This is a genomic window from Spirosoma sp. 48-14 (assembly GCF_001898575.1).
In the GTDB taxonomy this organism is placed as follows: domain Bacteria; phylum Bacteroidota; class Bacteroidia; order Cytophagales; family Spirosomataceae; genus Spirosoma.
The window spans coordinates 240,899-356,241 of sequence record NZ_MKUD01000001.1; the positions used below are offsets into that span (position 1 = coordinate 240,899).

Here is a 115,343-nt window from a genome sequence, read left to right on the forward strand (position 1 = left end):
GCCCAAACCAAGGTACTGGCAATCGCCCCCGGATGCGCTCCCAGCCTTGTGAGGTGGGTGATGGCCGATACGCTTCCAGTCGTTTTTTTAGTCGTTTATCAAACTGTTCGTCAGACATAAAGAGGGTTCATTTGATAGCCTGTTACCCATCCACTCCTGAAGTTTCAGGCGGGCTTTTAGCAAGTTAGATCGGGATGTACTTTCCTGAATACCCAGCATCCGGGCAATTTCAGGATGCGTATATCCATCGATTACAGACAGTGAGAAAACCGCCCGGTAGGCAGGTGGTAACCGCTGCACCAATTCCATAATTTCATCGGCACTCATCTTTTCCAGGAGGCCATCTTCGTAGGGTACATCAAATGCAACCTTCAGATCGGTTATAGTCATGCGAGACTGGAAGCGCCGAAAATAATCGATTGCCGTATGCACCATCACCGTCCGAAACCAGGCTTCGAAGGGTTGTTCGGGATCGTAATACGTTATTTTATTAAAAATACGCACGAATCCATCGTCCGTCATCTCTTCGGCTTCTTCCTGGCTGGAGGCATAGCGCATGCAGATATTTTTAGCCAACCCATAATAGGCTTCATACAATTGCCGCTGCGCCGACTGGCGATTATGGCGGCACCCCTGAATGACCGAAGTCAGGTCCAATGATTTCGAACTTCGTTTAAAAAGCACAGTGGGGTGGTTTACGGTTTTCTTCCCCTTACGCTAATAGACTCCCGAATCGTTGCTAAAAAAAGTTTTCTCGTCAGGCAGCGGTTGACAAACGTGATTCCGTATGTGATTATAAGGGGCTATTCCGGTCCATTACGATCGGCTATAGCAGCCCCTAACTCACTCTATGACAACGATTCAGAAAAAAGAAGAAGCCATCGATCGGCTGGCGTTTTTAAAACAACTGGGCCTGAGCGGTGCTGCACTCGTAGCCTTCTGTTGTAGCGGTACGCTGTCGTCCTGTAAATCCAACGACGTAAGCCCGGCAGCACCTGCAAGCCCCACCGATATTACGCTGGACCTTACAACCAGTACTTACTCGGCACTAACAACCGTTGGCAGCTATGCCTATACGGGCAGCATTCTGGTCGCCCACATCAAAAACGGCAGTTACATAGCCCTGTCGAAAGTGTGTACCCACGAGGGGTCTACGGTTCAATACCGCTCCAATTCCGATTCCATCTACTGCCCCAATCACGGCGCTACCTTCGATACTTCGGGCACGGTTACGGGCGGCCCAGCCCGTCAGTCATTAACCCAGTATAAAGCCACCCTCAGCAGCGATGGCAAGAGTCTGCACATTACCAACTAAGCGCCCATGAAAAAATTCCTGTTGCTATTTCTTTTGTTTTGTGGGCTGCGTGCCGTTGCTCAGGATTCCAGCCAGGTATCACGTCCTGCTTCTGTTGTGCCCGATACGGCGTCGGCCGACAAACTACTGGCCGATCTGGTCGATTCGGCCGCGGCTCAGCCGTTGCTGCCGAGTAAGATGCTGTTTACCCAGCGTATTTTCTGGGGTCCTAAGGGGTTACTGCGCTCCATGAATATTGCCCCACTTACGCCCGAAGGCCGCGAGAAAGAGCTAAAAGTCCGGCGGTCCATGCTGGTGGCTCACCAGGTTATGGGATTTGTCACGCTGGCGGGGTTTGTGGTTCAGGGGATATTAGGAGCCAAACTGTATAACGCCCAGGGTGATTCATACCGCCGACTACGGGAGGCTCACGAAACGACCGCTACCCTGATCAATATATCGTATGGGGCTACTGCCCTCCTGTCGCTTACAGCTCCCCCCAAAATGTTGGCGAATCGAAAAGGATTTAGTGGGCTTAAGCTCCACAAATACTTAGCCCTTGTGCATCTAACTGGCATGGTAGCCACCAATGTACTGGCTGGCATGCTCGACCACAATCCGTCTGTGAAACCGTATCACCGGGCAGTAGCCTACACCACGTTTGGCGCGTTTGCGACATCAATCATCGCCATAAAATTCTGAAAAATCTATGAATGAGCACCCAATGCTTGCCTGGCTGGCCGCTTTCATGCTGGTCAACCTACTGGTAGCCGCTACTACCGACACCCGAAAACTGATAACCGACAAAAAAACATCGGTCGTTACCTATACGATGCACCACCCGCTCCATACCTGGGATGGGGTAAGCCACGACATCAACGGGGTAATCCTCTACGATGAAATGAGTAAGCAGATCAGCAGCGTAGCAATTGCCATCAAAGTAGCTTCGTTCGATAGTAAAGACAGTAACCGCGACTCACATGCTATCGAAGTACTCGACGGTATCCGTTACCCTAACGTGACCTTCGTAAGTCAATCGGTTCAGATAAAACCTGATGGAACCCTAATCGCTCCCGGCAAACTGACGTTTCATGGCGTAACCAGGCCAATTACCTTAAATGGCTCCTGGAAAAACGAAAGCGCGGGTCTGACGGTAACGGGCAATTTCGAGATCAATATGACGGATTTCAAGATTGAACAGCCTTCTCTCTTAGGCATGAAAACAGACGATGCTATTAAGATGGCTTTCACGGCTAGTTTTCATTAACCAACGTCAGGCTGTCGTCAGTCGAGTTTTTCTAATCTGGTAATGCCTAATTGTATAGCTAATACCAATTACTACCAGTATGAAGGCAATACAGACGGTGGCCAACAGGCTTTTCATCTCATGAATAGGTAGTGGAATATGCTGCGAGGCAAATACCTGATACTTCAGCAGGTCGACTTGTAAACCATTCAGGTCCGTTATGGCAAACGCGCGCTTGTAGTGAAGTTCCTGGCCATAACGGTGACCATCAATTTGAATCAATAACCGATTTCCATCGTCGACAATTCGGGTTTGCAGACTGGAATAGGACGACTGCGCCCAGGTAATCATATGGATACTTAGCAGGGCAACGACAAGTCTATATTTCATAGTACACTAAGGGTTTGAGCAGGCTAGTCGAAACAGGAAAGCCCCCATGGGCGTGTTCCTGTTTCGACTAGCCTGCTCATTTATTCACTTCGCAAACTCTTCACAGGATTCACCAGGGCGGCTTTAATGCTATGGAAACTAACGGTTGCAATAGCGATCAAAACAGCCGACAAACCAACGACAACAAACACCCAGGGACTTATGTCGATCCGGAAAGCATAGCCCGAAAGCCATTTGTCCATTCCAAACCAGGCTATGGGAATAGCAATGGCTAGTGCAATCAGAACCAGTTTCACAAAATCGCGCGAGAGGACCACGATGATACCGGGAATACTGGCCCCCATTACTTTACGGATACCGATTTCTTTGGTTCGTTGCTCAATAACGATCAATGCTACGGCAAACAGGCCAATACATGATAGCAGTATGGCAATGCTGGACGCCAGGGTAAACACCCGCGACATCATCTCCTCGCTCTGATACCAGGCATCGACGTTTTCATCCAGAAACGAACCCATAAACTCCGACTGGGGCGCTATGTCTTTCCAAATCTGCTTCATCCGATCCATCGAGTTGGCCAGGCTTTGGGGCGACACCCGCACAAAAATGTACCGAATCGGTTCGGCATGCGAGATGTGTATGGTAATCGGTTTGGCCTGATCGGCCAGCGAGTACAGGTGAAAATCGGGCACTACACCAATAATCTGGGTTTGAGCTCCCGACGTATCGGCATCATCCCGATAGAACATCCCAACCGGGTTCTTCTCTCTCAGCAACTTCGCCATACTCGCCGTAACCACAACCCGGTTCACCGAATCGGCAGCATAAGTTGGGTTAAAATCCCGCCCAGCCAGCAGTTTGATATTCAACGTTTTGAAGTAGTCATAATCGACGAGGAGCAGATCGGACGAGATTTCCCGCCCTTTGAACGTAAAGCCTACGCTACTCCGCGAACTTACCCGATCTTTACCCCGCCCCAAATTAATGTCGGTACCCGTTACAGCCACAACGGTCGGGTCGGCTGCCAATATGTTTCGCATCCGTTGGAGTACTTGCCGCCCATTCACCTGGTTCCCAACTGGAATGCTGATGACCTGTTCTTTTTGAAAACCAAGCGGCTGCTCACGCAGAAAATCGACCTGCTGCAAGGCGATAATCGTAGCGCAGGCCAGCAACGTCGACAACGAAAACTGGGTTACAATCAGCGAATTGCGCAGAAAACCCGGTCGCTTGAGCGAGATTTTCCCTTTCAGCACTTCTACAGGTTTGAATGCCGCCATTTGCCAGGCCGGATAACCACCTGCCAGTAAGGTAACCAGGGCAAATACGCCCACAATAAGTCCTATAAAACCGGGCTGGAAAAGATGGTGTAAGTCCAGCCGGGTCTGAAACGAGGCATTGAACGCAGGCAGAAGCCAGTAAGCCAGTAATAAGCCAATGCCAAAGCCAACCAGACAGATCAGCGTCGATTCGCTCCAGATCTGGACAAAAAGCTGCGTTTTCAATGCGCCCAACGATTTTCGCACACCCACCTCCCGCGCACGCATGAACGACCGGGCAATACTCAGATTGATAAAGTTAATACAGGCAATCAGCAGAATAAAAAAGGCGATCCCCAGCAGTACATAGATCATGGCGATAGGCGCCCCTCTCCCATCAATATCCCGATCAAAATGCACATTGGCCAGCTTCTGCAAGCGTATGGCAAACAGATCACCCTGGCTATCGGGCTTAGCGCCCTTCTTTTTCAGATTATCCAGATTTTGGGCCAGATACTTTTGTGTAAAGGCTTTCAATCGGGCCTCAAACGTGGCCTGGCTGATCTGAGCCGGTAGCTTGAGAAAAACCCGATGCGAATTGTCATACCAATTCTGTTTCCTTGCCTGATAATTCGGCACATTTTCGACCCGCACCAGTGCATCGAACTGAATTGACGAGTTGTAAGGGGGCGTTGCCATAACCCCAGTCACGATGTACTGCTTCTGATCGCCATTGCTTCCCACCAGCAAGGTTTTGCCCATCGGATCGTCGGTTCCGAATACCGCCTTCGCCATGTCGTCACTGATCACAATGCTGCTCAGGTCATGCAACGCCCCAGTACGACTTCCTTTAAGCATCGGAAACGAGAACATGGTCAGGAAATCCGGGTCGGTCAGCGTAATCAGCTTATCGAAGTAAACGCCTTTGTATTCCACCAGGCTTTTGCGCCCCTGAACAATCTGTACTCCGGCCTCCAGTTCAGGAAAATCTGCTTTTAAAGCAGGCAATAACGCCAGGGGCATAGTGCCCGATTTGCTGGGTTTTTCGGGATCGTTTGAGAAATAGTACGTCTGGAAAATCCGGTCACCATCGGTATGAAATGAATCGAAGGTGAGTTGCAGATAACTCGTTAGAAATAAAAATGTGCAGATACAGAACGCTACTGCTAACCCGATAACGTTGATGGCCACATGCCCTTTGCTCCGCCAAAGGGTACGCAGGGCAATTTTGAGGTAATTTGATAACATAGACGGATGGAGTGATGAGGGTTGTGGGTATTCACTTGACTGGGAATGCCGACGCCGAACGAAAGGCGGCAGAGCCGAAATAACATTCAGCACATAGCGCAAACTAGCCTGTGGTTCACCCGCCCGCCGATACCAGTACGTATACAGTTCGTCCAGATCGCCCTGTACTTCTTCCAGTGTTTCGGACGGATGTAGCCAGATCAATAACTGCTCAGCCCAGCGCGGTGGTGATCGACGCATCTCCCTAGAACATTAGTCTACATTTTATCGTACAAATCAACGGCCAGAAATAAAAACAGGCCCTCAGGCGCTCAAAATGGCTTTTCTCGATTTATAGTCAGGCCAAAGCTGTCCGTAAGCGGACAGCTTTCGTCCCTAACCGGACGTCACAAAGTAGGCAGCGGCCATATCCCCACCCCCTACTATTAATTAATTTTTATGTAGTCGACTTCCGGTTTGGGGGCTTCGCTGGTCAACGGAGTAACGCCCAGAATCTCATGCATATTCCGGCGGATGGTCTGGGCAATCTGGTTGAGGGGAAGGTCATTGCAGTCCAGTCCGAAGGGTTCTTCGATTTCGTCGCCGATCATTTCAATACCAATCAGCGCATAGGCCGCCAGGGTGGTGGCGGGTATGGCAAAATATCCGTACGATTTCACCAGAACGAACGGGATCAACAGCACATAGACCGTAATGAATAGTTTGATAAAAAAGCTGTACGAGAAGGGAATTGGTGTCTTTTTGATACGTTCGCAGGCACCCGTTATGTCAAGCAGCGCCTGATGATAAAGTCGAATCGTGATCAGATCGGCATCGTTCACGAGGTTATCCTGACGTAATGCCTGGGTTCGGCGCAGAATCAAAGCCGCAATCCGGCTCGGAACATGCGCATAGTGAGCCAGCGATTGGCGCTCATCATCGCCTGTATCGTCCAATTCGGCAAAATCGACACCGGAGCGCAAATGACCTTTCAGTGCCAGCGCAAAATTAGACAGCGAGCGCGCAAAGTATGTGCGGTTGGTAGTGGCATCATCGGGCAGCAGTGAATCGAGCAGAACGGCCAGGTTCCGGCTATAATTGACCAGCGAACCCCATTGCCGACGTCCTTCCCAGAATCGGTCGTACGCGGTGTTGGTGCGGAATACGAGCAACAGGCTAAGGGTGATACCTAACAGGGAAAAAAGCGTTCCATCGAAGGGCAAGTGGACATCCACAACATGCTGATCGACCAGCGTGAGCAAAATACCATAGGCGCTGACAAAGCCTACCCGCCGTAACAACACCTGAATACTATAACTCGTATGAAAATGCCGGAGGGCACCTGCCCAATCTTTAGCCTGATAGATAATCACGGGATATGGAGGAAGACGGTTTACCCCTAATATACTCACACAGCCGAAAAATCAGCTTCAATCCTTCTGAAAAGCGGTTCGAAAGGTTAGCCAATGGCCTGTCAATCCAGCGTGCATCTGGTTGCACCAGCCATTAAATTTGTATTGCTGCTGGCTATCGGGAATCGGCATAGCGAAGCTTCCCAACTACTTTCTTCAAGATAGCTAGGCCTTGCTCCAGTTCGTCTTCTGTGCTCGATGCAAACCCCAGCCGTGTACCGTTGAGCCGTTGACCTGGCGGATTATGAATGGTTCCGCTTGCCAGTGAAAGCCCCTCACGGCTTGCCTGAAGTGCCAGGGCATCCATATCAATGGCCGTGTCGAAGGTTGCCCAGACGGCCATTCCGCCATCGGGTTTGGTAAACTGAACCACATCCTTTAATTCGGTTGACAGCAACGCGCAGAAATGATCCCGTCGGGCATGATAGGCCCGCAGCGATTTCCGGAAATGGCGTTTCAGATCGCCCGTTTTGAATAACTGCCCGATCGCAAATTCGAGCATAGGATCGCCCTGCCGATCAATGATGCGCCGGAGTTGGGCCAATGCATTAATTAAAGCCGTTGGTGCTACCACATAACCGATTCGGAAAGCCGGTGCTACCGATTTGGTCAGCGATCCGACATAAACGACCATCCCCCGTTGGTCGGCACTGGCGAGTGGTAATATAGGGCGACTCAAATAGTGAAAATCATAATCATAATCGTCTTCCAGAATCGCAAAGCCATATTGTTCAGCCAGTTGCAATAGCCGAACGCGTCGATCAGCGCGTAATGTAACGGTTGTTGGGTAATGGTGATGCGGGGTTACAAACACCATCCGAATGGGCCGGGCGACGCTTCGCTGTTTCTGACATAGTTCGGCCAGGGCATCCATATCCATTCCATGCTGATCGACGGGAACTGTCAGAATCGAAGCACCCGTTTTGCGAATGTTCATAGTAGCGCCAAACCAGGTTGTTTCGCCCGTTACGACCGTATCCCCCGCCTGTAGCAGTGTCTGACAGGTCAGGTGCAGGCCCATTATACTCCCCCGCGTAATAAGAATGTTATCCGGTTTCGTGCGCAATCCACGGGTTTCATTCAGATAGACCGACAGTTGTTCGCGCAACAGCGGATGTCCTTTTGTATCGGCATACCCAAAATGTTGCTGCGGATTACCCCACCGAAAATAGGATCGGTAAGCGCGCCCTAACTCCTCCATCGGTGCCAGCCGGATATCCGGGAAACCATCGTCCAGATGAAGCCCTGCCGAATACGTTAACAAGGGTCGTACCAGCAATGGGTTCGTTTCAAATAGATATCCGGGCTTATCCTGTGGCGATTCAGTGACTGTTTCCTCTTGACCGGGAAGTAACGGTTGCGGCTTTACATCGGGAAAGTGAGTGGCTACATAGGTGCCGCTCCCCGACCGACTTTCGAGCCAGCCCTGCGCTAATCCTTCGTCGTAAGCAGCAACAATTGTCTGACGGTTCAACTGAAGTAATTCGGCCAGTTGTCGTGTACCGGGCAATCGCTGCCCCGATGCCAACGTACCCGCCCGGATAAGTTGACCCAGTTGATTGCTCAGTTGCACAAACACGGGCGTCGGCGACGCTTTGTCAAGTTGAATAAGGGATTTAAAAGGCAGCATAACCGGACTAGTACAATTCTAAAAACTGGACGAGATTAATAGTCCGGTAAAGAACGACATTTGTTTTGAAAAACTATGCGGCCAAGATGCTGGAACGCTAGCCTGACCGCTTTACACGTATGCAAACCACCCGCACAACACCCAGTCGCCTGGCTAAGCGTGCTCATTACGACGAAGCCACCATTCATCCTATTCTGGACGAAGCCCTATTCTGCACCGTTAGTTACGCCATTGATGGACAACCCATGGCAATTCCTACCGCTTTCGCTCGGAAAGGCGACAAACTTTACATTCATGGATCGGTAGGCAGTCACTTTATCCGAAGCATTGAGCGGGGCGCACCAGTATGTATCACCGTTATGCTGGCCGATGGATTGGTGCTGGCGAAGTCGGCCTTTCATCACTCTGTCAACTACCGCTCGGTTGTTATTTTCGCCAATGCTGAAAAGGTAACCGACGAGGCCGAACGACTGGAAGCGCTGGCGCTCATTACCGACCATCTGATTCCCGGACGCTGGGCCGATCTCCGACCCACCACCGACAGCGAAATGCGTAAAACAACCGTGCTGTCGTTCGCGCTGAATGAAGCATCGGCCAAACTCCGAACAGGCGGGCCAAACGATGAGCCCGACGATGAACAGTTGCCGACCTGGGCAGGTGTAATACCCCTGCAAACCGTTCGTCAGACCCCCATACCCAAAGAGGGTGATGCGACCATCTCCCTACCCGACTATCTGAGATGAGATTGGCCGAACTAACAGCCGATAACAACTTTGGTTATCAATCCTTTATGCGGAAAGGTTTTACCCGACATCGGGATTGTTTCCGCATTAGTCCTGCTGATCAGGTCCATGAATCGTTTCCGACTGCTGGGTTGCCAGATAGTTTTACGCTTGGCATGCTTACTGACGCTGATGAGCTGGCAGGGTCGGTAAGTTTCCGCCGGGAAGGGCATAATCGTCAGAAGCTCCGGCATAAGGGATTGCTGTTTGCCATGTATGTGGCCCATGAGTATGCCGGTCAGGGTATTGGCCGTCAACTGATTGAGGAAACGATTCGTCGGGCGAAGCAATTACCGAACATGGAACAAATTATCCTAACGGTAATTGCCAGCAATTGGCCCGCCAGGCAGCTGTATAAATCCATAGGCTTTCATTCGTTTGCCCTTGAGCCTAAAGCGGTTAAAGACGGCGATTTGTATTACGATGAAGAGCAAATGATCTTATTTCTGGGATCGTAATCTCGTTACTTTATGCTTCCGATCAACGAATTACTATTATTTAGTTTAGCGGCTCTAGGGCTTGTTGTAACGCCCGGCCCTAACATGATTTACCTGATTTCCCGCTCCATCACTCAGGGTCGACAAGCCGGGTTGCTATCCTTAGCTGGTGTACTGACAGGCTTCTGGGTGCATATTCTGTTTGTTTCAGCGGGCCTGACAGCTATTTTTCTGGCGATACCCATCGTTTACGAACTTCTTCGCTGGCTGGGTGTTGGCTACCTGCTCTATTTGGCCTGGGCAGCTATCAAGCCAGGCAGCGTTTCGCCATTTGAGGTCAAAGAAACTGTTGAAGCCACCTCAACCGATTCGGCAGGGAAACTCTTCAGAATGGGCTTTCTGACCAATGTGCTCAACCCGAAAGTAGCGGTATTTTACGTGTCGTTTTTTCCGCAGTTCACACGCCCCGAATATGGCTCCTTATGGACACAAACTGTTCAGTTAGGCATTACCCAATTGCTCATCAGTGCAACCGTCAATCTATTAATCGTCTTGTCGGCGGCTCGGATGGCACGCTGGTTTCAGGCCCGCCCAGGTTATATTCGGGTTCAGAAATGGGGAGTAGCGAGTATCCTGATGGGTCTGGCCGTGCGGATGGCCGTCGACAAAGGCAAATGAGTTAGTTCGTATAAACCAGCATTATATATGACCGACTTACTACGTAATCTATTTTCGCCCGACGACGGCGTTCGTCAACTTAAGACAGTTTCTACCGAATTTGTCGAACTTTTCCGTCATGGTAGCCTGGTAGTGGAATATTATAAACCGGATCGGATTGACAAACAGCAGCCGCATGAACGCGATGAGGTCTATGTCATTACGACGGGGAGTGGTACGTTTCTCTATGCGGGAACAAGCATGTCGGTCAAGCCGGGCGATCTGCTTTTCGTTCCGGCAGGTGTGGAACATCGATTCGAAAACTTTACCGACGATTTTGCCACCTGGGTTTTATTTTATGGCCCCATTGGAGGAGAAAAATAAGTAAATGAATCATCTTCAATGACTACTGAATGACAACCAAATGAACAAACAACACCACTACGAAATCAAGACAACCTGGACGGGCAATACGGGCACAGGAACCAGCGGCTACCGGACGTACGAACGGGCTCATTTGATCTCAACGACTAACAAACCCGACATTCCGGGCTCATCGGACCCGACCTTTCGGGGCGATAAAACCCGCTATAACCCGGAAGAGCTGCTGGTGGCTTCCTTATCTTCCTGCCATATGCTCTGGTATTTGCATGTTTGTACGGATGCCGGTGTGGTGGTAGTTGACTATACAGATACGGCAACAGGTACGATGGTCGAAACGTCGGATGGTGGTGGACATTTTACGGAGGTTACGCTCTACCCGTCGGTAGTAGTTGCCGATGCGTCGATGATTGAGAAAGCCAACGAGCTTCACCATAAAGCCAACCAGCTTTGCTTTATTGCCAACTCCTGCAATTTTCCGGTTCACCACCAGCCAACTTGCCGAGCCGTAGGCAAATAAAATGACAAACATCCGCCCATTTACCCACGCTGATATTGATCCGCTTCTGACTGTTTTCGCCAGGAATGTACCTACTGCATTCGGAGAAAATGAACAGGACGAATACGCCGATTTTTTACAAACGTATACCGATCCCTATTTCGTGGTTGAGTACAAGGGCACTGTAGTTGGAGCCTGTGGCTATTACCTTACCGACAACCAGACGGTTGCGCACATTTGCTGGATATTGACCGACCCAACGCTGAAGGGATTACGACTTGGCACTGCACTGATACAACACAACCTGCAACAGATTCGGCAGCAACCGGGAATTCAGCAGATTGAATGCCGGACTTCGCAAATAGCCTTTGGATTTTTCGAGAGATTTGGTTTTCAACTCCAATACACCAAAACCGATTTCTGGGCACCTGGCATCGATCTGTATTTTATGGTATTAACTTAACCGTTAGCCTAACAAATACCGATGTACCAATCAGTCAGTTATCGCAGCATCTAGTTTTTCGAGACCATTCGCGCTAAGCACTAGCTGTCTTTTTTTTTCAGTATTGCGTTTAAATGGGTTCAGTTGATTGATCAGATGGTACAATCGTTTGCCCACCTTACGAACTTGCTTGAGCAGCACATGACGCCATCCGCTAACGGGAATGTAGCCTCGCCAGGCAGTCTGATTTAAATATAAAAAAAACTCCTCCTGATAGGCTTTATTAAAATTGTAGGAGCGATAAATAGGTTTTATCCCCGTAAAATGAATTACATACGGGTCAACTTCATCATTCTGTGCATAGGTGTTCCAAGCCCTATCGAGTTCGAGCCACTGATTTGCCAGGACGACATTCAGCCCATACTGATCAGCAAATACCGCATACTTGGCATTCTGCGCAAGGCATGTCAGCACTCGTTCGGTTATGCGTTGCTGGCGCCAGCGAATGGGATCAATCACCAGCAATCCCGAATTGAAAATTGGCGTTTCAGGATGCAAACCCAGTTCGCGATAATTCTGATAACCTCCCCATGAACTACTGATCACTTCGGCCCGATCTCGCACAGCCCCCAGCAGTTTATTACCCAGATCAATTGTCCATAAGGTCGTTATATCCTGATGGGCAATCATATCCACGTCCATATACACCACTCTAGTCAGGTGCTGCGGAATAAAAAACGGTATAAACAGCCGAACGTAAACATTTAGAGGAAACGTAGACTGGTCAATGGGTAAAGCCATACCGGCTGGTATAGCCTCGTCGATTGTTAACCAATGTATGTTAAAAACCTCCGGATTAATAGACTGTAGCAGTTTCTCTCGGGTTGCCGACTCGATGCCATCACTGACCAGATAAAGATCGAACTGAGCGGGTGCTGTCAGGTTGATTTCAATCGATTTAATTAACGCTGCTAACAGAAGAGCAAACCTATTGTCGCATATAGTAACAAGTGGTAAAGGCTGATTCGATGACATGAGTGGATTAGATAGCTATTTAATACAGTCAGCAGCGCATCAACGTTTAGCTATTTGATACTATTCAGAAAGTTAAACGACTAAGGTGAATTATCTTTTGCGCTAGCATTCATCTATTAGACCTCTTATCTAAAAAATAGACACTAAATATTTAGTAAAAGGCATATTTAGAAACAAGCCATGCAGACGGACAACCCTCTATTCGAAGTATCTAGCTTTCACTAACTCCTCTCTAACTTATTCTAGCTGATGATATACCAGGACAGGCACCTCCGACTTTTCGATTAATGACCCTACCGGGTTTGGATGCAAGAGTTTATCCAGGAGTCCTTCCTGTCGATACAACTGCATGACAATCAGGTCGGCCTGGATTGTATCAAGTTTATCTTCTGTAACAATAAGCAGTTGTGCATCAAAGGCTTTCACCAGTGTTTCAGTCTGGTATTCGACTAAAGCCCGCGTCGTTTGCGATTGCATAGCATAGGCAATCGTTCGTACCTGCACGGGATGAATGGCCACTCCATCAGGATCGGTCGGTACAATCAGCACTGGGCAACGCGCTTCATCGGCCACATCCGAAACGGCACTCCCTGCCAGACGGTCGAAGAAGGTACTTAAATCACTACGCCCCATCACGATTAGGTCGGCCGAGTGTTCACGCGCGGCCTCCAGAATACTGTCGTCCACCAACCCAATTCGCCAGTCCAACTTGATCGACAAACCATCAGCCCGCAATTGATCGGCTAGTTCACTTAGCCGTTGGCGACTTAGGTCTTCCAATTCTATGGCGGCTACCGCTCCCAAGCCCGGCTCACTAATACCGCCAACCGTTGGAAACGTCGTATCAGGAATCATGGGTTGATAAACGTGCAACAGCGTAACTGTAGCGCCGGTTTTATGAGCCAATAACTGCACCCAATCCTGAGCGGCTCGCGTATTCGCAGTAAAGTCTGTAGGGAAAAGCAGGTTTGTCATAAGACAGGTTTACGGTTTATGGTATACTATAAACCGTAAACCCTAAAACTATGTTCAACGTTTTCCTGGCTGAACGCCCCCATTAGAATCGTCTCCATTCAGTTTTTGGATAGCCGTGAGTTGCCGCATGGTCTTTTCCATACCCTCAGTCGAACCATCCAGAAAAATAACGTTTCCTTTGCCATTTTCGGCAAAATGCTTGATTGCTTCGGTCCAGATCGAGAATAGGATCAGCGACGCATCCAGCTTGGCCTCGTTCATCACCCGCGCCGATTCGGCCATCCCTTTTGCAACCTCTTCCCGGAACAGAGCTACCCCCTGCCCACGCAGTTGGGAAGCCGTTTTCTCAGCTTCAGCCGAAATCTGAATGGCATTTCCTTCCGCCTGAGCAGCTTTGGTTTTGGTGATCAACAACGCCTGGCCTTCGTTTTCGGCAGCCGCCTTCAGGTTCGACGAAGCTACCACCTGCGCCATCGACCGCATGATGACTTCATCGAAGGCAATGTCGTTCAATTGTAAGTCGATCAGATGATACCCCCAACTTTCGAGCAGGGTATCGAGCTGGGCTTTTACGTGTTCAATGATTTCGGAGCGTAAACCCAGAATTTCCGATTGCCGTTTGGTAGCGACAAAACTGCGGATGGACCCTTCTATGGTACGAATTAACGCCTGCATAAACGAGGCTTCATCAATGAATTTGAAGGCTACATTTTTGATCGTTTCCTCGGCCTGATTCAACACCGAATAAACCAGCATAGCTTTGAAATTGACATTGGCCTGATCGGACGTAATGGCTTGGAACGCTAGCTCGACCGAGCGGTTTTGAATGGAAATACGGCGGTAAATGAACTCGATAAATGGAATTTTAAAATTCAGCCCCGGCGTCATCACACGGGTGTATTTCCCAAAAACCGTAACCACAGCTACTGTGCCCTGCCGGACAATAACCACCGAAAGATAAAGGACGATAATCGCCAGAATAAATAGTACTAACAGAAAGTCCATGCAGTGTTTAGGTTTAGAAAAAAAGAACGGATTCCGTCTCAATGTACGGAATCCGCTGATGTTCTGTGCAAACTATTATTCAAACGGTACAGCCTAATGTCCAGTTGCCAGGGTATATTGGTCGGCATTTTTATGACGGAAATAGACCATCATCGCCATGCCAAAACCTGTCAGCGCGAGCATAGCTCCAACCCACATTGGCGAGGTATAGCCCATACCGGCCGCAATCGGTAACCCACCCAGATACGCTCCCAGCGCATTACCCATGTTGAATCCGGCCTGACTGACCGATGAAGCCAGCATTTCGGAGCCATTGGATGCCCGGATCATTAGAATCTGAATCGGTGCGCCCAACGAAAACGCAATAGCGCCTGTTACAAACGTCATGACCAGCAAAGGCACTTTGAACGGGGCTACGAAATAGACAATCGTTAGTGAAAACACCATCAACAGCAGAAACAGGGCCGTCGCTTTGCTGGGCGAAATCAGGTCGGCGGTACGTCCGGCAATTAGGTTTCCGACAGCCATGCCTAACCCAGCCAGCACCAGAATCCAGGTAATCTGACTGCTTTCAAAACCAGCTACTTCGGTCAGCAACGGAGCGATATAACTAAACCAGGCAAACAGCCCACCCGTACCAATGGCAGTGATGCCCAGAATGAGCCAGGGCTCAACGTACGTAAACAATTTCAAATCTTTCCGCAGGTTCGACTCACCTACGACGGGCAGATTTGGCAGTAGCTTATAAATAGAGGCCATCGTAACCAACCCAACACCAGCAATGATCAGAAACGTTAGTCGCCAGCTCATGGTGTGTCCAATATACGTTCCCAGTGGTACACCAATAATATTGGCCACTGTTAGCCCGGCAAACATCATCGAAATGGCCTGTGCTTCTTTACCACGACCCGCCAGACGACTGGCCACTACAGCCCCAACGCCAAAGAAAGCCCCGTGGGGTAGCCCCGACAACAGGCGGGTAATCATCATGGTTTCGTAGTTCGGCGCAAAAGCAGAGAGCGCATTGCAGAATGTAAACAGCGCCATCAGACCGAGCAGAATCTTTTTCGGCGGGTAGTTTCCGGCAATGCCAACCAGCAAAGGTGCCCCCAACACCACACCTAGCGCATAGGACGAAATCAGGTGCCCAGCCGTCGGTATTGAAATATGTAAAGACGTAGCAATATCAGGCAGAATTCCCATCATAACGAACTCAGTCATACCGATTCCGAAGCCTCCGATGGTAAGAGGCAGTAAGCTTTTTTTCATTTTGCAGCGTTCTATTTTCTAACAGCTCGTGAGTACATCATCTTGAAAAACTCACACAACTACCCGCATTTCGGATAGTATACTATTACGCAAATAGAAAAAATACAAAAATGTTCCTTAGCCTACGAATGTTCAAACTTATTGATCTCCGAATCCAATTATGACGCAGTTGTCGAATAGAACACTGATTTTATGATTGGTATGATCGGTTAAGAGTTAGCTCGAAAAGTCAACATTCCAGAGGTTAACTATGCACCCGTTCACTTTTTAGAAACTCGTTTCCCCGGCATATCACGCCCATTCTGGTGAAGAATCAACTGGTCGATTTCCCCTTTTTCATTTCGAACAAACGACACCTTGGCCTCCACGACTTTCAGATAAAATTTGGTTTTCGATTCGGGAAAAAGCTCGAACCGCTGCTGCCCAGTTGCCTGTCCATATAACTGGCTCCCATCCCGCGTGATGACGATGGCAAAGGTTGGAGCCAGTTCATACGTACCCACATAGGATTCCAACGTAGCTTCATCCACAGTTGCATCATTCGGCGCTTCAACGATTTCGCCTAACTCCTTCAGTTTCTCGATACCGCCTGTATTACGCGGATTCAGTTCCAGTGATTTTTTATAGTCCCGAATAGCAGCTGCTTTATCACCAAGTTTCATATACGCTTCGCCCCGGCTGTCGTACACGTTATATGATTGCGGAAACGACTCTACGTTGAGCGTAAACACATGAATGGCCTGTTGCACTTTTCCTTCACCCAGGAGTTCGTACCCGAGGCTATTTATCTCGTTCTCGTTCAGGCTGTAGGATTTATCGGCCTTCAACGTCGTAAATGTGGTTCGTAATTTATCGAGTGGATCGGTCAGAGCGGGTTGACGCAGGGCATCGGCAATGGACTTTTTAGGGGGTTCGACTGGCTGATTATAGAGGATATTCAGGATATTTTTCCGAATGCTTCCCAGCGGAGCCCCGCCCGTATTATTCAGCAGCACAACCAGTTGTTTATCTTTGGGTATCCGGCTAATGATGGTGTTGAAGCCATTGATTCCCCCAGTGTGTTCAATCAAAAGCAGGCTATCTTTCAACGAGCCAATCTTCGTGTTGCTTACACCCCATCCATAAGCATAATGGCTCAGAAACGGCGTAAACATTGTCTCTTTCGATTTAGCAGACAACAATTTATCGGTGTATAAGGCCTGATCCCAACGGTATAAGTCCTCTACCGTAGAATACATCGACCCGGCCGCATAGGGAATGGTCATGTCCAGATACGGTGCATTCACATAACGACCGCCCCGTTTTTCATAGCCCGACGCCCGTTTTGGAATAATCGGATCGGCCAGATCATAACCCGTATTCAGCATTTGCAGAGGTTTCAGAATAGCCTCCTGAAGCACCTCCGCATAGGATTTGCCGGTTACCTTTTCGATGATAACGCCGAGTAGAAAATAGCCTGAGTTATCATACGAAAACGTCGAGCCGGGTTCAAATTCAAGCGGCATGTCGGAGAATTTCTTCACAAACGCATCGGGCGTGTACGGGTCCCGACTCATCTTCTCAAAGAAATCAGGGAAACCTGTATAGCTTGGAATGCCCGATGTATGCGTCAACAGGTGATGAATCGTTACCTTATCGCCCGTCGCTTTAGGATAATTGGGGATATAATCCGTCACTTTACCATCGAGCTTAATCTTCCCTTTTTCAACCAGTTGCATGATGAGCATCGACGTAAACTGCTTGGTGATGGAACCGAGCCGGAATTTGGTATCGGGCGTGTTGGGAATGTTCCACTCCATATTGGCCATCCCATAGCCCTTTTTAAAGATCACCTTGCCCTGTTCAGCCACCAGCACCGTTCCGTTGAACTGACGATTGGCTACGTATTGCTGAACAAGCGCATCAATTTTATCGGCTTTCTGCTGCGCCAGGGCGGGTGAGCTCACCAGAAAAAACCCTGCGATCAGTATTCGAATGACCATAGACGTAGCTTGCTGTTTCATACAATCAGGATGGTTATGTGAAGGTGTTGGCAAAATAGTCTTTTTATGGTTGCCCATATCCTGTAAGCTTCTTTTCCGGCAATAAAAAACCTGCTCTAACACATGATTAAAGCAGGTCTATTGTATAAATTATCAGTATACTAACAATGTCCGGTCTATTCGAAATAGATTTGTCAGGCTACTGCGAAGCCAGAGTAAGCCCGCATATACTCGGGCAGAAATCCGATTACGATATCGGATGCCGGAATTCCTCGCTCCATTAAATCGTCGGTCACTAAAATATCGGTATTATTCACCAGCAGCCAGACTTTTCATGTCGGTTTAATCTGGAAATGGAAAACAATATTATACTCAAATACATCCTTGCGCCAGCCTGTTCTAATTACTTCATAGTGATGGTGTTTATCATCAGTTATTAATTCATATTCAGAACTACGACCACCATTCATGCGATTTACAAACTCATCAAGCCACTGGGTGAGAATTGTTGAATAAGTTATGATTTTAGTATCCATTCTTCCACCTTTTTAGTCTGTTTATCAAAGATAACCAGATTGAGTTTGAATTTATCAACGATTAACTGAGTCGCTTCATCAAGAAAAAACTTATCATAAATATTCCTCGCGACAGCTAGAAATAGTGTCCTATCTGGCTCTTGTATTTCCATAAACGTTTGATCGTTCAGGTACTGACCAAGTACCGCATGGAATTCATGAGAAAATGATGGCAAAAGGAAGCTTTTTACTTCAACAGCGATTTTTCGGGTGTCCTTTTCAGCAGCCATTAACTGCTCTGCTCCCAAGTCCACTTCATAGTTCCTCCCTTTCACCCGAATCGGATAAGGATCATGAGTAATAACCCAACCATCGTTTAATAAAACCTCCCGAACGATGGGATGGAAAATATCTCTTGCCATAGCTAGTGTGCCAGCAGCCAGTTTTCCCCTACACCGATGCCGGTTTCCATCCGAACGGCCATTGGGATGGCGTTTTTCATGATGTCGTCAACCCGAACGCTGAGGAACTCGATTTCGTCGCGGTGCGCATCGAACACCAATTCATCGTGCACGGTCAGAATCATTTTTGATTTCAAACGCTCCTGGAGCATGAACTCGTGAATCCGAATCATGGCAATCTTGAGCATGTCGGCAGCACTTCCCTGAATGGGCGCATTGACAGCGTTGCGTTCGGCAAACATCCGGTCGGTCTGGTTGCGGGAATTAATGTCGCGCAGGTATCGCCGACGGCCTAGTATCGTTTCGGCATAGCCAAATCCACGCGCTTTTTCAATGCATTGATCGATGTAATCTTTTACGGCCGGGAAACCCGCAAAATACTCCTCAATGATCTGAGCGGCTTCTTTACGGGGAATCTTCAGGCGCTGCGACAAACCGAAGGATGAAATGCCGTAGATAATCCCAAAGTTGATCGTTTTGGCTTTCCGACGCATATCGCTCGTCACCTCATCCAGCCCCACATGGAAGACCTTGCTGGCCGTTTGGGTGTGAATATCAACGCCATTATTGAACGCATCGAGCATGGTTTTATCGCCACTGAAAGCCGCCATGATACGCAATTCGATCTGTGAGTAGTCGGCCGACATAATCAGAAATTCCGGCCCACGCGGTACAAACGCTTTCCGTATTTCCTGACCACGTGGGGTACGGATCGGAATATTTTGCAGGTTCGGATTTACCGATGATAGTCGTCCGGTAGCGGCCACAGCCTGGTTGAAGGACGTATGAATCCGGCCTGTTCGTTTACTGATCAGCGTCGGCAACACATCGACGTAGGTATTTTTAAGTTTGATCAGTTCGCGGTAGTCCAGAATCTTCCGGGCTATTTCATGCTCTACTTCCAGCTTCGACAGGATTTCTTCTCCCGTAGCATACTGGCCTGTTTTGGTTTTTTTGGCGTTTTTATCAAGCTTGAGCTTTTCAAACAGAACCTCACCCAACTGCTTCGGCGACCCGATGTTGAACGGTTCACCGGCAATCGTATAAATTTCCAGTTGCACCTGCCGCATGTCCGTTTCCAAGGTGGCCGATAGTTCGGCTAGGGCGTTGGTGTCGATGGTTACCCCTTCAAGTTCCAGATCGGTCAGGACCCGAACGAGTGGCATCTCTACCTGATCGAACAGTTTGTGTAAATTATCTTTTTCGAGCCGGGGGGCAAACGTTTCTTTCAGTTGGAGGGTAATATCAGCGTCTTCAGCAGCATAGTCCACCACCTTCTGAATGTCGACATCGCGCATCGTCAATTGCCCCTTCCCTTTTTTGCCAATCAATGACTCGATTTCGACCGGGCTATAATTCAGGTAGGTCATGGCCATCATGTCCATATTATGGCGCATTTCAGGCTCAATAAGGTAGTGGGCAATCATCGTATCGAACAGCTTACCCTGTACCTCCACGCCATACTTTTTCAGCATCAGCAGGTCGTACTTTAGGTTTTGCCCGATCTTGCTAATGGCGGGATTTTCCAGCACGGGTTTGAACTGATCAATAACAGCCTGTGCTTCGGCCCGATCATCGGGTACAGGAACATAGAAGGCTTCGCCCGTCCGATAGGCAAATGACAGCCCAACCAGATCCGCTTCAACGGGGTCGATGGCTGTAGTTTCCGAATCGAAACAGATGCTTTCCTGGAGGTTCAGATAATGCACCAGACTCGCCCGCAGTTCAGGTGTATCGACCAGCCGATAATCATGTTTGACCGACAGAATCGTTTTACGGCGCTCAGGTTGGTTTTCGTCCAGTTCGTAGTCGGGATAAACGTCCAGGTACGCTGGCTCTTCGGTCACTTCACCCCCCGGCCTATCGTCCGTCGTGATCGTTTCCGTAACCGCTCCGGGAGAAGCTTCTGAAGCCGACGCAACAGGCACCTTGACTGGCGTTCGTTTACTTTTTTCTCCTCTCTCCTGTTTTGCAGGAGAGGTCGAGGGAGCAGGTTTTCCATCAAAATCAAACGGTAAATCGCCAGACCCCGATGGGTTCACCGCACTCATGTTCGGAAATGGCAGGAACGCCGGAGAGGCATCACCTGGCGAATCGAACAGGTTCATCTGACCAGACTTACTGCTGGCTTTAAAAGCATCAGGCAATGGCTTTTCGTCGTAGTCAGCGCCAAGCAGCCGGGTTTTCATCTGCCGAAACTCCAGCTCATCCAGCAAGGCAGCCAGACGAGGCTTGTCATATTCCGTATGCCGGAGCTTATCTTCATCGAATTCAACCGGAACGTCCAGATGGATGGTTGCCAGTTGTTTCGACAGCAAGCCTTGCTGCGCGAAATTGACGACGTTCTCTTTCTGCTTTCCTTTCAATTGATCGGCATTGGCAATCAGATTTTCAACCGTACCGAAATCGGCAATAAGTTTTTGTGCTGTTTTTTCGCCAATACCCGGAATACCCGGAATGTTATCGACCGAATCGCCCATTAGTCCAAGCATATCCGTCACCTGCTCGATCCGTTCGATTTGCCAGCGCTCCAGTACCTCCTTCACGCCCAGCTTTTCGGCTGGCTTGCCCATGAAAGCCGGTTTGTAGATATGCACATGCTCTTCGACCAACTGACCGTAGTCTTTGTCGGGCGTCATCATATACACCTCAAAATCAGCCAGTGCAGCCTTCTTGGCGATGGTCCCAATGATATCATCAGCTTCGTAACCTTCCAGAATCAGAATGGGGATGTGCATGGCCTCCACAATCCGTTTGATATAGGGCATGGCCACACTAATATCCTCCGGCTGCGACTGACGAGTCGCTTTATACATCGGAAACTGTTCATGCCGAAACGTCTTTTTAGCCGAATCGAAGGCAACGCCGATGTGGGTAGGTTTTTCTTTTGTCAGCACTTCGATCATGGCGTTCATAAATCCGAAAACGGCTGACGTATTGACCCCTCGTGACGAAATCCGTGGAGCTTTATTAAAGGCAAAATGAGCGCGGTAAATCAGGGCCAGCGCATCTAGTAAAAAGAGTTTTTTCTGTGGTTTAGCCATTCGATAGGAGTCACAAATCAATTCGCCAAAGGTCGAAAGACTTACCGACAATCACGCGCTTTCGAGTAAACAAATTGATGAATTCAGGAGCGATAGTACGTATCAATAAAACACCTTCCGACGGGTTTTGATTCCTCCTCAATAGGGTTTGAGCGCAAAGGCGCAGAGGGTTCGTAGAGACCGCAAAGATAGATATTATTCTTCCTTTCAGTCTTTACGAACCCTCTGCGCCTTTGCGCTCAAACCCTCTACTGTGGCAACAACAGGCGATCAATGATATGCACCACACCGTTGGTAGCCGTAATATCGGGGCCGGTAATGTTGGAAGCTGTGCCACCATTGCCTTTACCCGTTACGGTCAGGGCCGTTGTGCTGATTCCTGCCGTGATTGTTCCACCTTGCAGGGTTGTCAGGCTGGAACCGTTGGTAATTAATGGCGTGTACGTACGGCCACCGATCAGGTGATAACTCAGAATATTGGTCAGTGCCGGAACAGTAGCCTTTGCTATAGCAGCTGAATCATAGCCTACAGCTTTAAAAGCCGCATCGGTAGGGGCAAACACCGTAATTGGTCCGGCGGCTGTGAGTGAGCTTACGGCCCCCGTTTTGGCAACGGCCGCCGTAAGCAATTTGAACGATGCTGAAGGTATGAGCAACGGAATGTTTTGAATCGTTGCTACTATATTGCCGAAAGCAGGTGGGATCAGCACCCGATCAATGGCGTACACTACCCCATTGCTAGCCTGGCCGTCGGCCTGTAACACATGCGCTCCATTAATCGAAATTGTACTGGACGAGACAGAGGTAGTAGTCGAAGAAGCAGAGGTTATTCTTGAAATATAAACGGGTGCCCCAGCCAGGGTTTGCTGAGTCGAATTTATACCTACGGGTAAGTCGGAAGCAGCAACCCGGGTGCCTAGCACGTGATATTGCAGGATGGTTTTTAGCAGATCCGCTGGTGCAGCATTGATGGCGTTGACATCGCTATACCCCAGCAACTTAAAGGCTGCATCGGTAGGCGCAAATACCGTGTATGTTCCGGGCTGGCTCAGTGTGGCATCAAAACCAGCTTTGGCTACGGCCGCTTTCAGCAAGGTAAACTGACTGCCCGTGCTTATCAATTCATTGATGGTTGATAACGTTGGCGGATTGCTGTCGTCTTTTTTACAGGATGAAAAGAAAATGGACAGAACAAGGGCAAAGGTGCCTAACAGGCCCCAGCTTCGCCGAATGGGTGCCTGACGATACATGTGCATGATTGATTTGGAATTAGTGAATATGATCAAAACAGGGTACTCGTATTCAAAGAACGACAATAGGTTGGTTTTGTTTGGTAGGCTCCCTTTGATTATAACCCTTTTCTAATTCCTTGGTCGTTTCAATTTTGAGTAGTTAGTTTGATAGACATTCTCGCTCCTAACTCCTCGCACCTAACGTCTATCAAACTAACTGCTTAAAATGCCTCAACCAAAATTTGCCCGCGAATCGATGACGGTTATGACCGAAATGGTTCTGCCCAATGATACCAACACGCTGAACAATCTGATGGGCGGGCGCCTGTTACACTTCATGGACATTGCCGCTGCCATTGCGGCTCAAAAACACTCCAATCGTATTGTGGTGACGGCTTCGGTCGATAACGTCTCATTTTCGGAACCGATCCGATTAGGCAATATCGTTACCATGAAAGCGCAGGTAACCCGTGCATTCAGCTCGTCGATGGAAGTATTTATTGAAGTGTGGGCCGAAGACATTCCGGCGGGTATTCGGGTCAGTACCAACAGTGCGTTTTATACCTTCGTGGCTGTTGACCAGAGCGGCCGACCGATTGAAGTACCTGCTGTGATCCCGGAAAACGACGATGAAAAAGCCCGTTATGAAAGTGCGCTCCGCCGACGACAACTGCGGCTGGTTCTGGCCGGACGCATGAACCCACAAGATGCTACAGAGTTAAGGGAGTTTCTTAGAGTCTGAACCGGGATTAAACAGATTGAGGGATTGAGCAGATAACAAAATCTGCTCAATCCCTCAATCTGTTTAATCCCGGTTTTAATTGGCTAGTTTAAGCGACTGCCAGGCAACCATTTGCCACTGTCCTCCTTTTTTCACATAGACCGATAGGTATCGGAGGTGGTTATTGATTTCGTTGCCATTGCTGGTCGCTTTGAGCAGGCATAGTCCGTTAATAACGGCCGTATTTCCATAAATACGTGCATTTTGATCTTCTATATCAATAGTGCGGTAAACCGTTTTCCCACTCCGAATCGACTCAACAAACGAGGACTTGGTATCCGAAGCGCCACTAGAGTGATTATACACTAAATCATTGGCCAATACCCGATCCAGGACCGTAAAATCCTTATCAATCTGGGCAGTGAATCGTTTTTTCTCGGTGTCGATAACCGCCTTTTCGTCGGCTGATGCGGATTTGGTTGAGGTAGTTGCTACAGCGGATGGAGCAACGGGCGCTTGAGCCCACAGACCCTGACAGCAGATAGCCAGACAAAATGCTAAGATGTATTTCATGTAAAAGACTCGATCTATCGGTTAAAACGGATTGGTTCGTTCTCCATCAAAGAAAAGCCTTCTGGTATTCTACCGTTTTTGCCAGACCTATAAAAAAACCGGCCAATGGCCGGTTCATACTTTAGTATCAGAAGGATCGATTAACTGATCATTTCATCGTACCCGTAATATCTCCTCGTTTGGTGAGTGTCACCCCGAGTTGTACGGTTTCGGCCGTTGTGTTCAACGTAAACGTTTTCTCTTTTACCACAAACTGCCCCTGCGCTACATACTGGGCATCGTACGTTTTACCACCAAAGGCAAGTGGTTCGCTGTTTTTGTTCACAATCGTAAACGTATCGTTGGTCAATTCGGCCGATAAAGTCTGTTTCGTAGCTCCATTGAAAAGCATATCCAGTGTAACCTGATTAGCTTCCTGTGCTTTGGTGACGGTAATCTGTACCGTTCCTACTTCAGGGTCACCAGCAGGCAGCGTATTGTTGATGTACAGCGTTGATCGGTAGTTCCCGGTGTATACACCCAGGTATTGATCGCGAGGATCGACAACATCAGTACCCCCATTTTTTTTACAGGATGTGGCCAGAAAACCAATAGCTAGTAAAGCTATTAACGTAGTGCAAAAGGATCGAACGGCGTAGCGAGTAGCCATGATAATAAAATTATAGTGATGGGTTTGTTCACAGCTTTTCTATCAAACGCTGTGCCATGTTTTTTAGGTATAAACTAGCCTAAAAAGTGTGAATGTACAGACAATTTTAAGATTATCGTATACAAGCTTAACCGATTACCAGAGACAAACTAACTGCTACAGGCAGTTTCAATAGACATTTTTATACGATCCGTGTTATACTACTCAGCACATCTACACAGCCATGAAAACGACTCTGCTCATTACCCTTTTTCTGGTAAGCCTTCTGTTTACAGCTTGCCATACATCAGATAACACGGATCCCCAAACGGCCGTTTGCCAACCGCCAACGACCTTAGTAGCACAGGCTCCCTGCGAGAGCGGCTACCCAGGCGCTCTATTGATCTCTTCTAATTATCAGGGCAATTCGTCAGGACAGCTTATCTACGACATTTACGTCCAGAAAGACACGGTTTCCAATGATCTGACGAAGAGCACGTACAAAAATGCGTCGAACGAGCGAATCATCATTTCCGAAACAATACTCCAGAACGCGCCCAAATTCGTCGTTCAGGTATCTATCAACTGCAATGGGAAAGACCAGCCATCTCAATTTTTTTCGTTTGTCAAACGCCCTACTTCCAGTTCAGGCTGTTACGTCTGGGCCTTACAAAAGCAATAAATTCAACGTATTTATTACTCCAGGAGCTTATCGTTAACTCTCACATTTTTGAGCGTAAGCCCCCAGACAATACGTTTGTCGATAGCGGCATTTTTGCTTTCTACCCTGAAATTCTCAAAGGTGAAGTTGGTCAGTCTGTCGTTTTCTGATACTGCTACATCGAAGAACGTATCACAGGTCAGTTCAATGTTTTTCAATGTGACATGGTCGGAGTAGGAGATAGGAATGTCTTTACGGCCTTGTAAGTCAAAGAACTGTGTCCACGGCTTCGCGTATAAAAGGCTGTGAGCCTGCCCTTTTATGTTCTCTACGGTAATGTATTCATAAAGCTGTGGCGTATCGGGCCGCATCTTTAGCCACAACACCCGGCTAGCTTCGCTGACATGGCAGTTGCGCATGATAATGTTCCGGTTATGAATGGCCTCACTGCCGCAGGTAAGCGCTGAATGGCAAAAGCCAAACTCACAATCTTCTATGATAATGTTGGTATTAGCCCCGTTGTTCGGCACCCGATCGGCCCAGGGACCTTTGCCGCCCTTGAGCGCAATCGCATCATCATTTACCGACATATAGCATCCTTTGATGAGTACATTGCTGCAAACATCAAGATCAATGGCATCAGTACTGGGGGCTTTTACAGGTTTATAGGGCGAAAAAATGTGTACATCCAATATTTTCACGTTCTGACACTGGTAGTAATGACTCGTCCAGAAACCCGAATTATGCAGTTTGACATCCTGTATCTGAACGTTATTGCATTTCCAGATAAATACCAGCCGGGGACGCGACACCTCCAGATTGGTACAATTCGGATTTTCTTTACGCCGGGCCCAGAAAGCCTCCCAGAAGTGTAACCCATTACCATCGATCTTTCCTTTTCCGGCAATGGTAAAGCCATTAACCTGATAGGCATTGACCAGAGCGGCAAAGTAATCCAGGCTCTGTCCTTCCATGCGGGACGGTAGTTTGGGGTAATCGGCAATGTTGTCGGAGCCTTTCAGTACTGCCCCGTCGGATAGATACAAATGAGTTTTGGGTTTGAAGAACAGTGCCCCGCTCATAAATGTCCCTTTCGGTATCACCACGACGCCCCCTCCCCGCTGAGCGGCTGCATCGATAGCCTTCTGAATTGCTACCGTTTGAACCAGTGTACTATCTTGTTTTACCCCATAATCTGTAATAACATACACTTTCCCAAGTTGAGCCAGGGTTACTTTTTTTACCGTTCTGAACCAGTCATTAATGACTGTCCCATCCGGAAAAATCTCTTTTCCTGGCGCCTGGGCGACAGCCTGCCTAACGCCTATAATCGTAAAAGCAAGTCCAATAAGTAATCGTTTCATGGTAAATCCGTTCGGGTCGAAAGTTTTACGGCTAATCAACTGGCAAGTTGCAAAGCTTTACTGACTCATCCATCCTGCTCCTTCGGGTGTCTTATCGTAATGGTCATTGGCAAGAAGTTGTTTCTATTTACCAGCATAAATAAGCCTAAAGACAGTTGAGGATTTCCGACTAGCTCTACCTCTTTCATCCAGAGCCTATTATCAGAACATTTTAAAAAATCCCTAAGCTTATTTACCACTCTCCCCGCCGGATTGCCTATTTTTACCAAAGGAACAAAATCAGGTTCAATCCATAAATCTGATAAATTCTGGTTCAGACCTATGCAATTCTCCCATCTCCACTGCCATACCCAATACTCCCTGCTCGATGGGCAGGCCGACATTAAAAAGCTGATTAAGAAGGCGAAAGGTGATAATATGCCTGCTGTGGCGATTACCGACCACGGCAATATGTTTGGGGTATTCGAATTCGTCGCGGAAGCCAGCAAGCAGGGCATTAAGCCTATTGTTGGGTGCGAATTTTATGTGGTAGACGACCATACGCGGAAACAGTTCACCAAGGAGCAGAAGGACATTCGTTACCACCAACTGCTATTGGCTAAAAACCCGCAGGGCTACAAAAACCTGGCTAAACTTTGCTCGCTGGGTTACATGGAGGGACTCTACGGTAAATATCCGCGCGTAACGAAGGAACTGATCGATAAATACAAGGAAGGGCTCATTGCTACTACGTGTTGCATTGGGGCTATCGTGCCCAAGACCATCCTGAAAAAAGGCGAAGAAGCGGGCGAAGCCGAATTCAAATGGTGGCTCGACCGCTTCGGCGAAGATTACTACGTTGAGCTACAGCGGCACGAGATTCCCGACCAGATTAAGGCCAATGAGGTACTGGTGAAGTTGGCCCGGAAGTACAATGTAAAAATCATTGCGTCGAACGATTCGCACTACGTAGACCGCGACGACTGGGTTGCTCACGATATTTTACTTTGCGTAAACACGGGCGAAAAACAGAGTACGCCGTCGATGAAGGAATTCAACGACGATGAAGCGATGCCCAAAAATACCCGATTTGCGTTCTTCTCCGATCAGTTCTATTTCAAGAACACGCAGGAGATGAGCACGTTGTTTCACGACCTGCCCGAAGCCATCGACAACACCAACGAGATTGTCGATAAGGTGGAGGTGCTGAAGCTCAAACGGGATATTCTGCTGCCCAACTTCCCGATTCCTCAGGAGTTCCAGATCCATACCGACGACGTAGCGAACCAGTGGGAATACCTCAAGCACCTGACCTTTACCGGCGCGAAAGAACGCTGGGGTGAAATTGACCAGAAAGCGCAGGAACGCCTTGACTTCGAATTGTTTACAATCAAGACAATGGGTTTCGCGGGCTACTTCCTCATTGTAGCCGACTTCATCAAAGCCGGGCGTGACTTGGGCGTGATGGTCGGACCAGGACGGGGTAGTGCGGCCGGAAGTGCCGTAGCCTATTGCATCGGCATTACCAATATTGACCCGATTAAATACGACCTGCTGTTCGAGCGATTCCTGAACCCTGACCGGAAATCCATGCCCGATATCGATACCGACTTTGACGATGAGGGTCGTCAACGGGTAATCGACTATGTAGTGGATAAATACGGCAAGCAACAGGTGGCCGCGATCGTTACGTATGGTACCATGGCGGCCAAATCGGCGATCAAAGACGTGAGCCGGGTGATGGACTTGCCTTTATCCGATGCCAACGCGCTGGCAAAACTCGTTCCCGATAAGCCAACGTATAACATGACCCTCCGGCGGATTTTCGAAGATCCGATCGATGGGCCGGGTGGTCTGGCGGGTGTGATTCAGCCCGACGAGGTGGAGAATGTAAAGCGCATGCGGGCGCTCGAAGCGGGCGACCAGTCCGTTGGGCGTACGATGAAACTGATCGACACCGAGAAGGTACAGAACGTACTGCAACAGGCGCGTCGGCTGGAAGGAACAGTTCGGAACACGGGTGTTCACGCGGCCGGTATCATCATCGCGCCTGATGATCTGTCGAACATCGTCCCCGTCTCGACATCGAAAGATACCAACCTGATTATCACCCAATATGAGGGGAAAGTTATTGAGGACGCGGGCGTTATCAAAATGGACTTTCTGGGGCTGCGCAACCTGACGATCATCAAGGAATGCCTGCGACTCATCAAGCAAAATCACGGTGGGCTGTTCGTCAACGGCGTCGAAACCGGCATTGACGATATTCCACTGGATGATCCGAAAGCGTACGAACTGTTCCAGCGGGGCGAAACCAACGCCATTTTCCAGTTCGAATCCGACGGGATGAAGAAGCACATGAAGGACCTGAAGCCCGACCGCTTCGAGGACCTCATTGCCATGAACGCGCTCTATCGGCCTGGTCCTATTCAGTACATTCCGAACTACATCAACCGCAAACATGGCCGGGAGGAAGTCAAATACGACCTCCCCGAAATGGCGGAATATCTGGCGGATACGTATGGCATTACGGTCTATCAGGAGCAGTTAATGCTGCTGTCGCAGAAGCTGGGTAATTTTACCAAGGGCGATGCCGACGTACTGCGGAAAGCGATGGGTAAAAAAGACCGCGCAACGCTCGACAAGATGAAAGGCAAGTTCATGGAGGGCTGCGCGGCCAACAAACTGAACCTGAAGACCTGCGAGAAGGTCTGGACCGACTGGGAAGCGTTTGCGTCGTACGCGTTCAACAAATCGCACTCGACTTGCTACGCGTTCGTTGCCTACCAGACGGCATACCTCAAAACCTACTACAAATCCGAGTACATGGCGGCCGTCCTGACAAGCTGCCTGGGCAACATCGAAAAGATTACGTTCTTCCTCGAAGAGTGTAAAAACATCGGTATTCCCGTACTTGGCCCCGACGTCAACGAATCGGAGCGCGTATTTGGCGTGAACCAGAAAGGTGAAATTCGGTTTGGGCTGGGCGGTATCAAAGGGGCGGGTGATGCCGCCGTTGAGGCCATTATAGAAGAGCGCCAGGCGGGTGGTCCTTTCAAAGATATTTTCGACTTCGCGATCCGGGTCAACCTACGTACCGTCAATAAGAAAACCCTTGAATCGCTGGCCTACGCCGGTGCTTTCGATGCCCTGGACGAATACCACCGGGCGCAATATTTCGAGGTACCCCCTACCGAAACCAGCCCTTTCCTGGAAAAAATCATCCGGTATGCCAACAATTACCACGCCGAGAAAGCGGCTGCCCAGCAATCGCTGTTTGGGGCATTAACGGGTGGAGAACCGATGTTGCCCCGCCCCAAAGCCCCAACAGTGCCTGAATGGAACCAGATTGAAAAGCTGAAATTCGAGAAAGACGTGGTTGGTTTTTATATCACCGGCCACCCGCTCGATGAATTCAAACTCGAACTCGAAGGTTTTTGTAATTGTACGCTGGACAAAATCTACGAGATCAAAAGCCCAGAAATCAAGGTGGCCGGCATTGTATCATCGATGCAGACGAAGATCGCCAAAAACGGCAATCCGTTCTGTATTTTCAAGATCGAAGATTACAGTACCTCCGTCGAACTGGCTCTTTTCGGCGACGATTACGTGCGGATGGGCCAATACATCGACGTGGGCCGTTTTCTGCACATTACCGGCAAAACGCAAAACCGCTGGAACTCCGAAAACCTGGAATTCAAAGCCACCAACATCCGGCTGCTGACTGAGATGCGGGAGAAATTCTGCAAAGAAGTCCGCGTATCGCTAACGCTGGACGCGGTAAACGCCCAGTTGATCAGTCAGATCAATGACCTGGTCAATGCTTACCCAGGCACTTGTTCATTGTCACTGAATGTAGTTGACCCGGTCGAACGGATCGAAGTGAGTCTACAGGCACGGACGCTAAAAGTGTTCCCAGCCAATACATTTATCCGGGCGCTGGAAGCCATGGACGGGGTCACCTGCAAGGTGGCGTAGGATTCGGAACTAATCGGACTGAAAACGGTTTATGTGGGAGAAACAAGTTAAACTAATAAACTATTTTCACTCATGGCAGCAGGATCACTTGCCGTAGAAGCAACCGATGCAAACTTCGACGAACTCATAAATTCTGATAAACCTGTTTTAGTAGACTTCTGGGCTGAATGGTGCGGTCCCTGTCGGATGGTAGGCCCGGTTGTTGAACAACTTGCTGGCGAATACGAAGGGAAAGCCGTTGTCGCCAAAATGGACGTTGACCAACATTCGCAGGTTCCAGCCAAATTTGGTATCCGCAGCATCCCAACCCTGATGATCTTCAAAAACGGTCAGTTAGTTGATAAAGTAATTGGTGCCGTTCCCAAGAACGTACTGGAGCAAAAGCTACAGGGCGCTCTTGAACCCGCAGCGATATAAATTTTTAGAGGAAAAGGAGAAGGGACGAAGGGAGAAAAGGAGTTGCAATTGCATTCCTTTTCTCCCTTCGTCCCTTCTCCTTTTCCTCTTTTATACCAACATCCGCATTGGATCTTCGAGCAGTTGCTTCACCGTTTGCAGGAAAGCAGCCCCCGTAGCACCATCTACCACACGGTGATCGCAGGAGAGCGTCACTTTCATAACATTGGTTGGTTTGGCCACATCTCCCTCGAATTTCACAGTCTGTTTGATCGTACCTATCGCCAGAATGCAGGAATCAGGTGGATTGATGATCGCCGTAAATTCGTCGATGCCAAACATACCCAGGTTCGAGATCGAGAATGTACTACCTTCCCAATCTTTCGGCTGTAGTTTTTTATCCTTCGCTTTACCCGCCAGGTCTTTTACTTCGCCCGAAATGGTCGACAGTGTTTTCTGATCGGCATTGCGAATAACCGGCACCAGCAGCCCTTCATCGACGGCTACCGCTACTCCGATATTGACATATTTGTATTTACGGATTTTATCGCCCAGCCACGACGAGTTTACGTTCGGATGCTGTTTGAGCGCCAGTGCAGCCGCTTTGATCACGAAATCGTTGAACGATACTTTTACTGGGCTCACTGTATTGACGGTACCGCGTAACTCCATCGCCTTGTCCATGTTAATTTCCATGGTCAGGTAGAAGTGCGGAGCCGTGAACAGACTTTCGCTCAGACGGCGGGCAATCGTTTTCCGCATCTGGCTCACCGGAATATCCTCGTATTCACCAACAGGTGTCGGTACCGATGGAGCGGCTGGCGCTGGAGCAGGTGCTGGCTGTGCAGCCGGTTGTGGTGCGGCCGGTTTAGCAGCCGGAGCAGCACCAGGTGTAAAGGACTCTACATCGCTTTTCACAATGCGACCTTCGGGGCCTGTACCATGCACCTGTGCCAGATTGATTCCTTTATCGGCGGCAATCGCTTTTGCCAAAGGCGACGCTTTAATCCGACCGTTCGAATCAGCTACATCTCCGGCAGCCCCGGCATCTGATAAATCTGTATCAGCATTGGCAGGTAGATTAGCCTGTGGGTTCTGCTGGGCCGTAGCACCACCACCTTCGCCCGTTGCAGCGGCTGGTGTTGAACCACCACCGTCGAGCAGTACTTTGAAGTTGGCCCCTTTTTCACCGACAACAGCAATGATATCGTCAACGGCAACCGAAGAACCTTCTTTTACTCCGATGTAAAGCAACGTACCTTCTTCGTAGGCTTCGAGGTCCATGGTGGCTTTATCGGTTTCCACTTCGGCCAGAACATCGCCCGACTTCACCGTGTCACCTTCTTTTTTATGCCAGGCAACAATGGTTCCTTCGGTCATGGTATCGCTCATTTTCGGCATCCGAATAACCGACGCATTCACTTTTTCGGCTGGGGCTGCAGAAACGGCTTTCTGATCAGGCAGATTGGTAGTAGTTTCGGCACTAGCGCTATTGGCCGGAGCAGGCGCTGGAGCCGGGCTAGGTGCAGGAGCCGCCTGCTGGCTGCCACCACTGGAACCGTTGAGTAATGCTTTATAATCTTCGCCTTCTGCACCGATAACGGCCAAAACGCCATCGACGGGCACAGAAGCTCCTTTTTCAACACCGATATAGAGCAAGGTACCTTCCTCATACGATTCGAGGTCCATAGTTGCCTTATCAGTTTCGACTTCGGCCAGTATATCGCCGGACTTTACTTTATCGCCCACTTTTTTGTGCCACTCCGCAATGACGCCTTCGGTCATGGTGTCGCTCATTTTGGGCATTCGAATTAATTCAGCCATAATTTAGCTATGTGTATATCGGGTTATACGAAACGATCGGCCGGGCTGGAGAGTACGTTCTGCGCCCCAGTTAAGGGTCAAAATTAAGAGAAAGGAAATTAATAGTGAAGAATGAAGTGTGTAGAGTAAAGAATAGTTTCCAATCTTTTATTCTATATTCTATACGCTTCATCCTTCTCTTCTATTCTACCCACAATACTAATCCTTTCAAATAGCCCCCTTCTGGATGAAATAAACTAACAGGATGGTCGGCGGGCTGGCTCAGGTGATGTAGTACACGCACCTGCCGCCCCGCTTCGATGGCAGCTGCTACAATAGTATTATAAAATAGTTCGCGGTCAACTACCTGCGAACAGGAGAAGGTAAATAAAATTCCACCAGGGGCCACTCGCCGAAATCCTTCTGCATTCAATCGTTTGTAACCCTGAACGGCGCGGTGGCGGGCCGATAAGCTTTTCGCAAACGCCGGAGGGTCAAGCACCACTACATCGTACTGACGGTCGTGCGTCTTCAGGTAATGCATTACGTCTTCCGCAAAGGCTTCATGATGGCTGTCTTCGCCGAAATTCGCCACTACGTTTCGGTTCGTCAGATCAATCGCTTTCTGCGATACATCAACCGAATGCACCAGGTTTGCCCCTGCTTTGAGGCCATATACCGAAAAGCCGCCCGAATAACAGAATGCATTTAACACGTTTTTACCTTGTGCATACTGCGCCAGCAAGGCCCGATTATCGCGTTGATCCAGAAAAAATCCGGTTTTCTGACCCGTTATCCAATCGACTAGAAACGTGTTGCCATTTTCCTGAACCGGATGCGGCACGGGCGTTCGGCCATACAAATAGCCGTTGGTAACGGTAGCCCCATATTCGTCGGGCAAGGTGTCGGCACTTTTATCATAGACCGCTTTAAGCGCATCGCCAAAAACAGCTTTTAAGGCTTCGGTAATCAACTCGCGTTCGCGGTGCATGCCAATCGAATGTGCCTGCAATACAACCACACCATTATACATATCCAGTATCAGACCTGTACACCCATCCCCTTCGCCATGAACGAGCCGGTAACAGTTTGTTTCTCCTGTCACAATCGTTTGGCGAATACTTCGAATATGGCTTAGTTTTTTTGTCCAATAGGCCACATCGGGTACTACAGGCCCACCTGCCGTGGCCCCAAACGAAAACAAACGCACTGCAATACTGCCGTCATGATAATGCCCCGTGGCCAAATAGCGCTGCTTATTGTCAAATACTTCAACAACATCCCCATCTGCCACATGGCCTTCATACCGGCTAATGGCCCGTGAAAACACCCAGGGGTGAAACCGACGAACCGCTTCATCGCGCCCAGGCTGCAAATAAATTTTGGAAAAATTCATGCACAAAGATAAAGAGTGAAAGAGTGAAAGAGTGAAAGAGTGAAACTGTCAACAATTTTTTCGCTCTTTCGCTCTTTCACTCTTTCACTCTTTACTTTTTCCCCATCTTTACACTTTCGCTTTGTAAACTTTCAACCTATGCAACGACGTAGTTTCCTTAAGCAATCCGGCCTACTCACGGCGGGTGCTTTAACCCTTAGCCAAAGTAATTTATTTGCCAACGCTCCTGCCAAGACCATCAATCCATTTGGAGCCCAACTGTATAGTGTTCGTGATATGATGCCCAAAGACCCGAAAGGTGTTATGACGCAACTGGCACAGATGGGCTATAAACAATTCGAAAGCTACAGTGGTCCACAAGGCTTTTTGTGGGGTATGCAACCGAAAGAAATCAAATTATTCCTCGACGGTCTGGGTGTAAAAATGGTGAGTACTCACTTCAACTACCGGGCAGAAGTGGATAAGCCGGACCAGCTCAAGAAAAGTATTGAAATGGCGCACGATGCCGGATTGACTTACCTGCTTTGCCCATTTTATGGTCCGCAAAAAACCTGGGATGAATGGAAGAAAGTAGCCGATCAGTTCAACACCGTTGGCGAAGAGGTGAAAAAAGCAGGCTTGAAATTCGGTTATCACAACCACGACTATTCGTTCCGCCCACTCGATGGTAAACTTCCACAGGACTTCCTGCTGGACAATACCGATCCTAAATACGTAATGTTCGAACTGGATTTGTGCTGGATTGATGTAGCGGGTGTGAATACAGAAGAACACCTCAAAAAATACGGCAAACGCTACGAACTCTGCCATGTAAAAGACTACAAAGTTCAGGATGGTAAGCCCGTCCAGAATGACCTCGGCAAAGGCAACGTAGACTTCAAAAAGACGCTTCGCATTGCTATGAACAGTGGTATCAAGTATTTCCTGGTCGAACAGGAGCAATACCCTGAGTCGTCTATCATCAGCATGAAAAACGACGCGGAGTATATGAAACAACTCAGTGTCTAAACCAGGATTTAACGGATTGAGGGATTAAGCTGATTTTGCTGTAGTCATTTAACAAAATCAGCTTAATCCCTCAATCCGTTAAATCCTGGTTCAATTTTCCTCCCTCGCTGAAAACAACCGTTTAAGCCATCCCATTTTTTCTTCTGTTTCTTCTTTCTTCTCATCATTGGTAAACTGATAGTTTGCCAGTACCCGTAAATCAGGTTGACCCGCATCGACCCAACAGGTGTACCAGAAATCGCCAACCATCTTTACAGAAGCCCGCATCTGTCGCTCCACCTGTCCCTTTAAGTGTTCATGATACCGTCGGGAGAAATCGGCAGAATACACTTTGGTAGTAACACCATTCCGTTCTTCGAAACCATACTTCTGCGTTTCCCCTACTTCATCGGTTAGCTGCCGTTCAAAACGCAGTACCGAATCCAGCGCTGCGTTCGCTTTAAAAACTGCTCGCCAGGCTGCTTTTTGTGGCGAATAAATGTATTCCGCCTGCCCCGTCAGAAAATCATAATCGACGCTGAATAACTCTGGTAAGCGGGATTCCCAAAAGCCATGAATCCCCTGCTGGTTCGTTAATTGACCATTATAATTACGCGTTGTATGTAATGGAACATTGGCATCGGCAATATAATGGCCTAAATCGGCCGCAACCCGTAAAATCCGACGAACATTCCGCTCTTTGAAAGCTTCCGTCAACTGATATTTCGTGAGCTGAATCTGCCAGGGAACAATACCATGTAAAGCCAGCGTATCGGCTCCATATCGTTCCGTAGCTTCCTTATAATAGCGCGGTAGCGTAGTACTCGTCGTATCTGAATAGGCATCTAGATCAATAAAATGACGGGGGGCTTCGCCAACCACAGCATACCTGCGCTTGTCTGGGTTTACTGCATTGTCGCTCAGATAGGTTATGTACTTTTTAAAGAATGGCACCATTTCCACAGGCAGGGTAAAAACAGCCAGCCGATTGATTTGCTGATGGGCATAAAAGCCCCACGTAGGACGGTTTTGGATAGGTTTTCCCAGTATAATGGGGGTACCACTTACTAAACTCCCGAAAAAAAAGCTGGTTGAAATGAACAACCAAATAAATCTATTGTAGCTTTGATAAAACATGGTACTTTACAGCGAAAAATAGTAACTATTCAATTAAAGCTCCATGTTATTCAGAACAAAATTTCGAAAAACAGAAAAATATCGAATAATCATGAATGCTAAATCAAAAGGGTATGCCCTTGTCGTTGTGTTGATGTGCGCGTTTGCTTTAACAATCTATGGTGCTTACTCACCTGCGCGAAAAGCCCAGAAACAGCAGATTGTGTGCATAAAATTTAAAAAAGGGGTCGAAAGTCAAGCTGTTGAACGGCATATGAACGGTTTTGCGGCTCTAAAGCATGAAATTCCACAGATCGTCAATTACACCTCAGGCAAGACAATTTTGCCAAATCAGGCGGTTTCTGATTATGACGTAGTGCATTATCTTACGTTTCAATCCGAAGGCGATATAAAAAATTTCGAAAAAAGTGAAGCGTACAAACAGTTTGTATCAGAGAACCAAGGAATCTGGGAAAAAACGTTGATAGTCAACGCCGACATTCGCCCATAAAAATTGGATTAAGAAAAGAAATTCGGCTGGAGCCTTTGGTTGTTCCGGCCGAATTTCTTATTTTTGCGCCCTCATATCGCGACAACGATCTCATTTATATACCAATGGCAAACCATAAGTCATCAAAAAAAGCAATCCGGTCGAGTGCCAAGAAGCGGCTCCAGAACCGTTATCAGCATGTAACTACCCGGAACATGGTGAAAAAACTCCGTGCTACTACCGACCACGCAATGGCCGTTGAGCTGTTCAAATCGGTTTCTTCAGCGCTGGACAAACTCGCCAAACGGAACATCATTCATCGGAACAAAGCAGCCAACAACAAGTCGAAACTGGCTCGTTTGGTTAACAGCCTAAAAGCTGCTAACGCTTAGTTCTGTCGGACTTATCCAGATTCTCTGGATTCTATCGATTCATTTATGCCATTGATAGAGTAGAGAATCCAGAAGACCTATACACTTGTCCGTATATCCTATTGAAAACCTTACCTATTTGTGGGTAAGGTTTTTTTGTGCATTTTGTCAACGGAAAATGCTCCGTAACTTACTTGCACCTATGACATACGAAAACTCTGGCACCATTCAAAGTTGGGCCGAAGAGGATAGGCCCCGCGAAAAGCTGATGCTAAAAGGTAAAGCGGCCTTATCAGAAGCTGAACTGGTTGCCATACTGATTAATTCAGGTACAGTTGACCTGACGGCTGTTGATGTGGCCAAAATCATTCTGAAAAGCGTCAATAACAACCTCAATGACTTAGCCAAACTAAGCATAAAAGATCTCTCTAAATTTCGAGGAATCGGAGAAGCGAAAGCCATTAGTATTGTAGCTGCTCTTGAGCTGGGCCGTCGGCGTAAAGAACAGGATCGACCGCAACGGGCCCGCGTAACCTGCTCACGCGATGCGTATAATGAAATGATTCCGCACCTGATCGACAAGCCGCACGAAGAGTTCTGGATATTGCTGATGAATCGCGCCAACGAGATTCTCCGGCCCGTTCAAATCAGCTCGGGTGGCATTTCGGGTACGGTTGCCGATCCAAAAATTATTTTCAAACAGGCGCTTGAACATCTGGCGTCCTCGATCATTCTGTTTCATAATCATCCATCGGGCAATCTCACGCCCTCTCAGGCCGATAAAGACCTGACCCGAAAGCTAAAAGATGCCGGACGAATTCTGGACATTCCGGTGCTGGACCATCTGATATTTACGGATAAAGCCTATTTCAGCTTCGCCGACGAAGGGATATTATAAATTGTCATTTGTTGTCATTGATCGTGAGCAAAAGCGATTAATGACTACAAGTTCAATCCCTGCATCACCTCCACTCGGCTCAACTCACGCACATCACCGGATTTCATACCATCGGCGGTAAGGCTTTCTATAGCCCAGCGTGCCAGTCGAAGCGTTGGAAAGCCTACCGATGCGGTCATTTTTCGAACCTGCCGATTTTTACCTTCATGCAGAGAAATAGATAGCCAGGATGTAGGGATGCTTACCCGATAGCGAATAGGTGGATTTCGTTCGGGCAGCGCCGGTTCAGGAATAATCTGAGCAGTGGCTGGTAAAGTATGATACGGTTTCCCATCGACTGAGATCGTCACACCTTTCGCCAGTTGCGAAGAGGCCTGTTGGGTCAATGCCCCCTCTACCTGCACATAATAGGTGCGATGATGGCGAAACTTGGGATTCAGCAGCCTATGATTCAATTGCTTGTCGCTGGTCAGCAGCAGTAAACCCTCGCTATCCGCATCGAGTCTCCCAACCGGGTACACATCTTTTGGAAAGTCAAAATCCAGATCAGCCAGCGTCGGCTTGTCACCCTCCCGCGAAAACTGCGAGAGCATGAGATAAGGCTTGTAAATGAGGTAATACATGATTGAATGTTGAATGATAGAGTGATTGAATGATTGAATAGAAAGGCTTGCGCCAGCCTATTCAATCATTCAATCACTCTATCATTCAACATTGACAACCATACCGGGCAGTGATCGGCATGGACGGCGTCGGGGAGCATCTGACAATCGAGAATCTGGTCGCGGAGGTTGTCGGTTAACGATGCATAATCGATACGCCAGCCCTTGTTATTACCCCGCGCTCCTGCTCGATAACTCCACCAACTATAGGCAACCTTATCGGGGTTTTTAAAGCGGAACCCGTCGGTCATCCCTGAGCCAAACCAGCTATCCATCCAGGCCCGCTCTTCGGGCAGGAATCCAGTCGTGTATTTATTTCGAACCGGGTCATGAATGTCGATGGCAGTATGCGCAATATTATAATCGCCTACCACAATCAACTTCGAGCGTGTTTTCCGCAGGGTGTCGATATAGGTATAGAAATCGGCCAGAAACTCCATCTTCACACCCTGGCGAACCTCACCCGATGTGCCCGAAGGAAAGTAGCAATTCAACAAGGTCAGATCGCCAAAGTCGGTGCGAAGGATTCGGCCTTCGCAGTCGTACACGGGTAACCCACAACCCAGCACAACGTTAGTAGGCGCAATTTTCGAGAAGGTCGCCACGCCGGAGTAGCCTTTCTTCTCGGCGGCATGCCAGTGGTATTGATAACCCAGTTCTTCAAACGGTTTCAGGTCGACTACATCGGCAGTGGCTTTCACTTCCTGAAAACAAAGAATATCGAATGATTGAGTGGCCAGCCAGTCGATCAGGCCATTGCGCATAGCCGCCCGAATACCATTAAGATTATAGGATATGAGTTGCATTAGGTAGGTTAAATCTATCCTTCACAGACGGTTTGCCAATACGGCTTAACTAACAATAAACGCCGTTTGGAGGCAGCCTGTGAATCAGATTTACATTCTTTCATCCAATTAAAAACACGCCAAAAGCGCTCATCAACCGACATAGCATTCCATTCATCGCAAATAGCCAGTATTCGCTGGGAGAACATTTCATCCCATTCATCAGTCTGGGAAGAGAGTTGATCAGAATTACTCATAAATTCCCAGCAACCAATTCACCTTCCTTGGCCTGTGTTTTCTGTGTATCAGTAAACAGCAGCACAAACAGAATCAGCACGACAGCGGCAATACCGGCCGGAACCAGCCATACGTTTAGCCAGTCTTTGGTGCCATCGGGCCGGGTGTACATGTCCAGCACAATTCCCGAAATCTTGGAACCAATACCCATTCCAATTCCGTAGGTAGCAATGGAAATGAGCCCCTGTGCCGACGACTTGATTTTTTCACCCGCCTTGTTGTCGGTATAAATCTGTCCGGTCACGAAGAAGAAATCGTAACATACGCCGTGTAGCACAATCGCGATGTAAAGCATCCACTCGGAGGAGACATCACCATAGCCGAAGCAGATGAACCGAACTATCCAGGCAACCAACCCAACAATCAACATCTTCTTAACGCCTAGCCGACTAAAAGCCAGTGGAATGAGCAGCATAAAAATCACTTCCGACGCCTGCCCCAGCGACATCTTGTTCTCGACGTTCTGCATACCGCCATCGGTGAGCGAAGGGTTAGCCATGGCGTAATAGAACGAAAGAGGAATACAGATCAACACCGACGATAGGAAGAAAATGGCAAACGAACGATCTTTAAAGAGTTTGAACGCATCCAGCCCCAGTATCTGTGAGAACGAGGTGGATGTGGTTGCTTTGGGGGGTGTATCGGGCAGAAAGAATGCCAACACACCCAGTACAACGGCTGAATACATCGACAGTTGGAAAATCGTCACCTTATCGCCAAATCCCAGAAACCCTACAATGTTTGTAACAACAATCCAAGCAACTGTACCAGACACCCGGATAAATGGAAATGCATCTTTATTATTACTGACTGGGGAAAAGACAATAAATAATCCACCAGCTAAAATGATTCCTAAGGGCAACCATGTAGCAACTGGATTATTGCTAAACTGGTCAGAGATAAATTTAAAATATACAAGGGCTACCCCTCCCACTATAAGCAATAAACTACCAACGATCTTTAACCATTTATAAGAACCGTCATTGTCCAGATGAGTAAATGCAATAGATGAGGTCAGCGCCAGGGTCGGAGCAAACGTAAGGCAGTACGCCAGAATCAGGTAGAAAAACTGACCAGGGTCAGTGTTCTGGGTAATAAAGTATAAAACGACAGCGCCAAGCAGGTTTAGCACACCCAGCACTTTCTGAGCCGCAAAGTACCGGTCGGCAATCATCCCGACGAAGAAAGGCGCAATGATCATGGCCAGCGAAAAGGCGGCATACGCATTACCTACCTGATCGCCAGAGGCATGTAATTCGGTTAAAAGGTATTTACTCATCTGACCGTACCAGGCTCCCCACACAAAAAACTGGAGGAACATCATGACGGAAAGTTTGACGCGGGTCGTAGGCGACATTGTAGGTTTTTAAAATTTAAGGTTTCAACCGATGAAGGTAGCCAACAGCCGTCAGCCCTGCAAGCCGATAGACCGCGAAAGTTGCCGACTATGCAATAATGTATCCGTTTCTCTTTCGTTATAACGAAACTCGTACATACTTTCTGCACCAGAGGTCTATCTTTGGCGTAATTTCTGACTAAACTAGTACATGAAAACACAACTGAAAACCCTTATTGCCCTGGTGGCATTTCCGGCCTTAACTTTCGCCCAGACAGCCGATGAAGTTATCGATAAAAACATCGCGGCTTTAGGTGGAGCCGACAAAGTAGCTGCCGTCAAGACGCTGCAATACGATCAAAGCCTGAGCATCATGGGTATGGATATGACAGGCAAAACCTCCATTGTTGTCGGCAAATCGATGCGTCAGGATATTTCGATAATGGGCCAGCAGGTAACAAACGTAGTTGACGGAGACAAAGGTTGGACGATTAATCCCATGCAGGGGGGCTCAACGCCGACGGCTCTTCCCGACGACCAGGTAAAAATGCAGAAAGGGAATGCCAACGTGATGGGTGCTGACTTATTGACGGCCAAAGCGCAAAAATACCCGGTTGAATTTGTCGGCAAGGAAAAGCAGGGCGATAAAGATGTCTACAATCTAAAAGTAACTCGTCCTGAAGGTGTTGCCAATTACTATGTCGATGCATCGACCTACCAGATTACCGGGATGAAAGCCACCGTCAGTGTGCAAGGCCAGTCGGGTGATATAAAACTAAAATATGGTGGTTACAAAACGATCGATGGTCTTACTATTCCAACCACCATCGATATGGAAACCCCAGGCGCTCCCGGACCGATCACCATAACGGTATCCAATATTGCTTTCAATCCAACCATCGATCCAACGATCTTTGCTATGCCTACTAAGTAAAGCAAGCCAGACTGATAGCCAATAAATCGTATATCAAGTGCAACAAAAAGGAGACGTATGAAATGCGTCTCCTTTTTGTTTAACCAAATATTCATCGGCAATCATTCGCCTTTACCATAGGTAATGTCGATATTTGAGAATCATCAACCTGATTCTCATGAAACCAGCAACATTACTTGCTATTACTGGTCAAGCCTTTGCGTTACTATTCAGCGGTACAATTGTACAGGCCCAGACTCTTTCGGGATTTACCTCTACCCGCCAGGCAACTCAAATCAAGCTTGAATCGGACTTTAAGACCAAACAATCGTCAGCAGCTTTTAAGAACCACCTCGAAAAACTAAGTAGTGTTCCCCACATTACGGGTACGAAGGAGAACGAGCAGGTGCGTGACTACATTGCCGAAACCATGCGTAAAGCAGGCTGGCAGGTTGATATTTACCCCCATGATGTGCTGTTACCCAAAGGTCCGGGTGAGATTGCCGTTGAACTGGTCGAACCGATTCGCCAACCCTTGAACATCCGGGAATACCTGTTCAAAGAAGATAAATACAGTACCGACCCGCGTCTGACACCCGGTTATAATGCCTGGTCGGGTTCGGGCGATGTAACGGCCGAAATCGTATATGCCAACTACGGCCGAAAGGAAGATTTTGAGCAGCTGAAAGCGATGGGCATTTCGGTGGCGGGTAAAATCGTACTGGCTCGTTATGGTGGAAATTTCCGGGGGTATAAGGCCCAATGGGCGCAAGCTGCCGGAGCCATTGGCGTTATCATTTTCACCGACCCTGCCGACTCAGGCTATATGCGTGGCCTAACCTTTCCCGAGGGCCCTTATTATAGCGAAAGCGTGATTCAGCGGGGCTCATTATTGACTACGCCCTACACAGGCGATCCGCTGACACCGGGCGAACCATCCCTGCCGATGGATGATAAAAACACCCCCAAACGGCTCGATCAGAAAGATGTTGCTTTCCACAAAATCCCCGTAACGCCCCTACCCTATGGTTCGGCTACCGAAATCCTGAAACGGATGACAGGAACGCAGCCTGTTCCGGCAGGTTGGCAGGGCGGTTTACCCTATACCTACCGACTCGAAGGAGGTAATAGCCTGAAAGTCCGACTGATGGTTAAGCAGGAAAAAACCATCCAGCGAATTTATCAAGTCGTTGGTACATTGACCGGAGCCGAATTTCCCGACGAATGGATTATTGCCGGTTGCCATTATGACGCCTGGTCGTATGGAGCTACTGACCCCAATTCGGGTACAGCTATGCTGCTCAGTATGACCGAATCACTTGGAAAGTTGGCGAAGGCCGGACAACGACCACGGCGAACAATCAAGGTCTGTCACTGGGATGCAGAAGAACCAGGCGTAATTGGTTCTGCTGAATGGAGCGAGCAGTTTCGGGATGAGCTAACCCAAAAAGCCGTTGCCTACATGAACTACGATGCCGCAGTTTCGGGTCGGCGGTTTGGGGCCAGTGCGTCGCCTTCCATGAAGAAGTTAATTATTGAAGCCACTCAGTCGGTACAATACCCCGATTCGAACAAAACCGTTTATCAGCACTGGCTAAGCCATACAGCGGCTGGTAATCCAACGCGTGTTACGGGCTCTTCGGCACCGGCTATGCTGGCAGGTGAACCAACGATTGGTAATCTGGGTGGGGGCTCCGATCACATTGCTCCCTACATGCATATTGGCATTCCGGCACTCAGCGCCGGTACAGAAGGTCCGACACTGTACCACTCCCAATACGACGATCTATATTTCTACGACAAATTTGCCGATCCGACCTACAAAATGGGGCCAATGATGGAGCAGGTTGTTGGCACCATGACCCTTCGTCTTGCCAATGCCGACCTGGTCCCCTACGATCTGGCCCGGTATCCGGCTGATCTGGAAGTCCATTTAAAAGCGGCTGAAAAAGCCATTCAAGCCTATTCGCCAACGTATTCAATCGCCCCTTTACTGAATGCCGTTGCTGAGCTGAAAAAGAATGCGGACGCTTGCGAAACGGCCCGGCAAACCTACCTGAAATCGGGCCGGACCGATAAGCTAGTGGAGCTAAACAAAGAGTTACGCATGCTGGAGCGGTCGTTTATCGATCCAAAAGGCAACGCCTTTGGCGGCTGGTATCGCTCGTTGTATGCTTCTTCCGATCCGTACAGTGGCTATGCCTCCTGGATGTTGCCAGGGCTGCTATATGAAGCGTCGTTGAAGTCTACGGCCAATTTACCTGATCTGGAAGCGCGCTATAAAAAAGCGATTCAAACGCTAAGTGATAAACTGTTAGTACTCTCCCAGGGCATGGGCGCTCCTGCCAGCGTCGGTAGTGGTAAGGAATGATAATAGAATCAACCAACTTCCCGAAAGGTCAGACTTTTCGGGAAGTTTATTTAACAGGATTGACCGGCACAGAAGGCTCTTTAAACCGATTTAACGGCTGGTTTAGCGTGCTCCGGCTTCAGGACGACTACATCGCGGACCGTACCACCCGAGTTTATCTTATCGACCATCTTATCCAGCAAAGGCCCTGCCCATTCAGGAATATATTTGTCGGTGGTCTGGATGAGCACCTTAGGAAAATCATATAGGGATCGACCCAGTCCAAACTGAACAGCACAGCGTTTCATGGCATCGCTGATACCACCTTTGACAGGTTCAACTACTGTGCGGCTAGCTCCGTCTGTTTTTCGAACGATTTCACCACCGGGCAATACAACCGTGATGGTACACAAAAAGCCCCCGTCAATTTCCTTGATTTCATTCTGCCAGCCCGCCCAGCCAAATTGCTCGTCGAACCGTTGCATGACACAACGGTTAGTAATATACGGCACGACGACTATTTTCTGGCCGTCTTTGGTCTGGCTCTGTACACGCCACTCAATTTCCTGCACCGTCAGTGGGGCATTTAATACGCTTAAATCCATTTGATTGTTGTTTACTTTTCACTTACTCCACCAACTTCAGCAACTCGTTAAGCTTTAATAGAGGCAGAGCAATTTAAGCCGCTAACTGCCAACGGACTTCCGTCACTTGCGATAGTAAATCCTGCAAGTCCGCATGAAGTCGCTGCCTAATCTCCTGAAACTGTTCGATCATAAAGGGATTGCCATCTTCGACTCTCTGATGCCTACGAATAGCCTCATTCATACGCTTTATCTGCTCAAGCGTATGAAACAACTGTATTTCCAATTCATCATTGATCTCCATAGTCAAATTGCAATTCTATAATTCCCTTGGGCCGTTTTTTTCGATCAGTCCTCAGAAAGTGATACCAATCTAACTCATCTGCCCGACTAATTTCATACTTCTTGTGGTCAGCCGGAAATGCTTCTACAAAATAACAATCTATCCTACCTATCCATTCTTCTTTTAGCCGCTTTAGTCGATCTAAGACCCCACCAAACTCAGTATAAGGCACAAAAATAATTACATCGATATCGCCCGGCTGCTCTTGTTCACTAATAAAACTACCATCAACCCATTGTCGATGATTAACTTGTAAAACATTGCGTAACGTACTCAGAAAAAGTTCGTAGTCAGTCAATAATTGACCTCGGTGAACACCTTGCCCAAAAGTTTGTGCAAACATTAGCCAACTCACCGAAACAACATCATAAGGTTGTAGATAGCCATTTCGATCAAATTTCAATAACTCCTCTTCCATCATTCCACCAACTTCAGCAATTCGTTAAGCTTTAATAGCGCTTCGATGGGCGTAAGTCGGTTGACGTCGATCGCCCGAAGCTTTTCCTTGATGGCTTCTGACCTCGGATCGCCCGATTCGATGATCCGCAGGGCCAGTTCGCGTTCCTGGGGTACGGCTTCCCGAATCTTTTCCCGATTCGTTTCGCGCCCATGCGAGGATTCCAGTTGCTTCAAAATCTCGTTGGCCCGACTAACTACTTGTGCAGGCATACCGGCCATCTGCGCTACGTGAATCCCGAAACTGTGCTCCGATCCGCCCTCTTTCAGCTTACGAAGGAAAATAACCTTGTTTCCCATCTCCTTCACCGCCACGTTGTAGTTTTTGATCCGGTGGTTATCCGTAGCCAGATCATTCAGTTCGTGATAGTGTGTGGCAAACAGGGTTTTAGGTCGGCAGTCGGTTTTGTTATGCAGGTATTCGGTGATGGCCCAGGCGATTGATACACCATCGTAGGTACTCGTACCACGCCCGATTTCATCCATTAGCACCAGGCTTCGCTCGCTCAGGTTATTCAGAATACTAGCCGTTTCGGTCATCTCGACCATAAACGTGCTTTCGCCCCTCGACAGGTTATCGCTGGCGCCTACCCGCGTAAAAATCTTATCGATGATCCCGATTTCAGCCATTGATGCTGGCACAAAACTACCCGACTGCGCCATCAGTACAATCAGAGCGGTTTGCCGCAGCAACGCCGATTTACCAGCCATGTTTGGCCCTGTAATGATGATGATTTGCTGGGTTTCATCATCCAGATAAATATCATTCGGAATATACGGTTCGCCGGGCGGTAATTGCTGCTCTACAACTGGATGGCGACCGTCTCTGATGCTCAGCACCTTACTTTCGTTGATCTGCGGACGAACGTATTTATTTTTCACCGCAATCCGGGCAAACGACGACAGTACATCCAGCACCGAGAGTACACGGGCGTTTTGCTGAATGGCCCCCACATACTCGCCAGCCGCCATAATCATTTCGTTGAACATCCGGGCTTCGATCTGAAAAATCTGCTCCTCGGCATTCAGGATTTTATCTTCGTATTCCTTTAATTCAGGGGTAATGTATCGTTCGGCATTTACCAGCGTCTGTTTCCGGATCCAGTCGTCGGGCACCCGGTTCTTGTGGGCGTGCGTCACTTCAAGGTAATAGCCAAACACTTTATTATAGGCCACCTTGAGCGAACTTATGCCTGTTCGTTCTACCTCACGTTCCTGAAGTTTCAGCAGGTAATCCTTGCCCGAATAGGCTATTGCCGTCAGTTCGTCCAGTTCAGGGTTTATACCAGGTTTAATCATGCCTCCCTGGTTCGAAAGCGTTGGCGGATCTTCACGCAGTTCGGCCTCGATCCGGTCAAGCAGAAACGCTACGGGATTGAGCTGATCCGCATACTTTTTCAGCGAAGGTGACTCCGTCTGACTTAATGCGGTAATCAGCAATTCTTTGATCGGCAAAACGTGCTGCAACGACCGTTTCAGTTGCAATAGCTCTCTTGGATTAATCCGTCGAACAGCCACTTTGGAGACCAGCCGCTCCAGATCGCCAATCTGCCGCAAATGATTTACCAGCGTATCGGTCAGATCGAGTTCATTCACAAGCAGTTCAACCATGCTGAGCCGCTCGTCGATCAACGCTTTTTCTTTCAGGGGTAAACTTAGCCACTTACGCAGCAAACGAGCCCCCATTGGCGTAACGGTCTGATCAAGAATCTGGATGAGTGGAACGCCCCCTTCCTGCTGCGCTGCTGTCAGTTCAAGGTTGCGAATAGTGAATCGGTCGAGCCAGACATAGCGATCCTCTTCGAGTCGCGTTACGCGAGTAATATGCTGAAGGTCTTTGTGTTCCGTTTCATTCAGGTAGTGAAGAATCACCCCGGCCGCTACAATCCCGTCGGGCAGCCCTTCAATACCAAAACCCTTCAACGAGGTAGTCTGAAAATGTTGTTTTAGAAAATTGTAACCAAAATCGTAGGTAAAAGCCCAGTCTTCGAGGGTAAAGGTGTGAAACTTATCGCCAAACAAAGCCCCGAACTCCTGTCGATTACGCTTGCAATATAGTACTTCCGACGGATTGAAACTTTGAAGTAATTTATCGACGTAAGCCGCATTACCCTGCGAAGCCAGAAACTCACCCGTCGAAATATCCAGAAATGATACCCCAAACTGATCATCTGGATGACTAGCCCCGCCCTTCCCAAAATGAACAGCAGCGAGGTAGTTGTTGCGCCGGGTATCGAGCACATTATCGTTGAAGGAAACGCCGGGCGTTACCAGTTCTGTAACCCCTCGCCGTACAATCCCTTTAGCGAGCGCAGGGTCTTCCAATTGGTCGCAAATAGCCACACGTTCACCCGCCCGAACCAGCTTAGGCAGGTGGGTATCCAGAGAATGATGAGGAAAGCCCGCCAGTTCTTCGTTGGAGCCACCATTGTTCCGTTTGGTAAGCGTAATACCCAGAATTTTACTGGTTTTTACCGCATCTTCGCCGAAGGTCTCGTAGAAATCACCGACCCGAAAGAGTAATAATGCACCGGGATATTTGGCTTTAATCTGATTGTATTGGCGATTGAGAGGGGTTTCGTTCTTCTTCGTTTGTGGCTTTGCGGCACTAGCGGTTTTCACTGATTTCTATTGGATTGTACTAAACAAATCTACAAAGATCTGGTGACATTTATACTACATAACAGGCAAACAAATGCTTGCTAAGAGCTTAATTTTGCGGTTTACGTTTATTGTAAAGACGCTTTATGCTACCTCGCAAACTCTCGCTCGATGAATTGAACCGCCTGTCGGTCGATGATTTTAAACAAGCCGAAAAATTTCCATATTGCCTGATTCTGGATGATATACGCAGTCTTAACAATGTAGGTTCGGTTTTTAGAACGGCCGACGCGTTTCGGGCTGAAAAACTCTACCTATGTGGCATAACGGGCCAACCTCCCCACCGCGATATAACCAAAACCGCTTTAGGGGCTACGGAATCGGTAGACTGGCATTACACAACCGATATCGTTAGCCTAATCAGGCAATTACGAACAGATGGCTGGCTAATTGTTGCTGTCGAACAAGCCGAAGGGAGTATATTATTGACAGATTTTTCCCCTAATAAAAACAAACCATACGCTTTTGTGTTGGGTAATGAGGTAACGGGCGTCCGGGACGATGTGGTGCAACTAGCCGATATCGTATTGGAGATTCCACAATTTGGCACGAAACACTCGCTCAATATTGCCGTGACCGCAGGCATTATTTGCTGGGATTTCCTGCAAAAAAGCCGATGAAAACTTACTATTGGTTTTTTGACTGTCCCAAGAATTCCGTATTTATTTGTACATTTTTATTCTACCAGATCACATGGCAAACAAAACCCTAAAAACCAAACAGAAGTCACTGGCTTCCGAGATCGTTAGTACGATTGAAACCAAACTGAATGAAGCTGGCGAAGCCACCAAGAAAATGAAAAAGTCCATCGAGAAATCGGCGGACAAACTAGCTAAGAAGCTCGCTAAATTGATGCATAAAGCTGAAAAGAAAGCGGCTAAACCAGCAAAAAAAGCGAAGAAGACAGCAACAAAGGCCAAAAAGAAACTCGTAAAAGCAGAACAGAAGGCTGAGCAAACCGTAGCAAAAGCCGTTGAAACGGTAACTAAAACAGCTACGACCGCAGCAGCAAAAACTACGAAGCCTGCTCCAAAACCAGCTACGGCTAAAAGCACCTCACCTCGAACTCCACGAAATACGCCAGCTAAGACGGCCACTACCAGCACACCAGCACCTGCTGAACCAGTCGCTGACAACGCCTGATTAGTTTCGCTATTTTATACTGTTTCTTAAAAGCCCATCTATTGTGGGCTTTTTATGTTAAAAACTATTGCTTTTTAGGGTATTTTATTGTGACATTTACATTACTGCGTCGTCCATGTATCACTACCGGGCTTCACCTTTTACTAAACCATAAAAGGAATTCAGCAGTATGCCACCACGTTCAACCTCTTATCTACTGCTCGCGCTTGCTGTCTTGCTGTTACTTATAGTAGTTAGCCTGATGTATAGTAGTTGGTCAGTAGCCCATGAAAACCCGCAAACTATGAACTCAGTTTTGGAGGGAGTGACTCTTGTTACGCTGTTTCTGGTACTGCAGGGACTCATTGGCTTTACAATCTGGTGGTTTTTACAACAGCGACAACGCCCACCAGCCCAGACTGAGGTTTTACATTCTATTGTCCATGAATTTCAAACGCCTATTTCGGCAATTCGCATGGCGGTCGATATTCTGGAGTCACCCATTGCCCGAAATCATCCTGAGCGGACGGAGAAATACGTTCGAATAATCCGGGAAGAAACCGAGCGACTTCAACATCAGGTCGAAACCATGCTGACGCTGGCACGGGCGGACCGAAATACATTGGTACTAAACCCCGAACCCGTTCATATACAGCACCTTCTCCAGTCAGTGGCCGAGCGGCATGGCGACTATTTAACTTTGCAATTAGTGGCTAAAGACACATATATTCTAGCAGATCGGCTTCACTTGACCAATGTGCTTTACAATCTGTTGGATAACGCGATCAAGTACAGCGCTGACGACCCGGCTATTACCTTGCTGACTAAAGCCGATACGGATGGCCTGACGATTACAGTTAGGGATAAGGGAGTAGGGATTCCACCCAAGTTAGTGGCGCAAATCTTCCAGCCTTTTTTTCGGGTACATGACCGTAATCAGCCCAGTGTAAAAGGATTTGGCTTGGGCTTAAGTTACGTACAGCGAATTATACAGGCACATAACTGGAGCATTTGGGTAAAAAGCGCCGTGGGCCAGGGGAGCGAATTTATGATTCAGATACCCCCAAAATCAATTCTGCCCTCAACAGAGCAAGGGCAGATAACAGATTCTAAAAAGGCAGACTAATAGTATCAGGTGGGCTCATGCAAAAGCAATAGGCATCAGCCCACCTGACATCTAAAAAGTTATTTGGCGTTTACAGCCTGAGCGGCCTTCGTTACTTTCATTACACCGTTCATAATGCGCCAGTGTCCGGGAAATGTACACACAAACGGATAGTCGCCTGGAGTAGCCGGAGCGGTGAATTTCAGCCGATAGGTCTGGTCGGGATTCACTAAGGGAGTAGCCACAATCACCTGCGGAACCGAAGGGACGTAGTTCTTTTCAGCCCCATCTTTTGCCGTAATGAGCTTGTCGGCAGCGGCCCCAATAATCTCCATACTTTTAGGCTTACCAATCACCAGGTTATGCTGCATGGCGTCGGGATTTTCCAGAACGATTTCGACCTGTTTACCCGCCGTAACTGTAAATTCCTTCTTATCATACCGCATCTCTTCGCGAACCGTTTTGATTCGTACGACCTCTACATTCGGGTCAACAGGCTCAGCTTTGGTGATTCCCCACAATTCGTACAGGCGATTCAGGCGGCTGCTATTATCAGCAGATACCGAATTGTTCAGACTCGCCAGAAATGACTTATCGGCTTCCTGAACTGAGGCTTTCTGGCGAGGATTCCAGCCTTCGGCTACGCCTTTCACAATAGCCTCTTTTTGGGTAGCATCCAGCTTTTGTGTCTGTTTCAGCAAAGCAACTACGTCGTCGATAGGCGCAACGGATGCATAGCTACGGATGGCCCGTTCAAGCGCATAGGCACTCAGACTCTGGGGAGCGCGATAGGTAAGCGCAACCGTAGCGTTATTGTTCTGTTCATTGCTTTCGGCAATAACATTCTCCCGGTCAAGCATTGCAGTGATCGCATACTGGCCCGCCCGCTCGAATTGAACGGACATATCGCCCACCCAGGGACCATTGTTCGATTTGCTGATGGTGACAGTTTCGCCAGGCTTAATACCCGTGTTATGTGTTACGCTGACAAAATCGATTTTCGGTCCATCCAACGCCCCCTTAGGCCCTTCGATCCGAACCGACAAAGGAATAGGTGTTCCCTCTGGAACGGCTACTCCTCCCGCATTCATCACATCGACAAACACTAAGGCCCGTTCGCGAACTAAAGGCGATTCGGGCGTGGTACGAATGGCCTTAATCACCAGATCAGGTTTATCACTGGCCGAGGCAGTAATCGGAGCAGACTGCTTTGGAGCGGTTGCCGCTGTATGATCATGCTGGCTCATATCATGTGCCTGCTGGCCATGTCCGGCCTCGGAAGTGGCTAGTTGAGACAGGTATGTTTTCAGCAATCGGCCATCATTCGCTGTCAGCGCACAGGCAAACGCATCGGGTAACCAGCGATCGTTTGTTTCGGTAGCTTTCGCCAGACGGGTCAGAATCGCATTATCTACTTCGGAGGACGACGGAGCCTGCGACAACGCTAACAACGAATTTAGCACTACCAGTGGCTCTTTATCCTGCAGAAGGTTATTTTGTAAAATGGCCTGAGCAGCCACAGAAGCCGGCATCACCTGAATGGCGGCTTTACGCACAGCCGAAGCAGGATGCTTAAGAGCACCAGTTATGGCCTGCATCACATCGGGCTGATTGGTTGCACCCAGCCCCTGCAATGTCCATAAAGCGTGAATCGCTGCGGGGTTATTACCAATTTCATCCAGCGACTGATCGTTTACCAACGCAATAAGCTTCGGCACAACATCTTTGTTTGTCCGCTCAATCAGCAACCGCTGAGCCGTCATCCGCCAGAACATGTTTGTGTTTTTCAGCGCAGCCATCAGCTCGTCGGGGCGATCTTTGCTCAAAGCCATTGGGGTATAGGCAGGGGCGTTTTTGTAGGCAACCCGGTAAATCCGACCATGGGTAAAATCTCGTAATGGCGTCTCGTAGGCATTTCCGGAACCGTTACTAGCGCCTTTAGGCGTCGGGTTGTGCTGAATAATGAAGCTGTACCAGTCAACTACCCAAACAGCTCCATCGGGACCTACTTCGGCAAAAACCGGTGCAAACCACTCATCGGCACCTGCCATCAGGTTAAATCCGTCAACATCTTCGTAGTCGGTACCCGACTTTTTCATCACATTCTGGTGCAGAATATGCCCCGTTGGCTCCGATACAAACGCAACCTTATTCCAATACTGCTGCGGGAAAGCACGGGCCGTATAGAAATTGTGCCCAGCAGCAGCCGTAAACCCACCGAATACATCCACCTGCCTTACTTTGGGCGTAATGGGTTTCATGTCTTTATGGGTGTCGGTACTGCGGCTGCCATTTTCGCGCAGATGCGGTGCTCCATGAAAATACTGGTTCGGAATAGCCATATACCAACCGTGCGAATTATTGGCTGTCGAGCCGAAAATATCGCCGGTTTCGGTAAAACCTAGCCCCCAGGTATTGTTGGATGTAGCCGTTACATATTCGAGTTTCGACCCATCGGGTTTAAACCGGAAGAAACCCTGGCTAAACTTGACACTGTCGGCACCGAACTTACCTTTAAAGCCCGAATACCCAACACTGCCCCAAATCCAGTTATCAAACCCATAATGCAGGTTGCTGGGTCCGGCATGCGTATCGAACGTACCAAAGCCTGTAAAAAGAATTTTCTTCACATCGGCTTTATCATCGCCGTTGGTATCCTGCAAAAACAGCATATGTGGTGCCTGCGAGACGTACAGACCACCGTTGGCAAACACCATTCCAGTTGGGATACTGAGGCCCTCAGCAAAATTGGTGAACTTATCGGCCTTGCCATCTTTATCGGTATCCTCGCAGATAACGATGTAATCCGAACCACCTTCAGGCTTGCGCTCGTTCGGGTAATCTTTGGTAATCAGTACGAACAATCGACCGCGTTCGTCCCAGCTCATGGCAATCGGGTGCATCACGTTAGGCTCATGGGCAAACAGTTCGAGCGTAAAGTCGACGGGCACCTGAATATGCTTCATTGACTCTTCGGGCGAAAGAGGCTCCTGTTCCAACTGAGCACCGGGCCGTTTTTCGTAGTTCGGCAGGTTCGCTTCATGATAGGCAAACGGCTGAGGTTTCAGGTCGTCGTGGAGTTTCTTTACCTTGTCGCCCACTGCCCAGAGAATCCCCCGCTCCAACAATTGCTGAAAACCAGGTTGGCTCCAGGTACGCTCGTCATGTCCGTAGGCGGTGTAAAATACCCGGCCCTTGCCGTACTGACGCGTCCAGGTGTAGGGCTCTTCGGTTTGCCCCGGCTTATCTTTGGCCTGATCGGCTTTAATATCCCGTACAGCCAGCACATTATTGTCGGGCTGTAAATGACTGTGCAGATAGGTTTCGTCATAGGCTTTGAACGACGATAGACCCGCTACGATCGGATTGTTTGGCTGCGTAAAACGCGTCTGGATGGTATCCATCCGATGCCGCCAGAACTGACCACCCACTACCTTATCGACATACTCTGGCGAATTCCGGAAGCAGTAGGATGCACAGTGTACCGGGATCAGTCCGTGTCCCGACGATACATACGACAATAATGCCTGTTCCTGCGGCTTGGGAATACTATCCCAGTTGGCAAAAATCAATAGACCGTCGTACTTGTTCAGATTCTCGGTATTGAGGTCTTCAAGCTTATCGGTATAGGTAATGTTGATACCCTTGTCGCCGAGAGCCGCCATCAGTTGAGGCACGCGCTCGCTCGGTCGGTGGTGACCATTATCACCCAGAAATAGAATTTCGGTCCGACGCGGACGGTCGTTACCCGATGCTCCGCCGGTCTGTCGAACAGAGGTTTGTGAGGACGATTGGCGAGCACACTGGGCAAGTGCGACTACGACCCCAACAGCGATAAGTAGTTTTTTCATGATTACCAAAGGAAAAGGTAATGAGCAATGGATAATGAATAATGTAGAATGAATAATGTAGAATGAATAATAGAAGGATTTCCCCTATATTTTCCATTCTACATTATTCATTCTACATTATTCATTTAGTTGAAATCAGGCAGTTGAATGAGCTTGCCACCCTGTAGCGCCGACTCATGCGCCAAAATTCCCACGCTGGTCCAGTTAGCCGACTGAGCCGCGTTGGGGAATGGATCGCGGTCTTCAATAATGGCCGATACAAACTCATGCACCATATGCGGGTGCGATCCGCCATGACCACCTCCCTGCGTAAACGACAGGTGTTGCTGCTCATCGGCATCGTAAACGCCTTTGGTCGTAAATCGCTGGATAGGTTCGGGCAAGTAATGTGCATAATCGGGCACCGTTACTTTCTCGGGAATCTCCGGTTCCGGTTTTTTGGCGGTATGAATCACAGGAAGTTCGTCCTCGATTAACTGCCATTCAAACGACTTCTTATCGCCATATACTTCAAAACTTTCCCGGTACTGCCGCGCTACATCAAATAACGACCGATAGACGTAAGCTGATAAGTCGCTGTCTTTAAATTTAATATGCGCCGATTCGACCGCAAAGGGCGAGTTATGAATTTTGGCCAGCTCTTCCCGAATCGTGCCCGATCCAAAACAGGATACATATTCAGCCTCCAGCTTAAGCAAACCAGCTACAGGCCCTACACAGTGCGTAGCATAGTGCATCGGTGGCAAACCAGGCCAGTAATCCGGCCAACCGTCCATGTCCTGTTGGTGGCTGGCTTTCAGAAACTGAACTTTCCCCAGCTCGCCTTTTTCATACAGCTCCTTGACAAACAGGAACTCGCGGCTATACACCACCGTTTCCATCATCATGTATTTCTTACCCGACTCTTTGGTAGCCTTCACGATCTCCATACAGTCCTCAACGCTTGTCGCCATTGGCACTGTACAGGCAACGTGCTTACCGGCTCGTAAGGCTTTCAGGCTTTGTTCGGCATGATTCGGAATAGGTGAGTTGATGTGTACAGCATCGACAGCCGGATCGGCCAGCAATTCATCAAAACTACTATAGCGTTTCTCAATGCCATACGCGTCGCCAATCTTGTTCAGACTTTCGACGTTACGCTGACAAATAGCGTACATATTGGCGTTCGGATGCCGCTGATAAATTGGAATAAATTCGGCCCCAAATCCCAGGCCCACAATGGCGATGTTAATCATTTTAAAGAGCGAAAGAATGAAAGAGTGAAAGAGCGAAGTAAAGAATTCGGAGTAAAAGGCCGTTCAGACAGGAAGGCTCTTTCGTTCTTTCATTCTTTCGCTCTTTAAAAATTTTAGTCCATCAACGGCCAATTGCTCAGGTGAGTCGAACATGGGCCGGAAAATATGCGTGGCGGCTGCGAGTTCAGGTGGATTCGGCCCAAACGCTTCGATGGCAATTGGCCCTTCGTACCCCACTTCGTCAAGCACGTTAAATACGTCAGTGAAATTAATATGTCCCCGGCCCGGTGTGGAGCGATCGTTTTCCGAAATCTGAATATGCACCAGATAAGGAGCGCATTTACGTAAGGCATCACCAATGTTTTTCTCCTCCATATTGGCATGGAATGTATCGAAAGCCGCCTTGCAATTGGGATGATTGACGTCTTCAACGTAACGAACAAGCTCGTCGGCACAGGTCAGCAGATACGTCTCAAAGCGATTCAGGTATTCCATAGCCAGCATTACCCCTTTGGTTTGAGCATACTTGGCCACCTCACGCATACCTTCTACCGACCAGTTCCATTCTTGCTGGGTCGCGGGCTTACCCGTAAAGGTTTTAAAGCCAGCATAAAATGGTCCCATCAAAATAGTGGCCCCTACAGCGGCTGTACAATCGACAATTTGCTTCAGGTATGCAACACCGGCCTGACGAACAGCATCATTAGGACTGATGAGACTGAATTCTGAACTACAAAGTGTACACGCCTGAACACCTAAACCCAACTCGGCTAGTTGCTCCCCTAATCGCTGCCACTTTTCCAGGTTGACATCATTGATCGGAATCTCGACAAAATCAAACCCACTCGTTTTCAGGAATGACAGCGTATCGGACAAATCTTCGTCCATGGTCATTGTCCAGACAAACAAGTTCATTCCTAGCTTATTCATATTTGGTCTGTAAAAATTTACACAAATCTATTCAGTACTGAACCGTTTATCTCCGCTTTTATTAGCCAATTATGACTTTATTTTTACATAAATCAGAAAAAATGGGCAACATTTGTGTTAAAAAAGGAACAATGCCATGAAACAGCCCCTACGCAAAGACCTGGAACCCGTTGCGGCTTCATTCATCGTTAAAGAACTGGTAGAATCTCATTTCGACCCGAACTGGCATTTTCATCCACATTATCAGTTATTTCTGGTCGAGGAGGGTACTGGCACCCGATTTATAGGCGATTCAATTAAACCATTTGGCCCTGGCGATCTGGTTTTTCTGGGGCCCAACTTACCACACCTCTGGCGTAGCGATCAGGTTTATTTCAGCAAGCAATCCGACCTCATCACAAAAGGAATTGTCGTCTATTTTGCCGATGATTTTCTGGGAAGTGATTTTTTAAAAAAGCAGGAGATGAATCTGCTGCGTCAGTTACTCAACAATGCCCGGCAGGGTCTTGAGTGGACGGGTCCAACCCGCTCTTACGCTGAGATGGCTCTTCGTAATCTGGCGGCACAGGGTGTAGGCTTTGAGCGTATATTAAGTCTGTTGACGTTGCTCAATCGATTGTCGCAGGCGACCGACCACCGATTTCTGACAAGCTCAGGCTACACGAATACCGTAAAACCATCCGAAACAGACCGAATGCAACTAGTCCACGATTATGTTCTGGATCATTTCCCGGACGAAATCAGTCTGGATACAGTATCCGATCTGGCTGGTATGACACCTCCAGCGTTCTGTCGCTATTTTAAAGCCCGTGCCAACAAAACCTTTTCTGAATTTGTCTCCGAGGTTCGGATCGGCCATGCCTGTAAATTGCTTATGGCCGGGAAGCTGAACATTACACAAATCAGCTTCGAGAGTGGATTTAGAACCCTCTCTAATTTCAACCGACAATTCAAGTTTATTACAGGCCAAACCCCTTCGTCGTATGTGAGAACCTACCGAGACCTCTAATTAGTAGTCATTATAGCTTTTTTTGCTACTTTGCGAGCCTATGAAGTCTCGCTACAAATCGCCTTCCATCAGTCAATACGACAAAATTGTGAAGGAAAATTTAGAAGCAGCGATCCCAGCGCTGATTGAACGGCTATTAGATATTCACCCCATTGAATCCGTCGAATTACCTGACGATCTACAACATACAAAAGAACGTAAGCCTGATGCGCTCAAGCGCATTCGCGACCGTAATGGAAACATATTCGTGCTTCACCTGGAGTTTCAGGTAGCAGATGACCCGGATATGATCTACCGCATGGGCGACTATTGTGTCATGTTGGCGCGTGCTTATCGGCTTCCCATTCGACAATATGTACTATATATGGGCAGTAAACTACCTAAAATGGCCTCAGAACTAAACACCGGAGACTCCGTTTTTCGGTATCATTTACTGTCATTCCAGCAGTATTCGTATAAACTGTTTTTGAATTCTGATAAACCAGAAGAGATTCTATTTGCATTATTAGCCGATTTCGATGCGCAATCACCCCAGGTTATTCTGGAACAGATGGTCAATCGAATTTACGAAACGACAACTGGCTCGCTTGCATTTGAGCGATACATAAGCCAATTGCGGGTTTTAGTGCAACTTCGTAAATTACAACCCAATTTAGAGCTAGTTATGGAAAAGTTAACACAGTATTTTAAAGAACAAGAGGATCCATTTTTCCAGAAAGGCCAGCGCCTTGGCTTTACGCTCGGTCTTGAAAGTGGCAAAAAAGCAGGGTTGGAGCAAGGGAAAAAGGAAGGGTTGGAGCAAGGGAAAAAGGCGGGACTGGAGCAGGGGTTAGAAGAAGGTAAAAAGCAGGGGAAGCGGCTAATTATTTTAAATCTGCTCACTCAAACCCAATTCTCGGTAGCCGAAATCGCCCAGTTGACCGATACTTCCAATTCCTTCGTACAAAAGATCAAAAAAGAAATGGGTGCATAACCCGTAGGATGCACCCATTTGAGAAATCTATACAATGTATAAAGCTTAATAGGCAGCCGAAGCGTCAGCTGATTGCCGTACGTTGACGCCTTCCAGAATAAAGGAGATTAAATCTTCATTCAACCGATCTTTTTCGGTCATAAATATGCCGTGTGGGGCACCATCATAGACAATATACTGAGCCGTAGGCAGTGCATTCGCTGTTCGCTCGCCCGAAGCTTCAATGGGTACCGTCTTATCCGAGTCGCCATGAATAACCAGAGCCGGTACTTGAATCTGAGCCAGATCGTCCCGGAAATCAGTCATGGCAAACGCCTTTGCACATTCGACCGTAGCCCGCTGCGAGGCTACATAAGCCCTGGCAAAATCACCATCCAGATGAGCCTGACTAACGGGCTTGCTAATCAGATTGACCCCATAAAACTGTTTACCGAAGGTTTGCAGGAAATCGGCCCGATCTTTTTGTAGACCATCCAGAATTTCGTCAAATACACTCTGATCTACCCCATCCGGATTGTCATCTGTTTTCAGCAAATAAGGTGTTACGGCACTTACAAATGCGACTTTTGCCACGCGTGCTCCACCATGCCGACTCATATAACGAGCTACTTCGCCCCCACCCATCGAAAAGCCAACGAGGGTCACATTTTTCAGATCTAATTCATCGAGAACCGCCTTCAGATCGTCGGCCATTGTATCGTAATCATACCCATCCCAGGGTTGCGACGATTTACCAAAGCCGCGACGGTCGTAAGCGACCACCCTTATGCCATGAGCAGGTAGTTCGGCCAACTGATAGTCCCACATTTCGTGGCCTAATGGCCAGCCGTGGATTAACACCACTGGAGTTCCAGACCCTAAATCCTGATAGAAAAGTTTAACGTCATTGCCGGACGAATCCGTACCTGCTTTGATGTAGCTCATAACGTAATCAAATTTGTTGAGTTTATCGATTAATTAACTAGAGAACTAACTACAGCTACGAAGAATAGTTTGTCTCGGATTTTTGTTCAATCGATTTTCAGCAACACCTTATCCAGTGGCCATGAACCTATCCATACCAACAGGTACACTAACAGATCTACAACAGTACGCCCTGAAAAACCTCATCAAGCCGAGATACAGGCTTAACATTGATTTTATAGTCTTTTGTATCGAGCCCTTTCATGTTGTATTTGGAAATAAATATTTTCTTGAAGCCCAACTTCTCGGCTTCGGCAATGCGCGATTCAATCCGGCTGACAGCACGTACTTCTCCACCCAGGCCGACTTCGGCCGCAAACGCAACCGAGGGTGAAATGGCAATATCTTCGTAGCTTGATACAACTGCTGCACAAACGGCTAAATCGATGGCTGGATCTTCGACGCGCAACCCACCCGCAATATTCAAAAACACATCCTGCTGACCCAGCCGGAAACCTCCGCGCTTTTCCAGAACAGCCAGGAGCATGTTGAGTCGTTTGGCATCGAACCCTGTACTACTCCGTTGCGGAGTGCCATAGGTTGCTACACTCACCAGAGCCTGGGTTTCGATCATTAATGGCCGATTTCCCTCCAGCATGGAGCCGATGGTCACGCCACTCAAGGCTTCATCACGCTGTGAAATCAGAATTTCAGACGGGTTGGTTACCTGACGAAGTCCCGTACCGAGCATTTCGTAAATACCCAGTTCATCGGTGCTGCCAAAGCGGTTTTTAGTAGTTCGCAAAATTCGGTACGTTGTATGGCGGTCTCCTTCGAACGTCAGTACCGTATCGACCATGTGTTCCAGTACTTTAGGCCCAGCCAGCGAACCTTCTTTGGTAATGTGGCCAATCATAAACACCGGCACAGCACTTTCTTTGGCATACTTCATCAGTTCAGCCGTGCATTCGCGCACCTGCGAAACACTCCCCGCCCCCGACTCAACCAACGACGACTGCATCGTCTGAATGGAATCGATAATCAGCACATCCGGCTCAAAGTGCTCTACCACCCGAAAGATATTCTGTGTGGATGTTTCCGACATGACATGGCAGTCGCTGGTGGGGGCATCCAAGCGCTCTGCCCGCATTTTTATCTGTTGCTCGCTTTCTTCACCCGATACATACAGCACGCGCATACCCGTCAGGCTCAGGGCAATTTGTAATAGGAGTGTCGATTTACCAATACCGGGTTCACCGCCAATCAGCACCAGCGAACCCGGTACGATGCCACCGCCTAATACCCGATTCAGCTCAGCATCGGTCGTACGAACACGCGGTTGCTCTTCGTAGTTGATGGCATGAATTGCTTTGGGCTTAGCAGCCACTTTTATATTACCCGGCCCCGACGATGGGCTTCGCCAATTGCCTTTCTCGGGTTCGTCTTTCTGGACGAGTTCTTCAACAAAGGTATTCCATTCGCCACAGGAGGGGCAGCGTCCGAGCCATTTGGCTGACTGAAGACCACAACTCTGACAGAAATAGGTAGTTTTTAACTTAGCCATCTTTTGGAGAAACGGTAAACAATATGGCCTAATCAGCGGTTGGATATCGGAACTGATTAAACCTTTTCGGCAACAAGTTATCCAACCCGCAACGGGAATTTTAGGGATAACTGCTTACTAATATCAACGCCATTCACTCAAAATTAGTTGGCTTTTTGTACCGCAATAAACCGATTTCCGTTAATCAGACAGTACAATCATTTTACAACCAGCTATGAACAAAATCCTGCTTTTCGTTTCACTGACTCTACTGCCCGCCTGTGTATTTGCTCAGGGCTTTCAATTTGGTATCAAGGGGGGCGTAAACCTCTCTAAACTTAGCTTTGGCAACTTTGTGTCGACCGGAAGTAATTCGAATGGATCGCCTAGTGTGAGTGTGGATGGCCAAACCTTCCGCAACAATTTAAATGCGAGTCTGGATAGCCGCACTGGCACCTCCTTCGGTGTTTATGCCCGTATTGGTAGCAATCTATTTATCCAGCCCGAGCTTTTGTATTCAACCCGTGCTGGTTCGTTCGACGTCATTCGGAATGGGCAAACGGAAACCGTTACCGTGAAAACAACCACGTTCGATGTACCTGTTCTACTAGGTATTAAAGGAGGCCCTATTCGGGTGGTAGCTGGCCCCGTGGCTTCGTTCCGCATAAATGACAACCAGTCATTAGGCCAGGCAGTAAAGCAATATACCAACGGAACCCTGAACGATGCCTGGTCGCAGGCATACTATGGCTATCAGGTAGGCGGTGGCCTCGATATTGGTTCTTTCGGACTTGATGTTCGTTACCAGGGGAATATAACCGAAATTGCCCAGATTAAAGACAACTCGTCCCAGTTTAGTCAGGGGATGAAAACCTGGCAAATCACGCTCGCATTCAAAATAATATAACAGAAGCTAGTAGATTATAGAAAAACAAACCGTTGCTGTCCGCCCGATCGGGTTTGCAGCAACGGTTGTTTTTTTCAATTAACCCACTAAATACGTACAGTCTTTAGTCGAACACCATCCATTTAAACCATTCGTGATATGTTCTGTAAAACGGGCGACAAGGGATGGTTTCGACTTTTTAATTATATAGCCGGTGCCAGTACTGGGCAAGCTGCTGCGAAATATCTTTCATACGCCGACGTGAAATGGCAACTTCGCGTCCATCAGCCAAACGAACCTGACGATCCCGATTGAAGATGTTCCGTTGCACATAGGCGAGGTTAACGATGTATGACTTGTGAATACGAAGAAACATGGAAGCGTCCAAAGTCTTCTCAAATTCTTTGAGTGTTTTCGACACTAAAAACCGCTTCCGATCGCGCGTGTAGAGAAACGTATAATTACCTTCTCCCTGGAGACACAGAATATCATCGACCGAAATAAAGATGGTACGGTTTAGATATGGCAACGCAATACGTTGCGCGCTACGCTGATATGAAGCGGGAAAATGGGGAACAACAGGAATTGGTTGAACGGACGAGAATACGTTAGCTTCCATGATAGAGAGTGTTTTGGTTCGTGTTCTAAGTGATTACTGACGAAGCAAAACTACCTGATGGCTACTATCTGGGAAAGAAATAGCCTGATCTACAAGGGGCGTCCAAAGGATTAACCATTTGCAAATCAGACTATTACGAGCCGATCTCGTATTTTATTCAAGTGAATGTACTCAGAGCATTGCGTAAAACTACGTAGTTGGAACCTATGTGAATTGCCCTATAATTGATCGGGAAATCCCATGCTTACCTGCTTAAACTAAGGCAACGGGCTGAAAATCCCGAATTCGATCGATAAACATTTGCGCCCGCCGACGAGAGATTTTCACCTGCTGTCCATCTGTAAGTTCAAGCTCCCCTTCTTTCTTAACGAAGAACTTACGAACAAACCCAAGGTTAACAATGCAAGATTTGTGTACCCGAACAAATGCCTGCCCTTCGAGCATAATTTCATATTCTTTTAACGTGCGCGATACCAGCATTTTGGTGCCATCTTTTAGAAAAAACTTGGTATAGTTACCACACCCCTCGAGCCTAACTATTTCGTCAGTGGACACCGTACGTTTCCGATCATAAAATGGAATGAGTAATTTCTGTAGACAATTTGAATCGGCAATTTTTTCCACACTATTGTGGAAACCTCTGGACACTGTGTCAAAAAGAGAGTCATTCGCGAATGCATTCATAGCTGTTTGATCGGGTGTTTAATAATGGTTATATAGAGGCTGACATTCAGAAACTTACCAATTTTATATCTGTATCGGCGCCACTGGTTAACCTGCCTTCTCTGTCGAATCAATCTACAAGAATCAGTCCTACTTACTAAAATCAACGTATATTCATAAAATAATTCTATAACTCGTTATAAATCAGCAAATACAGCCATTTACTCAACAATACATCTATAATCTACTCCAAATCCGCTTCTTGGTAACGCCCAAATTTGGCCAACGTTAACCAATTCAATAATGACCTTATTTCACAGATTGGGCTGCTCTTCTTAGTTTTCCCTACCTTTGCACTAGCGAATGGCTAAATGAGTAACCTATGCTGGATAAAGTAAAAGACCTCTACCAGGAGATTGACCACTATACGATTAGCTCACCAGAGCAATTAGAGCAGTTTCGGATGCGGTTCATCAGCCGCAAAGGCGTGATAACGGAACTGTTTGAACACTTGAAAACCGTTCCCCAAGCCGATCGCCGGGCTGTTGGGCAGGAATTGAATGGGTTAAAAAATCTGGCACAGGAGCGTTTTGATTCATTCAGCCAGCTTATAGAAGAGCAACGTACTGCTGCCAATAGTGCTCCACCAGTCGATCTGACGCTGCCAACCATCCCGAATCTGACCGGCACGCAACACCCGCTCACATTGGTTCGGCAGCGTATCATTCAGATTTTTGAGCGAATTGGCTTTAATGTGGCTGACGGACCTGAAATTGAAACTGACTGGTACAACTTTGGGGCGTTGAATTTCCCCGATAACCACCCTGCCCGCGATATGCAGGATACGTTCTTCATCGAGAAATCGGAGAGCGGTTCCCCTTCGTCCGACGTTTTATTACGGACGCATACCTCCAATGTTCAGATTCGTCTGATGGAACGGCAAAAATCCGGTACCGAATTTCGGCCCATTCGGTCTATTATGCCTGGCCGCGTTTATCGGAACGAAACCATTTCGGCCCGGGCGCACTGTATGTTCCACCAGGTGGAAGGGATTTACATTGACCGTAATGTTGGTTTCAAAGACCTGAAAGATACACTCTACCACTTCGTAAAAGAGATGTTCGAGCCGGGTACGCAGATTCGGTTCCGGCCATCCTACTTCCCCTTTACGGAACCGAGTGCCGAAATCGACATTTCATGCCAGATCTGCGGAGGTAAAGGCTGTAACATCTGTAAACATTCGGGATGGGTAGAAATTGCCGGTTCGGGGATGGTTGACCCGCAGGTGATTGCCAACTGTGGGATCGACCCCGAAGAATATACAGGCTTCGCTTTCGGTATGGGTATCGAACGGATCACTCAGTTAAAATACGTCGTGAATGACTTACGACTCTATACCGAAAACGACGTCCGTTTCCTCCGTCAATTTGAAGGACTCTAACTACAATGATTGAATGACAGAATGATTGAATGATTGAATCGACGGGCGCAGGTCTTTTATTCATTCAATCATTCTGTCATTCAACAATTCAATCATTATTTTATGTCTCCCATCCGTCTTTCTGATCTGGCGTTTACCCTTGAAGCTGTTCTGGATGAAGCTTTTGGGCAGAAAGCGATGTGGGTAGTCGCTGAAACGAGCGATATCAAGAATTATCCAGATCGGGGCTATTGTTTTCTGACGCTGGTAGAGCGGGACTCCGCCAGCCGCGAAACGGTGGCCAAACTGGAAGCCTGCATCTGGCGACGAAATTACCATACCATCGGTGATTTTGAACGGGAAACGGGAGTAGCCTTCGCACGCAATATTCAGTTGCTGCTGCTTGTATCCGTTGCTTTTAATCCGGTGTACGGCTTACGCCTGGAAATTCTGAAAATAGACCCGTCGTATACGCTTGGAAACCTCGAACGGGAGCGACAGGCCGTACTAGACTCACTCGTCAAAAATCACCCGGATTTGGTCTGGCTCGAAGCGGGGCATTACATCACCGCCAATCAGCTTTTACCACGCCCTGCCGTTATCCAGCGAATAGCCCTGATTACGGCTCCCAATTCGGATGGATGGCGGGACTTCCGGCACGAACTGGCCCAGAATCCGTTTGGATACGACTTTGTGGTCGATGAATACCTGACACAGGTGCAGGGCCAGGGTGCCGAGCGAGCCATATGTGGACAACTGGAACGCATCCGGCTCAGTGGTATTTCGTACGATGCCGTTGCGATGGTACGCGGAGGAGGTTCGCAGCTTGATTTTGGTTCGTTCGATACCTATCTGATGGGCCATACGGTAGCGGGTTTCGGTATTCCCATTCTGGCAGGCATCGGGCATGAGCGCAATGTGAGTATCACCGATCTACTCTGTCATCAGAGTGTGAAAACGCCAACTAAAGCAGCTGCGTTCCTGATTGAACACAATCGACAATTTGAAGAAAGCTGCCTGCAACTTCGCGAACGACTCCGGCTTGCGGCTCGGGAGGCTATGTTGACAGCTCGGGAAAATCTGGATCGGGAAACCGAACGACTACGATTTGTAAGCCAGGCCTACTTCCGCGAACGCCATACCGATCTTACCGAAAAAGCCGTTACCCTACGCCACCTCGATCCATCGAATGTGTTACGCCGTGGCTATGCACTGCTGCTGCGCAATGGGCGAATCATTACCCAGGCTGCTAGCGTACAACCAGATGAAACACTTCAGGTACAGATGCGTGATGGAATAGTAACTGTTACTGTTCTGGAACCGTAGCAGTCTGAAACTAGCCAGTGCCGAGACCTATCTACTCGCACACTACCAATTTTCGAGTCGATAACTTTCAACTCTATGACAATGACGTATCAGGACGCTTACGACCAACTGACAACCTTGGTCGACGAAATTGAAAACGAGCAAGTCCCTCTGGATGAACTACCTGGCAAAATCCGACTAGCTACCGAGCTCATTACCTTCTGCCAGGAACGACTTCGGGCCGTAGAAACGGAGTACCAGGAAGTTATCGAAAAACTGCCAAAGCGATAAATTAGGATTTTTATTATAAGGTCGTATCTAACCTTTGCTAAACCTTGCCTAATTTTATCCCCTGTGAAAATAAAGGGGTACATTGTGCCAGAGATCGGTTGTGATGAATGAAGAAGTGCCCACTTACCGCCTGATTGAGTCTGTTGAAAATATGAATTTATTCGCCAATATAACGAATGTATTAAGTTCAGATGTTCTGTCGCGCATAGCAACGTACATCGACGAACCACCTGCTAAAACTACCAAAGCTGTCAACGGTCTTGTTTATACGATTGTTGGGGGATTAATGAAACGGACCACCAGCGAAATAGGTGTTAATCAGCTTTATAATCATATTCAAAAAGGTCGGTTTGATGGGTCGCTAACTGAAAATATGGCTACCGTTCTTCGCGACCCAACTTTAACGAATACGCTTATCATGCAGGGTAACGACGTGATCAGTCACTTACTGCCTGCTATGAAAAGTTCGATTGGCAATATGATTTCGGGTTATGCCGGTATCCGTAATTCGTCGGCTATTGCGCTGTTAGGTTTAATTACATCACTCGTTCTTCATGTACTGGGCAAGCAGGTTAAAGATCAGAAGCTGGATGCCGATGGGCTGGCGGCTTCCCTGTTTACCGAACGCGAAACACTAGTCAATGCGGTGCCGGAGGATTTTATGCCGCAATTAGTGGAGAAAGTAGGCTTACATCAGGTCGTAGCGGGTCTGGCCATGCCCGCCCGACGGGCAGCCGAGTCGTCGGGACGATCAACCGCAACAGCTACCCGACCAGCCGTCAGCTATGAGCCTGTCGATGAATCAGATGGAGACAATGAAACCTTGACAAAATGGGGTGTCGGAGCGCTCATCGCCTTGGCTCTCGGTATTGGCGGTTACTATCTCTATCAAAATACGCAGCGCTACTCGGATGGTCAGGAAGAGGTAAAAGACGTGACAACTATCACCAGCGACACCGTTCAGACGGATACTGTAGCCCGATCGCTGGCCGTTCCGATTGACTCATCTGCCAAAACGCCACCTAAATCAACCTCGGTAGCCGCCATCACCACAGCAGCTCCTTCCACAACGGTAGCGACTGCTGGCGATCTGACCAGCAAAATAGCGCCTTACCTGGGCAATGCCGCGTTACCCAAAGGGCGTGTTTTCCCACTTACCTCAATCACATTCCCACCGGGTTCATTTTCAATGACTCCTGGCTCAGAGGCTGGTATTGCTGAGTTGACGACGCTTCTGAAAACCTATCCTAGTCTCCAGGTTCAACTGGTAGGCTATGCCAACGATGCCAAAGGCAATATGACGAACAAAAGTCTGTCGTTCAAACGAGTAGTTGAAATCAAGCATCGATTGATGGCGGCTGGTATCGACTATATGCGACTCGACGCCATCGGGCGTGGCACTGGTGTTTCCAAGGCCGATACTTCGGGTATACCCAAGCCCACCCTACGCAAAATTGACTTAAAAGTGGTAGTCAAATAAAGGCTCTACTCAGCCAGATCACTATTAGCAAAACGCCCTCATGCACACGCGTGAGGGCGTTTTTATTTATCTACGATACCTACACCTATAATGAATTTCTCTCTGTTTTCTCTAAACAACTTCACTCAGCTACAGTTCATAACCCATAGTGACTAACTAATAAACTGGTATGAACACACAAACAGGAAAAACCGCCCTGATTACAGGTGCCTCTAGCGGTATCGGTCAGGAAATTGCCAAACTGTTTGCTCAGGATGGCTATAATTTAGTGTTGGTAGGCCGTAGCGATGAAAAACTGGAGCGGCTGGCGGAGGTTTTCAAGAATAACTATGGCACCCAGCACATAACCGTAATTGGCAAAGACCTAGCGACAGAAGATGCCGCTCAGGATGTATATGATCAGGTGAAGGCAAAAGGTATTACCGTTGATGCACTGGTCAACGACGCCGGTGTTGGCCTCTACGGCCTGTTTGCGACCGATACCGACTGGGAACGGGAGAAAGCCATGATTCACCTTAATGTGCTTACCCTCACGCAGATGACAAAGTTGTTTTTGTACGATATGCTGGCCCGGAACGACGGCAAAATTCTGAATCTGGCCTCGATCGTTTCCATTACACCCAACCCCATGATGGCCGTATATGCCGGAACGAAAGCGTACGTATACAACTTCACCCAATCGCTCATCAATGAGCTAAAGGATACGAACGTAACGGTTACAGCGCTCCTGCCCAATGCAACAGACACGGATTTCTTCCATAAAGCGGGGGCCGATAACACCAAAGTTACTGACGAAGTACAGGACCCACTCATGGTGGCTAAGGCTGGTTATGATGCTTTGATGGCTGGCAAACACAAAGTGATTCCGGGTGGTTTGAAAAATAAATCGTACGAAATTCTTGCTTATGTAGCCCCTCAGGAAACCCTGGCGGCCGTCATGCGAAACAAAATGGCGCAAAAACCTGAGCCAGAAGAGGCCGAAAAATCATCGTCAGCAGCAACTTGGGGTATTGGCTTCGGCATTGCCGTTCTGGCGGGCATCGCCCTGGGCGTAGCTTATGCTAACTCGAATGCTATTGACCGGGCTAAGTATCGGTATAAAGCAAAATCCTGGGGCGACACGATTTCGGACGCACTCTCGTCCGTGACCGACAATGTAGTCGACTCGTTGGTAGACGCCTATAAATCCACGAAGAACAAGGCCGAAAAGGTCGTTGCTCGGGAAACCGAACTGGTTGAAGACGAAGTGGACGCATAATCACTCAGAAGGCCCTGTCAAACCTATCTAAGTCATGAAAAACTCATCATTCTGGCGCATTGCCACAGCCGTAATCGCGGTAGGCAGTATTCTCTACACAACCGTCCTAAGCAATAGTTCAGGATCGCAGGCTAATGCTAACGACGAAGATGACGACGAACCCAGTGGCTCCGAATACGAATATGATGTACCACCTGAATACCAGCATGTTTTTGAGAAAAACAGCCTGGTTCCTGCCGGTTGGGCATTCGGTGTGGTCTGGTCAACGATCTATACGGGCTTAACTGCTCTCTCCGTACATCAGGCCCTGCCGAGTCAGGAACGCAACCCGCGTTACATACAGGCATTACCCTGGTGGTGGGCCAGTTGGGCACTCAATGCGCTATTTGGGCGGTTCTTCTCTCAGAACGATCCGCAGAGCATTGTCATCTCCGACCTAACGACCAAATTCAATCTACCTGCCGCTTTGGCTTTGCATCAGAGTCTGGAAATAGGGAAAACCGATGTTCCGTCGCCCGAAAAATACCTGCGAATTCCTGTCAGTTTGTATGCGGGCTGGCTTACGGCTGCTACGGTTGTCGGCACACCCAATACCCTACTGACACTGGGCCTTTGGCATTCCGACAAAAAACGCGATGAGGCCATCGCATCGGGTATTCTAAGTGCTACAGCCGGGGCTGGGTATCTGATTGGTCACCGACTAAACGATCCGTGGTATATGCTGCCCTTCGTAGCTGGTTTTTCGGGTATTGCCAATCGCCAGTGGAATAAACATCCGCTGGTTGGATGGACAGCAGCTACATTGGCGGCTGCTTATGTGGGTTTCCTGGCCTACTGGCTTCCTAAAGGTAAATTTCATGACTACGACCGAATCGTAGTCCATGATACCGAAGCTGAGGTACTGGCAGGCCCCGTCGAAACTGCGGAACCTGTGCAGGCAGCAATCGCCCGTGAGCGTACCAAACCAATTGAAATAGAGAATCTTGATTGATAGTAACGCTTATCCAGCGGAAGCCGCTCCTAGAAATAAGGGCGGCTTTTTTAGTTGTTTAACCTGTAGAACCATTGCCATTTTGGCCGAATTTCGTCAAAAAGCGAGTAAATCAAGCCAAAATGTCCGAAAAACCAGCGCGGCCCGTGATTTGTTACTAAACAATAGAGAATGAGTAATGCTGGACGGTTCTCAAATCCCATTATCCATTTTTGATTATCCATTATTCATTCCTAAGACTCATGGACTTTAAGAATTACACCATCAAAGCACAGGAGGTCGTGCAGAAGGCATCGGAAATTGCCCTCGGCAACGGCCAGCAAGCCATTGAAACAGGTCACCTGCTCCAGGCGATCCTGTCGGAAGATGAAAACGTGATTGGGTTTATCACCAAGAAATTGGGAATCAATCTACAGAATACGACCAGCGCTTTACAGGCCATCCTGACTACGTATCCGAAAGTGTCGGGCGGGAATGGAAGCGTATACCTAAGCAACGATACAGCCGCAGCTTTAGCCAAAGCAAGTACGATCACCAAAGAATTTGGCGACGAATTTGTCAGTGTCGAACTGATGTTGCTGGGACTTATGGCGGGTAAAGACCAAATTGCAACGTTATTGAAAGATGCCGGTTTCAACGAAAAGCAAGTGAAAGCGGCCATCAACGAACTTAGAAAAGGAAACTCAGTGAAAGACCAGAACGCTGAAGCAAAATATCAATCATTAGAACGGTACAGCGTTAATCTTAACGAACGGGCGCGTACGGGTAAAATCGACCCTGTGATCGGTCGTGACGAAGAAATACGTCGGGTGCTGCAAATTCTGAGCCGCCGTACCAAAAACAATCCGATTCTGCTCGGTGAGCCAGGCGTTGGTAAAACGGCCATTGTTGAAGGGCTTGCCCAACGCATCGTATCGGGCGACGTACCGGAAAACCTGAAAACCAAAACCATCGTTTCGCTCGATATGGGCCTGCTCATTGCGGGTGCCAAGTACAAAGGTGAGTTTGAAGAGCGCCTTAAAGCCGTTATCAAAGAAGTGACGGACTCCGACGGGCAGATTATCCTGTTTATCGACGAAATCCACACGTTGATTGGCGCAGGAGCGGGTGGTGAAGGTGCTATGGATGCAGCCAATCTGCTTAAACCAGCGCTGTCGCGGGGCGAACTGCATACCATTGGTGCCACAACGCTGAAAGAGTATCAGAAATACATCGAGAAAGATAAAGCGCTCGAACGTCGATTCCAGGCCGTTATGGTCGATGAGCCGGACATGGCTGATGCCATTTCGATCCTGCGCGGTATCAAGGAAAAATACGAATTACACCACGGGGTTCGGATCAAAGACGACGCTGTTATTGCCGCCGTTGAACTCTCGACCCGCTACATCACCGACCGTTTCCTGCCCGATAAAGCCATTGATCTGATGGACGAAGCAGCAGCCAAACTTCGACTGGAGATGGACTCGGTACCCGAAGAGTTGGACGAGTTGAATCGCCGGATCATGCAGCTTGAAATTGAGCGTGAGGCCATCCGACGTGAGCACGATAAGGAAAAAGAAACCCTGCTCAATAAGCAGATCGAAGATCTGAGCGAACAACGGAATGACCTGAAAGCCAGATGGGAAACCGAAAAAGCATCCGTCAATGAAGGCCGAACCCTGAAAGAGGAACTCGACAAATTACGACTGGAAGCCGAACAGGCCGAACGCTCGGGTGATTATGGCAAAGTGGCCGAGATTCGATACGGCCGAATTCCTGAGATCGAAAACAAACTGAACGCGTTGACCAAAGAAGGCGGAGATAATGGTTCGTCGGACCGGATGATGCAGGAGGAAGTTACGGCTGAAGACATTGCCGAAGTGGTGGCCAAATGGACGGGAATTCCAGTGTCGAAGATGCTGCAAAGTGATCGCGAAAAACTGCTGAATCTGGAAAAAGAACTCGGCAAGCGAGTCGCTGGTCAGCAGGAAGCGATTGAAGTGGTTTCGGATGCCGTGCGTCGGAGCCGGGCCGGTATGCAGGACCCCAAACGGCCCATTGGTTCGTTCATCTTCCTGGGTACCACGGGTGTTGGTAAAACTGAAGTAGCCCGGACACTGGCCGAATACCTGTTCAACGATGAAAACGCGATGGTGCGGATCGATATGTCGGAGTATCAGGAGCGTCATGCTGTTAGCCGATTGATTGGAGCCCCTCCGGGATACGTTGGTTACGACGAAGGCGGTCAATTGACCGAAGCCGTCCGTCGGAAGCCCTACTCGGTTGTGCTGCTCGATGAGATCGAAAAAGCGCACCCCGACGTATGGAACATTCTGCTTCAGGTGCTCGACGAAGGCCGTCTGACCGACAACAAAGGGCGTACGGCAAACTTTAAGAACACGATCATCATCATGACATCGAACATCGGTAGCCACCTGATTCAGGAGAAATTTGCCGAAGATGAAGGCTGGAACCACTCGTTGGTGCTGGACGAAGCCAAACGGGCGGTGCTGGAGTTACTGAAACAGACTATCCGGCCTGAGTTCCTGAACCGGATCGACGAAATTGTGATGTTCGAACCGCTCACGAAGGCTAACATTCGCAAGATTGTGGACATTCAGTTCGGCGAAATCAAAAAACGACTGGCCGAAAACGGTATCCAGCTCGACGCGACCGACGAAGCCCTGACCAAATTAGGCGAAGAAGGTTTCGATCCGATCTTTGGTGCTCGCCCGCTGAAACGTGTATTGCAACGCCGGGTGCTGAACGAACTCTCAAAAAGCATCCTGTCGGGTGACGTGAAGAAAGATTCCGTCGTGCTGATGGAGTTGAACTCCGACGGTGAGATTGCGTTCACCAACCTGGATGCGGAGATTGAGTTATAATTCATACCGGGCTAAAGCCCGTAGATACACGCCCGGCCGCTGAAAAGTAGCCGGGCTTTTTTGTATATAGCCGACTAATCGACAACTTAGCTACTATCTGGAGGTTATTAATGGCTCCCGAGTTCGGCCTTTCTTAATGAAACAGCTTCCGTTTTATCTTCTGCCAGCGCGAAGCAGATCTGATTAACTGCATACCACCAGCCGTAATAGATATACAAGTTAATCGATCATTCGTCACAATAATATCATCTACCACCACCGACAATATAGAAGGAGTTATCTCCAGAGTAGTCATTGCCCGGTTTCGATTCGGCGTATTCACCGATATTGTCAGTTTCGAATTTTCCGTCAAACCAGAAACGATTACTGAATACCTCCCAGAACTATCTGTTTGCGTACTAGCCCCTTTAGTTAATCCAGAAACCCATACATAGGCCCCAACGGCTGGCGATGCCTGCCCGGTCGAATCTAGTTGCAAAACACGCCCCGAAACGGTCCACTCCGTCTTGGCCCCAATAGCTCGTATCGGAATCGGCGCCACAGCAATCTCAGGCCGGGAAGAGACTGGCCTACCCAATGAGTTGAATTGAGCAAGGCTCGTTTTCCAACTCAGTAAAGCCGTTGCCAGTACACCTACCCACCGACGCCAGCTAAACGGCTGGCTCGAACTCGTTAAGGATAGAGCCCGGTTCAATTGATCATCACGCAAACGGCCGCAAATCTGTCCCGAAGCATTCCTCAACAACTTGACCAGTTCCTGGTCTGACAAGGCCGAATAATCAATAACCGTTTTCTGGCAACTGGCGCAAAAACGGCCCTGTTCGGTTGGCTGCATCTCCTCCCAGCGCTCGTGGCAGGGGTTTGGAATATGAATGGTCAGACTACGCATGGCATCTATTTTTCCTTAACACGAACAGCACGACTTTTTATTACCTAACTACTTTATAGCCACGGGTTTTGTTGGGTCGATACGCAGCCAGAGCAGGGCACTGACCAATAAACAGCCCGCAATCATAAATAATGGATAGTTGAAATTGTGCGTCTGCTTCACGATGATCCCGAACAGAATGGTAATGAAAAATCCACCTAATTGCCCGGCAAAATTCATTGCCCCCGTTACTGTCCCCGAATTACGCTGACCAATATCGACACAGACGGCAAAAGCCACGGGTAAGGCAAGGTCCTTCATCAATACGCAGGTAGCCAGTAAATACCCAGCCAGCTCGTTATCGGTGGTTAGTCCGGCCAGCAGAAAGAAAAGACTTGATAGACCTAACCCACCCAGTCCAACAGCCCGACGCCCGATTTTAAGCCCATAGCGTTTGGTCAATACATCGCTTAAGCTACCACCCACCAGACACCCAACAGCGCCCAGAAAATAGGAAAGCGAAATAAAATTCTTGGTCTGGTCTTCCGTAAGGCCCCGCCCTTCCTGAAAATACACCGACGACCAGTTAGTGAAGAAATACGAGCCGTAGAAGAACAAATGACACATGAGCATGAGCGCCCACAAGTCGGGGTTTCGGATAATAGTTGTCCAGGGAATGCGGTGATCGGTATGCTTGATCCGACGACCCGATTCAATTTCTGCAACTTCGGCTTCGCTGATACCTTTCTGTTCAGCCGGGTCATCCCGAAACAGAGTATACCAGCCAATGGCCCAAAGTACCCCCACAATACCCAGCACCGCAAACGCCCAGCGCCAGCCTGCAATATGCACCAAGGGAATGACCAGCAGTGGCGTCAGCGCTCCCCCCAGGCGACCAGCCGCCCAGATCACCGACTGCGCCCGGCCTACTTCGACCGCCGGAAACCAGCGGGCAATCACAATAGAAGCATTCGGATAAGCCCCTGCTTCGCCAGCTCCAAACAGAAATCGAACAATCAGCAGATACAGAAAATTAAACGCCGTTCCCGTAAGGGCTGTGAACCCAGACCACCACAACACTACACGCGTCAGTACCCGCCGAGGGCCGGTTTTATCACCAAGCGTACCCGTCGGAATTTCAAACAGCGCGTACGATAGCGAGAAAGCGCCCAGAATCCAGCCAAACTGTTCATTGTCGAGCTCCAGATCATCTTTAACATATTTGCTGACCACGTTCATGCAAACGCGGTCGAGATAGGTGATGGTGGAGAGCAGAAATAAACCAGCCAGCACACGGTAACGAACCTTCATAGGGCTTAGAGGAAAGAAGTAGGGAGAGAAAGCCAAAAATACTTATAGACTTGACTTTATCCCAATCAAAGACTGCCGTACTTTTACAGCATGTCAACCGTAGCCATTGCCCCAATCACCGAAAGCCTGCCTGCTTTCCTCGACGCACACAATTTTTCGGCCATTGCCGTCATTGTCGATAACCATACGTTTCGTTTCTGCTACCCCGAACTGAAAGCGCTACTGCCTAAACATACGCTGGTTCGCATCAAAGCTGGAGAGGAACAAAAACACATTGCCACCTGCGAACTGATCTGGGATGCGCTTACACGCGCCAATTTCGACCGTCATGCGCTGGTGCTAAATCTTGGTGGGGGCGTTATTGGCGATATGGGTGGGTTTTGCGCGGCTACCTACAAGCGGGGCATTGCCTTTGCCCAAATACCCACTACTCTACTGGCACAGGTCGACGCCAGCGTAGGCGGCAAACTCGGTATTGATTTCAACGGCTATAAAAATCACATTGGCGTTTTTAAACTACCCGATGCCGTCCTGATTGAGCCCCATTTCCTAACAACGCTGCCCGAACGTGAGCTTCGTTCGGGCTTTGCTGAAATTATCAAACACTGCCTGATTGCCGATGCCTCGATGTGGGAGGATATCCGCCGACGGGATCTGGACGAGCAGGACTGGCCCCGATTGGTTGCTCATTCAGTCGCCGTAAAACAACGCGTCGTTGAACAGGACCCGACTGAAAAAGGCCTGCGTAAGATTCTGAACTTTGGGCATACCATCGGCCACGCTGTCGAAACCTACTTTCTGACGCAGCCCCGCAAGCGATTATTACACGGCGAAGCCATTGCTGTAGGCATGATTACAGAGGCTTTTATCGCTTTTCAGAAAAAAATGATCGATCAATCGCTATTGACCGCAACCGAAGAGTATATTTTTTCCGTATATGGGAATGTTAAGCTGAACGACGAAGATATTGATCCGATTTTGGCACTGACGTTACAGGACAAGAAAAACCGGGGGCGCGATGTTCGCATGGCCTTACTCGATGGACCCGGCAGTTGCGCCTTTGATGTGTCGGTTACGAGTGCCGAAATGCGCCGTGGACTGGATTTTTACCGGGGAATAAACAAGAATTAAAATTTGGCTCTATACTATTGTTTGCCAAACATTTACGATTATATTTGAGTTCGGTCAGAATAACGTCATTGAGTTAATCTAGTTTATAAAGCTTATTGATTGAAACTTTTACAAATGCCCGTATGAAAACGTACATCGGAATTCTGTTTGCAGTGGCCGCAATAGCTATGGCGGGGTGCTCATCGAGTAGACTGTTTGTGGAGCATGATTATAGCTACGAAGGTCATTTTAAAAATTACGAATCATTTAATTTCCTGGAGTGCGAATTTGTTGATTCGACCCTACTCTGTTCCGATATTCAGGACGCTATCCGGCACCAAATGGAAGCCCGCGGTTACCGGGTCAGTAACCGTAGCCCAAACCTCTTGATCTCGTACAATATCTTCCGTTCCGATCTGCGTTTCCGGGGCTACCAGCAGCCAGTTATTAAAGACTGGGTGGTTCGGGAAGATGACGACGCTACCTACAAGCGCATCGACTACAACCTGGACGAAGGCACGCTAATGATTTCATTGATCGACGCCGAATCGTATCAGGTTATCTGGAAGGGCTATGCCTCCAAGATGATGCGCAACCAGAACTTTAAGAACAACTACTTCAAAGGCATTGTCCGGTCTATTTTTGACCAATACCCTCTCATGGCAGCCGCAAAGTAACGCAACTAAAAAGTAACGCGGGTGGAAACCCGCGCTCTATACAGATTCAAACTTGTCTATAACAGAGCGCGGGTTTCCACCCGCGTTACTTTTTAACAGCATCTACGTATAGTGTTCATGCACGAACCCTATCGCCGACGTTTACCTCATATTATGCCTCCGGGCGAAACATTGTTTATTACCTATCGCCTTCATGGCACTCTGCCTCATCACATTTTAACCGAGCTTCTGGCCGCTCACGAACATTTTTTAGCCCGACAGATTGAGCAATCGCCTGATGTTGCTGTCGATTCCATCAGAAAACGATGGGATGGCAAGTATTTTTTATCGATAGACTCGTATCTGGATAAAGCTGAGCAAGAAACCTATTCCCTTATTAATGAGCCGACCGCTGATATTATTAAAGAATCTATCCATTTCAGAGATGGGGAACAGTTTGACCTTCATGCTTATTGCCTGATGCCTAATCATGTCCATTTACTGGTCACGCACACACGACAGGATGTACCATTCTATAGGGTTATAGGTAGTATGAAGGCGAATTCTGCGAAAAAAATTAACGCCCATCTTAACCGTAAAAATCGCCCATTCTGGCATTCGGAAAGCTACGATCATGTCGTAAGAAACAGTAAATCGTTCGACCGAATCGTTGCCTATATTATGACAAATCCAGTCAAAGCAGGGTTCGTTTCTCGTTGGCAGGACTGGAGTCACAGCTACTGCAAATACGACTTTGAGTAATGCGTAACGCGGGTGGAAACCCGCGCTCTGTTATAGACAAGTTTGAATCTGTATAGAGCGCGGGTTTCCACCCGCGTTACTTCGTCAATTCCTTAAAAATTCCTTCCAGCGAATTTTCCTGCTGACGGAGTCCAACGAGGGTCAGGTTTTGGTCGGCAGCGAGTCGGAATATAGAAGCTCGCAAATCGGTAGTAGGCCGGGCCGAGATTCGGTATTGGCCCGCGCCTAAAGGCTCTACCTGCTCCACACCAATGAGGGTGCTTAGTAACGCTGGATCTTGCAGCTCCCCTTCAAACTCTGCCACAACCACTACATTGCCTCCACCAGAGGCACTTCTGAGCTGGCTCAGTGGCCCATCAACCACCAGTTTTCCGCGATTAATGATAATAACCCGATCGCAAATGGCTTCAACCTCCTGCATGATGTGGGTCGAGAACAAGACCGTTTTGTCACGTCCGGCGTCGCGAATTACCTGTCGAATTTCGGCTAACTGGTTCGGGTCAAGGCCTGTTGTCGGCTCATCCAGAATCAAAACGGGTGGATTATGCAATAACGCCTGGGCCAATCCGATCCGTTGGCGATACCCTTTCGATAATTGCCCAATGCGTTTGTGTTGCTCCCGACCGAGACCAACCAACTCGATCATCTCAGAAATCCGACGGCCTAACGCTGTACCTCGTAAACCGTGTAATGATCCAGCAAACCGCAGGTATTCTTTTACATACAGATCCAGGTAGAGCGGGTTATGTTCGGGCAAATACCCTACGCTTCGGCGAACATCCATCGGCTGTGTACGAACGTCGAACCCATTGACTTCAACCGTTCCTTCCGTTGGTTGAATATAGCCCGTAGCGATTTTCATGGTAGTGGATTTCCCAGCCCCATTTGGCCCCAGAAACCCGACGATTTCGCCCGGTTCTACGGAAAAGGAAATCTGATTGACAGCCCGTTGCTGATTGTATTGTTTTGTAAGATTCTGAACCCGAATAGACATAGTTAACTGCGCGACTATCTCATCAACGAAAGCCGATAGCGAATTGGCATAGGACGAATGTACAGGGAACCGATTAAAAACCAGAAAGAATTTCTATTTTTAGCGGTTTAACGTCTATAGAACGCCTTTTCTCCCTGTCTATACATGTCGATTTTTCGAAAAAAAACCGTCACACAAGCCATCGGCGATGCCGGTTCAGGTGACTCCTCGCACCTGATGAAAGTACTCGGTGTCCGTGATTTGACGTCGCTGGGTATTGCAGCCATTATTGGTGCGGGTATTTTCAGTACCATTGGGCGAGCTAGTTTCAACGGAGGGCCAGCCGTATCGATGCTGTTCGTTTTTACCGCTATTGCCTGCGTATTTACGGCGCTGAGTTACGCTCAGTTTGCCAGCACAGTGCCAGTCAGTGGTAGCGCGTACACCTATGCGTATGTATCGTTCGGAGAAATTTTTGCCTGGATCATCGGCTGGGCGCTCATCCTCGAATATGCTGTATCGAACATGGTGGTGGCGATTTCCTGGTCGGAGTACTTTACATCCATGCTGTCGGGCTTTGGCATCAATTTCCCTGGATGGCTCGCGACCGATTATGGATCAGCTCACCGGGCTTTCGAAGAAATGCAGGCAGCCCGGCCAGCGGCTACGGCCCTTCCAGCCAATGTATTGGCTCTGGCAACTGCCTACGATCAGGCTCCATCGCTGGGTGGGTTAAAAATCATCATGGATTTACCGGCCGGACTCATCACGGTATTAATTACGTCCTTAGTATACATTGGTATCAAAGAATCACGAAATGCCAGTAACCTGCTGGTGCTACTGAAACTCTGTGTGATTGGGTTAGTCATTGGCGTTGGCGTATTTTATGTAAAGCCAGCCAACTGGTCGCCCTTTGCACCGAATGGGGTGAAAGGTGTGTTGAGTGGTGTGGCTTCGGTATTCTTTGCATTTATCGGGTTCGACTCCATCTCGACTACGGCCGAAGAATGCCGCAATCCGCAACGCGACCTACCCCGCGCCATGATCTACTGCCTGGTTATCTGTACCGTTCTGTATGTTCTGATCACGCTGGTCTTGACGGGCATGGTCAATTTCAAAGAACTGGGTGTCGATGATCCGCTGGCCTATGTTTTCCAGAAATTGAATCTCAACTTCATGGCGGGGATTATTTCGGTCAGTGCTGTCGTAGCGATTACGAGCGCCCTGCTGGCATATCAGCTAGGGCAACCACGCATCTGGATGACCATGAGCCGCGATGGGCTTCTATGGCCGAAATTCTCTGAAATTCATCCAAAATTCCGTACCCCTTCATTTGCGACTATTATCACTGGCGTTCTGGTAGCCGTTCCGTCGCTGTTTCTGGACATGCAGTTTTTCATCGACCTAACCAGCGTGGGCACCTTCTTTGCCTTCATTCTGGTATGTGGCGGTATTTTATTTCTGGATGCTAAAGGGATATCCGCCCAATCGAAATTCCGGGTTCCTTATGTAAACGGTAAATACATTATCGGACTTGGTTTTCTGTTGCTGTTCGGATACGTAGTCTACTCCGGAGGCTTGATGCCAAGCATTACCGAAAAACCACTAATCGCTGTTTTCTGGCTTACCTGGGCCGTGCTGTCGGTACTTGCTTTCCAGAAAAACTTCTCTTTATTGCCTGTACTGGGTATTCTGACGAACCTCTACCTGATGACCGAACTAGGTGTTACAAACTGGGCCATTTTCGTAGTCTGGCTAGTTATTGGGCTCGTGATTTATTTTTCTTACGGATTCCGAAAAAGCAAGCTGGCTCAGAAGGCATTGGTGGCGTAATCGGCCTTACCGGCCAAAGAACATGATATGCTGCTGCGGAAGTCGATCATCGTTTTTTAGCAATCGTAGTCCAGCGGCTTTCATTTCCTTTGTAGCCTGAGCAATGCTTAGTTTATGCAGTTCTTTGATGGGCACAGCAGGGTCTTCGGCCCGGTACTCAACCAGTACCAGACGGCCACTAGGCTTAAGGGCCGTTGCGACATGAGAAATCATTTCCCGTGGGTACGAAAACTCGTGGTAGGCATCAATCAGGATAGCCAGATCAATGCTGCTGGGCTTCAATTTCGGATCTGATTCGGTACCCAGCACAGGCTCCACGTTAGTGGCTTTACTTTTGGCTTTGCCCTGATTTAGGTAGGCAATCATTTCAGGCTGAATATCAACGGCGATCACCTTCCCCTTAGGTATCTCAGATGCCATACGGAAGGTGAAGAATCCCGTTCCAGCGCCAATATCGGCTACTACATCAGTCGGTTTTAAATCAAGCGCGTTCAGCAGCAGGTCGGTTCGTTCTTCCTGCTCACGCTCGGGGCGTTCGAGCCAGGCGGCACCCAGATGCCCCATCACCTGCGCAATTTCGCGGCCCTGATACACCTTCCCAATTCCATCACGGCTGGGCGTGCGAAACCGATAAACCGAGGTAGTATCAGTTTGTCTGGTCGTAATGGTTTGCTGCTGGGCCGATTGCTGGCCACACGCAGCTAATGAAATAACAAGTAAAAGGCCTATATGCTGCATACGGGTCGGATTTGTTGGGGTTAAACTATCTGTACGTCGAAACGGTTGTTCCTCTGAATCAAATACACCTATTTATGAATCTCATTCTTCACTTACTACTCGATGCGGCTGTTATTTTCGGCTTAGCTTATTTAATGCCCCAGGTCGATGTTAAGAACTTCGGCACAGCCGTATTAATCGCGCTGATCCTGGGTCTGCTGAATTTCTTTATCGGATGGATTATCCGGTTTCCGCTCAATCTGGTTACGTTTTTTCTGCTTACGGGTATCGTTCGGATTGTTGTGACAGCCTTACTTCTGAAACTGATCGATAATTTTATGGATAGTTTTACCATTGTCGGATTCTGGCCTGCATTAGTTATTGCCCTCGCCGTGGCCGTGGCCGGTACGCTTATCGACCGGTCGGCTCCAACGCCCGAAATGGTTAATTCAGGTTATGTGGTTTCGGTATTATCAAGTCTTCGATTGACATAAGGAACAGTTACCAAAATTAGTGCGACCCCGATGGGGTCGAATGTTTATAGATCATGTACGTTTTCTATAGCCATTCGACCCCATCGGGGTCGCACTTTCTCGAGTTATTATTAGGTAACCAATCGTTCACGATAATGGCAAAACAAAAGCCACGCCGTTGCTGACATGGCTTTTTGATTAAGAGCCTATAAAATTAGTCGCTACGACGACCGCCCAGCAATAGACTTGCATAATAGAGCAACGTAGCCAGTGAACCCAACGCAGCTACCACGTAGGTCATAGCGGCCCACCAGAGCGCATCTTTGGCGAATCCGTATTCACGCTGATTAACAACTCCCCGATTCTGAATCCAGGCCAAAGCCCGACGGCTGGCATCGAACTCTACGGGCAACGTGATAAAGCTGAACAGCGTGGTCAGGGCAAACATCGCCACCCCAATCGCCAGCGGAATAGGTGTAGTACGTAATAGTAAAACACCTGCCAGAAGCACCCACTGCATATACTGAGAGGATACAGTTAGTACTGGCACCATAGCCGAACGGAATTGTAGCGGTCCATACGCCAGTTTATGCTGAACAGCATGACCACATTCGTGGGCCGCAACAGCGGCAGCCGCTACGCTTCGTCCGTAATACACATCGGCGCTGAGGTTGACCGTTTTATCCTGTGGGTTATAGTGGTCAGTCAGCATACCTTCGACCGAAACGACCCGGACATCATAGATACCGTTCTCGTTGAGCATTTTTTGAGCCACTTCAGCTCCGCTCAGGCCATTGCTCAGACCGATTTGTGAATATTCATTGAATTTGCTTCGTAAACGCCAGCCTACAAAGGCACTGGCTCCGAAGATGAGAATCATTATTAACCAGATCATCGATAATTAGTCAGGTTTATGGTTTATTCTGGCAGCCAACTTACTTGCCCGTCAATAGTAAAACAACAGTTTTACCGAAAAAGTATCCCGTTCCTTTACCATTTATCAGAGTATAGGGCCATTTATGGGAATGAACAATGTAAAATGAATAATGGATAATGACCGTTTCCAGCGATTGTTCATTATTCATTTTACATTGTTCATTATGCTAATAGCTCTGTTTAATCCGCTCGATGAGCTTGGTCGTAGAATAGCCGGGAACCAGCTCTATAGTTTCTACGCGGCCACCACGCCCCAATACAAAATCAGCCCCTACGATAGTCGCTACAGAGTAGTCGTTACCCTTGACAAGAACATCAGGCTTCACAGCTTCGATTAGCTGGAGAGGTGTATCTTCACCAAACAATGTCACGGCATCGACAAATGCGAGCGCAGCCATCAGCCGGGCACGGGCGTACTCATTTACAACTGGGCGGAGTGGCCCTTTAATACAACTTACCGACGCATCGGTATTCAGCCCTAAAATCAGCTTATCGCCCAGACTCCGGGCTTTTTCCAGATAGTCGATATGCCCTAAATGAACAATGTCGAAGCAGCCGTTGGTAAACACAATCTGCTGGCCTTCGGCTCGCCACTGGTCGGCCTGCCGAACGGCCTCTTCACGCGTAAGAATTTTAGATTCAGTCATATTTCGCAGTCAAAACTCAATATTGAGTCGCTCCTGAATAATAGCGGGGTCCTGTTTTTGATGAAGAACAGCTATTATTAAAATGATCGAGTTAATTTCATCGACCACATAATAAATAGTATAGGAAAACTTGCGTAGATGTGCCCGCCGAACAAAGAGCAAGTGCTCCTGATAAAGATAAGGATTGCCCAAAATTAGTGCTTCAGTGTATTCATAGGCATCGAGCCATTGTCGGCCTAATTCGGGTTTATAAGCTATTAATTCGTCAATGATTCGATCACGGTCCAGATCAGCCTACTCCGTAAACACAATCGAAAATTTACCTGGCCCATCCATACTTTAATCGAATACGACGCGATGCATCCTCGCCAGAAATACCGGTTTCTGGATGCGCTTTATACTGCTCGAATCGCTTCACAAGTAATTCATTTAGTAAAGCCTGATAATCAGAGCTATCTGTTTCAGGTGAGTCCTGTTGTCTCAATAACTGGTTGGCAACCTCCAACAGTTCTCGCTGCTGTTCTTCTGATAACCCGTCTATCGCTTTGTGCAATTCCTCTGCAATACTCATAGCGCTTCTATTTTTTGTAAAGATAGCCAATTATCGCTCCAGCTTGATGGCTTTGGGATCGTCGAGTACGTCGGGCAAATTGGTTGTTTTATTCCGGCGAAGCAATACAACCAGCAAGGCCAGAATACCCAGAATGATGATCATCACAGCCGACACGCCGTGAATAAACGTAGCCAGTATCTGTCCATCCTGACTCGTTAATCCATATAACAACGCTACCTGCCCAACCAGCAAATGGAAGGACCCAATACCACCCGGTGTAGGAGCCGCCATACCCAGCGAACCAACCACCAGAATTGTTAGCCCGGCCAGCATACCTAACCCAGCCGTAGCGGGCATGGCAAAGAACAAGGTGTATGACATCAGATAATACATTGTCCAGATAAGCAGGGTGTGGACCACAAACAAGCCAGGCCGACGTAACTTGCGAACACTCAATAAGCCATCCAGCAGCCCTTTCAAAAATCCGCTGACTTTCTGATACAAGGGATGTTTACCTAACGCTTCGCGGTAGCGGTTGAATAAGAACCAAGCCAACAAAGCCCCACCCAGAACTACCGCTCCTGCCAGCAGCAACAGACTCGACCCACTTGATCCTTTGGGAAGCTTTCCTCCCAGGAATTCCATAAAAAACTGGCTCAGCCGGTCGAACTCCAATACAAATGTAGCTCCCAGCAACAGGATCAGCATAAGCAGATCGAATAATCGCTCCGCTACTACGGTTCCAAAGCTGACGTTGACAGGCACTGCCGATAAGCGATACAAGGTTCCACACCGGGCTACTTCGCCAGCCCGTGGCAACGCCATATTGGCTAGATATCCCGTTAAAACGCTTACCGTAGTCTCCAGCGATGTAGGACGCTGCGGTACAACGGGTTCCAGTAGCAAACGCCAGCGTTCGGCCCGGCTCCAGTGGGCAATAATGGTAAACAATCCTGACAGCAGTACCCACCGATAATCGGCAGCACTGATTTTTTGCATCAGGTCTCCTACGTCCAGATGGCTTTGCTTAAACGTAAACCAGAGCAGTCCCCCGGCAATGGCCAGCGAGATGAGGTATTTGAGTATATTTTTGAGATTCATGCGAACGTAACGCAGCTCGAAGCCGCATTGAAAGAAGACCCAGGCAGCTTTGCAGCTGCATTACATAAAAAACTCCGCTACAAAGTAACGGAGTTTACTTGTAAAAGAGCGAAAGAGTGAGCGAATGAACAGGCAAAGCCCCGAAAGGCCGTCAGTTCAGCCTCATTCACGCGTTAATACACGGCCATTTCGGGTTCTATCTCCCGTGCCCAGGCGTTGATACCACCATCAAGATTATAGAGGTTAGTCATCCCATCCTGTGCGTACAGGTACTGCGCCACATTGGCCGAACGAATACCATGATGGCAATAAATAACTACAGGCCGATCGGTTGGAATTCGTTTTCGATTATTTGGAATCATGCCTACTGGAATCAACACCGCTCCGTCCAGATGACAAAGGTCATATTCGGGCCGTTCACGAACATCCAGGAGAAACATGGCTTCACCCAGCGCTAAGCGATTCGATAACTCCTGAACGGTCATTTTTTGTGGTCCTAACTCGCCAGGATTCGAGCGCGTACTGGCAGAGGTCAATCCTTGTCGGGCCAGTTCGTCGGCCTCGGCCCGCCGTTTGGTTTTTATCTTCTGCTGATTCATCGACAGCAGATCAATCATCAGCAACTGTTCGGTAAGTCCATTACCGATGCCTGTGATCAGTTTGATTACCTCATTGGCCTGGTAGGTTCCAATTACCCCCGGCAGTACGCCCAATACGCCCGTTACATTACAATTCGGAATTTCAATTTCGTTGGGGTAATCGGGGAACAGACACCGATAGGTCGGTCCACGCTTTCCATCACCGAGATCGGCGTTTAAGACTGCTACCTGACCCTCGAACCGGTGAATTGCTCCGTAGACAAATGGTTTACCTAACGTCACGCAGATGTCATTGACCAGATAGCGAACTTTAAAATTATCCGTACAATCAACCACGATGTCATAGGCTTCGATAATCGACCGGGCGTTACTAATATCCAGGGCCATCGTATACGTATCGAACCGAAGCTCAGGATTGAGTCGTTTTAAATGGCTCACGGCTACTTTGGCTTTCGGTTTACCGATTTCGTCAGTTGTATAAAGCACCTGCCGTTGCAGATTGGTCAAATCCACGGCATCTGGGTCAATCACCCCAATTCTTCCTACGCCAGCCGCCGTCAGATACAGCAATACCGGACAGCCAAGGCCCCCAGCCCCAACCACAAGTACACAAGCATTCTTAAGCTTTAACTGGCCCGCAGATCCAAGTTCGGGTAAATTTAAGTGTTTCTGATAACGTTGTTGTTCGGAAGGCACTAGCGTTGTTGTTGTTTCCATAGTCGTACAATATACAACTTAAATCATATAGGGCGTTGCTTTAAACCAACAGATTTCGTCTAGTGAAAATTGCGTTGTAAAAGCCCTCGAACAAAATATTTTTATGCATCGGTCCTTGAATTTTCGTTTGTCAAACATAGCCTCTAAAACATCAGTGCCGTTGTTTGAAACGTTACCATTATAACCCGTTTTTTAGTACTATTGCCTCGTAAAATCCAAATGTTTCTCAACTATGTATACGTATGTATCGATAGCAGGTGGTATTTCGGCCAGCCTGTTAGCCCTTACCCTGACTTTCAACGCCAATCCAGTTACCACACCAACGATAAACGCAGCGGGTGCCTATGAAGCGCCTGCCAAAAAAGGTCCCTGGGAAACCCTGTTTGATGGAAAAACCTTGAAAGGCTGGCATATTTATTTAAAATCAGGGCAACCCATATCCGACAAATGGACGGTTGATAATGGAGCCATTCACCTCACAGCTGGTGGCGCTGGCGATCTGGTCACCGATAAAGAATACGGTAACTTTGAGCTGGAAATTGAATGGAAAATTGCGGAAGGCGGCAACAGTGGCATTATCTACCACGTGCACGAAGATCCTAAATTCAAAGCGACCTACCAGACGGGCCCCGAAATGCAGGTACTTGACAACGAGCGTCACCCCGATGCCAAACAAGGCCGTGATGGCAACCGCACAGCAGGTGCTCTTTATGATCTGCAAAAACCCATTACCCCAAATGCAGCCAAACCCGCTGGCGAATGGAACAACGCCAAGTTAATTATCAAAAATGGCCGGGCTGAGCAGTTTCTGAATGGCAAAAAGATAGCCGATTACCCAACCAGCGGCCCCGAGTGGGACAAAATGGTGTCGGAGAGTAAATTTAAGGGATGGGAAGGCTTTGGCAAGTATTCGACCGGCCATATTGCCCTGCAAGACCATGGGAATAAGGTTTGGTATCGCAACATCCGAATTCGCGAATTGTAATTTTTAATGATTGAGTGACCGAATGGCTTGGCCAGTTCCTATTCAATCATTCGATCACTCAATCATTCTATCGTTCAACCACTATGCAACGCCGAACGGCCCTCAAAACCCTTACGGGCACAGCTCTGACGCTTCCTGCCCTGACCCATTCGTTAGCCCAGCCGATGATACCATCTGAACAAGCTCCTGCCGTGTTGAAAGGAAATATTAATCATGCCGTTTGCAAATGGTGTTACGGCAAAATTCCACTGGAAGATTTTTGCAAAGCCGCCAAGGAAATGGGTATCAAAGGCATCGACCTGCTCGATCCCGATCAGTGGGCTGTCGCCAAAAAATACGGTCTGACCTGCTCTATGCCGCAGGGAGCAGGCAAAGGCATCACCCAGGGCTTTAACGACCCCAAACTCCACGACGAACTGGTAGCCAGCTACGAAGCTATTTTTCCAAAGCTGAAAGAAGCCGGACTCGATAAGGTCATTTGTTTCTCAGGCAACCGACGGGGTATGAGCGATGCCGAAGGGATGGAAAACTGTGCAGTAGGCCTGAAACGTCTGATGCCCAGTGCCCAGAAGTATGGCGTGACCATGATTATGGAGCTACTCAACAGCAAAGTGGACCACAAGGATTACATGTGCGACCACAGTGCCTGGGGGGTAGAACTTTGCAAAAAAGTAGGGTCGGAAAACTTTAAACTGCTGTACGACATCTACCACATGCAGATTATGGAGGGAGATATTATCCGTACAATTCGCAACAATCACCAATACTTCGGTCATTATCACACCGGCGGTAACCCCGGCCGGAACGAAATCGACCAAACGCAGGAACTCTACTACCCGGCCATCATGAAAGCCATCGTCGATACGGGCTATAAGGGCTTTGTCGCTCAGGAGTTCATCCCCAAACGCGACCCACTCACTAGCCTCAAAGAAGCGGTCATTCTGTGTGATGTGTAGTTTTTAAAGTAGTTAGGGGCGAGGAGTGAGTATTAGGAGAAATCACGCGTATGCAACTCCTAATACTCACTCCTCGCTCCTATTACTTTAGAAGAACATAATTCTTATACTCCCCTATCCGCCAACCTGTTAGCTTTTCGACAAAGGTCAGAAAACGCACCCGAAACGTGTAATGCTTTCGGCTGGTATCGAATGTAAAGTTCCAGTTTAATCGGTCGACGCGAGGCTGCATCACAGTAGGGTGCTGACCTTTGAACAGTGCCAGCGAGTCGATTTCGCTATAGTCAAAATTCGCCTGAGCGGCTTCTACCTCAGCAATTTTCTGGGGGTCTGTGTGCCAGAAATGATTGGCGTATCGAAGGCGGTTTTTCTGCAAATCGGGTGGTTTTACCCAGCCGTAGTGATAAATATAGGCATCGATCAGCTTTACCTTCAACTTTCGATTATCGCGCGTTCGGAATCCCTGGGCATCCTTATATGATAGCACATTCCCCTTATTCCGAACAACCCGTATCTCACGCCGATACCACCGCCGGGAGTCGCCCACATAGCTGTACGACCCAAAAAAATGGACGTATTTGAACAGCAGCCCGTCTACGTTTTTGTCGTTCAGGTAACGTTGCATAGCCTCCCGAACAGCCGGAATCGAATCTTCATGCAGCACTTCGTCGCCCTGAATATAAAATGCCCAGTCGACATCGGGCGAGACTGCCGCCAGTGCTTTATCGGTTTCCTGCGCCAGTACCCGCCCTCCAGCTCGCGCATCTGCGTCCCAGACCGTATGAATAATTCGAATTTTATCGGAAGGAATCGACTGAATCAGCCCCAACGTATCATCGTCCGATTCGCCAACGGCAATGACAAATTCATCGCAGAGTGGCAAAACCGATGTGATGGCTTCGACAATCGGATAATCAAACAAAATGGCGTTACGGATAAAGCTAAATCCGGCTACTTTCATAAAAACGACTCGAATTGGCTACGAGCCGTAAAGATAGGCTGTTTTTGATTCGTCGTCTAATCACTGTCTTTACCTTTCATTGGGGAACCAATGTATATGTATTGATCGTATTGCCTGTTTTTCGATTGGTTTTCGTAGCTACCAGTGTCATCTGAGAGTCATCAAACTGATAAACCTCATATTCCAGTTCACCTTGTGTTTCGGTAGGGATTGGTGTAAGATTTTGCAGTACCAAATAGACACGTGACCCTTGTTGGGAAATTGACCAGTCACCCTCGAACGTCTCCTTCGTGAATTCGGTCAGTTTAATACGGGAGCCTGTGAATTGTAACTCGTAATTACGGTAACCAGGAAAAAGATTATCGGTCTTTCCTTCCTGATAAACCAGGACTCCAGCCTCTTCCACACGAAGGGCTTTCCAGCGTTTATTGGCGATACCGTCCGTTATTTGACGTTTTTTGCTGACTGCTACAGGGTCATTGATAGCACATCCTGCTAGCCAAACAACTAGTATTAGTCCAATTCCATAATCAATTATATTCTGTCGCATGATCTTACTGCTTTACAAATCGGGTTGAATACTGATGACTCCTGGTTTCTAGCTGAATGAAGTACATGCCTGCTGGTAATGACCGTACATCCACCGATTGCGAACTGGCGTCTGACATCGTTTTTTCTATTACGATAGAACCAGCTTGATTGCGTATTTGCATCGTAATGGGTTCGAGGGGTAAACGACTAAACCAAAGGGCTTCCGTTACTGGATTTGGATATATAATCCATTCGACAGGAAGAGAAGAAGAAGCATTTACCAATGGGGCAGGCGATGCAATCGTATTTGACCACGGAGATGTCAGGTTCAATTGAACGGCCCTTACTCGATAGTGATACAGCAAACCAGATCGTAAGCCTCGATCGCTATACGTTGTTGTGTTTGCAGCCAGTTCGGCCACTCGTCTCCAGATTACCTGCCCATCTATCGACTGCCAAACTTCAAAGCCAGTTTCAGTTGATGAGGCATCGTTCCATTTTAAGTTTAATTGATTATAGACAGGTGACCCAGTTTCAAATTGCAGATTAGTGGGTGCAGGCAAGCCCGTTTGCGATACTGGCAAACTTACACAGACTTCATTGGTCCAATTGGAATAACCGACTGCATTTTTGGCTCGAATCAAATAACAACATCGATTCGTAGTTGGCGTTATAGCCAGATCGAGGTAACGTTTTAGATCGGTTCCGGTAATAGTTTCTATACTCTCTGTACGTTCTATTTCAACTCCGGCGTCATTCTGCCGGATTCGTATTAACGTAAGCTGAATTTCACTGTATCCTTTGGCATCCCAGGTCAATTCAACCTGATTTCCCGCAATTAATCGGGCAGTCAGATTGGTTGGGGTTAGCGGTACAGCCAGCGTTGTAGTCGAACCCGTTAGCCAACTTGATTTAGCGTCTCCGTTTACAGCTCGTACCCGAATATAATACGTTATACCTGGCTGCAACCCTATCATTGAGTACCTAACCACCCCGGCTGCCAATGTATATGATTGTGTGATTGTAGTAAATAGTGCTTCTGTACTATACTGTAATTCATAACCTGTTTCGTTCGTCGCATTATCCTGCCAGTCTACATTAATCTGTGTACCGCTGACAGCCATAGCGGTAAGAGCAGTAGGGGCAGCCAACGTTATTACCGAAGGCTCCGTTGTTTTGGCACTGTCACTTACCCACCCCTGATCACCAGCGCAGTTTTTGGCCTTCAGGCGAAACCAGTAGGTTGTGGCGGAATTTAGACCAACCAGTATTTCGCTTCGGCTAGTTTTAAGAAGTTCGCGTTTGGTGCTATTGAGATAGCTGCTGTTACTGGCAAATTCCAACTCAAAACTATCTTCGGTATTGGTAGTATATTTCCAGCTAAGGTTAATCTGCGAGGAACTGACAACCGTACTGGTCAACGATATTGGTTTGGTTGGTAAAGCAGGCTTCAATTCGATTTGGCCGGTGTTCCATGGGGAGTAATCAGCCCCTTTAACGGCTGCTATTCGTACGTAATAGGTCTGGCAGGATTGCAGATCCGTAATCGTATAATTCGTTGTATTTGTGCTTACTGAAATGGAAGTAGGATTGGAGAATCCAGCATTGCCCGCATACTCAATCATAAACCCAGTTTCGTTTTCCGACATATCCGTCCAACTGACGGCTATCTGCCTACCATCTGGCGTTCCAGTTAGTTTCAGGTTGGTTGGAGCTATCGGTAATGACGGCTTTACAGGCAGTGTAGTAGCCTCTAGATAGACCCAGTCAGAAGCCAGCGGTGTCGAGGGTATGCCATTATTCGATGCCCGAAGGCGAAAGTAATAACGAGTATTTGCCTGTAGACCACTGATGGTGATGGTTGTTCCGGTCACTTGCAGTGTTTGCCCACTCAATCCATTGGTAAAATTCGGATCAAGCGCATATTGCAACTCAAGAAACGTTGCGTTACTACCCGCATTATTCAGATAATCGACCCGAATTTGCGCACTCGATAGTACTGTCAGCGTGTAAGTTGGCGCGGCTGGTATAGCAGGTATGGCAATCGATTTACTTTCCGATAATGTACTTCCCCCATTGTTGCTTGCATTGATCCGATACGCGTATGTTTTACCGGTCTTTACAGTACGGTCCTGATAGCTAGTCAGGGGAGCGTTTACTTTAGCCAGTTCAACAAATCCACCCGTTCCCTCAGCCCGTTGCACTTCGTAAGCCGTAGCCCCCCCCCCATCTGTCCAACTGACATCTACCTGATTAATCGAAATCAACGCTAACTGCACATTAGTAGGTGCATTCGGGGCTTTGGGTAGTACTGTGATGCAGGCTTCGTTTGAATAGCCGGAGTTGCCTGCTGAATTAACAGCCCGTACCCGATAACAGTACATACTGCCATTAATTAGCTTACTATCTAAAAAAGTACCCGTTCCACTAAATGGCCCTGATGTATAGATTCGGGAAAATGCCCCATTGTTGTCCTTACGCTCAATCTCATACCCTGTTTCATAGGCTGTTTTGTCCTCCCACGAAAGCAACGCGTTAGTACCATCAAGTGTAACCAGCAGTTTTCCTGGATTTTCTGGAACCGGAAGTGGTGTTGCCACCTTGCCAAATCGTGCACAGGCCGAACCTGCACTATTGACGGCACAAACCTGGTAGTAATAGGTTTTCCCCGCCAGTACCCCATTATCGATAAACGTTTTACTGTTGGCTGCAACCTCGCCTACTCCCACCCATGGACCATCTGATGATTGATCACTACGGCTGATGGTAAACTTGGTTTCATTAGTTGATTGGTCGTCCCAGGTTACTTCAACTTGGGTAGGTGCTTTTGCCACAGCTTTCAGATTCGCTGGTGCTTCGGGCAGCGTGTTATCCGTTGTAGCCGATACAGTTCCCGACCAATCGGACCAGTAATCGGTTTTATTGATCGTATTTTTGGCTCGTATCTGTATATAATAGGTATGACCCGATAGCAGTTTATCGAAGGTATACGTGATTTTATCGGCTCCCAAATCGGCAGATACGACTCCCTTTGCGAAATCCTGTACATCCGATTGACGAATCTGATACCCTTCCACGCCACTAACACTATTCCACCGAACGCCTATGGTACTGGTCGTTTTGCCTGATACGCTCAAACCACCTGGCACATCAGGGGAAGCATCCTGTGTTTTAGCCTGTGCGGTCACCCAATCCGATTCAAGCAAGATTTCACTCTCCAGATACGACTTCTTCAATCGGAAATAATATAGGGTAGCGGGGTCCAGAGCATCAATCGTGTTAGTGTTACTGGAAGCCTCAAAGGATTTCCGGGTTACATTGCTGAAGTTCGCCGTTTTGCTGTATTCAAGTACTGTAGGCTTATCGCTTTTCCAGCTCAACTTGATCTGAATAGGCGAGGTAGTCGTCGCTTCAAAACCTGTTGGCGTTTCTGGTTTCGGCAATGAGTTGGTCGTCGCTTCGGCACTGGCATAGGTAGGTGACAGTTTCGATTTGTATTCGGCCTGAATTCGATAGTAATACTTCGTGCCGGGCTGTAGCTTTGTATCACTATGCGACCGAGCTGTAGCCTCTTTTTCAGCAAGATTACTAAACGACCTGTTGTCAGTAGATCGCAAAATCACAAATTTCTCAACCGTAACTCCATTATGGGTCCAGACTAGGTCAATCTGGCTAGTCGAAATTGCTTTGGCTGAAAAAGCGGTTGGTGCTACCTGGGCAGAGACAGATAGACTCAGTACACCAATCAGCATCAGCGTTAGATACAGGCGTTTCATGATGGATCGTATTTATTTTGACAGTAAGCTCAACCCGCTCGTCTGCTGACTTTGAACAGTAACAGCTACACGAAACTGATTCGAAAAATAGGCAGGCCCATCAGATCGAAATACGCGTATCGACCGACCGTTAAGCAAATACGTATTCGTGGATTCCCCCTCAACCAGCATTATATAGTGCACATCCTTGATGGTTCTTTTATCGGAAGAAAGCCGTCCGATTATAACCACCCGATTGGTGTAAGATAAATTGTTGGTAGTACCGGTTAAGGCCATGCAGATTCTGAACACATCATCGTGGCCACTTACCTCAGTCCAGAGCGAGTTGCCGCTCAAAATCAAATTCGGGTTGCTCGCATCATCATACTGCTTGATATCCACTTTTAGCTTCCCGTCTGGGTAGGTGAACCGAAGCCGTAGTTTGCCAAAATGCTCATCAAGGTAGATTTTATCCTGGCTGCGATTGGATGAATGCAGAACTGGGGTAAACTCAAAAACGCTACCATTGATAAACCCTGGCGGGTTGGTTCCGTCGCCATCAGCCAGTGCAGTAAATCCACTTAATTGTTTTTTGGCAACCTGATCTATAATTACCTGCGGAATGCAGGTTCCGGGAGTTGGTGGAGCGTTTGACGCAGTGGTTGAATCCGGAATTTGTCCACCATTACAAAGTACGCCCTGGAATACCGTACTCGTTCCTTGCGGTATCACAATTTTTCCGTCTGTAAATAGCGAATTGTTAAAGCTATCATCAGGAAGCGACCACTTACTAGGAATTTTGTCAACTCGTTTCAGCAACAGTATGGTTGCCAGCGAAAGATTCTGCTTATTTTCTTTTACATACTGCTCGACTTCCTCTTTTAGCGAGGAGAGAAGAGTAATTTCAAACGTGGCTTTCGGTTCGATCTCGATGTAGTTGGACATAGATACCCCATTACCACTTGTTGAGCAGGTATATTTAGCCCCATAGCACATACCCAGAATCATTACAATATTTGTAGGCGCTGAAAATAATTTGATGGCAAAAAAATTAAGCTGCCCAATATTGATTTTGATCGTTGGCGTTAGGCAGATTTTGAAATCGAGCTCAATGGTTCCTTGATTGAGGACGATCCACTCACCATCCTGCGAAGTCAGCGGCTCAATATCTCTGGGGGCAGCATCGCCATCCCTGTATTCTTTTCCCCATCGAAATCGAATAGTTTTTTCGACAATTTTACCGTCAGCTTTTATAGTGCCTTTGGCAGACAAGTTGAGAGGGAGCTCAAACTGACCGGCAATATTGATAAACAGGCCACTTTCACCTACTGGTATATTTATTTCACCTAAGTCGAAAGGCGGTATGAGGGGAACTGGAACATCAACATTGACCTCACCTTCTAACTTTGTCGTCGCCTTAAAACTATCTTCAAGAGCAAAACTGAAACCCAGATAATTAATTCGCTGCAATTCAGGATTGTCCGGATTTTGCGCATTGCCATAATCAATATCAAATGTAAACTCTGCTTTTAATTGGTTTTCGAGCGATAGTTTACCATTCTGGGAGGCATTAACTTTAATGCCTTTATCATCAACTACTTTGATTGCCGATTTATTAATCTCAATGTCCTGCTTTTGATTAGTGGTGATGTAATTTCTTTTGACAAATAATTTTAAGTATTTGAAAAGCCCAGTCGGCCCTGTCAGCGGAGGGAATTTAGAACTGTAATAGAGCGTAGTAATAACCCCGTTGTTTGCGTCGCGAATACAGTTTGCATCCTGCGAAAGGGCTACGGCTGGCAACCCTGTCAACCCCGAAAAACCAACTATCTTATTAGCAGTCAGAATATTACCAGGACAGTCGTTGGCAGCCACCCGCCCACCTCGTAAATCCACCCGATTTTTAAATCGTATATCTCCCTTCAATACAATTTGATTTTGTGTAACAGAAAGAATCTCTACACTCGAACTATCGATAACAAAAACATTATCATTCAGTACCGGATTACCGACTATTGTTACGGTAGCATCTTGGCTACGATAGGTCACTGGCTCTGGATCCAGATTCGCAACCCGACATTCCTGATGGAGGCACATCAAGCTAAGAGCCAGAGTAATGGCAAGTAGTTTTCGCATGGCTGTGGATGGTTAAGGGATACGAACAATTATTTCTTCACTCAGTCGGCTTTGCCTTCCGGAAGCCAGTACCGTTTTGGCTACATAGGCATAACGGCCTTGGGGCAAAGACGTATCATAGATACCCGACCGGCTCGATTCGGCGGCCCCCACCTGTAGGAGTGGACCATTGTTCTGACTACGGTAAATGACGATGCGATAGGGTGCTGGGCTCTTCGTCCAGGTCAGGTAGGTAGCTTTTCGAGCTTCGTCGTAACGAGCCTGTATAACAGGCATATCGACAAGATAAACCGACCCAATGGGCCGCCCCGTTCGGCTCGGCGAACGCTCTGATTCAAGACCACTGTTGTCCACGACCTGTACAGAATACGCGTACGAATGGCCTTCCTGCACATTTTTGTCGAGGTATTCACGGGTCGATAACTCACTCCGATTAAACGTTTGTACCAAAACCCAGTTACTATTGATTTCGCGTCGGTAGAGCCGATAAGCTGCTACATCCTCACTTGGGCTGGTTTGCCAGCGTACCAGCACGTCGGTTTCGCGATTGACGATCTCGGTCACCAAAGGAGCCACTGGCCGTACTACATCTGGCCGATTTACCGTTAACGGCTTTGAGAAAGCAGAATGGTTATAATGCTGATCGACAGCCACAACACGGTAAAAGATTTGCCTGGTTAGTGTTCGCAGCGTAATGGTATCCCGAAATACACTGTCTGTCAGGGTATAGTTTGTACGCTGCGAAAAGGCTTGATCGGGATTGTGGGCATAAAATACTTTGTAGCCCTGTATATCCCGCTCTGCGTTCCGGCGCCAGCGTAATGTCACATAGCCGACTCCTCTGGCCGTATCGACCCTGGCAATAAGGCCCGTTGGCGGATCAGGCGGGATACTGTCGCTCATGGTTACATAAGCGGGTATCGATGGGCGTTCATTTCCTGCTGTATCTACTGCCACAACGATATAGTGGTTTGTTCCGTTGAGGTCAGCGTCGAAGTCAGTGAATGTACGCTCTGTTTTAGGAAGCAAGGTTAGACCATTCCGTATCAACAAGCGTTTGTAGCTCCCGCGTAATGCATTAGCCCGGCTTACATAAAAGCCCCGCAGATCGCCTTCGGCAGGTTCCTGTTTCCAACGTAGCAATACACGTTTTCCGCCAATATGACGTGCTGTTTCGACAAAAGGAGCAGCAGGCGGAGTCAGATCACGACCCATTCCTAAAATCACATAAGGACTGGTGATCCATTCACCAAAAGGGTTCATACCAACCAGCCGATACGAATAGGGCCGGTAATTGGTCGATACTGAATCCTGAAAATTCATGACGGGTACCGACGCATCAGTATAGAGCAAAGGTGCTTTCGTTAGCCGATGAAACGTTTTACCATCGTCCGAACGCTCAATATGATACAGCACAAACTGCCGACTAATAAGTCGGGCTGGCCAGGATAACAGAACAGTCCGCTCCTGCCCTTCGGCTGTAAGCTGTGGAGGCACAGGTTGTTCAGATGGCCGATAGGTAGAAATCGTTACTATGGCTGTATCAGCATAACGTTTCTGAGCCACAGGGAGGAGCGGATATATGCGATAAACATACTGTTTGTTTCGTCGGGCCGATGGATCAATTAAACCAAGCCCAAGGCTTCGGGCAGTCTGATGCGACCGAAAAGCAGCTAATGAAACCATCAGATGCTGAAATGACTGCTGATTGGCATCCTGGCTACCCGTCCTGTCCGTTCCAATGGGCTTGGTATTGGTAAGAGCCTGTTGAGCGGCCAGGGCACCTACGTCGGTGCTCGGGTTGATCGACGATGGCAACAGCGGGCTGGCCGTTACGGGTGTAAACGGCGTTAATTGATTGTTGATCCGTTCTGCCCGTTCGATACGATACCCATACTGGCTATAAAGCTGCCAACGGGCCGGGCGAACAGGCATCCACAAAAGCCGAAGCGTATCGGAGCGATACTGATGCCAGGTTGCTAGTTGAACTACCGGCAGTTTCAGTTGTGATGGTCTTGCCTGCGCCAGTTTGTGCTGAGCAAGAACACCCTTCGATAAAAGGCATGCAAAGAGCAATAGACGATAGGTATATTGAGCGTACATCATAAATGCTGATGATTTTTATCTGATTGTATTTACGGTAGTAGCCGCCCGATTTATAGTAGTAGCTGCCCGACTAACCGTTTGCTGAGTAGTAACTATAGCCTGATTAAGGCGCTGTTGAGCATTCTCGTAACCTTCGTAATTGATGGTCAATGGCGTTGCGGTAAGGCCATCACGTTTATTGTAGACATTGATTCCGTCGGTAACCTTAACCCAATATTCCAGGCTAGGATAGCTATAGGTTAGTCGAACCGTGTAGTTTTCGGCAGGAGGGTCCACCAACTCAATACCAACCTCCTGAGCAACTTCTCGTAGATACTGATTAAACTCGAAGCCTACTATCAAGCGATTGCTACTTGTTCTGAAGCTAGCCCGGGGGGGCAAGGCGGGATCATTGCCCAGTATTCGCAAACTATTTTCGATAATGACTCTACGAGACAGATTTTCGGAAGTGCTACCACTCTGATTTACAAGCTGAGCCTTTTTCTGTTCAAACAGCGTACGAACTTGCTGATACCAGGGGGTATTGGCTAGGACTCTGGCTTCAATAGCCGGTTGAAGCCAATCTCGACCATCGCTTATGAGTGGGTTACCAGGCCCGATATCGATGGAATCCCAGCCCTCGTCCGATGAAAAAATCGATGTCATACTCCAGTTACCGTTTGATCGAAAAGGGCTTACACGAGTGGCTGCTATTTTCTCGGCAAACGTGCTGTATTTACTGGTACTGAAGCTGTATTCGTAAATTCGTATAGCCTTTTCCTGTAAGGTTGGAGACGAGTTTCCGGCAGCAATCTGTCCATTTACCCCGAGCCCTTGCCCTGTATTGGCTAACCCCGCCTGCTGAACGATCAATCGAGGAGTCGCTATTTTCCAGAACTCCAATCGTAAGGCCCGGCTTGTGGGTAATTGGGGTAGTTTAAACACCAGCGCCCCCCGGTTATTGGGCATAGATCGTACTTCGAAAGAGACTTCACCTAGCAGCGTTTCGCCATCCTTAATTCGTACCACATTTTTTCGTGTGTACTGACTGCTATGCAGATCGGCAAATAGCTGATTTATCTCAAAATGGCTATGATTCAGCAGCACAAACCGTTCATCATTACTACCCTCGTTGGGCAGATAGAACCGTTGTCCGGCAGCCGGATAACTAAAAAGTACATCCGCAGCCGATACATGGTAATCCGTTTCTCGTATTGTGAGCGATACGATCTGTTCATTATAAAATTCGGTGTCACGCCAGTCGTTACGACCGGGGCCTGTTTTATCCTGTACGACAAACCGAACTTTAAACCTGACGAGTCCACCCGCAATCAGACGTTGATTGGCGTCGGGCGTAAATACATATTCATTTTCGCTAAGACGCTCCGTAACGGTAAGTGGAATTGCGGAACCATTAGCACGAGAAAGTGTATAGGATTTTAGCGACCACCGCCGTCTGGCAACCTGTTGAGTTCGGGGGTTGTACCACTCAAAGTATTGGTAAATAGGCTTATTGAGCCGAACAATGATAGGCTGACCACTCTCGATAGAATCACCAGGCATAACCTGCGAAATGATCGGATCAGTACCAGCGCTACGATTTTCGTCGATTGCTCCCGGACTGCACGGAGTTCCTGCCTTAAAAGGGAATTGCGTTACGGCAGGAGTTCCATCACTGTTTTCATCATCTAAAACGGCATCAACGGCTAAGCCCAATCCCCAAAAAATACCATAAGCTGCGTTTTGGATAGTGCTATTGGTAAGCTCTATTTTACCATCGATCCAGCTTGGATTAGGCCCACCAAAGTCAGCTATAAACTTCGCATTGACTTTAACAATGTCATACAGTTTATCATTAAAATTAAACTGAAGCGAGCCATCAGCATAGGCAAATGCCTGCCCACGCCCATAGAAGTTGTTGATTCCAAAAGTGCCTCCCGATCCAACGCACGAAGCGGCACCAGTATAGCGTAACAAAGCCGCATCAAAGCCTGCACTTACGTTCACTCCGGCACGGAATCCCAAAAACCAGTCGGTCTGGAAACCCCCGCCAATCCAGCCACCAAACGCAATGCCTCCGTGTGTCAGGCTAGGGTCGGGACGACCACCCCTCGTACGATTCAACTCGGCCCGAATGTCGGGCGGTATTTTGAAATAATTGCCTTTATCGGGTGGTAGCGGAGGCAATCCATATAGGCCATAGCTTCCCATGGCAAAATACATACCAGCACTGCCCAATCCTACATCGATACCAGGTATCATCAGGCTCACTTCCGAATAAAGGGGCATACTCTGGAGTAATCCACCGGGGTCACCATGATTGGTTGGTGACCAGGGGTTTCCATTGAAAATATACCAATCATCGGCACCCAGATATAACGCTACCTTACCGGCCAGAAAAGGCTCATTCGATGCGGCAGGTTGCCCTTCTATAGCTACTGTGCTGGCAGAACCAACCAGTACATTGGCTACATTGATGTACACCCGAGCAGTACCCGTCAGTTTTTTATTAACAATGTCATACATCAACCCCAGTTTTCCACGCAGCATCATCCCATCGTTGATTACCGAAAGAAAGGCGGTCTGGGGTGGTTTAATAAAGTCCATAAACCCACCTACAGCCAGGGAGTTAACCCCACCATGGTTATTTATACTTGCCAACATTCCCATACCTCCATTGAAACCCCAGCCTCCTGCTGCCACATCTGCACATGTCAAACCGAACATTACCTGCATAGCCCCTTCCTTGGGAACAAGCGGAAAAGCACTTAGTGGGCTACTGGAATTACAAGACCCTGCACTAGCAAAACGGTCGACCACCGCATCAATTGGTGGCAGATTGGGGTTGTTGGCACGTAAGGCCATATTGAGTGAAAGCCCTCCGATAAAACCCGTAATTTTCAGGTATTGCCCTAGCATAAGCTGCAATCCGCCCAGATAGCCATCTATCGAAAAGTAGGTATATCGTTGGGTTGGATCGTCGGTCCGAAGGGCTTTGCCAAAAATAGCGCCTACACTTCCTTCTACGTTCAGGCCTACACCTAGCCTGAAGGCAACACACCCCCGAAAACCATTGCCATACGTCGCATCATTTTCAATAAATTCCAGACTGCCCGATACATGGCAAACGCTTACATCAACATTAATCCGAATCGCTTTGAGAGCCAGTTGAATACTATCTATCCGGGGAGATCCGTTGGTCAACGACACTTTACCCGTCAGTTCAAGCGTTGTACCAGCTCCAAAGCCCCAGCTCTCGTTGCTTGTTTGTTGTCCATTGCACCCTCCTACCAGCATTACGTCGATAGCAAACTGCAAACCACAGCGAGCTCCTCCGGCAGCATCGAATTTCCCATCGAACAACGGAGCAATCTGGCTGATTTCAACATTGAACCCATTGAATTTATGACCGCATACGTTTCGCTGGGGAGTGGCACTGGCGGTATTACCCACAGCAGACGTTAGAGAAACGACAAACGAGCTTTTGTCGAAACCCGTGTCCGAATCATATTTTAGCCCCGTGAATGACAGTGCCTGAAAGCTCACATCTTTCTCTGGGTCTTCGATGGTCCAGTTTCCATTCAGATTGGCCACCAACCTCGCCTTTAGTGTCGTATTGGGGTAGTTTTTCGGGGTAAATGAGCACTCAATTGTAGAGCCCGCTGTCAATGAAAACCTGGATTTGAATGCTGCTGCCCGGATTGAGACCCGCTCATCAACCAGCACATCAATCTGAAGTTTACGGGTAGGGTCGGTTGCACTCACCGTTGGAAAATAGGCCCGATAGCTAAAAGGGTCATCAAATAGCGGAAAACGTAGCTTACCCACCAACGCAGGTGGCTGAAACTGATTATTTTCCATGCTCATCCGCAATGTATCGATGGAAAACTGCCACCCTGCCAAACTTCCTGCCGAATCGCCCTCAAGTTGTAACAGATTGGCCATGTAAGCAGTAAAAGATACGCCCCCATTGAAACCTATTTTCATCCCTTTGAAGCCGGCCGTAAGCGAATGGCGGGATACCGATTGCAGGGTTGCAGGAAGACCCACGCTTACGTTACCGGCATATAACCCCGTCCAGGTATTAATTTCAGCCGCGCTATTACCAGGACGTTCGGCAGCAGTCAGAACCATCGTTTCCGGATTACGGCTCGACGACAGATCAAGCGCGACGTCGGATAACGAAAACGTCCAGGAAGAGTCGGCTGTGAAGAAAAAAGGGGTTACGTTTGCCGACAATAATACATCCTGAAAATTACTGAATGAGGCCCCGAACGTAGCTTTTACAAACTGGCTACCCGCTGATGTGGCTGGTGAATTAGCTGTTTGACGGCTGACCGGACGAATAAAGTCGTACTTGAGGGTAACTTCACCGACCAGATTGATTCGTTGAAATGTCCAGTTACAGCCAAGCGAAATACTGGTTGATCTATTCGAAACACTACTGGAAGTAATACTGGTTTCTGCCCCCTTAAAGGCCAGCTCATAGGTAGGATTCGATTCGATTGTCAGATCGCTACCGAGATAAAACGTAGTGCTATCGGCCGATAATCCTTTGGGAGACAAACACACCTGTTTAGCACCAAAATATAACGGCTGGAGATCGCCCATACGCGGTGTTTGCAGAATCAGATTAATGTGGGCTCTGTCGGGCAGAAACGTCATACCGAATACCCCTACTCGGAGGGGGTCGTCGCCAACATGGGTAGCTATACCAAAAGGAAGACTAATAGCCTCATCGCTGGTAAGCTGATCCAGAAACCGACTGGCGCTTTGTAGCCCATCGAACACATCGCGAACAACGGGCAACGTACTGTAATCGATCCGAACATGCACAGCATCGCCAAATGAGGCCCGAATCTCCCCAGGAATGAAACCCGCATCTTCGATAGCTTCGGCCTGCCCACCAACGGCCGTCAGCAGGCCATTGATCCGACGAATTTCAAGATTTGTAAATCGTACGCGCACACGGCCCATTAGCCCATTATTGCTAATTTTTATGCTCCCCTCACCGCTATATTTTCCACCAGTGGGGGTTACATTCCCCTTAACCTTAATTCGGAAATACCCCATCTTGATCCGTGTTTCGTCGGTTAAGGGCTGGCTGTATACCTCCCCCTGTGTAGTGGCCACTGTAGCCGAGGTAGAACAGGCGCAATCGGGGATTACGGCGTCAAAATCATTGTCTGGATTAACAACTGCGACAGACTGATCGTTAACTAACGCTCGCCCATATACGAACACACAAACGGGGCTAAATCCTTTGTTTGGAAGATCGACCTGATGCCCCATCTGGTTTTCGACCCGCACTGAAACCCCATAGCGATAGCCGAGCTGTAGCCCTGCCGTTATGCCCTGACGTGGTGCGAAATGTTGTGGCAGTAAATTCTCCTGAAACCAATATCCAACAATAGCTCCTGTAAATTCTTTTCGAACGACTATATCCGATGCATCGGGGTTGTCCTGCAAAGCCTGTAATACCTGATTGGCATCACGCGTATCGTTTGGGAGCAGTTCAACGACGTAGAGTGTAAATTTATAATTACCATTGACCACCTGACCGGGGGGAACCATCCAGTCCCAGGAAATGGGCAATTGCCAGGCAGTTAGAGCAGGATCAAAGGGTTGTAATGTATCAGGACAGGGTACATTATTGATCGACCTCAGTTGGGGAGACACCCAGGCATTAAAATCAAGAAATACGGAATTGCACGTTCGAATATCAATCAATTGCTGGTTCAGATTAACCGGAATGGTAGTAACGCAGAGTTCATACCTACCATCTGGTATGATCGTTTCAGGGTTATTAGCATAAAACTCAACCAGCGTTTTTTCCTGACCATCCTGAAGCGTAACCGTGAATTGACTGACCGACAACTGAGCGACTAACTCCTCGGCTGTTTTCTGCACAAGTTCGTTTGGCGACAGTGTAAGGGGAAGAACGTCCTGATTGGATCGAATAGAGAAAGAGCTTGTCGAATGTTTTAGTAGAACCTGAAACTTTACGTCGATCTGTTGATTGGTTCGGTTTCGTATAGTAGTGGTTACCTCATTGAATGCCCGTTGCACATCTACCAACAGCGCCCGATATGCGCTTGGAGGTGGGCTAACACTCACATCAACCAATTTCTGGGCATGCCCGGAAATACCAATCAGGCAAAGCAGAAGCCCCATGAGGTACTGTTTGTAAAGACGGATCATGGAATAAGTGTTTTAGAAGCTGATTCCGTAAAGCAGATTACCACGTAATTCGGCGAAAGTCCGAAACTGGAGCCCGTCGGCCTGGAACCCATACTGGTTGTAGACATAAAATCCATTAACTGTCAGGTTCTGTTTCCCCTGTCGAATGGCAACACTTAGTCCGGTACTAATGAATTGCCCATCGGCCTGTCCGTTGGCGGTACGTTTCTGATTAGAATGATTGAGCGTAGTTCGTAACTTGCCATTGAACCACTGACGGCCCAGGTTGAGTGCTATGCCTACATTAGCGATGTTCCGTCCAAACGATTCAATTGCCACATAACTACCCGAAATAGCAGCATTGATATGTTGAACAGGCCAGGTTAGATTGTAGGTTAAAGAAGCCAATTCAGATGATGCCGCCGTATATTGCCGCGTGTATTGATTTTGGTCATTCGTATTCTGATATGTACCAGACAAGGTTAGCCCGTGACTCATTTGCCGGTTACTGAGTCGATAAGCAACACTACCCGTATACGACGCATTGATTACACTAACCGCCAGTGAGTCGTTGAACGCATCCCCAAATCCTCGAAACTGCCCTAAACCAAAGTTCGAATAACCTAGATTGACCTGTAGGGCAGGAGCAGGAATAAAACTCAGAGCAGCACTCCCAACGGTTCGATGGGTTGTAAAGCCCCGCAGCCCGCTGAGGTTATCACGCGATACACCATACGAACCACTCAAATTCAAGCGTCCCGCCAAAAACGAATAGCGAGGATTGATCGTAATCTGCTCCAGGTCATTCTGAAAGAAATAAGAGCCTAGTGATTGATAGTCAGGATCGATACGCTGATAAACTAACCCGATGCCGCCTTGGCGTAATTGATAATTGGCAGCAACCTGGCCAGCCGTAAAAAAAGCCGTCGATTCATTGATCCATATCAGTTTATCAAGTCCCTGAATCGTAAATCTGGAGTTGCCACGGCTCAGCAGCAGATTACGGGTAAGCAAACTGGCCCCAAGGTCAATGTCGAAAGTCAGTTTATGTTTCCAGAAACCAAACTGACTATGGATACCAGCCGCTATATTTTCCATGGGCGTAACTAACGATTGACGTGAGGGAGCCTGAATAGAGTTGATATCGTCTGTTGCTTTAAAGAAAGTCATGTCCACATAGTCACCAGGCTTTCCATAACCCAGCTTCAGGCCATACCCTACCCTTCGGTATGTTGGCCGAACATACTGGTTACGTCCTTCAAGAACTACCGTATCCTCATTGACTGCCCGGTTGAATCGTCCGTATACAGCGCCAATTCGCCAACGTCCCGGCGTTAACTCTACACCTGTACCCCAAAAGTTAGCCCCGCCCAGTGTGTAGTTCGAGAACCGAATATTCCGATAGCCCAGATGTAGCTTCGCCCATTTATAATAGGGGGATACACCGTACTGATTGAATGGCTGAGAAAACCGGCGTTCCTGCTCACTCACCACCAGCGAAAAGGGCATGGCAACCCCATAGACGGTAATGATCGGCGATCCAGACAAATACCACGATACTGGTTGACGCCTATTCGTAATTCCGTTCGCCTGATAGAAGGTCAGACCTGCCGATAGAGATCCTCGTATACTAAAGGGCTTCTGCTGATGTAAGCCTTGCAAGTTCTGCCCCTGTACATATATGGAACTCCCCACAAAACAGAGTGTCAGCAAAAGAAGAGCCCGGATAATGCCTCTAATGAATGGTAAGAGCATGTGAAAAGGTAATTTTATATCCTACATTTCTGCCGTTAGACTCATGTTAGGGACCATGTAAGGCTTGAGTTTTTGTTACCCAATTGTCTTACTGGCAACTGGGACCGTATTTGCCCGTTCGAGCTGGAATAAACTCTTTATTCCATAGCAATACGTTCTGTTTCTCGTTTAGAGCCAGGTTCGAGTATGTGGTTTGCTGACCTTCTGGCGTCAGTACGAGTTGCACCTGACCGCCCGCTTCCTGTACACCCCAGGTACCCGTTTCAGTGACAGGCCCCTGATTATCGAAACTTGCCTGACCATAGTAGTTGTAATAACCACCCGGACACAAATCCATTTTTATCACGCGTGTAAAACCACCGCTGTAAGACCGATACGTATGAAAATAATTCAATCGAGTACCCGAAAGGATGCGTCGCCATTGTGAAACCACGTCCAATTCGGTACTGGCTTCACGATCATCTACAACTAACTCGCCCCTATCAGCGCTGTCGCCCTGAGTGCAGTTAACAAAACACACAATACTGAACAGACCCAGAAGCCAGCTGGAAACGATTGCCTTACGAATAAGATTTGCGTTCATGGATATAGAGAATTTTAAATGATTGATGGAGAGTCGTGTCGATAGACCAGGAGATTGGCTACCAATTGTTGCATCAAAGTTCTCTACGTTTAGATCACGGCGCACCCACCAGATATGGTGGTATTTTTTAGTTCACAAAAAAAGCCACTCGGTTGGGAGTGGCCTAGAATATGAGGAGATCATGAAATCAATAGTCGTTTGGCAGGAAACGCAGTAAAGAAGCCCGTGTTGTGGCTAGTAGTAATAAAACGATTCCCCCTAACTGGCTCGTGTTACGGAGCAAATACAACCGATAAAACTCAGTCGTATCTGTTCGGTATAGTTTTTCAAAAATAAACTCCAGAAAAAACTCTGCCAATGCAGGCATTAATAATCCCATCCCAATCCAGAAATATGAATTTCTTTGCAACGATATTGTCACAGAAGTAGTCTGGTAAAAGCGATAAAGAAACAGGGTGGTACTAGCTACCAAGAAACTGTTTTTTACTGTTGACGACAACGAATCGTAACCCTGGTAGCTTTTAAATACGAAAACCTGTATCAGCTCAAACAACACCAATCCATAAGCCAGAAACTGATAGGTTTTCTTTAACGATTCAGGCTTCAGTACATCCCTGAAAAATAAACTTAGAACAGCAAACTTCAGCACATAATCGATTGGCGAAAGAAAATTAAAATCCTGAATACCAATACGACTCAAATAAGGAAAAATAACCTTCACGAACTGATACTGCCCACTCAGTAATATAAATCGAGCGAGCAGTTCTATGGCAACAAAAACCGCACTGGCATACACAAACCAGAAAAAATAAGGTGTAGCAGCTAGTAGGTATGTCCGCTGCTGATAGGCCAGATAAAACAGCACAAACGTATAAAAGCTGGTGAGCAAACCAGACTGGTCAATCAATTTGGCCTGCTCACCTTCTTCTACAACCGCCAGATAGGGTGCAATCAGCGATAGAACAACGATTAGGCCCAGCACAAGCTGACCAATACGCTTCCTGCCACTTATACCTTCAGAACGTAACGTTAAAACGGGGTAGATGAGTCCGACGAATACTATAGCCAGAAACCCGAGTAAAGCATACCATTGCTCAAATGTTTTATAACTCATATAACTCATTAGGCTTCATAGCTGGCCGGAATACGCGTAGGAAAATGGGTTTCTGTAGAGTGCGCTTGCAGAAAGACAACAAATTGCCCACCCTCATATTGCCCCAGCCGACAAACACATTCCTTCATCTCTATGAGCGTCTGCCTGAAAGTAAGCAATGGGGCTTTGGTTTGAAACGAATTGACGGGTTTGTCCATGCCTAATAGTAGCGTCGGTCCTATCTGATGCTCATGTGCATTCGGAATAGCCGTATTGCCTGACAATGGAGTTATGTCAAGCCTAAATCGATCTGCAACTTCTGTACCCGAATGCTCACTCTTTATTATTCTAAACGCCAGCGTATGTACCTGGTTATCGAACATAAGCGGAGTTATGAGTATCTCGTTATCATCAAGGTTGCGAATAAATTCCTCGTACCTGTCTCTTCGAGAGTAAGGATAGCCTCGAAGCCTATCTATAGGAGAAAAAAAATTATTGGCATCGTTCACTAAACTAGGCATGTTTTCATCTAACATCTCGCCCAAACATTCAAGTTTTTCTTTCATTGTTACCTATTTTTATTTTTTAGTCCTTCACACCAACTTGCCCTCAATAGCTTTTGCCACTGCCTCAGGGGCAGAGTTGACGTGTAATTTTTCGTAAATATTTTTTACATGCCAGTGTACTGTATGATAACTCAAACAGCAGGCATCGGCAATCATTTTATAGCTCATTCCTTTTACCATGCAGCCCAACACATCGCGTTCGCGGTCGGTCAGGGCTACATAGGTAGGCTGTGCCTGTACAAACTGATGCTGAAACATGGTCAGTACTTTGGCAGCAATAGTTGGCGACATATGCGCTCCCCCACCCGCAACATCCCGAATGGCCTGTAGCATTACATCAGGATCGGGGCTTTTCAGTACGTATCCTGAAGCTCCTCCGCAAATAGCTGCAAACACCTTATGTTCATCCTCAAACACGGTCTGCATCAACACTTTTGTGTCGGGATAAGCTAGTTTTATATTCTGCAGCGCTTCGATACCTGAAATACCCGGCATCTGAATATCCATTAGCACGACATCGGGTTTATGCTTTCGAATTTTGGCCACAGCCTCGTTGGCGTCGCCATAAGAGCCCGCCAGAAACACATCGTCCTGACTGGCCAAAAACAGGCTCAGGTTTTGCCGAAAACTTTTGTTATCCTCAAACAGTACGATACGAATCATGATCGTTTCGGTGTCATTCGTTTATTGACCAAAGGTCTACTTGTTTTCGGTTTTTAACCCCCACCAATTCTGGCGGTTTCTTATAACTCGGGCACCACTATCGAAATTCGACAGCCACTACCAGACGACGTGTCAATGGTCAGATCCATAAAACTTTCGGCAGCTCGGTTCCGAAAATTTTTCAGACCGTTACCACCGGTCTGTTGAATCAAATTGAAACCAATGCCATTATCGGCAATCAGCCAATGAAGCCCGGTGGCTGAGCGAGAAATCAGCACTTGCACTTTGGTTGCCTGCGAATGTTTAGCAATATTATTAATGGCCTCTTTAAAAATCAAATACAGGTTCCGGCGTTGTTCCATGCTAATTTTCAAGCTTTTATCGAACGGTATCTGATTCTCGAACTGTAATGCAATATCCCGGGCAGTCAATACCTGAAAGGCAAACGAACGCATTTTTTCGAATAGCTTATCGGGTGAGTCGTTGTCGGGGTTGATTGTCCAGACTGTATCACGAATGGTATGAATTGTTTCTTCCGAGTCCGTTTTAATTGTGTCGAGCAACGCTACCACATCGGCCTGATTAACATCCATTTTTCGTTTAACCATGTTGGTTGCCATAGCGATGCTACTCAACGTAGCGCCAACTTCGTCGTGCAGATCAGCGGCAATTCGGTATCGTATGGACTGTACTTTAAGCTTCTGCCGGAAGTTATACAACATAAAAAAGTACATGGCCGCCCCCAGCAACAATACAGCATACACAAGTATAGCCGGAACGAACCACCACTCCTCCGTTAGCTCACGTTCCACCGAAACCCGCACCCGCACCTGGCCCACCACCCGATTACCTTGAAGCGTTCGCACCGCCAGTACATACTCATTGCCATCCAAATTCGTGTAACGAGCAATAGGATACTGACTATTGATCCATTGACGGTCAAATCCTTCCAGTTTATATTGATACACACTTCCGGGCTTAGCCCGAAAAGTAAATGTCACGTCGTTATCGAGCGCATCTAACCGAATAGGTTGATTAGGCCTATATGAAAGGGGCTTCCCATTCGCTGTTACACCCTGTACGGAAACCTGAGCACAAAGATTTCCGACAAGCAATACCATACCTATCACTATGCCAAAACGTCCGTACCTTTTGCGCATCATTTGCCCATAAGTACCCCAAAACCGGCGATTTACCATTAAAACCAGCGTCGTTACCTGTACAAGTTTCCACACGTTGTCGCTCCGTTCCAGGCGGTTTGCTTCTACACTGTACCCTATACTGCCGTCGGAACAGGTGTTTTCTGGTTGCCAATCAGTGGATTTTCGCTGCTAATAAACAGCCTGTTACGTCGAAAAACCAACAAACTTCAGTCATTCCTGCGAAAAGTTATATCCACAAACAGGCTATTTATGAGTTCATTCGTCAGCAGGTAGCGAGCAGGGTTATAGAATTCAGCCACACCAGTAGTCATTATTTTATCGCTCCGACAATTGGGTAATCAAACAAAGCGGTATTACGGCTAAAACTAAACCCGGCTACTTCCATAAAAAAACGACTCAAATTAGCTTCGAGTCGTATCAACAGACTGTTTTGTCAGATCCCAGCATTCTGCAATCTCAGGTATCTAATTATCCCCATACCTAGGAGAGCTGACTGGCAAACCGGGCGCTATCCCAGTTAATATCGACATGAGTAATACGGTCGGATGGATCGAAACGGAAAACAAAGACGTGATCACTATTGAACGTATGGCCCTTGCTGGGTATCCCCAAAAACTCGTTGGCCTGCGTACCAGAAATTGTGACCAGACACGTAACCAGGTCGCCTTCAGCAGTAATGGCATCAACCGTATTGTCAACATTTGGAAAGCAATCCATAATCAACTGCCAGACGTTTTTACCAAACTCCCAGAAAGTCCCTTTCCCATCGTTGCCAAGCGGTATAAAATGCACAGTGGCATCGGGGGTAGCGAGGTTAATCATTCGGGCAACATCAAGGTTACTATAAGCCTCGAAAAATGCCAGACACGCTCCTTTTCGGGTTAATTCAGCTACTGATTCCTGTTTTAGAGTTTCCATGATTATGAGAGTATTGTGTTTTAAAACTATAAAATAGATGAGCTTCAGCCTTACGACACTACTTTCCAGCCGTTTCTTTCGGGTAGTTGGTATGCGCCTTTACCTTACGAATCTGACGCAGATGCCTATCCACATGGCCCCACTGAAAAATATACACCTGGTGCATATTGCGAGGGCTATCGGTCCCTGTCAGTTCAAACTGCGCTCGCATATCGGCCTGGGTTTTCTCCACGAACGAGATGGTCTGATTACGCAGTTTCAGGAAAAACAATAGGTTGTTTTTACCTTCGATAAAGCCTGTCGGTCGTGAGAAATCGGGTGATACATGCGGAGTATCTTCCATGATCCAGTCTGCATAATATTGATCAGGCTTACTGGTCCGATTTAGTTCGGGCTGCGGTTTACTACGGCTTCCCATACTTACTTCCCGAGCCCAGATTATTTCCCACAAAGCGAGGTGTTCCACAATTTCGCCGATACTCCACCGATCAGGCGATTCTTTAAAACGCCACTGCTCCGGACTCAGGTTTTCGGTTTCCTGTATGATCAGATCACGGGTTCGTTTGAGGTTATCAACCGTATATTGGCGATCGGCCTCAGTCCAGAGCTTTGTCGTTGTGGATGTTTGTGCCTGCAACGGGCTGCTGAACAAGGCTGTCACCAAACCCAGGTAAGCAATTTGTCGGATGGTAAAAAAGGATACCATTGTCCAGTAGTTCTTCATCGTATTGCTGCGTAATTGATGAGTCAAAACTACAGGGCTATTCCATGGCCTCATTGTAAAATTGCGACATTCTGCCGCCTGCCGCGAAGTGCTTCTATCCGGCAATTATTGGAACGATTACTCCGACAGATACTGGGTTAACTCAAGGTTATTCCGTACATAGAGTGACGGATTTTTACCTGTAAATGCCGTAAACTCTTTAATAAAATGCGATTGGTCGTAATAACCACATCGATAGACCAGATCCTGCCAATCGTTGATTTGCCAACGCTGGCTGGCTAGCTCGGAACACATATAGCTAACCCGTCGGATGCGTGCATAAAATTTAGGACTCACACCAATCCGTTGTAGAAATTTCCGCTCAAACTGCCGACGGCACAGAAACGCATCTTCGATCAACCCACTCAAACTTACATTACCCCGATTCGCGACAATCAGGTTAGCCACATAGTCGATGCGGTCGGGCTGAAGATTACGCTTTATCAACTGAAAGGATAAAAATTGCTCCAGACAGGCAATTTGCGCCGAATGGCTGGGCGCTTCGGCTAGCTGCTCGGCTAGGTAATGAACCGATTGCTCCAGCACGTCAGTGAGCGCAATGCGTTCATCGGTCAGCTCAACCATCGGTAAACCAAACAGGCTTCCTATTCCTGCCGGGCGGAAAACAATCCCAAGCATGTGGATGTGGTCGGGCAAATAGAGTCGGTATTGATGAGTTGCCTGCCCGGTCATAAATGCCGTAGGAACTACCCGAATCGAATTTCGTTGCGTAGTACCTACCGAATAAGGAGCTCCCAGGTTAAAGACAATCGAGCCAAATCCGGTCGGTGGCGATTCTATAACAGCAGGCTTACTTGTGGGTAACGCCCAGGTCGTTGCATCAGGCTTATTTTCCCAGATATAATAACATTCCACAAAAGGAGCCAGATGAGGAGCCGGAAAATATTTCTGATAAAACATGGGTGTATAGCCTGATCAACGATAATCTACTAGATAGCTATTTAACGATATATATCTGATAAATAGCTATCAAACGGTCGTTGATACAGAAAACACCGATTTTGCTCACCGCAAAACCTGATCCTTATCGAATCCGGTATTCCGAAAATATTCCCTGATTGGCCTTTCTTTTACCAATAGCAATGTATTGTGTATTCGCCTGGCGTGGTTTCTTAAAGCTGGAAAATCCAGAAACAGACATTAAAAAAATAAGGCCGATTTTGAGAATCGACCTTATTAATCGCCTACAAATTAATCACTTATCACGCATGTTGCCGGGCGTGTTTGCCTTCTCGAATCTCCTCAATCATTTTTCGATTGAAGGCCGGAATATCATCTGGTTTCCGACTCGTTACCAGGCCCTGGTCAGTTACTACTTCCTGATCGACCCAGTTGGCTCCGGCATTTTTCAGATCGGTTTGAATCGACGGATAGGACGTAAGTTTTCGACCGTTAACAACTCCTGCTTCAATGAGCATAATAGGGGCATGGCAGATAGCCGCTACTGGCTTTTGGTTTTCGAAAAAGTGGCGGATAAACTGAATAGCCTTTGGCTCCATCCGCAGGGTATCTGGGTTCATGACGCCCCCCGGTAGCAGTAGGGCATCATACTGAGCTGGATCGGCACCCGCCAAAGGCAAATCAACCGGAAACGTATCGCCCCAATCTGTGTGTTCCCAACCTTTTACATCACCTCCTTTCGGAGCAATCAGGTGCGTGGTGGCTCCAGCATCCTGTAAGGCTTTGCGGGGCTCCGTCATTTCGACCTGTTCAAATCCATCGGTCAGCAAAATCGCTACCTTCTTCCCATCCAATCGTTGCTGCGTTTCCATCGTTTTGTTGAGTATTTAATTCTCCGATATAACTACAGAACCCGACGAAAGTTATTGGATTTATCAACTGTATTCCGTTGCAAGGGAATCAGAAGCGTACTATTTTCTGGCTACCATACTGACCATCAGCCGTTAACCGGAGAATGTATTCGCCCGGTGACGAAGGCAGCGAATGGGTTGGCAACGTTTCCTGATGTTCCCCCATTGATTGATCCGGCCGGGTAAATTGCTGTACAATTCGTCCGCTGGCATCGGTTATCGTTAATAAAACACTAGTCCGCTTTTGCAATCGGTAGCGAACAGTAATATCGCTCGCTGACGGATTGGGCTGAACGATCACCTCAAACCCAGGTGTTGGCTCTACGCCCAGCACCTGTACATCCATTGTCAGAATGGCGTTATCCATCCACTCCAGGCGGTTTTTAACCCAGGTTTTCAGAAAGTTGATTTCTTCCTGATAGGTTTTGCCGACAAAGCTATTGGGCCAGACATAAACGCCCAGAATAGGCCAGCGCTGAAAGTTACGACTCTGCGGTTCGGCCAGTACATTGGCCACTGAATCGACATAGGCCTGAACACGCTCAGTTTTGAGCAACCCTTTTCGAAGCGCCTGGTATTTGGCCCGTACAGCCTTCGAAAAGCGAGGATCGCTCACCAGTCTATACCACCAGAATGGAACCTGATAGGGATCGTCTCCACAGATTTTATCGTAGGTGTACGACCAGCCCTGATACGAATTCCCATTGCAGTAATTGGCATTGCCATAGGCCAGATTAAAGTCCCAGATCGGTCCCATCACCATTCGTCCATCTTTCGAATCGCGATCTTTATAGAAAAAAGCACTCAGCCGATACCCATCCAGATTATGCGCCACTTCGGTCATAATCATATAGTCGACAAAGGAATCATCATGAATATATTTTCGATACCCGACTGCCGAATCCTGGTATTTAGCGCCAGCCAGCGTGTTCTCAAAATCGGTTACAAACTGTTTGGCATACTGGTATTGCTGTTCGGTCACCTCATCGATTTTGGGTTTATCAATCTGAATAGGAATAGCAATGCCATTGGTTTTGAAGGGAGAATCCCAGTCGCGCGAATCGGAACCTGTGTATTTATCAATTTTGAAAATATATCCACCCGTTACCGCATCGCCTGTGTTATCGGAGGTTTTAATGCTGGTGATATTTACCCGATTTTTATTTCGTTTGATCTTTTCCATCAGCATATACACACCATTGTAGCTCCCATTCAATACCACTTCGCACAAGCGAAAACGAGGTGTATAATAAGCACTTAACTGTCGATTAAGATCGTAGGTAAGCGGCTCCCGAATTAATGATTTGTCGTTATACATGGCATTGAGCACCCAATCTGATTCGGAAGGCATACCCAGAATCGATGCATTGACGGAATTTTCGCCCGACGCATCCCGTAATTCAAATCCATACGGTTTTTTAGGAAAACTTTGCGACGATGAGCCCCGTAGTTCGATACCAATTTTACTAGTAAACGTAGGCGTATCCGTCAAGGTGTTGCGTTTGCCCGAACCATTATCGATAATCGCCAGATCGGCTACAATTTTCGGGTCATCGACAATGGTTTTGCTGCCTGTATTAATGATGATAATGGGCAGATTCGATGAGGTAAAGGTTTGCCCAAACGCCGAAACCCCAAGCAGTTGTAAGCAAATTATCCAATAGTAAAGCGACTTCATAGTGGTGTAGGCTAAACGGGTCTATTTTAAAAATACCTTTTTAGACCGTCTCCTCCTTATAAAGCAATATAGTGCTATCGAATACTAGCAATCGCCGTATTTTACCTGTCTAGT

General features: G+C 48.0%; 101 protein-coding genes and 1 pseudogene (2 of these 102 running past the window's edge). 39 read left to right on the forward strand and 63 right to left on the reverse strand.

The genetic code is table 11. The annotated features are described in order from the left end of the window. Positions 1-118, reverse strand: partial view of an outer membrane beta-barrel protein gene (locus BGO59_RS00880; RefSeq protein ID WP_293679193.1) — the start only. It extends 1,277 nt beyond the left edge of the window; 118 of the gene's 1,395 nt are visible here — the first part of the coding sequence; it begins with the start codon at positions 116-118; the stop codon falls past the left edge of the window. After that, on the reverse strand, positions 88-684 hold the full coding sequence (locus BGO59_RS00885) for a sigma-70 family RNA polymerase sigma factor (RefSeq protein WP_293679195.1): 597 nt from the start codon (positions 682-684) through the stop codon (positions 88-90). The genes BGO59_RS00880 and BGO59_RS00885 overlap by 31 nt, the downstream gene beginning before the upstream one ends. A gap of 166 nt (positions 685-850) precedes the next feature. On the opposite strand from BGO59_RS00885, the gene BGO59_RS00890 reads away from it, so the two are divergent. Genes BGO59_RS00890 through BGO59_RS00900 form a run of 3 tightly spaced genes read left to right on the forward strand, consistent with a single transcriptional unit; the run spans position 851 to position 2,561 of the window. Then, the gene (locus tag BGO59_RS00890) at positions 851-1,315 is read left to right on the forward strand and encodes a Rieske (2Fe-2S) protein (RefSeq protein WP_293679197.1); all 465 of its coding nucleotides are present in this window, start codon (positions 851-853) and stop codon (positions 1,313-1,315) included. A gap of 6 nt (positions 1,316-1,321) precedes the next feature. Next, the gene (locus tag BGO59_RS00895) at positions 1,322-1,996 is read left to right on the forward strand and encodes a hypothetical protein (protein WP_293679199.1); all 675 of its coding nucleotides are present in this window, start codon (positions 1,322-1,324) and stop codon (positions 1,994-1,996) included. Between the two features lie 7 nt (positions 1,997-2,003). Further along, entirely contained in the window at positions 2,004-2,561 is a 558-nt protein-coding gene (locus BGO59_RS00900) for a YceI family protein (protein WP_293679201.1), read from the forward strand. A 6-nt stretch (positions 2,562-2,567) separates the two neighbouring features. Here BGO59_RS00900 and BGO59_RS00905 read toward each other — a convergent pair whose 3' ends face one another. The 4 genes from BGO59_RS00905 to BGO59_RS00920 form a co-directional block, all read right to left on the reverse strand. Further along, positions 2,568-2,930 (reverse strand): hypothetical protein, encoded by a 363-nt coding sequence (locus BGO59_RS00905; RefSeq protein WP_293679203.1) that lies wholly within the window; start codon positions 2,928-2,930, stop codon positions 2,568-2,570. An 80-nt stretch (positions 2,931-3,010) separates the two neighbouring features. Beyond that, positions 3,011-5,677: an FtsX-like permease family protein gene (locus tag BGO59_RS00910; RefSeq protein ID WP_293679205.1), complete on the reverse strand. Its 2,667-nt coding sequence runs from the start codon at positions 5,675-5,677 to the stop codon at positions 3,011-3,013. A gap of 185 nt (positions 5,678-5,862) precedes the next feature. Then, positions 5,863-6,789 (reverse strand): bestrophin family protein, encoded by a 927-nt coding sequence (locus BGO59_RS00915; RefSeq protein WP_293679207.1) that lies wholly within the window; start codon positions 6,787-6,789, stop codon positions 5,863-5,865. Between the two features lie 154 nt (positions 6,790-6,943). Further along, a complete protein-coding gene (locus tag BGO59_RS00920; RefSeq protein WP_293679209.1) occupies positions 6,944-8,458 on the reverse strand; it encodes a PLP-dependent aminotransferase family protein in 1,515 nt (504 codons plus the stop codon). 119 nt (positions 8,459-8,577) lie between these two features. On the opposite strand from BGO59_RS00920, the gene BGO59_RS00925 reads away from it, so the two are divergent. Genes BGO59_RS00925 through BGO59_RS00950 form a run of 6 tightly spaced genes read left to right on the forward strand, consistent with a single transcriptional unit; the run spans position 8,578 to position 11,677 of the window. Beyond that, a complete protein-coding gene (locus tag BGO59_RS00925) occupies positions 8,578-9,201 on the forward strand; it encodes a pyridoxamine 5'-phosphate oxidase family protein (protein WP_293679211.1) in 624 nt (207 codons plus the stop codon). Then, the gene (locus BGO59_RS00930; RefSeq protein ID WP_293679213.1) at positions 9,198-9,698 is read left to right on the forward strand and encodes an N-acetyltransferase; all 501 of its coding nucleotides are present in this window, start codon (positions 9,198-9,200) and stop codon (positions 9,696-9,698) included. Before BGO59_RS00925 ends, BGO59_RS00930 begins: the two co-directional genes overlap by 4 nt. Before the next feature lie 12 nt (positions 9,699-9,710). Then, on the forward strand, positions 9,711-10,355 hold the full coding sequence (locus BGO59_RS00935; RefSeq protein ID WP_293679215.1) for a LysE family translocator: 645 nt from the start codon (positions 9,711-9,713) through the stop codon (positions 10,353-10,355). A gap of 27 nt (positions 10,356-10,382) precedes the next feature. Continuing rightward, a complete protein-coding gene (locus BGO59_RS00940; RefSeq protein WP_293679217.1) occupies positions 10,383-10,718 on the forward strand; it encodes a cupin domain-containing protein in 336 nt (111 codons plus the stop codon). A 40-nt stretch (positions 10,719-10,758) separates the two neighbouring features. Then, the gene (locus tag BGO59_RS00945) at positions 10,759-11,235 is read left to right on the forward strand and encodes an OsmC family protein (protein WP_293679219.1); all 477 of its coding nucleotides are present in this window, start codon (positions 10,759-10,761) and stop codon (positions 11,233-11,235) included. Between the two features lies 1 nt (position 11,236). Then, on the forward strand, positions 11,237-11,677 hold the full coding sequence (locus BGO59_RS00950; RefSeq protein WP_293679221.1) for a GNAT family N-acetyltransferase: 441 nt from the start codon (positions 11,237-11,239) through the stop codon (positions 11,675-11,677). Positions 11,678-11,707: 30 nt separating this feature from the next. Here BGO59_RS00950 and BGO59_RS00955 read toward each other — a convergent pair whose 3' ends face one another. The 9 genes and pseudogenes from BGO59_RS00955 to BGO59_RS00995 all read right to left on the reverse strand — a co-directional run bounded on the left by BGO59_RS00955 (position 11,708) and on the right by BGO59_RS00995 (position 23,198). Continuing rightward, positions 11,708-12,691, reverse strand: a complete 984-nt coding sequence (locus BGO59_RS00955) for a glycosyltransferase family 8 protein (protein WP_293679223.1) — start codon at positions 12,689-12,691, stop codon at positions 11,708-11,710. A 237-nt stretch (positions 12,692-12,928) separates the two neighbouring features. After that, positions 12,929-13,666, reverse strand: coding sequence for a universal stress protein (locus BGO59_RS00960; RefSeq protein ID WP_293679225.1), 738 nt, complete (start codon positions 13,664-13,666; stop codon positions 12,929-12,931). A 54-nt stretch (positions 13,667-13,720) separates the two neighbouring features. Further along, entirely contained in the window at positions 13,721-14,671 is a 951-nt protein-coding gene (locus BGO59_RS00965; protein ID WP_293679227.1) for an SPFH domain-containing protein, read from the reverse strand. A gap of 93 nt (positions 14,672-14,764) precedes the next feature. Then, positions 14,765-15,940 carry an MFS transporter gene (locus BGO59_RS00970; protein WP_293679229.1) on the reverse strand — a complete coding sequence of 392 codons (1,176 nt, stop codon included), beginning with the start codon at positions 15,938-15,940 and terminating at the stop codon, positions 14,765-14,767. Positions 15,941-16,200: 260 nt separating this feature from the next. Continuing rightward, positions 16,201-17,943, reverse strand: a complete 1,743-nt coding sequence (locus BGO59_RS00975) for a serine hydrolase (RefSeq protein ID WP_293679231.1) — start codon at positions 17,941-17,943, stop codon at positions 16,201-16,203. Between the two features lie 173 nt (positions 17,944-18,116). Then, positions 18,117-18,458, reverse strand: a pseudogene (locus BGO59_RS00980) (XisI protein). After that, on the reverse strand, positions 18,440-18,859 hold the full coding sequence (locus BGO59_RS00985; RefSeq protein ID WP_293679233.1) for an element excision factor XisH family protein: 420 nt from the start codon (positions 18,857-18,859) through the stop codon (positions 18,440-18,442). Before BGO59_RS00985 ends, BGO59_RS00980 begins: the two are co-directional and overlap by 19 nt. Before the next feature lie 2 nt (positions 18,860-18,861). Beyond that, positions 18,862-21,942 carry a DNA polymerase I gene (gene polA, locus BGO59_RS00990; protein WP_293679235.1) on the reverse strand — a complete coding sequence of 1,027 codons (3,081 nt, stop codon included), beginning with the start codon at positions 21,940-21,942 and terminating at the stop codon, positions 18,862-18,864. 248 nt (positions 21,943-22,190) lie between these two features. Further along, positions 22,191-23,198 carry a fasciclin domain-containing protein gene (locus BGO59_RS00995; protein WP_293679237.1) on the reverse strand — a complete coding sequence of 336 codons (1,008 nt, stop codon included), beginning with the start codon at positions 23,196-23,198 and terminating at the stop codon, positions 22,191-22,193. 202 nt (positions 23,199-23,400) lie between these two features. On the opposite strand from BGO59_RS00995, the gene BGO59_RS01000 reads away from it, so the two are divergent. Continuing rightward, entirely contained in the window at positions 23,401-23,916 is a 516-nt protein-coding gene (locus BGO59_RS01000; RefSeq protein ID WP_293679239.1) for an acyl-CoA thioesterase, read from the forward strand. 75 nt (positions 23,917-23,991) lie between these two features. Here the strand turns inward: BGO59_RS01000 and BGO59_RS01005 are convergent, their stop codons facing one another. Both BGO59_RS01005 and BGO59_RS01010 read right to left on the reverse strand, forming a co-directional pair. After that, positions 23,992-24,468 carry a nuclear transport factor 2 family protein gene (locus BGO59_RS01005; RefSeq protein ID WP_293679241.1) on the reverse strand — a complete coding sequence of 159 codons (477 nt, stop codon included), beginning with the start codon at positions 24,466-24,468 and terminating at the stop codon, positions 23,992-23,994. A gap of 148 nt (positions 24,469-24,616) precedes the next feature. Continuing rightward, entirely contained in the window at positions 24,617-25,117 is a 501-nt protein-coding gene (locus tag BGO59_RS01010) for a hypothetical protein (protein ID WP_293679243.1), read from the reverse strand. Positions 25,118-25,340: 223 nt separating this feature from the next. Here BGO59_RS01010 and BGO59_RS01015 point away from each other — a divergent pair, with 223 nt between their 5' ends. Further along, a complete protein-coding gene (locus BGO59_RS01015; RefSeq protein WP_293679245.1) occupies positions 25,341-25,778 on the forward strand; it encodes a hypothetical protein in 438 nt (145 codons plus the stop codon). Positions 25,779-25,792: 14 nt separating this feature from the next. Here BGO59_RS01015 and BGO59_RS01020 read toward each other — a convergent pair whose 3' ends face one another. Further along, positions 25,793-27,121, reverse strand: a complete 1,329-nt coding sequence (locus BGO59_RS01020) for a glycosyl hydrolase family 28 protein (protein ID WP_293679247.1) — start codon at positions 27,119-27,121, stop codon at positions 25,793-25,795. Between the two features lie 321 nt (positions 27,122-27,442). On the opposite strand from BGO59_RS01020, the gene dnaE reads away from it, so the two are divergent. Together dnaE and trxA are read left to right on the forward strand one after the other, a co-directional pair. Continuing rightward, positions 27,443-31,078, forward strand: coding sequence for a DNA polymerase III subunit alpha (dnaE, locus tag BGO59_RS01025; protein WP_293679249.1), 3,636 nt, complete (start codon positions 27,443-27,445; stop codon positions 31,076-31,078). 72 nt (positions 31,079-31,150) lie between these two features. Continuing rightward, entirely contained in the window at positions 31,151-31,495 is a 345-nt protein-coding gene (trxA, locus tag BGO59_RS01030) for a thioredoxin (RefSeq protein WP_080058115.1), read from the forward strand. 90 nt (positions 31,496-31,585) lie between these two features. Here trxA and BGO59_RS01035 read toward each other — a convergent pair whose 3' ends face one another. After that, the gene (locus BGO59_RS01035; protein ID WP_293679254.1) at positions 31,586-33,298 is read right to left on the reverse strand and encodes a pyruvate dehydrogenase complex dihydrolipoamide acetyltransferase; all 1,713 of its coding nucleotides are present in this window, start codon (positions 33,296-33,298) and stop codon (positions 31,586-31,588) included. Positions 33,299-33,479: 181 nt separating this feature from the next. Further along, complete coding sequence (locus tag BGO59_RS01040) at positions 33,480-34,673, reverse strand: class I SAM-dependent rRNA methyltransferase (RefSeq protein ID WP_293679256.1); 1,194 nt, start codon at positions 34,671-34,673, stop codon at positions 33,480-33,482. Between the two features lie 138 nt (positions 34,674-34,811). On the opposite strand from BGO59_RS01040, the gene BGO59_RS01045 reads away from it, so the two are divergent. After that, positions 34,812-35,681 (forward strand): sugar phosphate isomerase/epimerase, encoded by an 870-nt coding sequence (locus BGO59_RS01045; RefSeq protein WP_293679258.1) that lies wholly within the window; start codon positions 34,812-34,814, stop codon positions 35,679-35,681. A 90-nt stretch (positions 35,682-35,771) separates the two neighbouring features. Here the strand turns inward: BGO59_RS01045 and BGO59_RS01050 are convergent, their stop codons facing one another. Beyond that, entirely contained in the window at positions 35,772-36,797 is a 1,026-nt protein-coding gene (locus BGO59_RS01050; RefSeq protein WP_293679260.1) for a zinc dependent phospholipase C family protein, read from the reverse strand. 91 nt (positions 36,798-36,888) lie between these two features. Between BGO59_RS01050 and BGO59_RS01055 the strand changes: the two genes are divergently transcribed. The 3 genes from BGO59_RS01055 (at position 36,889) to radC (ending at position 38,535) form a co-directional block, all read left to right on the forward strand. After that, positions 36,889-37,287 carry a Dabb family protein gene (locus tag BGO59_RS01055; protein ID WP_293679262.1) on the forward strand — a complete coding sequence of 133 codons (399 nt, stop codon included), beginning with the start codon at positions 36,889-36,891 and terminating at the stop codon, positions 37,285-37,287. Between the two features lie 104 nt (positions 37,288-37,391). Continuing rightward, positions 37,392-37,658 carry a 30S ribosomal protein S20 gene (gene rpsT / locus BGO59_RS01060; protein ID WP_026261861.1) on the forward strand — a complete coding sequence of 89 codons (267 nt, stop codon included), beginning with the start codon at positions 37,392-37,394 and terminating at the stop codon, positions 37,656-37,658. Between the two features lie 181 nt (positions 37,659-37,839). Then, on the forward strand, positions 37,840-38,535 hold the full coding sequence (radC, locus tag BGO59_RS01065; RefSeq protein WP_293679267.1) for a DNA repair protein RadC: 696 nt from the start codon (positions 37,840-37,842) through the stop codon (positions 38,533-38,535). Positions 38,536-38,579: 44 nt separating this feature from the next. Here the strand turns inward: radC and BGO59_RS01070 are convergent, their stop codons facing one another. The 3 genes from BGO59_RS01070 to BGO59_RS01080 all read right to left on the reverse strand — a co-directional run bounded on the left by BGO59_RS01070 (position 38,580) and on the right by BGO59_RS01080 (position 41,636). Beyond that, positions 38,580-39,158 (reverse strand): pseudouridine synthase, encoded by a 579-nt coding sequence (locus tag BGO59_RS01070; RefSeq protein WP_293679269.1) that lies wholly within the window; start codon positions 39,156-39,158, stop codon positions 38,580-38,582. A gap of 65 nt (positions 39,159-39,223) precedes the next feature. Beyond that, the gene (locus BGO59_RS01075) at positions 39,224-40,003 is read right to left on the reverse strand and encodes an exodeoxyribonuclease III (RefSeq protein WP_293679271.1); all 780 of its coding nucleotides are present in this window, start codon (positions 40,001-40,003) and stop codon (positions 39,224-39,226) included. 232 nt (positions 40,004-40,235) lie between these two features. Next, positions 40,236-41,636: an MFS transporter gene (locus tag BGO59_RS01080; protein ID WP_293679273.1), complete on the reverse strand. Its 1,401-nt coding sequence runs from the start codon at positions 41,634-41,636 to the stop codon at positions 40,236-40,238. Positions 41,637-41,826: 190 nt separating this feature from the next. On the opposite strand from BGO59_RS01080, the gene BGO59_RS01085 reads away from it, so the two are divergent. Together BGO59_RS01085 and BGO59_RS01090 are read left to right on the forward strand one after the other, a co-directional pair. Further along, on the forward strand, positions 41,827-42,549 hold the full coding sequence (locus BGO59_RS01085) for a DUF4292 domain-containing protein (RefSeq protein WP_293679275.1): 723 nt from the start codon (positions 41,827-41,829) through the stop codon (positions 42,547-42,549). Positions 42,550-42,706: 157 nt separating this feature from the next. Next, complete coding sequence (locus BGO59_RS01090) at positions 42,707-44,899, forward strand: M28 family peptidase (protein ID WP_293679277.1); 2,193 nt, start codon at positions 42,707-42,709, stop codon at positions 44,897-44,899. A gap of 80 nt (positions 44,900-44,979) precedes the next feature. On the opposite strand, the gene BGO59_RS01095 is transcribed toward BGO59_RS01090, so the two are convergent. The 4 genes from BGO59_RS01095 to mutS all read right to left on the reverse strand — a co-directional run bounded on the left by BGO59_RS01095 (position 44,980) and on the right by mutS (position 48,883). Then, complete coding sequence (locus BGO59_RS01095; RefSeq protein ID WP_293679279.1) at positions 44,980-45,483, reverse strand: Rad52/Rad22 family DNA repair protein; 504 nt, start codon at positions 45,481-45,483, stop codon at positions 44,980-44,982. Between the two features lie 73 nt (positions 45,484-45,556). Beyond that, positions 45,557-45,766, reverse strand: coding sequence for a hypothetical protein (locus BGO59_RS01100; RefSeq protein ID WP_293679281.1), 210 nt, complete (start codon positions 45,764-45,766; stop codon positions 45,557-45,559). After that, a complete protein-coding gene (locus BGO59_RS01105) occupies positions 45,753-46,226 on the reverse strand; it encodes a hypothetical protein (RefSeq protein WP_080058131.1) in 474 nt (157 codons plus the stop codon). Before BGO59_RS01105 ends, BGO59_RS01100 begins: the two co-directional genes overlap by 14 nt. Then, entirely contained in the window at positions 46,223-48,883 is a 2,661-nt protein-coding gene (gene mutS / locus BGO59_RS01110; protein WP_293679284.1) for a DNA mismatch repair protein MutS, read from the reverse strand. Before mutS ends, BGO59_RS01105 begins: the two co-directional genes overlap by 4 nt. A 125-nt stretch (positions 48,884-49,008) precedes the next feature. On the opposite strand from mutS, the gene BGO59_RS01115 reads away from it, so the two are divergent. From BGO59_RS01115 to BGO59_RS01125, 3 genes are all read left to right on the forward strand, one after another. Beyond that, on the forward strand, positions 49,009-49,542 hold the full coding sequence (locus BGO59_RS01115) for an RNA methyltransferase (RefSeq protein WP_293679286.1): 534 nt from the start codon (positions 49,009-49,011) through the stop codon (positions 49,540-49,542). Positions 49,543-49,615: 73 nt separating this feature from the next. After that, positions 49,616-50,065, forward strand: coding sequence for a hypothetical protein (locus BGO59_RS01120; protein WP_293679288.1), 450 nt, complete (start codon positions 49,616-49,618; stop codon positions 50,063-50,065). 283 nt (positions 50,066-50,348) lie between these two features. Further along, complete coding sequence (locus BGO59_RS01125) at positions 50,349-51,170, forward strand: HAMP domain-containing sensor histidine kinase (protein ID WP_293679290.1); 822 nt, start codon at positions 50,349-50,351, stop codon at positions 51,168-51,170. Between the two features lie 59 nt (positions 51,171-51,229). Here the strand turns inward: BGO59_RS01125 and BGO59_RS01130 are convergent, their stop codons facing one another. The 3 genes from BGO59_RS01130 to BGO59_RS01140 form a co-directional block, all read right to left on the reverse strand. Next, complete coding sequence (locus BGO59_RS01130; protein ID WP_293679292.1) at positions 51,230-55,000, reverse strand: PVC-type heme-binding CxxCH protein; 3,771 nt, start codon at positions 54,998-55,000, stop codon at positions 51,230-51,232. A 125-nt stretch (positions 55,001-55,125) separates the two neighbouring features. Continuing rightward, a complete protein-coding gene (locus BGO59_RS01135) occupies positions 55,126-56,235 on the reverse strand; it encodes a Gfo/Idh/MocA family oxidoreductase (protein WP_293679294.1) in 1,110 nt (369 codons plus the stop codon). A 63-nt stretch (positions 56,236-56,298) separates the two neighbouring features. Beyond that, on the reverse strand, positions 56,299-57,165 hold the full coding sequence (locus BGO59_RS01140) for a sugar phosphate isomerase/epimerase (protein WP_293679296.1): 867 nt from the start codon (positions 57,163-57,165) through the stop codon (positions 56,299-56,301). A gap of 136 nt (positions 57,166-57,301) precedes the next feature. Between BGO59_RS01140 and BGO59_RS01145 the strand changes: the two genes are divergently transcribed. Together BGO59_RS01145 and BGO59_RS01150 are read left to right on the forward strand one after the other, a co-directional pair. After that, a complete protein-coding gene (locus BGO59_RS01145) occupies positions 57,302-58,174 on the forward strand; it encodes an AraC family transcriptional regulator (protein ID WP_293679298.1) in 873 nt (290 codons plus the stop codon). A gap of 40 nt (positions 58,175-58,214) precedes the next feature. Continuing rightward, the gene (locus BGO59_RS01150; protein ID WP_293679300.1) at positions 58,215-59,147 is read left to right on the forward strand and encodes a hypothetical protein; all 933 of its coding nucleotides are present in this window, start codon (positions 58,215-58,217) and stop codon (positions 59,145-59,147) included. A 45-nt stretch (positions 59,148-59,192) separates the two neighbouring features. Here BGO59_RS01150 and BGO59_RS01155 read toward each other — a convergent pair whose 3' ends face one another. Then, positions 59,193-60,071, reverse strand: coding sequence for an alpha/beta hydrolase (locus BGO59_RS01155; RefSeq protein ID WP_293679302.1), 879 nt, complete (start codon positions 60,069-60,071; stop codon positions 59,193-59,195). A 157-nt stretch (positions 60,072-60,228) separates the two neighbouring features. After that, positions 60,229-61,614, reverse strand: a complete 1,386-nt coding sequence (gene radA, locus BGO59_RS01160; RefSeq protein ID WP_293679304.1) for a DNA repair protein RadA — start codon at positions 61,612-61,614, stop codon at positions 60,229-60,231. Between the two features lie 214 nt (positions 61,615-61,828). Here radA and BGO59_RS01165 point away from each other — a divergent pair, with 214 nt between their 5' ends. Next, positions 61,829-62,500 (forward strand): outer membrane beta-barrel protein, encoded by a 672-nt coding sequence (locus BGO59_RS01165; protein WP_293679306.1) that lies wholly within the window; start codon positions 61,829-61,831, stop codon positions 62,498-62,500. Between the two features lie 178 nt (positions 62,501-62,678). Here the strand turns inward: BGO59_RS01165 and BGO59_RS01170 are convergent, their stop codons facing one another. Together BGO59_RS01170 and BGO59_RS01175 are read right to left on the reverse strand one after the other, a co-directional pair. Beyond that, entirely contained in the window at positions 62,679-63,098 is a 420-nt protein-coding gene (locus BGO59_RS01170; RefSeq protein WP_293679308.1) for a LytTR family DNA-binding domain-containing protein, read from the reverse strand. 252 nt (positions 63,099-63,350) lie between these two features. Further along, positions 63,351-63,782, reverse strand: coding sequence for a LytTR family DNA-binding domain-containing protein (locus BGO59_RS01175; protein WP_293679310.1), 432 nt, complete (start codon positions 63,780-63,782; stop codon positions 63,351-63,353). Between the two features lie 361 nt (positions 63,783-64,143). Between BGO59_RS01175 and pheS the strand changes: the two genes are divergently transcribed. The 7 genes from pheS (at position 64,144) to clpB (ending at position 73,370) form a co-directional block, all read left to right on the forward strand. Further along, positions 64,144-65,202, forward strand: a complete 1,059-nt coding sequence (gene pheS, locus BGO59_RS01180; RefSeq protein ID WP_293679312.1) for a phenylalanine--tRNA ligase subunit alpha — start codon at positions 64,144-64,146, stop codon at positions 65,200-65,202. Positions 65,203-65,304: 102 nt separating this feature from the next. Then, positions 65,305-66,507, forward strand: a complete 1,203-nt coding sequence (locus BGO59_RS01185) for an exodeoxyribonuclease VII large subunit (RefSeq protein ID WP_293679314.1) — start codon at positions 65,305-65,307, stop codon at positions 66,505-66,507. A gap of 75 nt (positions 66,508-66,582) precedes the next feature. Then, a complete protein-coding gene (gene xseB, locus BGO59_RS01190) occupies positions 66,583-66,777 on the forward strand; it encodes an exodeoxyribonuclease VII small subunit (RefSeq protein WP_293679316.1) in 195 nt (64 codons plus the stop codon). 151 nt (positions 66,778-66,928) lie between these two features. After that, complete coding sequence (locus BGO59_RS01195) at positions 66,929-68,257, forward strand: DUF937 domain-containing protein (RefSeq protein ID WP_293679318.1); 1,329 nt, start codon at positions 66,929-66,931, stop codon at positions 68,255-68,257. 169 nt (positions 68,258-68,426) lie between these two features. Continuing rightward, positions 68,427-69,515: an SDR family oxidoreductase gene (locus BGO59_RS01200; RefSeq protein WP_293679320.1), complete on the forward strand. Its 1,089-nt coding sequence runs from the start codon at positions 68,427-68,429 to the stop codon at positions 69,513-69,515. A gap of 34 nt (positions 69,516-69,549) precedes the next feature. Further along, positions 69,550-70,506 (forward strand): tryptophan-rich sensory protein, encoded by a 957-nt coding sequence (locus BGO59_RS01205; protein WP_293679322.1) that lies wholly within the window; start codon positions 69,550-69,552, stop codon positions 70,504-70,506. A gap of 242 nt (positions 70,507-70,748) precedes the next feature. Further along, a complete protein-coding gene (gene clpB / locus BGO59_RS01210) occupies positions 70,749-73,370 on the forward strand; it encodes an ATP-dependent chaperone ClpB (protein ID WP_293679324.1) in 2,622 nt (873 codons plus the stop codon). A gap of 133 nt (positions 73,371-73,503) precedes the next feature. On the opposite strand, the gene BGO59_RS01215 is transcribed toward clpB, so the two are convergent. Together BGO59_RS01215 and BGO59_RS01220 are read right to left on the reverse strand one after the other, a co-directional pair. Then, the gene (locus BGO59_RS01215) at positions 73,504-74,259 is read right to left on the reverse strand and encodes a hypothetical protein (protein ID WP_293679326.1); all 756 of its coding nucleotides are present in this window, start codon (positions 74,257-74,259) and stop codon (positions 73,504-73,506) included. A gap of 48 nt (positions 74,260-74,307) precedes the next feature. Continuing rightward, positions 74,308-75,549: an MFS transporter gene (locus BGO59_RS01220; protein ID WP_293679328.1), complete on the reverse strand. Its 1,242-nt coding sequence runs from the start codon at positions 75,547-75,549 to the stop codon at positions 74,308-74,310. 90 nt (positions 75,550-75,639) lie between these two features. On the opposite strand from BGO59_RS01220, the gene aroB reads away from it, so the two are divergent. From aroB to BGO59_RS01235, 3 genes are all read left to right on the forward strand, one after another. Beyond that, positions 75,640-76,680 (forward strand): 3-dehydroquinate synthase, encoded by a 1,041-nt coding sequence (gene aroB / locus BGO59_RS01225; protein WP_293679330.1) that lies wholly within the window; start codon positions 75,640-75,642, stop codon positions 76,678-76,680. Positions 76,681-76,802: 122 nt separating this feature from the next. Then, positions 76,803-77,336, forward strand: coding sequence for a DUF4136 domain-containing protein (locus BGO59_RS01230; RefSeq protein WP_080060068.1), 534 nt, complete (start codon positions 76,803-76,805; stop codon positions 77,334-77,336). A 117-nt stretch (positions 77,337-77,453) separates the two neighbouring features. Continuing rightward, on the forward strand, positions 77,454-78,077 hold the full coding sequence (locus BGO59_RS01235) for a transposase (RefSeq protein WP_293679336.1): 624 nt from the start codon (positions 77,454-77,456) through the stop codon (positions 78,075-78,077). A 76-nt stretch (positions 78,078-78,153) separates the two neighbouring features. On the opposite strand, the gene gldA is transcribed toward BGO59_RS01235, so the two are convergent. Further along, positions 78,154-79,071: a gliding motility-associated ABC transporter ATP-binding subunit GldA gene (gene gldA, locus BGO59_RS01240; protein WP_293679338.1), complete on the reverse strand. Its 918-nt coding sequence runs from the start codon at positions 79,069-79,071 to the stop codon at positions 78,154-78,156. 144 nt (positions 79,072-79,215) lie between these two features. Here gldA and BGO59_RS01245 point away from each other — a divergent pair, with 144 nt between their 5' ends. Beyond that, the gene (locus tag BGO59_RS01245; RefSeq protein WP_293679340.1) at positions 79,216-80,883 is read left to right on the forward strand and encodes an amino acid permease; all 1,668 of its coding nucleotides are present in this window, start codon (positions 79,216-79,218) and stop codon (positions 80,881-80,883) included. Positions 80,884-80,889: 6 nt separating this feature from the next. Here the strand turns inward: BGO59_RS01245 and BGO59_RS01250 are convergent, their stop codons facing one another. Further along, positions 80,890-81,621 (reverse strand): class I SAM-dependent methyltransferase, encoded by a 732-nt coding sequence (locus BGO59_RS01250; protein WP_293679342.1) that lies wholly within the window; start codon positions 81,619-81,621, stop codon positions 80,890-80,892. Between the two features lie 74 nt (positions 81,622-81,695). On the opposite strand from BGO59_RS01250, the gene BGO59_RS01255 reads away from it, so the two are divergent. Next, positions 81,696-82,094 carry a phage holin family protein gene (locus tag BGO59_RS01255; protein ID WP_293679344.1) on the forward strand — a complete coding sequence of 133 codons (399 nt, stop codon included), beginning with the start codon at positions 81,696-81,698 and terminating at the stop codon, positions 82,092-82,094. Positions 82,095-82,287: 193 nt separating this feature from the next. Here BGO59_RS01255 and BGO59_RS01260 read toward each other — a convergent pair whose 3' ends face one another. The 6 genes from BGO59_RS01260 to moeB all read right to left on the reverse strand — a co-directional run bounded on the left by BGO59_RS01260 (position 82,288) and on the right by moeB (position 86,626). Further along, positions 82,288-82,953: a zinc metallopeptidase gene (locus BGO59_RS01260; protein WP_293679346.1), complete on the reverse strand. Its 666-nt coding sequence runs from the start codon at positions 82,951-82,953 to the stop codon at positions 82,288-82,290. 223 nt (positions 82,954-83,176) lie between these two features. Next, positions 83,177-83,656, reverse strand: coding sequence for a D-glycero-beta-D-manno-heptose 1-phosphate adenylyltransferase (gene rfaE2 / locus BGO59_RS01265; RefSeq protein ID WP_293679348.1), 480 nt, complete (start codon positions 83,654-83,656; stop codon positions 83,177-83,179). A gap of 9 nt (positions 83,657-83,665) precedes the next feature. Continuing rightward, on the reverse strand, positions 83,666-83,944 hold the full coding sequence (locus BGO59_RS36425) for a type II toxin-antitoxin system RelE/ParE family toxin (protein ID WP_365981577.1): 279 nt from the start codon (positions 83,942-83,944) through the stop codon (positions 83,666-83,668). Between the two features lie 31 nt (positions 83,945-83,975). Further along, the gene (locus BGO59_RS01270) at positions 83,976-84,227 is read right to left on the reverse strand and encodes a hypothetical protein (protein ID WP_293679350.1); all 252 of its coding nucleotides are present in this window, start codon (positions 84,225-84,227) and stop codon (positions 83,976-83,978) included. A gap of 30 nt (positions 84,228-84,257) precedes the next feature. After that, positions 84,258-85,310, reverse strand: coding sequence for a lysylphosphatidylglycerol synthase transmembrane domain-containing protein (locus BGO59_RS01275; protein WP_293679352.1), 1,053 nt, complete (start codon positions 85,308-85,310; stop codon positions 84,258-84,260). A gap of 173 nt (positions 85,311-85,483) precedes the next feature. Beyond that, the gene (moeB, locus tag BGO59_RS01280; RefSeq protein WP_293679354.1) at positions 85,484-86,626 is read right to left on the reverse strand and encodes a molybdopterin-synthase adenylyltransferase MoeB; all 1,143 of its coding nucleotides are present in this window, start codon (positions 86,624-86,626) and stop codon (positions 85,484-85,486) included. A gap of 232 nt (positions 86,627-86,858) precedes the next feature. Between moeB and BGO59_RS01285 the strand changes: the two genes are divergently transcribed. Further along, on the forward strand, positions 86,859-87,611 hold the full coding sequence (locus BGO59_RS01285; protein ID WP_293679356.1) for a DUF1080 domain-containing protein: 753 nt from the start codon (positions 86,859-86,861) through the stop codon (positions 87,609-87,611). An 83-nt stretch (positions 87,612-87,694) separates the two neighbouring features. After that, on the forward strand, positions 87,695-88,567 hold the full coding sequence (locus BGO59_RS01290; protein ID WP_293679358.1) for a TIM barrel protein: 873 nt from the start codon (positions 87,695-87,697) through the stop codon (positions 88,565-88,567). 82 nt (positions 88,568-88,649) lie between these two features. Here the strand turns inward: BGO59_RS01290 and BGO59_RS01295 are convergent, their stop codons facing one another. The 18 genes from BGO59_RS01295 to BGO59_RS01380 all read right to left on the reverse strand — a co-directional run. Next, on the reverse strand, positions 88,650-89,528 hold the full coding sequence (locus tag BGO59_RS01295) for a glycosyltransferase family 2 protein (protein WP_293679360.1): 879 nt from the start codon (positions 89,526-89,528) through the stop codon (positions 88,650-88,652). 76 nt (positions 89,529-89,604) lie between these two features. Beyond that, on the reverse strand, positions 89,605-90,078 hold the full coding sequence (locus BGO59_RS01300; RefSeq protein WP_293679362.1) for a hypothetical protein: 474 nt from the start codon (positions 90,076-90,078) through the stop codon (positions 89,605-89,607). Between the two features lie 4 nt (positions 90,079-90,082). Next, positions 90,083-93,835, reverse strand: a complete 3,753-nt coding sequence (locus tag BGO59_RS01305; RefSeq protein ID WP_293679364.1) for a fibronectin type III domain-containing protein — start codon at positions 93,833-93,835, stop codon at positions 90,083-90,085. A 12-nt stretch (positions 93,836-93,847) separates the two neighbouring features. Continuing rightward, positions 93,848-95,950 (reverse strand): hypothetical protein, encoded by a 2,103-nt coding sequence (locus BGO59_RS01310; protein WP_293679366.1) that lies wholly within the window; start codon positions 95,948-95,950, stop codon positions 93,848-93,850. 12 nt (positions 95,951-95,962) lie between these two features. Beyond that, positions 95,963-98,056, reverse strand: a complete 2,094-nt coding sequence (locus BGO59_RS01315) for a hypothetical protein (RefSeq protein ID WP_293679368.1) — start codon at positions 98,054-98,056, stop codon at positions 95,963-95,965. A gap of 15 nt (positions 98,057-98,071) precedes the next feature. Next, positions 98,072-104,236, reverse strand: coding sequence for a hypothetical protein (locus tag BGO59_RS01320; RefSeq protein ID WP_293679370.1), 6,165 nt, complete (start codon positions 104,234-104,236; stop codon positions 98,072-98,074). 12 nt (positions 104,237-104,248) lie between these two features. After that, entirely contained in the window at positions 104,249-105,970 is a 1,722-nt protein-coding gene (locus BGO59_RS01325) for a hypothetical protein (RefSeq protein ID WP_293679372.1), read from the reverse strand. 88 nt (positions 105,971-106,058) lie between these two features. Further along, complete coding sequence (locus BGO59_RS01330; RefSeq protein ID WP_293679374.1) at positions 106,059-106,553, reverse strand: hypothetical protein; 495 nt, start codon at positions 106,551-106,553, stop codon at positions 106,059-106,061. 187 nt (positions 106,554-106,740) lie between these two features. Continuing rightward, positions 106,741-107,667 carry a hypothetical protein gene (locus BGO59_RS01335; protein WP_080058174.1) on the reverse strand — a complete coding sequence of 309 codons (927 nt, stop codon included), beginning with the start codon at positions 107,665-107,667 and terminating at the stop codon, positions 106,741-106,743. 8 nt (positions 107,668-107,675) lie between these two features. Then, the gene (locus BGO59_RS01340; protein WP_293679377.1) at positions 107,676-108,212 is read right to left on the reverse strand and encodes a hypothetical protein; all 537 of its coding nucleotides are present in this window, start codon (positions 108,210-108,212) and stop codon (positions 107,676-107,678) included. 27 nt (positions 108,213-108,239) lie between these two features. Further along, positions 108,240-108,875, reverse strand: coding sequence for a response regulator transcription factor (locus BGO59_RS01345; protein ID WP_080058176.1), 636 nt, complete (start codon positions 108,873-108,875; stop codon positions 108,240-108,242). Positions 108,876-108,955: 80 nt separating this feature from the next. Next, positions 108,956-109,876, reverse strand: a complete 921-nt coding sequence (locus tag BGO59_RS01350) for a histidine kinase (protein ID WP_293679380.1) — start codon at positions 109,874-109,876, stop codon at positions 108,956-108,958. Positions 109,877-110,518: 642 nt separating this feature from the next. Then, entirely contained in the window at positions 110,519-110,956 is a 438-nt protein-coding gene (locus tag BGO59_RS01355; RefSeq protein ID WP_293679382.1) for an ester cyclase, read from the reverse strand. A 58-nt stretch (positions 110,957-111,014) separates the two neighbouring features. Then, complete coding sequence (locus BGO59_RS01360; protein ID WP_293679384.1) at positions 111,015-111,707, reverse strand: DinB family protein; 693 nt, start codon at positions 111,705-111,707, stop codon at positions 111,015-111,017. Positions 111,708-111,797: 90 nt separating this feature from the next. Further along, positions 111,798-112,640, reverse strand: coding sequence for an AraC family transcriptional regulator (locus tag BGO59_RS01365; protein WP_293679386.1), 843 nt, complete (start codon positions 112,638-112,640; stop codon positions 111,798-111,800). 302 nt (positions 112,641-112,942) lie between these two features. After that, a complete protein-coding gene (locus BGO59_RS01370) occupies positions 112,943-113,512 on the reverse strand; it encodes a type 1 glutamine amidotransferase domain-containing protein (protein ID WP_293679388.1) in 570 nt (189 codons plus the stop codon). Positions 113,513-113,600: 88 nt separating this feature from the next. After that, positions 113,601-115,229 (reverse strand): CotH kinase family protein, encoded by a 1,629-nt coding sequence (locus BGO59_RS01375; RefSeq protein ID WP_293679390.1) that lies wholly within the window; start codon positions 115,227-115,229, stop codon positions 113,601-113,603. A 109-nt stretch (positions 115,230-115,338) separates the two neighbouring features. After that, positions 115,339-115,343, reverse strand: the final stretch of a protein-coding gene (locus BGO59_RS01380) for a glycoside hydrolase family 9 protein (protein ID WP_293679392.1). Its footprint extends 2,884 nt past the window's final position; 5 of the gene's 2,889 nt are visible here — the last part of the coding sequence; its start codon lies off the right edge, out of view; the stop codon is at positions 115,339-115,341.

Bases quoted from the DNA above. Each gene is read 5' to 3' on its own strand.
- BGO59_RS01295 (WP_293679360.1), bottom strand. From the start codon at position 89,528: ATGAAAGTAGCCGGATTTAGCTTTATCCGTAACGCCATTTTGTTTGAT.
- aroB (WP_293679330.1), top strand. From the start codon at position 75,640: ATGTCAACCGTAGCCATTGCCCCAATCACCGAAAGCCTGCCTGCTTTC.
- BGO59_RS00975 (WP_293679231.1), bottom strand. From the start codon at position 17,943: ATGAAACAGCAAGCTACGTCTATGGTCATTCGAATACTGATCGCAGGG.
- BGO59_RS01145 (WP_293679298.1), top strand. From the start codon at position 57,302: ATGAAACAGCCCCTACGCAAAGACCTGGAACCCGTTGCGGCTTCATTC.
- BGO59_RS01340 (WP_293679377.1), bottom strand. From the start codon at position 108,212: ATGAAAGAAAAACTTGAATGTTTGGGCGAGATGTTAGATGAAAACATG.
- BGO59_RS01185 (WP_293679314.1), top strand. From the start codon at position 65,305: ATGTCTCCCATCCGTCTTTCTGATCTGGCGTTTACCCTTGAAGCTGTT.
- trxA (WP_080058115.1), top strand. From the start codon at position 31,151: ATGGCAGCAGGATCACTTGCCGTAGAAGCAACCGATGCAAACTTCGAC.
- BGO59_RS01100 (WP_293679281.1), bottom strand. From the start codon at position 45,766: ATGGAGATCAATGATGAATTGGAAATACAGTTGTTTCATACGCTTGAG.
- BGO59_RS00905 (WP_293679203.1), bottom strand. From the start codon at position 2,930: ATGAAATATAGACTTGTCGTTGCCCTGCTAAGTATCCATATGATTACC.
- BGO59_RS01055 (WP_293679262.1), top strand. From the start codon at position 36,889: ATGAATGCTAAATCAAAAGGGTATGCCCTTGTCGTTGTGTTGATGTGC.
- BGO59_RS01330 (WP_293679374.1), bottom strand. From the start codon at position 106,553: ATGAACGCAAATCTTATTCGTAAGGCAATCGTTTCCAGCTGGCTTCTG.
- BGO59_RS01290 (WP_293679358.1), top strand. From the start codon at position 87,695: ATGCAACGCCGAACGGCCCTCAAAACCCTTACGGGCACAGCTCTGACG.
- BGO59_RS01215 (WP_293679326.1), bottom strand. From the start codon at position 74,259: ATGCGTAGTCTGACCATTCATATTCCAAACCCCTGCCACGAGCGCTGG.
- BGO59_RS01230 (WP_080060068.1), top strand. From the start codon at position 76,803: ATGAAAACGTACATCGGAATTCTGTTTGCAGTGGCCGCAATAGCTATG.
- BGO59_RS01040 (WP_293679256.1), bottom strand. From the start codon at position 34,673: ATGAATTTTTCCAAAATTTATTTGCAGCCTGGGCGCGATGAAGCGGTT.
- radA (WP_293679304.1), bottom strand. From the start codon at position 61,614: ATGGCTAAGTTAAAAACTACCTATTTCTGTCAGAGTTGTGGTCTTCAG.
- BGO59_RS01005 (WP_293679241.1), bottom strand. From the start codon at position 24,468: ATGAAATACATCTTAGCATTTTGTCTGGCTATCTGCTGTCAGGGTCTG.
- moeB (WP_293679354.1), bottom strand. From the start codon at position 86,626: ATGGAAACAACAACAACGCTAGTGCCTTCCGAACAACAACGTTATCAG.
- clpB (WP_293679324.1), top strand. From the start codon at position 70,749: ATGGACTTTAAGAATTACACCATCAAAGCACAGGAGGTCGTGCAGAAG.
- dnaE (WP_293679249.1), top strand. From the start codon at position 27,443: ATGCAATTCTCCCATCTCCACTGCCATACCCAATACTCCCTGCTCGAT.
- BGO59_RS01285 (WP_293679356.1), top strand. From the start codon at position 86,859: ATGTATACGTATGTATCGATAGCAGGTGGTATTTCGGCCAGCCTGTTA.
- BGO59_RS00955 (WP_293679223.1), bottom strand. From the start codon at position 12,691: ATGTCATCGAATCAGCCTTTACCACTTGTTACTATATGCGACAATAGG.
- rpsT (WP_026261861.1), top strand. From the start codon at position 37,392: ATGGCAAACCATAAGTCATCAAAAAAAGCAATCCGGTCGAGTGCCAAG.
- BGO59_RS01095 (WP_293679279.1), bottom strand. From the start codon at position 45,483: ATGGATTTAAGCGTATTAAATGCCCCACTGACGGTGCAGGAAATTGAG.
- xseB (WP_293679316.1), top strand. From the start codon at position 66,583: ATGACAATGACGTATCAGGACGCTTACGACCAACTGACAACCTTGGTC.
- BGO59_RS00930 (WP_293679213.1), top strand. From the start codon at position 9,198: ATGAGATTGGCCGAACTAACAGCCGATAACAACTTTGGTTATCAATCC.
- BGO59_RS01200 (WP_293679320.1), top strand. From the start codon at position 68,427: ATGAACACACAAACAGGAAAAACCGCCCTGATTACAGGTGCCTCTAGC.
- BGO59_RS01125 (WP_293679290.1), top strand. From the start codon at position 50,349: ATGAACTCAGTTTTGGAGGGAGTGACTCTTGTTACGCTGTTTCTGGTA.
- BGO59_RS01120 (WP_293679288.1), top strand. From the start codon at position 49,616: ATGGCAAACAAAACCCTAAAAACCAAACAGAAGTCACTGGCTTCCGAG.
- BGO59_RS01355 (WP_293679382.1), bottom strand. From the start codon at position 110,956: ATGGAAACTCTAAAACAGGAATCAGTAGCTGAATTAACCCGAAAAGGA.
- BGO59_RS01075 (WP_293679271.1), bottom strand. From the start codon at position 40,003: ATGCAACTCATATCCTATAATCTTAATGGTATTCGGGCGGCTATGCGC.
- gldA (WP_293679338.1), bottom strand. From the start codon at position 79,071: ATGTCTATTCGGGTTCAGAATCTTACAAAACAATACAATCAGCAACGG.
- rfaE2 (WP_293679348.1), bottom strand. From the start codon at position 83,656: ATGACTGAATCTAAAATTCTTACGCGTGAAGAGGCCGTTCGGCAGGCC.
- pheS (WP_293679312.1), top strand. From the start codon at position 64,144: ATGCTGGATAAAGTAAAAGACCTCTACCAGGAGATTGACCACTATACG.
- BGO59_RS01080 (WP_293679273.1), bottom strand. From the start codon at position 41,636: ATGTCGCCTACGACCCGCGTCAAACTTTCCGTCATGATGTTCCTCCAG.
- BGO59_RS01255 (WP_293679344.1), top strand. From the start codon at position 81,696: ATGAATCTCATTCTTCACTTACTACTCGATGCGGCTGTTATTTTCGGC.
- BGO59_RS01070 (WP_293679269.1), bottom strand. From the start codon at position 39,158: ATGTATTACCTCATTTACAAGCCTTATCTCATGCTCTCGCAGTTTTCG.
- BGO59_RS01275 (WP_293679352.1), bottom strand. From the start codon at position 85,310: ATGAATCTCAAAAATATACTCAAATACCTCATCTCGCTGGCCATTGCC.
- BGO59_RS01205 (WP_293679322.1), top strand. From the start codon at position 69,550: ATGAAAAACTCATCATTCTGGCGCATTGCCACAGCCGTAATCGCGGTA.
- BGO59_RS01300 (WP_293679362.1), bottom strand. From the start codon at position 90,078: ATGCGACAGAATATAATTGATTATGGAATTGGACTAATACTAGTTGTT.
- BGO59_RS01000 (WP_293679239.1), top strand. From the start codon at position 23,401: ATGCCTCAACCAAAATTTGCCCGCGAATCGATGACGGTTATGACCGAA.
- BGO59_RS01165 (WP_293679306.1), top strand. From the start codon at position 61,829: ATGAACAAAATCCTGCTTTTCGTTTCACTGACTCTACTGCCCGCCTGT.
- radC (WP_293679267.1), top strand. From the start codon at position 37,840: ATGACATACGAAAACTCTGGCACCATTCAAAGTTGGGCCGAAGAGGAT.
- BGO59_RS01130 (WP_293679292.1), bottom strand. From the start codon at position 55,000: ATGAAAAAACTACTTATCGCTGTTGGGGTCGTAGTCGCACTTGCCCAG.
- BGO59_RS00890 (WP_293679197.1), top strand. From the start codon at position 851: ATGACAACGATTCAGAAAAAAGAAGAAGCCATCGATCGGCTGGCGTTT.
- BGO59_RS00950 (WP_293679221.1), top strand. From the start codon at position 11,237: ATGACAAACATCCGCCCATTTACCCACGCTGATATTGATCCGCTTCTG.
- BGO59_RS00965 (WP_293679227.1), bottom strand. From the start codon at position 14,671: ATGGACTTTCTGTTAGTACTATTTATTCTGGCGATTATCGTCCTTTAT.
- BGO59_RS01305 (WP_293679364.1), bottom strand. From the start codon at position 93,835: ATGAAACGCCTGTATCTAACGCTGATGCTGATTGGTGTACTGAGTCTA.
- BGO59_RS01320 (WP_293679370.1), bottom strand. From the start codon at position 104,236: ATGATCCGTCTTTACAAACAGTACCTCATGGGGCTTCTGCTTTGCCTG.
- BGO59_RS01170 (WP_293679308.1), bottom strand. From the start codon at position 63,098: ATGGAAGCTAACGTATTCTCGTCCGTTCAACCAATTCCTGTTGTTCCC.
- BGO59_RS01135 (WP_293679294.1), bottom strand. From the start codon at position 56,235: ATGATTAACATCGCCATTGTGGGCCTGGGATTTGGGGCCGAATTTATT.
- BGO59_RS01325 (WP_293679372.1), bottom strand. From the start codon at position 105,970: ATGCTCTTACCATTCATTAGAGGCATTATCCGGGCTCTTCTTTTGCTG.
- BGO59_RS01010 (WP_293679243.1), bottom strand. From the start codon at position 25,117: ATGGCTACTCGCTACGCCGTTCGATCCTTTTGCACTACGTTAATAGCT.
- BGO59_RS00985 (WP_293679233.1), bottom strand. From the start codon at position 18,859: ATGGCAAGAGATATTTTCCATCCCATCGTTCGGGAGGTTTTATTAAAC.
- BGO59_RS01315 (WP_293679368.1), bottom strand. From the start codon at position 98,056: ATGATGTACGCTCAATATACCTATCGTCTATTGCTCTTTGCATGCCTT.
- BGO59_RS00920 (WP_293679209.1), bottom strand. From the start codon at position 8,458: ATGCTGCCTTTTAAATCCCTTATTCAACTTGACAAAGCGTCGCCGACG.
- BGO59_RS01015 (WP_293679245.1), top strand. From the start codon at position 25,341: ATGAAAACGACTCTGCTCATTACCCTTTTTCTGGTAAGCCTTCTGTTT.
- BGO59_RS01260 (WP_293679346.1), bottom strand. From the start codon at position 82,953: ATGATTCTCATCTTCGGAGCCAGTGCCTTTGTAGGCTGGCGTTTACGA.
- BGO59_RS01105 (WP_080058131.1), bottom strand. From the start codon at position 46,226: ATGATGGAAGAGGAGTTATTGAAATTTGATCGAAATGGCTATCTACAA.
- BGO59_RS01085 (WP_293679275.1), top strand. From the start codon at position 41,827: ATGAAAACACAACTGAAAACCCTTATTGCCCTGGTGGCATTTCCGGCC.
- BGO59_RS00960 (WP_293679225.1), bottom strand. From the start codon at position 13,666: ATGACAAACCTGCTTTTCCCTACAGACTTTACTGCGAATACGCGAGCC.
- BGO59_RS01175 (WP_293679310.1), bottom strand. From the start codon at position 63,782: ATGAATGCATTCGCGAATGACTCTCTTTTTGACACAGTGTCCAGAGGT.
- BGO59_RS01140 (WP_293679296.1), bottom strand. From the start codon at position 57,165: ATGAATAAGCTAGGAATGAACTTGTTTGTCTGGACAATGACCATGGAC.
- BGO59_RS01245 (WP_293679340.1), top strand. From the start codon at position 79,216: ATGTCGATTTTTCGAAAAAAAACCGTCACACAAGCCATCGGCGATGCC.
- BGO59_RS00935 (WP_293679215.1), top strand. From the start codon at position 9,711: ATGCTTCCGATCAACGAATTACTATTATTTAGTTTAGCGGCTCTAGGG.
- BGO59_RS00945 (WP_293679219.1), top strand. From the start codon at position 10,759: ATGAACAAACAACACCACTACGAAATCAAGACAACCTGGACGGGCAAT.
- BGO59_RS01020 (WP_293679247.1), bottom strand. From the start codon at position 27,121: ATGAAACGATTACTTATTGGACTTGCTTTTACGATTATAGGCGTTAGG.
- BGO59_RS00940 (WP_293679217.1), top strand. From the start codon at position 10,383: ATGACCGACTTACTACGTAATCTATTTTCGCCCGACGACGGCGTTCGT.
- BGO59_RS00910 (WP_293679205.1), bottom strand. From the start codon at position 5,677: ATGCGTCGATCACCACCGCGCTGGGCTGAGCAGTTATTGATCTGGCTA.
- BGO59_RS01250 (WP_293679342.1), bottom strand. From the start codon at position 81,621: ATGCAGCATATAGGCCTTTTACTTGTTATTTCATTAGCTGCGTGTGGC.
- BGO59_RS01270 (WP_293679350.1), bottom strand. From the start codon at position 84,227: ATGAGTATTGCAGAGGAATTGCACAAAGCGATAGACGGGTTATCAGAA.
- BGO59_RS01150 (WP_293679300.1), top strand. From the start codon at position 58,215: ATGAAGTCTCGCTACAAATCGCCTTCCATCAGTCAATACGACAAAATT.
- BGO59_RS01365 (WP_293679386.1), bottom strand. From the start codon at position 112,640: ATGTTTTATCAGAAATATTTTCCGGCTCCTCATCTGGCTCCTTTTGTG.
- BGO59_RS01345 (WP_080058176.1), bottom strand. From the start codon at position 108,875: ATGATTCGTATCGTACTGTTTGAGGATAACAAAAGTTTTCGGCAAAAC.
- BGO59_RS01090 (WP_293679277.1), top strand. From the start codon at position 42,707: ATGAAACCAGCAACATTACTTGCTATTACTGGTCAAGCCTTTGCGTTA.
- BGO59_RS01035 (WP_293679254.1), bottom strand. From the start codon at position 33,298: ATGGCTGAATTAATTCGAATGCCCAAAATGAGCGACACCATGACCGAA.
- BGO59_RS01370 (WP_293679388.1), bottom strand. From the start codon at position 113,512: ATGGAAACGCAGCAACGATTGGATGGGAAGAAGGTAGCGATTTTGCTG.
- BGO59_RS01050 (WP_293679260.1), bottom strand. From the start codon at position 36,797: ATGTTTTATCAAAGCTACAATAGATTTATTTGGTTGTTCATTTCAACC.
- BGO59_RS00925 (WP_293679211.1), top strand. From the start codon at position 8,578: ATGCAAACCACCCGCACAACACCCAGTCGCCTGGCTAAGCGTGCTCAT.
- BGO59_RS01155 (WP_293679302.1), bottom strand. From the start codon at position 60,071: ATGAGCTACATCAAAGCAGGTACGGATTCGTCCGGCAATGACGTTAAA.
- BGO59_RS00995 (WP_293679237.1), bottom strand. From the start codon at position 23,198: ATGCACATGTATCGTCAGGCACCCATTCGGCGAAGCTGGGGCCTGTTA.
- BGO59_RS00900 (WP_293679201.1), top strand. From the start codon at position 2,004: ATGAATGAGCACCCAATGCTTGCCTGGCTGGCCGCTTTCATGCTGGTC.
- BGO59_RS01335 (WP_080058174.1), bottom strand. From the start codon at position 107,667: ATGAGTTATAAAACATTTGAGCAATGGTATGCTTTACTCGGGTTTCTG.
- BGO59_RS00895 (WP_293679199.1), top strand. From the start codon at position 1,322: ATGAAAAAATTCCTGTTGCTATTTCTTTTGTTTTGTGGGCTGCGTGCC.
- BGO59_RS01115 (WP_293679286.1), top strand. From the start codon at position 49,009: ATGCTACCTCGCAAACTCTCGCTCGATGAATTGAACCGCCTGTCGGTC.
- BGO59_RS00970 (WP_293679229.1), bottom strand. From the start codon at position 15,940: ATGAAAAAAAGCTTACTGCCTCTTACCATCGGAGGCTTCGGAATCGGT.
- BGO59_RS01045 (WP_293679258.1), top strand. From the start codon at position 34,812: ATGCAACGACGTAGTTTCCTTAAGCAATCCGGCCTACTCACGGCGGGT.
- BGO59_RS01310 (WP_293679366.1), bottom strand. From the start codon at position 95,950: ATGCGAAAACTACTTGCCATTACTCTGGCTCTTAGCTTGATGTGCCTC.
- BGO59_RS01235 (WP_293679336.1), top strand. From the start codon at position 77,454: ATGCACGAACCCTATCGCCGACGTTTACCTCATATTATGCCTCCGGGC.
- polA (WP_293679235.1), bottom strand. From the start codon at position 21,942: ATGGCTAAACCACAGAAAAAACTCTTTTTACTAGATGCGCTGGCCCTG.
- BGO59_RS01375 (WP_293679390.1), bottom strand. From the start codon at position 115,229: ATGAAGTCGCTTTACTATTGGATAATTTGCTTACAACTGCTTGGGGTT.
- BGO59_RS01195 (WP_293679318.1), top strand. From the start codon at position 66,929: ATGAATTTATTCGCCAATATAACGAATGTATTAAGTTCAGATGTTCTG.
- BGO59_RS01220 (WP_293679328.1), bottom strand. From the start codon at position 75,549: ATGAAGGTTCGTTACCGTGTGCTGGCTGGTTTATTTCTGCTCTCCACC.